This is a genomic window from Methyloceanibacter superfactus (assembly GCF_001723305.1).
GTDB classification, from domain to species: domain Bacteria; phylum Pseudomonadota; class Alphaproteobacteria; order Rhizobiales; family Methyloligellaceae; genus Methyloceanibacter; species Methyloceanibacter superfactus.
This window is the reverse complement of record NZ_LPWF01000024.1, coordinates 1-104984: the sequence shown is the minus strand read 5'-3', so window position 1 is coordinate 104984 and position 104984 is coordinate 1. Positions and strand designations below refer to the sequence as shown.

The 104984-nt window shown below is 65.5% G+C and carries 99 protein-coding genes and 14 pseudogenes; 52 read left to right on the top strand and 61 right to left on the bottom strand.

The genetic code is table 11. The features are described 5' to 3' along the window. The 10 genes and pseudogenes from AUC69_RS17915 to AUC69_RS07855 all read left to right on the top strand — a co-directional run. A partial coding sequence (locus AUC69_RS17915) for a hypothetical protein (protein WP_204377289.1) occupies positions 1-341 on the top strand: 341 nt, incomplete at its 5' end. After that, a complete protein-coding gene (locus AUC69_RS07900) occupies positions 338-727 on the top strand; it encodes a hypothetical protein (protein WP_204377288.1) in 390 nt (129 codons plus the stop codon). The genes AUC69_RS17915 and AUC69_RS07900, both read left to right, overlap by 4 nt. Positions 728-1386: 659 nt before the next feature. Continuing rightward, positions 1387-2041: pseudogene (locus tag AUC69_RS19685) on the top strand (AAA family ATPase); the annotation flags it as partial. An 81-nt stretch (positions 2042-2122) separates the two neighbouring features. Next, the gene (locus AUC69_RS07885) at positions 2123-2542 is read left to right on the top strand and encodes a hypothetical protein (protein WP_069441665.1); all 420 of its coding nucleotides are present in this window, start codon (positions 2123-2125) and stop codon (positions 2540-2542) included. Positions 2543-2682: 140 nt separating this feature from the next. Next, positions 2683-3069 carry an AtpZ/AtpI family protein gene (locus AUC69_RS07880; RefSeq protein WP_069441664.1) on the top strand — a complete coding sequence of 129 codons (387 nt, stop codon included), beginning with the start codon at positions 2683-2685 and terminating at the stop codon, positions 3067-3069. A gap of 90 nt (positions 3070-3159) precedes the next feature. Then, entirely contained in the window at positions 3160-3873 is a 714-nt protein-coding gene (locus AUC69_RS07875) for a F0F1 ATP synthase subunit A (RefSeq protein WP_069441682.1), read from the top strand. Positions 3874-3919: 46 nt separating this feature from the next. Beyond that, the gene (locus AUC69_RS07870) at positions 3920-4147 is read left to right on the top strand and encodes a F0F1 ATP synthase subunit C (RefSeq protein ID WP_069441663.1); all 228 of its coding nucleotides are present in this window, start codon (positions 3920-3922) and stop codon (positions 4145-4147) included. A gap of 35 nt (positions 4148-4182) precedes the next feature. Beyond that, positions 4183-4668 (top strand): F0F1 ATP synthase subunit B family protein, encoded by a 486-nt coding sequence (locus AUC69_RS07865; RefSeq protein WP_069441662.1) that lies wholly within the window; start codon positions 4183-4185, stop codon positions 4666-4668. Between the two features lie 5 nt (positions 4669-4673). Further along, the gene (locus AUC69_RS07860) at positions 4674-5165 is read left to right on the top strand and encodes a F0F1 ATP synthase subunit B family protein (protein WP_069441661.1); all 492 of its coding nucleotides are present in this window, start codon (positions 4674-4676) and stop codon (positions 5163-5165) included. Positions 5166-5264: 99 nt separating this feature from the next. Then, complete coding sequence (locus tag AUC69_RS07855; protein ID WP_069441660.1) at positions 5265-6749, top strand: glycosyltransferase; 1485 nt, start codon at positions 5265-5267, stop codon at positions 6747-6749. Positions 6750-6762: 13 nt separating this feature from the next. On the opposite strand, the gene AUC69_RS07850 is transcribed toward AUC69_RS07855, so the two are convergent. Genes AUC69_RS07850 through AUC69_RS07840 form a run of 3 tightly spaced genes read right to left on the bottom strand, consistent with a single transcriptional unit; the run spans position 6763 to position 8895 of the window. Then, on the bottom strand, positions 6763-7485 hold the full coding sequence (locus tag AUC69_RS07850) for a vWA domain-containing protein (RefSeq protein WP_204377287.1): 723 nt from the start codon (positions 7483-7485) through the stop codon (positions 6763-6765). A gap of 1 nt (position 7486) precedes the next feature. Next, a complete protein-coding gene (locus AUC69_RS07845) occupies positions 7487-8260 on the bottom strand; it encodes a MerR family transcriptional regulator (protein WP_069441659.1) in 774 nt (257 codons plus the stop codon). Between the two features lie 2 nt (positions 8261-8262). Continuing rightward, a complete protein-coding gene (locus AUC69_RS07840) occupies positions 8263-8895 on the bottom strand; it encodes a hypothetical protein (RefSeq protein WP_141700661.1) in 633 nt (210 codons plus the stop codon). A 342-nt stretch (positions 8896-9237) separates the two neighbouring features. On the opposite strand from AUC69_RS07840, the gene AUC69_RS07835 reads away from it, so the two are divergent. Further along, positions 9238-9672 (top strand): fasciclin domain-containing protein, encoded by a 435-nt coding sequence (locus AUC69_RS07835; RefSeq protein ID WP_069441680.1) that lies wholly within the window; start codon positions 9238-9240, stop codon positions 9670-9672. A 74-nt stretch (positions 9673-9746) separates the two neighbouring features. Next, the gene (locus AUC69_RS07830) at positions 9747-9971 is read left to right on the top strand and encodes a DUF378 domain-containing protein (RefSeq protein WP_069441657.1); all 225 of its coding nucleotides are present in this window, start codon (positions 9747-9749) and stop codon (positions 9969-9971) included. A 65-nt stretch (positions 9972-10036) separates the two neighbouring features. On the opposite strand, the gene AUC69_RS07825 is transcribed toward AUC69_RS07830, so the two are convergent. Continuing rightward, on the bottom strand, positions 10037-10801 hold the full coding sequence (locus AUC69_RS07825; RefSeq protein WP_069441656.1) for a phosphodiester glycosidase family protein: 765 nt from the start codon (positions 10799-10801) through the stop codon (positions 10037-10039). A 15-nt stretch (positions 10802-10816) separates the two neighbouring features. Continuing rightward, on the bottom strand, positions 10817-11443 hold the full coding sequence (locus AUC69_RS07820) for a hypothetical protein (protein WP_141700660.1): 627 nt from the start codon (positions 11441-11443) through the stop codon (positions 10817-10819). Between the two features lie 193 nt (positions 11444-11636). On the opposite strand from AUC69_RS07820, the pseudogene ispH reads away from it, so the two are divergent. The 3 genes and pseudogenes from ispH (at position 11637) to rnhA (ending at position 14048) form a co-directional block, all read left to right on the top strand. Further along, positions 11637-12618, top strand: a pseudogene (gene ispH / locus AUC69_RS07815) (4-hydroxy-3-methylbut-2-enyl diphosphate reductase). Further along, positions 12619-13587 carry a homoserine kinase gene (gene thrB / locus AUC69_RS07810; protein ID WP_069441654.1) on the top strand — a complete coding sequence of 323 codons (969 nt, stop codon included), beginning with the start codon at positions 12619-12621 and terminating at the stop codon, positions 13585-13587. Between the two features lie 2 nt (positions 13588-13589). Next, complete coding sequence (gene rnhA / locus AUC69_RS07805; RefSeq protein WP_069441653.1) at positions 13590-14048, top strand: ribonuclease HI; 459 nt, start codon at positions 13590-13592, stop codon at positions 14046-14048. Here the strand turns inward: rnhA and AUC69_RS07800 are convergent. Both AUC69_RS07800 and AUC69_RS07795 read right to left on the bottom strand, forming a co-directional pair. Beyond that, positions 14045-14530: a peroxiredoxin gene (locus AUC69_RS07800; protein WP_069441652.1), complete on the bottom strand. Its 486-nt coding sequence runs from the start codon at positions 14528-14530 to the stop codon at positions 14045-14047. The two genes, rnhA and AUC69_RS07800, sit on opposite strands and share 4 nt — an antisense overlap. Before the next feature lie 88 nt (positions 14531-14618). Next, positions 14619-15491: a protein-disulfide reductase DsbD domain-containing protein gene (locus tag AUC69_RS07795; protein WP_069441679.1), complete on the bottom strand. Its 873-nt coding sequence runs from the start codon at positions 15489-15491 to the stop codon at positions 14619-14621. Between the two features lie 185 nt (positions 15492-15676). Between AUC69_RS07795 and AUC69_RS07790 the strand changes: the two genes are divergently transcribed. Then, complete coding sequence (locus tag AUC69_RS07790; RefSeq protein WP_069441651.1) at positions 15677-16282, top strand: YqgE/AlgH family protein; 606 nt, start codon at positions 15677-15679, stop codon at positions 16280-16282. On the opposite strand, the gene AUC69_RS07785 is transcribed toward AUC69_RS07790, so the two are convergent. The 12 genes and pseudogenes from AUC69_RS07785 to coxB form a co-directional block, all read right to left on the bottom strand. Continuing rightward, complete coding sequence (locus AUC69_RS07785) at positions 16268-19330, bottom strand: EAL domain-containing protein (protein WP_083239215.1); 3063 nt, start codon at positions 19328-19330, stop codon at positions 16268-16270. The genes AUC69_RS07790 and AUC69_RS07785 overlap by 15 nt on opposite strands. Before the next feature lie 29 nt (positions 19331-19359). After that, positions 19360-19947 (bottom strand): GNAT family N-acetyltransferase, encoded by a 588-nt coding sequence (locus AUC69_RS07780; protein ID WP_069441649.1) that lies wholly within the window; start codon positions 19945-19947, stop codon positions 19360-19362. Between the two features lie 16 nt (positions 19948-19963). Continuing rightward, entirely contained in the window at positions 19964-21241 is a 1278-nt protein-coding gene (locus tag AUC69_RS07775; protein ID WP_069441648.1) for a M16 family metallopeptidase, read from the bottom strand. After that, positions 21238-22659 (bottom strand): threonine synthase, encoded by a 1422-nt coding sequence (thrC, locus tag AUC69_RS07770; protein ID WP_069441647.1) that lies wholly within the window; start codon positions 22657-22659, stop codon positions 21238-21240. Before thrC ends, AUC69_RS07775 begins: the two co-directional genes overlap by 4 nt. A gap of 86 nt (positions 22660-22745) precedes the next feature. Beyond that, positions 22746-23473, bottom strand: a pseudogene (locus AUC69_RS07765) (SURF1 family protein). 11 nt (positions 23474-23484) lie between these two features. Continuing rightward, positions 23485-23871: a DUF983 domain-containing protein gene (locus AUC69_RS07760; protein ID WP_069441678.1), complete on the bottom strand. Its 387-nt coding sequence runs from the start codon at positions 23869-23871 to the stop codon at positions 23485-23487. A gap of 72 nt (positions 23872-23943) precedes the next feature. Next, a complete protein-coding gene (locus tag AUC69_RS07755; protein WP_069441646.1) occupies positions 23944-24834 on the bottom strand; it encodes a cytochrome c oxidase subunit 3 in 891 nt (296 codons plus the stop codon). A 59-nt stretch (positions 24835-24893) separates the two neighbouring features. After that, positions 24894-25490 carry a cytochrome c oxidase assembly protein gene (locus AUC69_RS07750; protein ID WP_069441645.1) on the bottom strand — a complete coding sequence of 199 codons (597 nt, stop codon included), beginning with the start codon at positions 25488-25490 and terminating at the stop codon, positions 24894-24896. 12 nt (positions 25491-25502) lie between these two features. Further along, positions 25503-25646: a hypothetical protein gene (locus AUC69_RS17770; RefSeq protein ID WP_193427412.1), complete on the bottom strand. Its 144-nt coding sequence runs from the start codon at positions 25644-25646 to the stop codon at positions 25503-25505. After that, positions 25646-26602, bottom strand: a complete 957-nt coding sequence (gene cyoE / locus AUC69_RS07745; RefSeq protein ID WP_069441644.1) for a heme o synthase — start codon at positions 26600-26602, stop codon at positions 25646-25648. The genes AUC69_RS17770 and cyoE overlap by 1 nt, the downstream gene beginning before the upstream one ends. A 53-nt stretch (positions 26603-26655) precedes the next feature. Next, positions 26656-28260: a cytochrome c oxidase subunit I gene (gene ctaD / locus AUC69_RS07740; RefSeq protein ID WP_069441643.1), complete on the bottom strand. Its 1605-nt coding sequence runs from the start codon at positions 28258-28260 to the stop codon at positions 26656-26658. Positions 28261-28336: 76 nt separating this feature from the next. Then, positions 28337-29176, bottom strand: coding sequence for a cytochrome c oxidase subunit II (coxB, locus tag AUC69_RS07735; RefSeq protein ID WP_069441642.1), 840 nt, complete (start codon positions 29174-29176; stop codon positions 28337-28339). Positions 29177-29647: 471 nt separating this feature from the next. Between coxB and AUC69_RS07730 the strand changes: the two genes are divergently transcribed. Then, complete coding sequence (locus AUC69_RS07730; RefSeq protein WP_342018556.1) at positions 29648-30235, top strand: invasion associated locus B family protein; 588 nt, start codon at positions 29648-29650, stop codon at positions 30233-30235. Positions 30236-30429: 194 nt separating this feature from the next. On the opposite strand, the gene AUC69_RS07725 is transcribed toward AUC69_RS07730, so the two are convergent. After that, positions 30430-30723: a winged helix-turn-helix transcriptional regulator gene (locus AUC69_RS07725; RefSeq protein WP_204377286.1), complete on the bottom strand. Its 294-nt coding sequence runs from the start codon at positions 30721-30723 to the stop codon at positions 30430-30432. A gap of 191 nt (positions 30724-30914) precedes the next feature. Between AUC69_RS07725 and AUC69_RS07720 the strand changes: the two are divergent. Both AUC69_RS07720 and AUC69_RS07715 read left to right on the top strand, forming a co-directional pair. Further along, positions 30915-32007 (top strand): annotated as a pseudogene (locus tag AUC69_RS07720) (alkene reductase). 92 nt (positions 32008-32099) lie between these two features. Beyond that, a complete protein-coding gene (locus AUC69_RS07715; protein ID WP_069441640.1) occupies positions 32100-32927 on the top strand; it encodes a DUF3108 domain-containing protein in 828 nt (275 codons plus the stop codon). Positions 32928-32976: 49 nt separating this feature from the next. Here the strand turns inward: AUC69_RS07715 and AUC69_RS07710 are convergent, their stop codons facing one another. The 6 genes and pseudogenes from AUC69_RS07710 to AUC69_RS07685 form a co-directional block, all read right to left on the bottom strand. Continuing rightward, positions 32977-34359: a glutamate--cysteine ligase gene (locus tag AUC69_RS07710; protein ID WP_069441639.1), complete on the bottom strand. Its 1383-nt coding sequence runs from the start codon at positions 34357-34359 to the stop codon at positions 32977-32979. A gap of 176 nt (positions 34360-34535) precedes the next feature. Next, positions 34536-34853 carry a cytochrome o ubiquinol oxidase subunit IV gene (gene cyoD, locus AUC69_RS07705; protein ID WP_069441638.1) on the bottom strand — a complete coding sequence of 106 codons (318 nt, stop codon included), beginning with the start codon at positions 34851-34853 and terminating at the stop codon, positions 34536-34538. After that, positions 34854-35435: a cytochrome o ubiquinol oxidase subunit III gene (gene cyoC / locus AUC69_RS07700; RefSeq protein WP_069441637.1), complete on the bottom strand. Its 582-nt coding sequence runs from the start codon at positions 35433-35435 to the stop codon at positions 34854-34856. Between the two features lie 23 nt (positions 35436-35458). Beyond that, positions 35459-37495, bottom strand: a pseudogene (locus tag AUC69_RS07695) (cbb3-type cytochrome c oxidase subunit I). 6 nt (positions 37496-37501) lie between these two features. Further along, positions 37502-38404 (bottom strand): COX aromatic rich motif-containing protein, encoded by a 903-nt coding sequence (locus tag AUC69_RS07690; RefSeq protein WP_244500156.1) that lies wholly within the window; start codon positions 38402-38404, stop codon positions 37502-37504. Positions 38405-38545: 141 nt separating this feature from the next. Then, positions 38546-39277 carry a 16S rRNA (uracil(1498)-N(3))-methyltransferase gene (locus tag AUC69_RS07685; RefSeq protein ID WP_069441635.1) on the bottom strand — a complete coding sequence of 244 codons (732 nt, stop codon included), beginning with the start codon at positions 39275-39277 and terminating at the stop codon, positions 38546-38548. A gap of 59 nt (positions 39278-39336) precedes the next feature. Between AUC69_RS07685 and ubiA the strand changes: the two genes are divergently transcribed. The 9 genes from ubiA (at position 39337) to AUC69_RS07645 (ending at position 46904) form a co-directional block, all read left to right on the top strand. Next, positions 39337-40290, top strand: coding sequence for a 4-hydroxybenzoate octaprenyltransferase (ubiA, locus tag AUC69_RS07680; RefSeq protein WP_069441634.1), 954 nt, complete (start codon positions 39337-39339; stop codon positions 40288-40290). A 229-nt stretch (positions 40291-40519) separates the two neighbouring features. Then, positions 40520-41344: an inositol monophosphatase family protein gene (locus AUC69_RS07675; protein WP_083239212.1), complete on the top strand. Its 825-nt coding sequence runs from the start codon at positions 40520-40522 to the stop codon at positions 41342-41344. A gap of 56 nt (positions 41345-41400) precedes the next feature. Then, positions 41401-41664, top strand: coding sequence for a DUF4170 domain-containing protein (locus AUC69_RS07670; RefSeq protein ID WP_069441633.1), 264 nt, complete (start codon positions 41401-41403; stop codon positions 41662-41664). A gap of 118 nt (positions 41665-41782) precedes the next feature. After that, on the top strand, positions 41783-43642 hold the full coding sequence (locus AUC69_RS07665) for an ABC transporter ATP-binding protein (RefSeq protein ID WP_069441632.1): 1860 nt from the start codon (positions 41783-41785) through the stop codon (positions 43640-43642). Between the two features lie 15 nt (positions 43643-43657). After that, entirely contained in the window at positions 43658-44047 is a 390-nt protein-coding gene (locus AUC69_RS07660) for a DUF374 domain-containing protein (RefSeq protein WP_069441631.1), read from the top strand. Then, positions 43999-44307, top strand: coding sequence for a hypothetical protein (locus tag AUC69_RS17765; RefSeq protein ID WP_193427411.1), 309 nt, complete (start codon positions 43999-44001; stop codon positions 44305-44307). The genes AUC69_RS07660 and AUC69_RS17765 overlap by 49 nt, the downstream gene beginning before the upstream one ends. Next, positions 44232-45647, top strand: a complete 1416-nt coding sequence (locus AUC69_RS07655) for a 3-deoxy-D-manno-octulosonic acid transferase (protein ID WP_244500159.1) — start codon at positions 44232-44234, stop codon at positions 45645-45647. Before AUC69_RS17765 ends, AUC69_RS07655 begins: the two co-directional genes overlap by 76 nt. 4 nt (positions 45648-45651) lie before the next feature. Then, positions 45652-46683: a tetraacyldisaccharide 4'-kinase gene (gene lpxK / locus AUC69_RS07650; protein ID WP_069441630.1), complete on the top strand. Its 1032-nt coding sequence runs from the start codon at positions 45652-45654 to the stop codon at positions 46681-46683. A gap of 2 nt (positions 46684-46685) precedes the next feature. Beyond that, positions 46686-46904, top strand: a complete 219-nt coding sequence (locus tag AUC69_RS07645; protein ID WP_069441629.1) for a hypothetical protein — start codon at positions 46686-46688, stop codon at positions 46902-46904. 8 nt (positions 46905-46912) lie between these two features. Here the strand turns inward: AUC69_RS07645 and AUC69_RS07640 are convergent. After that, positions 46913-47130, bottom strand: a pseudogene (locus AUC69_RS07640) (DUF2093 domain-containing protein). 64 nt (positions 47131-47194) lie between these two features. Further along, positions 47195-48651 (bottom strand): annotated as a pseudogene (gene xseA / locus AUC69_RS07635) (exodeoxyribonuclease VII large subunit). A gap of 126 nt (positions 48652-48777) precedes the next feature. Between xseA and purD the strand changes: the two are divergent. The 3 genes from purD (at position 48778) to AUC69_RS07620 (ending at position 51066) form a co-directional block, all read left to right on the top strand. Continuing rightward, entirely contained in the window at positions 48778-50046 is a 1269-nt protein-coding gene (gene purD, locus AUC69_RS07630; RefSeq protein WP_069441628.1) for a phosphoribosylamine--glycine ligase, read from the top strand. Between the two features lie 168 nt (positions 50047-50214). Further along, entirely contained in the window at positions 50215-50568 is a 354-nt protein-coding gene (locus AUC69_RS07625) for a hypothetical protein (RefSeq protein WP_141700659.1), read from the top strand. Positions 50569-50844: 276 nt separating this feature from the next. Beyond that, entirely contained in the window at positions 50845-51066 is a 222-nt protein-coding gene (locus AUC69_RS07620; protein ID WP_141700658.1) for a hypothetical protein, read from the top strand. A 10-nt stretch (positions 51067-51076) separates the two neighbouring features. Here the strand turns inward: AUC69_RS07620 and AUC69_RS07615 are convergent, their stop codons facing one another. Beyond that, positions 51077-51508, bottom strand: coding sequence for a nucleoside deaminase (locus AUC69_RS07615; RefSeq protein ID WP_069441625.1), 432 nt, complete (start codon positions 51506-51508; stop codon positions 51077-51079). A gap of 58 nt (positions 51509-51566) precedes the next feature. Here AUC69_RS07615 and AUC69_RS07605 point away from each other — a divergent pair. The 3 genes and pseudogenes from AUC69_RS07605 to AUC69_RS07595 form a co-directional block, all read left to right on the top strand. Further along, a pseudogene (locus tag AUC69_RS07605) lies at positions 51567-52429 on the top strand (pseudouridine synthase); the annotation flags it as partial. Between the two features lie 38 nt (positions 52430-52467). Further along, a complete protein-coding gene (gene rsmD / locus AUC69_RS07600; protein WP_069441622.1) occupies positions 52468-53028 on the top strand; it encodes a 16S rRNA (guanine(966)-N(2))-methyltransferase RsmD in 561 nt (186 codons plus the stop codon). 71 nt (positions 53029-53099) lie between these two features. Next, positions 53100-53633 (top strand): hypothetical protein, encoded by a 534-nt coding sequence (locus AUC69_RS07595; protein WP_141700657.1) that lies wholly within the window; start codon positions 53100-53102, stop codon positions 53631-53633. Here AUC69_RS07595 and mutL read toward each other — a convergent pair. The 9 genes from mutL to AUC69_RS07550 form a co-directional block, all read right to left on the bottom strand. After that, entirely contained in the window at positions 53599-55401 is a 1803-nt protein-coding gene (gene mutL, locus AUC69_RS07590; protein ID WP_069441620.1) for a DNA mismatch repair endonuclease MutL, read from the bottom strand. The two genes, AUC69_RS07595 and mutL, sit on opposite strands and share 35 nt — an antisense overlap. A gap of 94 nt (positions 55402-55495) precedes the next feature. Continuing rightward, positions 55496-56764, bottom strand: a complete 1269-nt coding sequence (locus AUC69_RS07585) for a M16 family metallopeptidase (protein ID WP_244500155.1) — start codon at positions 56762-56764, stop codon at positions 55496-55498. A gap of 107 nt (positions 56765-56871) precedes the next feature. Continuing rightward, positions 56872-58293 (bottom strand): M16 family metallopeptidase, encoded by a 1422-nt coding sequence (locus AUC69_RS07580; RefSeq protein WP_069441675.1) that lies wholly within the window; start codon positions 58291-58293, stop codon positions 56872-56874. A 168-nt stretch (positions 58294-58461) separates the two neighbouring features. Then, on the bottom strand, positions 58462-59070 hold the full coding sequence (locus tag AUC69_RS07575; protein ID WP_141700656.1) for a hypothetical protein: 609 nt from the start codon (positions 59068-59070) through the stop codon (positions 58462-58464). Positions 59071-59108: 38 nt separating this feature from the next. Beyond that, positions 59109-59624 carry a signal peptidase II gene (gene lspA, locus AUC69_RS07570; RefSeq protein WP_069441617.1) on the bottom strand — a complete coding sequence of 172 codons (516 nt, stop codon included), beginning with the start codon at positions 59622-59624 and terminating at the stop codon, positions 59109-59111. A gap of 2 nt (positions 59625-59626) precedes the next feature. After that, entirely contained in the window at positions 59627-62788 is a 3162-nt protein-coding gene (ileS, locus tag AUC69_RS07565) for an isoleucine--tRNA ligase (protein ID WP_425283514.1), read from the bottom strand. After that, on the bottom strand, positions 62785-63216 hold the full coding sequence (locus AUC69_RS07560; protein WP_069441616.1) for a hypothetical protein: 432 nt from the start codon (positions 63214-63216) through the stop codon (positions 62785-62787). Before AUC69_RS07560 ends, ileS begins: the two co-directional genes overlap by 4 nt. Before the next feature lie 44 nt (positions 63217-63260). Next, on the bottom strand, positions 63261-64271 hold the full coding sequence (locus tag AUC69_RS07555) for a bifunctional riboflavin kinase/FAD synthetase (RefSeq protein WP_069441615.1): 1011 nt from the start codon (positions 64269-64271) through the stop codon (positions 63261-63263). Positions 64272-64298: 27 nt separating this feature from the next. Beyond that, the gene (locus tag AUC69_RS07550; protein WP_069441614.1) at positions 64299-64727 is read right to left on the bottom strand and encodes a MaoC family dehydratase; all 429 of its coding nucleotides are present in this window, start codon (positions 64725-64727) and stop codon (positions 64299-64301) included. A 282-nt stretch (positions 64728-65009) separates the two neighbouring features. On the opposite strand from AUC69_RS07550, the gene AUC69_RS07545 reads away from it, so the two are divergent. Beyond that, positions 65010-65399 (top strand): response regulator, encoded by a 390-nt coding sequence (locus tag AUC69_RS07545; protein WP_069441613.1) that lies wholly within the window; start codon positions 65010-65012, stop codon positions 65397-65399. Positions 65400-65443: 44 nt separating this feature from the next. Next, a complete protein-coding gene (locus tag AUC69_RS07540) occupies positions 65444-65890 on the top strand; it encodes a hypothetical protein (RefSeq protein ID WP_069441612.1) in 447 nt (148 codons plus the stop codon). A 3-nt stretch (positions 65891-65893) separates the two neighbouring features. Here AUC69_RS07540 and AUC69_RS18995 read toward each other — a convergent pair whose 3' ends face one another. Next, a complete protein-coding gene (locus AUC69_RS18995; protein WP_280136629.1) occupies positions 65894-66016 on the bottom strand; it encodes a hypothetical protein in 123 nt (40 codons plus the stop codon). Then, positions 65977-66771 (bottom strand): TIGR01459 family HAD-type hydrolase, encoded by a 795-nt coding sequence (locus tag AUC69_RS07535; RefSeq protein WP_069441611.1) that lies wholly within the window; start codon positions 66769-66771, stop codon positions 65977-65979. Before AUC69_RS07535 ends, AUC69_RS18995 begins: the two co-directional genes overlap by 40 nt. A 375-nt stretch (positions 66772-67146) precedes the next feature. On the opposite strand from AUC69_RS07535, the gene AUC69_RS07530 reads away from it, so the two are divergent. Further along, a complete protein-coding gene (locus AUC69_RS07530; RefSeq protein WP_069441610.1) occupies positions 67147-67332 on the top strand; it encodes a hypothetical protein in 186 nt (61 codons plus the stop codon). A gap of 51 nt (positions 67333-67383) precedes the next feature. Here the strand turns inward: AUC69_RS07530 and AUC69_RS07525 are convergent, their stop codons facing one another. Beyond that, positions 67384-69087: an EAL domain-containing protein gene (locus AUC69_RS07525; protein ID WP_069441609.1), complete on the bottom strand. Its 1704-nt coding sequence runs from the start codon at positions 69085-69087 to the stop codon at positions 67384-67386. A 229-nt stretch (positions 69088-69316) separates the two neighbouring features. Next, entirely contained in the window at positions 69317-70069 is a 753-nt protein-coding gene (locus AUC69_RS07520; RefSeq protein ID WP_069441608.1) for a Crp/Fnr family transcriptional regulator, read from the bottom strand. A 218-nt stretch (positions 70070-70287) separates the two neighbouring features. On the opposite strand from AUC69_RS07520, the gene AUC69_RS07515 reads away from it, so the two are divergent. The 6 genes from AUC69_RS07515 to AUC69_RS07490 all read left to right on the top strand — a co-directional run bounded on the left by AUC69_RS07515 (position 70288) and on the right by AUC69_RS07490 (position 77070). Then, on the top strand, positions 70288-71247 hold the full coding sequence (locus AUC69_RS07515; protein ID WP_069441607.1) for an HWE histidine kinase domain-containing protein: 960 nt from the start codon (positions 70288-70290) through the stop codon (positions 71245-71247). 128 nt (positions 71248-71375) lie between these two features. Continuing rightward, the gene (locus tag AUC69_RS07510; RefSeq protein WP_244500154.1) at positions 71376-72392 is read left to right on the top strand and encodes a catalase family peroxidase; all 1017 of its coding nucleotides are present in this window, start codon (positions 71376-71378) and stop codon (positions 72390-72392) included. An 85-nt stretch (positions 72393-72477) separates the two neighbouring features. Then, positions 72478-72879, top strand: coding sequence for a RipA family octameric membrane protein (locus AUC69_RS07505; RefSeq protein WP_483127765.1), 402 nt, complete (start codon positions 72478-72480; stop codon positions 72877-72879). Between the two features lie 188 nt (positions 72880-73067). Then, on the top strand, positions 73068-73355 hold the full coding sequence (locus AUC69_RS07500) for a co-chaperone GroES (protein WP_069441605.1): 288 nt from the start codon (positions 73068-73070) through the stop codon (positions 73353-73355). An 88-nt stretch (positions 73356-73443) separates the two neighbouring features. Beyond that, positions 73444-75096, top strand: a complete 1653-nt coding sequence (gene groL / locus AUC69_RS07495; protein ID WP_069441604.1) for a chaperonin GroEL — start codon at positions 73444-73446, stop codon at positions 75094-75096. A 180-nt stretch (positions 75097-75276) separates the two neighbouring features. Further along, positions 75277-77070 (top strand): ABC transporter ATP-binding protein/permease, encoded by a 1794-nt coding sequence (locus AUC69_RS07490; protein WP_069441603.1) that lies wholly within the window; start codon positions 75277-75279, stop codon positions 77068-77070. 1 nt (position 77071) lies between these two features. On the opposite strand, the gene AUC69_RS07485 is transcribed toward AUC69_RS07490, so the two are convergent. The 8 genes and pseudogenes from AUC69_RS07485 to AUC69_RS07455 all read right to left on the bottom strand — a co-directional run bounded on the left by AUC69_RS07485 (position 77072) and on the right by AUC69_RS07455 (position 85495). Next, positions 77072-77782: a hypothetical protein gene (locus AUC69_RS07485; RefSeq protein ID WP_069441602.1), complete on the bottom strand. Its 711-nt coding sequence runs from the start codon at positions 77780-77782 to the stop codon at positions 77072-77074. Between the two features lie 101 nt (positions 77783-77883). Beyond that, positions 77884-78588, bottom strand: a complete 705-nt coding sequence (gene hisG, locus AUC69_RS07480) for an ATP phosphoribosyltransferase (protein WP_069441601.1) — start codon at positions 78586-78588, stop codon at positions 77884-77886. Then, complete coding sequence (locus AUC69_RS17395) at positions 78588-78971, bottom strand: ATP phosphoribosyltransferase regulatory subunit (protein ID WP_158008047.1); 384 nt, start codon at positions 78969-78971, stop codon at positions 78588-78590. The genes hisG and AUC69_RS17395 overlap by 1 nt, the downstream gene beginning before the upstream one ends. Further along, the gene (locus AUC69_RS07475) at positions 78959-79762 is read right to left on the bottom strand and encodes an ATP phosphoribosyltransferase regulatory subunit (protein WP_083239219.1); all 804 of its coding nucleotides are present in this window, start codon (positions 79760-79762) and stop codon (positions 78959-78961) included. The genes AUC69_RS17395 and AUC69_RS07475 overlap by 13 nt, the downstream gene beginning before the upstream one ends. Before the next feature lie 5 nt (positions 79763-79767). Then, positions 79768-81254: pseudogene (hisS, locus tag AUC69_RS07470) on the bottom strand (histidine--tRNA ligase). A 174-nt stretch (positions 81255-81428) separates the two neighbouring features. Further along, entirely contained in the window at positions 81429-82727 is a 1299-nt protein-coding gene (glcF, locus tag AUC69_RS07465; protein WP_069441600.1) for a glycolate oxidase subunit GlcF, read from the bottom strand. 9 nt (positions 82728-82736) lie between these two features. Further along, on the bottom strand, positions 82737-83960 hold the full coding sequence (gene glcE / locus AUC69_RS07460) for a glycolate oxidase subunit GlcE (protein ID WP_069441672.1): 1224 nt from the start codon (positions 83958-83960) through the stop codon (positions 82737-82739). A gap of 8 nt (positions 83961-83968) precedes the next feature. Beyond that, entirely contained in the window at positions 83969-85495 is a 1527-nt protein-coding gene (locus AUC69_RS07455) for an FAD-binding oxidoreductase (RefSeq protein WP_193427410.1), read from the bottom strand. A 264-nt stretch (positions 85496-85759) separates the two neighbouring features. On the opposite strand from AUC69_RS07455, the gene AUC69_RS07450 reads away from it, so the two are divergent. Beyond that, the gene (locus AUC69_RS07450; protein WP_069441671.1) at positions 85760-86155 is read left to right on the top strand and encodes a c-type cytochrome; all 396 of its coding nucleotides are present in this window, start codon (positions 85760-85762) and stop codon (positions 86153-86155) included. Here AUC69_RS07450 and AUC69_RS07445 read toward each other — a convergent pair. Further along, positions 86134-87333 carry a TRAP transporter substrate-binding protein gene (locus AUC69_RS07445; protein ID WP_158008046.1) on the bottom strand — a complete coding sequence of 400 codons (1200 nt, stop codon included), beginning with the start codon at positions 87331-87333 and terminating at the stop codon, positions 86134-86136. The genes AUC69_RS07450 and AUC69_RS07445 overlap by 22 nt on opposite strands. Positions 87334-87610: 277 nt before the next feature. On the opposite strand from AUC69_RS07445, the gene AUC69_RS07440 reads away from it, so the two are divergent. From AUC69_RS07440 to AUC69_RS16975, 4 genes and pseudogenes are all read left to right on the top strand, one after another. Further along, entirely contained in the window at positions 87611-89575 is a 1965-nt protein-coding gene (locus tag AUC69_RS07440) for a polysaccharide biosynthesis protein (RefSeq protein WP_069441597.1), read from the top strand. A gap of 27 nt (positions 89576-89602) precedes the next feature. Then, a complete protein-coding gene (locus AUC69_RS07435; RefSeq protein ID WP_083239205.1) occupies positions 89603-90601 on the top strand; it encodes an MraY family glycosyltransferase in 999 nt (332 codons plus the stop codon). Further along, positions 90602-90781 (top strand): annotated as a pseudogene (locus AUC69_RS19680) (NAD(P)H-binding protein); the annotation flags it as partial. Positions 90782-90885: 104 nt separating this feature from the next. After that, positions 90886-91530: pseudogene (locus AUC69_RS16975) on the top strand (NAD-dependent epimerase/dehydratase family protein); the annotation flags it as partial. Positions 91531-91540: 10 nt separating this feature from the next. On the opposite strand, the gene AUC69_RS07425 reads toward AUC69_RS16975, so the two are convergent. Then, a complete protein-coding gene (locus AUC69_RS07425) occupies positions 91541-92770 on the bottom strand; it encodes a glycosyltransferase family 4 protein (RefSeq protein WP_083239203.1) in 1230 nt (409 codons plus the stop codon). Between the two features lie 127 nt (positions 92771-92897). Between AUC69_RS07425 and AUC69_RS07420 the strand changes: the two genes are divergently transcribed. Then, entirely contained in the window at positions 92898-93200 is a 303-nt protein-coding gene (locus tag AUC69_RS07420; protein ID WP_069441596.1) for a hypothetical protein, read from the top strand. A 96-nt stretch (positions 93201-93296) separates the two neighbouring features. After that, positions 93297-94019 carry a nickel/cobalt transporter gene (locus AUC69_RS07415; protein WP_069441595.1) on the top strand — a complete coding sequence of 241 codons (723 nt, stop codon included), beginning with the start codon at positions 93297-93299 and terminating at the stop codon, positions 94017-94019. A 4-nt stretch (positions 94020-94023) separates the two neighbouring features. Here the strand turns inward: AUC69_RS07415 and AUC69_RS07410 are convergent, their stop codons facing one another. Further along, a complete protein-coding gene (locus AUC69_RS07410; RefSeq protein ID WP_342018554.1) occupies positions 94024-96384 on the bottom strand; it encodes a tetratricopeptide repeat protein in 2361 nt (786 codons plus the stop codon). A gap of 190 nt (positions 96385-96574) precedes the next feature. Between AUC69_RS07410 and AUC69_RS07405 the strand changes: the two genes are divergently transcribed. After that, positions 96575-96886: a hypothetical protein gene (locus tag AUC69_RS07405; protein WP_069441593.1), complete on the top strand. Its 312-nt coding sequence runs from the start codon at positions 96575-96577 to the stop codon at positions 96884-96886. A gap of 104 nt (positions 96887-96990) precedes the next feature. On the opposite strand, the gene AUC69_RS07400 is transcribed toward AUC69_RS07405, so the two are convergent. The 5 genes and pseudogenes from AUC69_RS07400 to AUC69_RS07380 form a co-directional block, all read right to left on the bottom strand. Beyond that, positions 96991-97407: a hypothetical protein gene (locus AUC69_RS07400; RefSeq protein ID WP_069441592.1), complete on the bottom strand. Its 417-nt coding sequence runs from the start codon at positions 97405-97407 to the stop codon at positions 96991-96993. Between the two features lie 10 nt (positions 97408-97417). Continuing rightward, complete coding sequence (locus tag AUC69_RS07395; protein ID WP_141700651.1) at positions 97418-97840, bottom strand: hypothetical protein; 423 nt, start codon at positions 97838-97840, stop codon at positions 97418-97420. A gap of 68 nt (positions 97841-97908) precedes the next feature. Continuing rightward, a pseudogene (locus AUC69_RS07390) lies at positions 97909-99572 on the bottom strand (arylsulfatase). Positions 99573-99614: 42 nt separating this feature from the next. Further along, positions 99615-100607, bottom strand: coding sequence for an HAD family hydrolase (locus AUC69_RS07385; protein ID WP_069441670.1), 993 nt, complete (start codon positions 100605-100607; stop codon positions 99615-99617). 64 nt (positions 100608-100671) lie between these two features. Continuing rightward, positions 100672-102317 (bottom strand): annotated as a pseudogene (locus tag AUC69_RS07380) (arylsulfatase). A 176-nt stretch (positions 102318-102493) separates the two neighbouring features. Between AUC69_RS07380 and AUC69_RS07375 the strand changes: the two are divergent. Beyond that, positions 102494-103186, top strand: coding sequence for a Crp/Fnr family transcriptional regulator (locus AUC69_RS07375; protein WP_083239201.1), 693 nt, complete (start codon positions 102494-102496; stop codon positions 103184-103186). Positions 103187-103202: 16 nt separating this feature from the next. Here AUC69_RS07375 and AUC69_RS07370 read toward each other — a convergent pair whose 3' ends face one another. The 3 genes and pseudogenes from AUC69_RS07370 to AUC69_RS07360 form a co-directional block, all read right to left on the bottom strand. Continuing rightward, a complete protein-coding gene (locus AUC69_RS07370; RefSeq protein WP_069441589.1) occupies positions 103203-103523 on the bottom strand; it encodes a hypothetical protein in 321 nt (106 codons plus the stop codon). A 44-nt stretch (positions 103524-103567) separates the two neighbouring features. Further along, positions 103568-103813: pseudogene (locus tag AUC69_RS07365) on the bottom strand (transporter); the annotation flags it as partial. A 58-nt stretch (positions 103814-103871) separates the two neighbouring features. Then, positions 103872-104681 (bottom strand): transporter family protein, encoded by an 810-nt coding sequence (locus AUC69_RS07360; RefSeq protein ID WP_083239200.1) that lies wholly within the window; start codon positions 104679-104681, stop codon positions 103872-103874. Positions 104682-104984 lie beyond the last annotated feature (303 nt).

Below are 104984 nucleotides of genomic sequence, written 5' to 3'. Positions count from 1 at the left end.
AAGAGGCCCGCGCCGAGGAGCCCGGCTCAGGGGATTGCCGCGTCCGCCAAGCTGCGCGCCAGGAGATCGAGACCGAGCTTGCCACCTTGATCAAGCTGCTGGCGCCGACCCATGACTGGGCGCCCATCGTCGAACAGGTGCGGATCGAAGCCGGGTACGAGCAGGCGCTCGGCGCGGCGCTCGGAGACGATCTCGATGCGGCAGCCGAGGAGACCGCACCCGCCCATTGGCGCACGGTGGCCGGCGGCGCGACCCGGCGCTCCCCGATGGCGCCACGCCGCTCAGCCAATTTGTCAAAGCGCCGGAAGCGCTTGCCCGCCGTTTGGCGCAGATCGGCGTGATCGACTCAGCTCAGGGCGAGGCGATGCAGGCCGCGCTGAAGACGGGGCAGCGTCTCGTTTCCAAGGAGGGCGATCTGTGGCGCTGGGACGGCTATAGCGTTCAGGCCGGCACGGCGAGCGCCGCCGGCGCCCGCCTCGTGGAGCGGAGCCGGCTCGAAGCGCTCAAGGTCCACAAGACCGAGGCGCTAGAGACCGAGACCTCGGCCGAGACGGCCCTGACCGACGCCTCCACCCGCACCGAGACCAGCGGGCAGCGGACCAAGGCGCTGCGCCAGCAGGCCAAGGACAACCATGGCGAGCTCGACCGGGCGCGCGAGGCCATCGCCGCGGCCGAGCACGAGGCGCAAGCCAACAGCAAGCAACTCGGCGCGCTGGCCGAGGCCTGACCCGTACCAAGGCCGCGCTCAACGAAGCGAAAGAGCAGAGCGAGCGCACCGACGAGGCGCTGCTGGCGCTGGCATCGCTCGCCGGCCTCGAAGCCGCATTGGAAGCCGCGCAGACCGAGGCCGGCGCGAGCCGGTCGAGTGCCGCCCGCGCGGAAGCCACCTTGGAAGGCTTCGAGCGCGAGGTGCGCTTGCGGCAGGAGCGCATCCAGGCGATCACCGCCGAGGAAGATCTTTGGCAGAAGCGCATCGCCAATGCGCGCGAGCAGATCGAGACGCTGAGCGCGCGCAAGCAGGAGACCAGCGCCGATCTCGAAGCGCTCGCCAATCTGCCGGCCGAGATCGAGGATCGCCGCGGCAAGCTCATGGAGGCCATCGCCGAGGCCGAGCGCGAGCGGGCCAAGGCCGCCGACGACCTCGCCGTTGCCGAGACGGCTCTGAAGGCTCAGGAGAAGGCGCTGCGCGCGGTGCAAGAGACGCTGGCCGAGGCCCGCGAGGCCAAGGCGCGCGGGGAAGCCCGGCTCGAGGCGGCGCGCGAGCGGCGGAGCGAGCTCGCCCGCATGATCCGCGAGCAGCTGGACTGTGCGCCCGAGGAATGCCTCGCCCGTGCCGCCCTGAAGGCGGGCGCGGACGTGCCGGAACTCTCGGAGGTCGAGGGGCGTCTCGTGAAGCTCAAGGCCGACCGGGAACGCCTCGGCGGCGTCAATCTCAGGGCCGAGGAAGAGGAAGTGGAGCTCGCCGCCCGGCTTGAGGAGATGGAGCGCGAGAAGGCCGACGTGGAAGAGGCCATCGCGCGGCTGCGCCAGGGCATCTCCAATCTGAACCGGGAGGGCCGCAAGCGCCTGCTGGAGCCTCGAGACGGTCAACAGCCATTTCGGCCGGCTGTTCCAGACGCTGTTCGGCGGCGGCTCGGCCGAGCTCAAGCTGGTGGATTCCGATGATCCCCTGGAATCGGGGCTCGAGATCTTCGCTCAGCCGCCCGGCAAGCGGACGCAAGCCCTCACGCTGCTCTCGGGCGGCGAGAAGGCGCTGACCGCCATGGCGCTGATCTTCGCCGTGTTCCTCACCAATCCCTCGCCCATTTGCGTGCTCGACGAGGTGGATGCGCCGCTCGACGACGCCAATGTGGACCGCTTCTGCCGGCTGATGGAGGAGATGTCCAAGGAGACCGATACGCGCTTCCTGATCATCACCCATCACCCGTTGACCATGGCCCGCATGAGCCGGCTGTTCGGCGTGACCATGCAGGAGCGCGGGGTGAGCCAGCTGGTGTCGGTGGACCTGGAGACGGCGGAACGTCTGCGGGACGCAAGCTAGCCTCCGAGCGAGGGCAACGACCTGGAAACGCTCCTCGCAGTCCTAGCCTTCCTCGCAATCCTGGGCGCCATCGGCCTCGGCTTGCGATTTCTCCTGCCCATCCTGGGCGAGCATTTCAAAGGAAGCTTCGGCAGCGCGACGGGATGGAGCACGCTATCGCGCGTCTACGGCACATCCGCAGAGCCCGACGGCGAGGTTCTGACGAGGCAATCTCTCGTCGCCGGGGCGGTCCTCTACCGATACATCGTGACGGTGGGTATCGGGGATGCCGGCCTCTATCTCGCGGTCGGCGGGCCCTTGCCGCGCAGTCCGATTCTCATCCCCTGGGAAGACTTCAGGAATGCCGAGCCCGCCAAGCTTTTTTGGCAGAAGGCGGTGCTCGTGTCGGTTGGGGCGCCTCAAGTGGGCACGCTTACGCTCCCCATGACGCTCTATGATCGGATACGCTCCCATCTCCCGCCTCGAACCGCCTCAATAGGTACCCCCTCGAAGCCGGTTTGAGGCTCCGATTCCAAGGGTGTTCAGGGCGCCCCCTGCGGCGCCTTGACTTCCTTGACAGGCCCAATTCCCAAACTAAAGTGCGCGCCAAGCTTGAGGATCAGCCGACCCTTCAGGCTCTCCCCGGAAATTGAGCAACGCCAATGGCCGGAGCCGAAAATCAGTCCGGACGCCCGCAAAGCGGCCGCGACGCGGAGACAATTCGGCAGCGGCTCGACGCTCTCGAGGGGAAGCTCGCGGCCAAAAACCGGCGTACGCCGCCGCCCGAAGATCAACAAGGGCGCGGCAAGGCGATGGGCCAAGCCCTAAGGTTGTCGACCGAGTTGGTCGCGGGCGTCGTAATTGGTGGGGGCATCGGCTGGGTACTCGACAGGCTGTTCGGCACAGCGCCGTTCGGGATGGTGGTGTTTCTGGTTCTTGGAGCCGCCGCCGGCATCATGAACGTGATGCGGACAGCCAAATCCATGCAGGGCGAGCCGTTACCCGGCCAGCATCTGCGTAACGCGGCTGACGACGATGATGATGACTAGGGGCGATTCGCAGTGATTGGGGCAGCTTACGCAGAAGAAGCCGGACACGGCGGCGGTCACGGAGGTGGCGGCACCGGCCTGCCCGATCCGATGCATCAATTCGAGATCAAGCGCCTGATCGAACTCGACGTCTTCGGTTTCGACGCCTCCTTCACCAACTCGGCCCTGTTCATGGTGATCGCCGCGGCGCTCATCACCCTGTTCACGGTCTTTGCCATGCGTAAAGGCTCGCTCGTTCCGGGGCGCCTGCAATCCGTGGCCGAGATGTCATACGAGTTCGTGGCCGGCATGGTGCGCGACAACGTGGGCACCGAGGGGATGAAATATTTCCCCTTCATCTTCACGCTATTCATGTTCGTGCTCGCGCTCAACATGCTCGGCATGGTGCCCTACTCCTTCACCGTCACCAGCCACATCATCGTCACCTTCGCGCTCGCCGCCTTCATCTTTATTGCCGTGACGATCATCGGCTTCTGGAAGCACGGCATCAAGTTCCTGAAATTCTTCGTGCCGTCCGGCGTTCCCTTCGTGATGCTGCCGCTGCTCGTGGTGATCGAGGTAATCTCGTATCTCACGCGGCCGGTGAGCCTTTCGGTGCGTCTGTTCGCCAACATGATGGCGGGCCATACCATGCTGAAAGTGTTCGGCTCGTTCGTCGTGGCGCTCGGCCTGCTCGGCGGCTGGGCGGCGCTGGCCTTCATGGTGGCGTTCACCGGCTTGGAATTGCTGGTGGCGTTCCTGCAAGCCTATGTGTTCGCCATCCTCACCTGCATCTATCTCAACGATGCACTCCACATGCACTGATTTAACCGTCTCATCGTCTTAGATTTCGTCTCACGGGAGAAAACCAATGGAAGCAGAAGCAGCAAAATTGATCGGCGCAGGTCTTGCCTCGATCGCACTCGTCGGCGCCGGTGTCGGCATCGGCACGATCTTCGGCAACTATCTGCAAGGGGCGCTTCGCAACCCCTCGGCCGCACCGTCGCAGTTCGCCAACCTGCTGCTCGGCTTTGCGCTCGCCGAGGCCACCGGCCTGTTCGGTCTCGTGGTTGCGCTGATCATCCTGTTCGTGTTCTAGGCTGAGCCGATCCCGCTCTTCTAAAGGACGCGACCATGCCGCAACTCAATCCGCTCGATTGGGCGCCACAGCTCATTTGGCTGCTCGTCACCTTCGGCGTTCTCTATCTGCTGATGGTGTGGATCGCGCTGCCGCGCATCGGCAGCGTGATCGAGACCCGTGCCGCGCATATCGCTGCCGATCTCGCCGCCGCCGAAAGGCTGCGGCGCGAGACGGAGGAGGCGATCGCCGCCTATGAGCAGGCGCTGGCCGAGGCCAAGCAGAAGGCGCACGCCATCGTCGAGGAAGGCCGCGTCAAACTGAAAGCCGAGACCGATGCCGAGCGGGCGAAGCTCGACGCGCAGCTTGCCGCCAAGGGCGAGGAAGCCGAGGCGCGCATCGAGAAGGCCAAGGTCGCGGCCATGAAGGACGTGAACGCGGTCGCCAGCGACGTGGCCGCGGATATCGTGAAGAAGCTGATCGGCACTGCGCCCGCCAAGGCAGAGGTTGACAAGGCCGTGTCTGCGGCGCGGAAGGCTTGAGCGTCATGGATTTCCTTTACACACCCGAATTCTGGGTCGCCGTCTCCTTCTTCCTGTTCGTGGCCGGGGTGCTCTATCTCGGCGTGCACAAGAAGATCGCCACGGCGCTCGATGCCCGGGCCGCGGCCATCGCCAAGGAAATCGAAGAGGCCAAGCATTTGCGGGAGGAGGCGGACAAGGTGCTCGCCGATTACCGCGAGAAGCAAGGCAATGCCGCCAAAGAGGCGCAAGACATCGTCGATCTCGCCTCCAGGGAGGCTCAGGCGCTCGCCGCGGAGACCTCCCGCTCCATGAAGGAGCATTTCGACCGCCGCATGAAGCTCGCCGAGGACAAGATCGGCCGCGCCGAAGCGGAGGCTTTGCGCGAGGTCCGCGCCGCCGCCGCGGACGCCGCCGTAACCGCGGCGCAGATGATCATCGCCGACAAGCTCACGCCCGAGACGGCCGACAAGCTGCTCAAGCAGGGCATCGACACCGTCAAGACAAAGCTGAACTAGCCGCCGCGCCGCCGAACGCGGTAACGGTCCTGCCCCGGGCCGAGGTTTTCGCGCCTCGATTTTGGCAAATCCGTAAGATCGTTGGGGTAAGGTCGCGGCATGGTGCATGTCGTCGAACCACGGCACCCCGTATCGCTCGCCGATTATGAGAGCGTCGCGCCGCTGAGCGCCACGGTCCGGAATCTCCGCCAGGAGGCGGAGAGCCGGCTGCCCGTGCTCGACGGACGGCGGGTCGTCATGGTGAACAGCACGAGCCATGGCGGCGGAGTGGCGGAACTCCTGCCGCCGCTTCTTGCGTTGATGCGCGAGCTTGGCGTGGATGCCCAATGGATCGTGATGGAAACACACGATCCCGCCTTCTTCCGCCTGACCAAGCGCCTGCACAACCTCATTCACGGCATCGGCGATCCTGCTCTCGGCCGGGCGGAGCACGACCTTTACGAGCAGGTCAGCCTTGAGAACGCGGACAAGATCGAGAAATTCCTGTCGCCCGGAGACGTGCTCGTCGTGCATGACCCGCAGCCCATGGGCGCGGGCGCCAAGCTGCGGGAGAAACTGGATATCGCGGCGATCTGGCGGTGCCATATCGGGCTCGACCGCGCTACGCCGCAGACCCGCGCCGCCTGGGACTTTCTCGAAGGCTACGCCGAGCCCTACGACCACGCGGTGTTCACGGCGCCGGAATATATCCCGACCTGCTTCGCCGGGCGGGCGTCGATCATCCATCCGGCGATCGATCCGCTCAGCTACAAGAACCGCAACCTGTCCGTCCACGAGTTGGTCGGCACGCTCGCCAATGCTGCGCTGATCAAGCCGTGGGGACCGGTGATGACACCGCCATTCGCCGAACCGGCTGAGCGGCTGCAGCCCGGCGGCAGCTGGGCGCCGGCCACGGAGCCGGAGGATTTCGGTCTGCTGTTCCGGCCCATCGTGACGCAAATCTCCCGCTGGGATCGGCTCAAGGGCTTCGTTCCGCTGATGGAGGGCTTCATTGCCCTCAAGCAAGACCTCGAGGCGCGCACGGATCTGAGCGATGAGCACCGGCATATGCTGCAACTCGTTCGCCTCGTGCTGGCGGGCCCCGACCCCACATCCATCGACGACGACCCGGAAGGCAAGGAAGTGCTGGCGGAGCTCTGCGCGGCGTATGAGGCCATGCCGCCGCAAATCCAGAGCGACGTCGCCATCGTCTCGCTGCCCATGGCCTCGAAGAAGAACAACGCCCTGATCGTCAACGCCCTGCAACGCTGCTCCGACGTGGTGGTGCAGAACTCGCTGCAAGAAGGCTTCGGCCTCACGGTGACGGAGCCGATGTGGAAGGGCACCGCGCTGATGGGATCGTCGGCCGTCGGCATCAGACAGCAGATCCGCCCCGGGCTGGACGGCCTATTGGTGAAGGACGCGGAGGACGCCGGCGAGATCGCCAAGACGCTCGATACGCTCTTGCGCGACCGCTCGAAGCGCGTGGCGCTCGGCCGAAGCGCGCAACAGCGGGTCTACGACCAGTTTCTCGTGTTCACGCAGGTGCAGCGATGGCTTGAGCTGCTCACCAACACGATCTCGGCCCGCTGGCCGGCCGGATGACCGCCACGGCCGCTCAAGGCATCGAGCGTTGCGAGATCATGGGGCAGCTCAGGGTCTCCTGAAAGGCCGCGACCAGGTCCTCTTGCGTCTCCGCCGTGACATAGAGACCGTTATTCGCCTCAGCGAGGCATTTGATGCCGAGAATGCTCTGCTCGCCGGTCCAGCTGAAATTCGATGTGCGGAAGGCAATGACGTGGACGGTCAGATTCTCGGCCGAGTCATGCAGCTCCTCGCCGAGCGCGCAGGGCGAACCGCCGCAGGTCTCCTCCCCGTCCGTCAGCACGACAACGACGCCGGGCTTGCGGCGGAAGTCGAGCACGTCGGCGGCCTTCTCCACGGCCGAGGTGAGCGGCGTCTTTCCCGCCGGGGTGAGCGCTTCGACCGCCTCCAGAATTCGCTTGGCGGCGTCCAGCGCCGGCTCGAGATTGAGTTCGACGTTGCACTGGTTATAGGGGCCCGGGCCGTAAGTGATGAGACCCACGCGGCGATGACGCGCCGCCGCCGGCAGCACGCGGCCGAGCGCCGAACGGACCTCGTCGATCCGCGTGATGGTGGTGGCGATACCCAGCTTCTCGTTGCCCGACATGGAGCCCGACGCGTCGAATACGATCATGGCGTCATCGATACAGGACTCGCGTTCCGCCCCTGCCGCGGCGGCGAAGCCCAAGCCGAAAACGATGACAGAAAGGCTCAAGATCGTCGCCGCGACCGCACCGATCAGATCGTGCGGTCTCACCTCAGAGCCTCAGGCAAGTCCTTGAAGGTGACGACTCGCGTCGCCCCGGCTTCGTCCCGCCAGGAGGCGCTACCGGCAAGGACGAGCCGAATGCCCGCGTCGGCCGCGGCTTCATCAGACGCGCCTGATAGCACGCGACGGCGGTGGGCCGGCTTGCGGCTGAAGCGGAGACCAGGGCCAGGCGCGGCGCGAATTTGGCGAAAAGCGGAGCGAGCTCGTCCGCCGGCAGTCCCTCGCCGATCCAGATCGGGCGCCAGCCAGCTTCCGCCAGAACGAGTTCGGCCAGGGCCAGCCCCAGCGTGTGCCGTTCGTTCTCGATGGTGAAAAGCGCGGCGGTCGGCGCATCGCCGGCATAACGCATGTCGGCGGCACAAGCCGCGGCGGCGCGGCGCAGGGCTTCGGTGGCGGCGTGCTCCTCGAAGATCTGACAGGCGCCGGCCTCCCAGCGCCTGCCGATCTCGGCGATCGCCGCGGCGACCTCGTCGGCGGTGTCAGCCCAGCGTCCCGTCTCCAGACGCGAGGCGATCAAAGCGGTCTTGACCTTGATGGGATCGCCGGTCATCAGCACGTCGTACCAATCGGCGACCGGACCGCTCAGCGTCGCCGGGCGGTTGGCGGCGATCAGCCGGCGCAGTTCCGTGACATAGATGCGGCGATGGCCGCCAGGGGTGCGCTCGGCGTGGAGCACCCCACTATTGACCCATCGCTGGATCGTCGCGGGGGCCACGCCGAGCCGTCGCGCCGCCTCTCCTGCCGAGACCATCAACTCGCTCATTCTCACTCCTCCGCAGCGATGCGCTCGATATGGCCCGCCCGTTCGTTGCCGGTCGGATAGTAAGCGCCTGTCTGCTCGTCACCGAACCGCGACATTCGTATGCGGGCGCTCTCGATGGCATCGGGCTCGTCGGTGAGCCGCAGCATGCGCACGGCGCAACCATCCGCATCGAGCTCCATGTTCTTCAGGAGCGGCCGCAGGTAATAGAAGGGCTGCGGTCCGACGCTGCCCAGACGCTGCGTGGTGAGGCGCGTGTGGCCGAGCGTGTGGTGGCAGCACTCATGGGCCATGAGGAAGTGGGCGTACGCCCGCTCCGTTTTCAGGATCGAGGCGTCGATGACGATCACCGAGCGGTCGTCCGCCGTCTGAGTCGAGGACGCCTCCGCCGTGAAGTCCGGCACGACATAGGTAACGATGGCGCAATAGGGATTGTCGACGGACGACAATTTCCGACGGAACTCGAAGCCGCCACCGGTCTTGCGGGCCGGCCCCGCCGTCGCGTCTGCGCCGGGCACCTGGAGGCCCTCGGCCGAGGCGGTCCCGCCGGCCAGCAGCCCCAAAGCGACCGCGAGCGCGGTGAGGGCCTTCAGGCGCCTGCCGCCGAAGCCCACGAATTTTTCTCGGAAAACAGTCATCTCCGCTCCAGGATCAACTTCTGTTGAATGATATGAGCGATTTTCTTGCTTGTAAATCGCTTATTTCACTCTCATTGTTCCCGCTTCTACACCCCGCGCCACCAAGTACGGCGTTCAGTCGCGGCGCAAAAGACATGGAGCGGAGCCTTCCCCCAGGCTCCAGAGACCCCGGAGGCTCCCCCCAACTCCGGCTTCCATGGCGCCGCCGCGGCTGACGCCTCGCGCGGGGTGGTTAGTCAACATGAAAAAGGAGCAGTACCGATGTTTCGATTTGCAGGCCTCATCGTCGGGGCAAATCTGATCGTGGCGACGCTTGCCGTCGTCGCACTGTCGTTCGGCGGCATGAATGCGCGCGCGGCCGAGAAGGATATCGTCGACACGGCGGTGTCCGCGGGTCAGTTCAAGACCCTGGCCGCCGCGCTGGACGCGGCGGGTCTGGTCGGGACGCTGAAGGGCGATGGGCCGTTCACCGTCTTTGCCCCCACGGACGAGGCCTTCGCCAAGCTGCCGGCCGGCACGGTGGAGTCTCTGCTGAAGCCCGAGAATAAGGATCAGCTCGTCGCCATCCTCACCTATCACGTGGTGCCCGGGAAGGTTCAGGCCGCCGACGTCGTCAAGCTCGACGAGGCCAAGACCGTCAACGGCGAGATGGTCGACATCACAGTCGAAGGCGACACCGCCATGGTGAACGACGCCAAAGTCACCAAGACCGACATCGCGGCCTCGAATGGCGTCATCCATGTCATCGACACGGTGATCATGCCGCCGAAGAGCTAGGCCGAGAGCCATAAGGGCGGCGCGGGTTCCGATCGGAGCCTTGCGCCGCTCATCGCATCCCACGGAGAAACGAAATGAAACTCTTGAACCTGATCACTCTGATCCTCGTCATCGTCGGCGGGCTGAACTGGGGCCTTGTCGGCCTTCTCGACTTGGACCTGGTGGCGGCGCTGTTCGGCGCGGGCTCTCTGCTCTCGCGGGTCGTTTATATCCTGGTCGGCGCGTCGGCGCTTTGGCAGCTCGTTCCGCTGACCGAAACCTTCAGGAGCGACGAAGCGTCCGCATTGCGCGGGCGTTAGTCTCCTGGGCTCGACGCTCCGCTGCCAATGCCTTCCCAACCCCGGCGGCGGGGCTCGGCCCAGCGCTATTTCACCACGGCGATGATCGGCCCGTAGCCGCCGTGAGACGGCGGATCGTTGCGTCGGAGCTCGGGCGCATAGATGCCGGGTGCCGTGCCGCCATCCAAGAACAGCGCATTGTCGCAATGGAGTGCGTCGCGGAAGAAGCGGGCAAATTCGTAGAAGCTGACCCGGCCCCGCGCCATGACGAAATAAACCTCGCTCGGGCTTTTGACGCCGACACCGTCGCGCGGCTTCAGATCGGTCGACTTGACGATGAAGGCTGGATGGATCGCGCCGTCGATCACCAGCATCGGGCCTGATTGGGTGGCGTATTCGGCCTTGGGCTTGCGCGCCAGAAACTGCTCGGTCACCAAAATACCCGCCCGGTCTCCGCCGAGATAGAACACGCCGTTCGGCTTCTTGTAGAAATTGGGGATCTGGCTGGGGCGGCCTTTGATGGTCTTCGTATCGGCCTCGGACAGCGCTTTCCCGTTCTCGATGTGCAGCCCCACGGGGCTGAGATCCTCTTCATACATGCCGCCGTTCATGGCGAACTGGAGCGTCTCGCCCTCCGTCTGCAACTGCGCGGCCAGCGCGCCGAAGGTCCGGTAAGGGCGGCCGTCGGTGTCGCGCCAGACGATGCGGATATCCTCCTTGGCGGGGTTGAACGCGCACACGATGTAGGACGCGCCGCGAAACGACTCGTCGCGGCAGGGCTCGGCCGAAGCGGCGGCGGGCAGACCGGCGAGCAGCAGGATCGTCAGAATGAGGGGGAAATGCCGCGTCATGACTCGAGCCCTGCCCTATTTGGCGAAGGCGACGAAGATCTTGTAGTCCTCGGGCCGCGTGCCGACCTGGAGGGGGAAGCCGATCTCACGGACCATGGAGAAATAGCCGACTGGCGAGCCAGCGGGCACCGTGGTGGTGATCGACATCTTGTCGGTGGCAAGCGTCTGCTTGTCGGCGCCGGCCGCGCGAATCTTGACCGGCATGGTCACAGTGCCGGGGCCCCCCTTGGGGCCGAGCAGCACCCGGCCGGCAAAGCCGTATTTAACGACGACGCGGCCGCCGTAGAACTGGCATTCGCGGGAGAGCTTGGTGATCTCGCCGCGGTGAACCACAAAATTGGTGTCGCCGTCATGACCCGGCTGGTAGACGGTGCGCAGCCGCTCATTGGGCCAAGCCACCACTTGCGGGCAATTGAGGGCGCGGCCGTCGGCAGGGCCGGCCGGCGCGGCGGTCTCGGTCAGCGGCCTCTCCGGCAGCTTATCGTCGTTCAGCAGCGAGGCAGAAGACTCCTCGTTGCCCGACCCGAAGGGATTGGACATCTTGGGCACGCCGCAGCCGGCGACAAGCACCGGGCTCGCGAGCAGCGCGAGAAGCCCGAGGGCGCGCAAACGTGAAAGACTGGCGATACGCCTCAAACTCACCCCGTCCTCGGCTTGACATGCCAGGCGTCCCCGCCTGATATGCCCGGACTCGACCCAAAAAGGCTTGAAATGTCGCGAGCTTCCGGGCTTCTGGATGGGCGTCAAACTATCCGCCCCCGCTAGGCCCGACAAGGCAAGACTTGAGCCCCTCGCGGCCCCGAAAATGGCCGTTTCTGGAGCACCGATGACCGGCATGGACAACGCCAATGGGCGGCATCGCGGCCGTCCTCCTCTGACCGTCTTTCTCGCTAGCCCACGCGGATTCTGCGCGGGCGTCGACCGGGCGATCCAGATCGTCGAACTGGCGCTCGAGAAATATGGCGCGCCGGTCTATGTCCGCCACGCCATCGTCCACAACCGCTACGTGGTGGATTCCCTCAAGGCCAAGGGCGCCATCTTCGTCGAAGAATTGGACGAAATCCCGGAAACCGACGCGCCCATCGTGTTTTCCGCCCATGGGGTGGCGAAGGCGGTGCCGGCAGCGGCGCGGAACCGGCGCATGTTCGTGCTCGACGCCACCTGCCCGCTCGTCTCCAAGGTGCATATCGAGGCCGAGCGGCTGTTCGACGGCGGCCGCGAGATTTTGCTGATCGGCCATGCCGGCCACCCCGAGGTCGTCGGCACCACCGGCCAACTGCCGCCGGGCGCGGTGCAGCTGATCGAGACGGTGGATGATGCGCATCGTTTCACGCCCAAGGACCCGGACAGGCTCGCCGTGATCACCCAGACCACGCTGTCGGTGGACGACACCAAGGAAATCCTAAGCGTTTTGCAGGCGCGCTTTCCGACCCTCAGCGTCCCGCGCAAGGACGATATTTGCTACGCCACCACGAACCGCCAGGACGCGGTGAAGCGAATCGCGCCAAAATGCGACCGCATGATCGTCGTCGGCTCGCCCAACAGCTCGAACTCGCTCCGCCTCGTCGAGGTGGCCGAGCGTGCCGGCTGCCCGCGCGCCATGCTGGTGGAGCGCGCAGCGAGATCGACTGGACCGATTTCGACGGTATTGTCCGGCTTGGCGTCACCGCCGGGGCTCGGCGCCCGAGGTGCTGGTGGACGCTATCATCGACGCCTTCCGGATGCGCTTCGACGTTCGGGTCGAGACCGTCACCACGGCGGAAGAGAATATCGCCTTCAAGCTCCCCCGCGAGCTCAGAGACATGCCGGCGCTGTAGATGGCTGTCTACACCGACGTCTCCGACGAAGAGCTCGAAAGCTTCATTGCCAGTTACGATATCGGCGCGCTGACCTCGTTCAAGGGCATCGCCGAGGGCGTCGAGAACTCAAACTATCTCGTCCATACCGGGTCCGGGCGCTACATCCTGACGCTCTACGAGAAACGGGTCAGGCCCGACGACCTCCCCTATTTCCTGGCGCTGATGGAGCATCTCGCCGCGCGCGGACTCTCCTGCCCGCTGCCGGTGCATGATCGCGAGGGGCGGACGCTGCGGGAACTGGCGGGGCGGCCGGCGGCGCTGATCAGCTTCCTCGAAGGCTTGTCGCTGCGGCGGCCGGGGATAGAGCATTGCGCCGGTCTCGGCCAGGTGCTGGCACAATTCCATATCGCCGGCGCCGACTTCCCCATGGCCCGCGGTAACGATCTGTCGCTGCCCGGATGGCAGGCGCTTTACGACGACGTGAAGGAGAACGCCGACACCGTCATTCCCGGCCTCAAGGACGAGATCGCGCGCGAGCTTGCCCATCTGGAGACCCACTGGGCCACAGGCCTGCCCGTGGGCGTGATCCATGCGGACCTGTTCCCCGACAATGTGTTCTTTCTCGACGACAAGGTTTCCGGGCTGATCGACTTCTATTTCGCCTGCAACGACATGCTGGCTTACGACGTCGCGGTCTGCCTCAACGCCTGGTGCTTCGAGCCCGACGCGAGCTTCAACGTCACCAAGCGCCGCGCCATGTTGCAGGCCTATGAGCTAGAGCGCCCGCTGACCGAGGCTGAGCTCGCCGCCTTGCCGCTGCTCGCCCGGGGCGCCGCGTTGCGCTTCCTGCTGACCCGCACCTATGACTGGCTGAACACCGATGCGAATGCCCTGGTGAAGACCAAGGACCCGGCCGAGTATTTGCGCAAGCTTCGCTTCCATCAGCGCGTCACGTCCTATCGCGACTACGGGCTCGGAGAGCATTGAACATGGCCGAGCGCCCCATGGTGGTCATCCATACGGATGGCGCGTGCTCGGGGAATCCGGGTCCCGGCGGCTGGGGCGCGATCCTCGACTCAGGCCCTCACCGCAAGGAGATCAAAGGCGGCGAGGCCCAGACCACCAATAACCGCATGGAGCTGACCGCGGCGATCGAGGCGCTGGAGGCGCTGAAGAAGCCGTCCGAGGTCGATCTCTATACCGACTCCAGCTATTTGCGCGGCGGCATCACTAGCTGGATCAAAGGCTGGAAGCGTAACGGCTGGAAGACTTCCGACAAGAAGCCGGTGAAGAACATGGAGCTATGGCAGCGCCTCGAGGCGGCGGCGGAGCGACACATCGTGCGCTGGCACTGGGTTAAGGGCCATGTGGGCCATGACGACAACGAGCGCGCCGACGAGCTCGCCCGCGAAGGCATGGCCCCCTTCATAGGCGGTCGGCGCGGCTAGATCTCCTTGAGGATCGCATCCGCCGTGCTGACCTCGGCGACGCCGGGCGAGTCCTCCGTGTTCAGCACCTTCACCATGCCATCATCGACATACATGGCGTAACGCTTGGATCGGGTGCCGAGGCCGATGCCGCTGCCGTCGAAACCCATGCCGATCTTGTCGGTGAATTCGCCATTGCCGTCCGACAGAAACAGAACCTTGTCCTTGGCGCCGGAGACTTGCGACCAGGCGCCGAGCACGAAGGGATCGTTGACGGCGACGCAGGCGACCGTGTCGATACCGAGCGACTTGAACTTGTCGGCGTTCTCGATGAAGCCCGGCAAATGCTTCAGATGGCAGGTCGGGGTGAACGCGCCCGGCACCGCGAACAGCACGACCTTTTTGCCGGCGAAGACGTCGTCGGTCGACAGCGCATCGATCCCTTCGGGGCCCATGACCCGGAAGGTGGCCTCGGGCAGCTTGTCTCCTTTGGCGATGGTCATACGGGCACTCCCTTGATTTGCGTTTCTGCGCGGCACCATACCGGCTTCGCCGGACGGGGCCAAGGTCGCCTGCGAGGCAACCAAACGGCTATTCGGCCGTCCACACGGTTGCGGTCGAGCCTTCGTCGGAAACGAGCGTGAGGGTCAGGGCCTTGCCCTTGATGGCGGCGGCCTCCGTGGCCGACATGAAGGCCACGGCAAAGCGCTGCTTGCCGTCGGCCAGCGGTCCGAGCGCCTTCGGCACCGGCACGAAGACTTCCGGGCTCTCGACGAACAAGTCGGTTCCCGTTGCCCCCGGCGGAAAAGTCGCCTCGACTTCCAGTGCCGGCGCGGGACCGCCCAGCGTCGCGGCAATGTGCGTGATCTTGGGGAGCGCATCTCCTTGCGCGGACCTCGGCACGCGGGCGAGCGCGGTCTCGAGGAGCATTGCGTCCCCCTTGCCGAGATCGGGCGGCAAGGCCAAGTCGAGCGCCGCCTCGTTCGGAATGCACAAATCCTTGCAGAGGCCGTACTCGAAATCGAGCTTCAGCTCCACCGGCTCACCGTCATGCTCGGGCGTGATCTTGACGGGAAACACAACCTCGTCCCCGTAGCCGATGGCGGTACCGTTGGCGTCGGCAAAGCGATGAGGTGCGGGGTATAGCACCTCGGCACTTTTCAGATTCTTGGACCCCGACCAGTCGAAGCTGGGCGGCACGCCGGAATCGCCGGGGTTCCGCCAATAGGTCTTCCAGCCGGGCGCCATGCGGAGTTGCACCCCGGCGAAGATCGCGGGCTTCCCATCCGTCATGATGGTGCCGCTGACCAGCCTCACCTTGGAGTTGCTCTGGTCGACCCAAGGCGACTGGCCCGTCGATGCCGCAAAGCCGGCGTCGGCGAAGGCAATGCCCAGGGAAGCGGCAATTGCCAAGCCGGACAGCAGCGGCACGGCCTGGCGTGTGGAAAATCTCGTCCCGATCATGACATCCAATTCATTGTTCGGCGGGATAGCGGGCCGCAAATTTAGCCGCGCCCGCTTGACGGCGCGACCTCAAGTGGCCCTGACATGCGTCACTCTTTTGTGAGCCCGTGCGGCGAGAATGACGCGCTTTGCCTTAATTCAGCGTTGCCTCTTTTCTGCCGGTGGAACTGCTGTAGCATGGCTTCATGGCAAGTCGCTCCCACCCCGACGAGGAAGGCTATCTCGATGGCCAGTTGCTCATCGCCATGCCGGCCATGGGCGATCCGCGTTTCTCGCGCTCGGTGATTTATCTCTGCGCGCACTCCTCCGAGGGCGCCATGGGCATCATCATCAATCAGCGCGCTCCGAATATCAGCTTCACCGAGTTGCTCGAGCAGCTCAACATCGTCCCGTCCGAGGACCGCATCGCCCTGCCCATGGGCCTCAGCGCCATGGCCGTGCATCTCGGCGGTCCGGTGGAGACGGGACGCGGCTTCGTGCTACACAGCGCCGACTACTTCAAGGCGGAGAGCACGCTGCCGATAGACGAGAGCGTCTGCCTGACGGCGACCATCGACATCCTGCGCGACATCGCCAAGGGCAGCGGCCCCGACAAGGCGCTGCTGGCGCTGGGCTACGCGGGATGGGCGCCGGGACAGCTCGAGGATGAGATTCAGTCCAACGGCTGGCTCAACTGTCCCGCCGATCCGGCGCTGATCTTCGATCCCGAGGTCGACGGCAAATATAACCGGGCGCTTGGCAGCCTTGGCGTCGATCCGATCCGCCTCGTGAACGACTCAGGTCACGCCTGAGGTCGCGGCACTCGGTCCCGGCAATTCCGGCAACGCGGGTTGAGTCGGCGCCTGCACCTCGAGACCCGATGGCGTTGCCGGCTCGTCGCGCGCCCGCTCCCGCTGCTTGCGCTTGCGGTGGCTGGCGAGCGCGGCCAGCAGGGCGGCGACGTCCTTGGCCGCCATCGGCTCTCCGTAATAATAGCCTTGGCCGAATTCGCAGCCGATCGAGCGCAGGTAGCTCGCGTCGGCCTGGGTCTCCACGCCCTCGGCGACCACTTCCTTGCCGAGTTCATGCGCCAGCGCGATGACCGAGCGGAGGATCAGCGGCGTCTGACCGTTGAGGCTCGAGTCGCGGACGAGTGAGCGGTCCACCTTGATGGTGTCGAAGGGGAAGCGGTGCAGATAGCTCAGCGATGAGTAGCCGGTGCCGAAATCGTCGAGCGCCAGGCTGGCGCCGAATGTCTTGAGCCAGGTGAGGATCTCGACGGCACGTTCGGGATTCTCCATGACGAGCGACTCGGTGATCTCGAGCTTGAGCGTGCCCTTGGGCACCGACTCGCGTGCCAGCATCAACCTGATCTCCTGCACCATGTCCTGGCGGAAGAGCTGGCGGCTCGACACGTTCACACTGACGAACAAGGGGTCGCGGTCGCGCGGCAGCACTTTGTGCCAGCTTGCCGCCTCCTCCAGCGCCTGCCCGAGCACATAGCTGCCGAGATCGACGATCAGCCCGGACTCCTCGGCGAGCGGAATGAAATCCTCGGCCGCAAGACGCCCGCGCGTCGGATGGTCCCAGCGCAGCAACGCCTCGAAGCCGGCGAGCTGGTTCGACGCCAAGCGGGTGATCGGCTGATAGAAGACCTGAAGCTGCTGCCGGTCGAGCGCCATCCTGAGCTCGCTCTCGAGCGGCAGGCGGCTCTCGTCCTCGCCGCGCATGGCGGGATTGAAAATCTCGATCCGGTCGGCGCCGCCGCGCTTGGCGCGCAGCATAGCGATCTCGCCGTCACGCAGCATGTCCTGGGCGCTCACTTGCGAGCCGTCATGGACGACGATGCCGATGGAGGCTGTGAGGATGATTTCCTTGGCGCTGATCTTCATGGGCGTCCGCAGCGCACGGCGTACCCGTTCGGCCAGCGTGGCGACATGATGGGGGTCGCTGTCGGAGATCAGCAGAATGGCGAACTGATCGCCGCCGAGACGGGCGAGCGTATCTTGCGGATTGAGGTGACGGCCCAAGCGACGCCCCAACGTCAGCAACATGCTGTCGCCGATGACGAGCCCGAAGCTCTTGTTGACGTTCTTGAAGCGGTCGATGTCGATGAAGATCACGGTAGGACGGTGCGACTGGCCTTCGGCGGCGCGGGTGATGGCGCCTTGCAGGCGGTCCATGAACAGCTCGCGATTGGGAAGCCCGGTAAGGCTGTCATGCACCGCGTCATGCATGAGCCGCTCATGGGAGCGTTTGAGGCTGGTGACGTCGCGCATCAAGCCGACGCAGCGAGCAGACGCACATTCTCGTTGGGCGCGGCGTGGGCGAATCGTACCAGAGATAGGTGCCGTCGTGCGCCGCATGCGGAAGTCGGTCCTGAGCTCGCCGCCCTGCTTCTCCTGGAGTGACCAGAGCATGAGCCGGAAGCGCTCGCGGTCCGAAGCATGCATGTGCTGAAGGAATTCCTCGACCGTCACGTTGAGACTGCCCGGATCGAGTCCGAGCTCCATCTCGACGTCGTTGCTCACGGTTACGAGGTCGCGCCCCGCATGCCACTGGAAGACATGGGTGCCGGAGCCGTCGACGGCCAACGATTTCATCTGCACGAGGCTCGGTGGACCGAGACTGACGGCGCCGCCGCCGGTGCGGAAGGCGAACTGGGTGACGGTGAAGCCGAGCAGCACGATGATCAGCACCAAGCCGGCGACGAGACCGGAGACAACGACCTCGCCCGAGAGCTTACCCAGCACGATCATCGAGGCGCCGAACAGCCAGACGATCAGCAGCATCCAACTGGGTATCAGCGACATTGCGCGGTCTTGGCCGCGCAACGCGAAATAGGCGATGAGGCCGGTGCCGATGCCGGCGATGAGGATGGTCGAGGCGCGCGCGAGACCGGACGCGGTCTGCGGGTCGATGATGGCGACGACGATGAGGGCGAACTGGGCGGCGATCCAGCCCCAGAACATGGTCCTGATCCACACATGCCACAGGCCGATGCGCAGGAAGGTGTAGAGGAACAGCACGAGACTCGCGGCAAGCCCCGCCTCGGCCGCGGCGCGGTAGACCGCGGTGCGGTCGGGGCCCACGGGGAACAGCTTGTTCCAGAAGCCGAAATCGACGCAGAAATAGATCAGCGCGGCCCAGGCGATCAGCGCCGTGGCGGGGAAGATGGCGCGGTGATTGGCGGCGAAGATGGCGGTGAGGAAGATGGCGAGAAGGCCGGTGATGCCGAGCAGCACGCCGTTGAACAACATGCGGTCCTGCTGCTTCGCCTGGTAGAAATGCGGATCCCATAATGTCAGGCGCGGTACTTTCAGCGAGCTGAGCTCGGCGGCGAAGGTGACGGTCTGGCCCGGCTCGAGATTGAGCCGGAACATATCGCCGCGGTCGCTCTTCAGCGGCTCGGGGCGGAAGCCCAGCGAAGGCGTGACCGCGGCAATGCGCGGCGCGTCGAGCTCGGGGCGCAGCACGCCGGAATTCGCCAGCGTGTAGCGCGGCGCCACGAGCCAGCGCACGATGCGCTCGTCGGTCGGGTTAGACAGGGCGAAGACGAGCCAGCCCGGATTGGTGCCGGGCGTCGAGGCCTGCACCGCCATGCGGCCGATATAGCCGTCGGGGCCCGGCGCGGTCTCGATCTGCAGCCGGTCGCCGCGGCCCTCGTACAGCTCGCCCTTGGCGGTGATGTCGATCTTGGGCTGGTCGGGATCCACCGGGATCGCCTCGATGGCGCGCGCGAGTCCCGGGGCCAGCACGGTGAGCGCAAGCAGCAGAGCGCAGGCAAACGCAGGCAGGCGGCCACGGCATTGCTGCCAGGCTCCTGCTTCAGCGTTCGCCGAGACGTTCGTCTCCGCCATTCCGCCCCCGTTCCTGTCCCAGTGCAGCCTTAGCTGCGCATGTCGGAGTCAAGCAGCGCATAGAGCAGGTGATCCTGCCATGCTCCGTTGATCCGTAAATAACGGCGCGCGAGACCCTCGCGCTTGAATCCTGTCTTTTCCAAAAGCTTGATCGAGGCCGCGTTGGTCGGCAGACACGCCGCCTCCAGCCGATGCAGCTCCAGCGAATCGAACACGAATGGAACGACGGCGCGGACAGCGGCCGTCATGTAGCCCTGCTGCGCGTGGTTGGCGCCAATCCAATAGCCGAGCGTGCAGGACTGGGTGACGCCGCGACGCACATTGCAAAGCGTCAGGCCGCCAACCAGCGCATTGGTGGCGGTGGCGTAGATAAACAGGGCGTAACCGACGTCTTCGCGCAGATCGCGCAGATAGTGGCGCACGCGCCGCCGGAACGACGCGCGCGACAGCTCGTCCGGCGCCCAGAGCGGCTCCCACGGCATCAGGAACTCGCGGCTCGACGCTCTCAGCTCTGCCCAAGCGGGATAGTCCGACATCTGCGGGGTGCGCAGCATGACGCGGTCGGACTCGATGACCGGCCCAAAGTCACTTGGGGAGGTAGCTCGCAGCAGCGCCATCGATTAAGCACCCTCTTCAGGCGGCCTTGCTTGCCGAAACAGTGAATTTTGCCGCCACAGCATCGAATCTCGCAACATTAACAATGGGTCCGGCCGTGGCAAGGCTGAGCGGCGAGACCAGTACGCGCTCCAGCATGGCTTGCAGGGCGTCGACCTCGACCGCCTCGACTTTTTCGATCAGCTCCTTGGTCGGCAGGACCCGGTCGTGAATCAGGATTTGCCGGGCGAGCTGCTCCGCGGCGCAGGAGCTCTCGAGACCGGTCAGAAGCCCCATCTTGAGCTGGGCCTTCACCCGGTCGATCTCGGCGGCTTCGAAGCCGTGCTCCGCGGCGCGCTCCAGCTCATGGCGGATCACCGTGAACAGCTCATCCGCCCGGTCCGGGGCGCCGGCCGCATGGATCACGAACATGCCGCTGTCGGTAAGTCCGGTGGAGAAGGCGTAGATGGCGTAGCAGAGGCCGCGGCGCTCGCGCACCTCTTGGAAGAGCCGCGAAGACATGCCGCCGCCCAGCGCGCCGGCCAGGATCTGCGCCGGGAAATAGTCCGGATGCTGGTAAGCCGGTGCCTCGAAACCGAGCACCAGATGGGTCTGCTCGAAGGGCTTTTCGGACCGCAAGGTGCCACCCGCATAGACGGCTCTTTGGGGGCGCGGCGGCGTGTTCTCCGGCAGCGCCGAAAGGCGCCGCTCGGCCTCGGCGACCAGCGCCGCGTGATCGACGGCGCCGGCGGCGGCGAGCACCATGTTAGGCGCGTGATAGTGAGCGGCGAGATAGGCGGCGAGATCGTCACGGCCGAAGCGGCTGACACTCTCCACCGAGCCGAGGATGGTCCGGCCGCAAGGCTGATTGGGATAGGCCGCCTCGGAGACGAGGTCGTAGACGATGTCCTCCGGCGAATCCAAGGTCGCGGCGATCTCCTGGAGGATCACGCCGCGCTCGCGGGCCATTTCGGTCGGGTCGAAAAGCGGCGCCAGCAAGATGTCGCTCAGAATATCGAGGGCGAGCGGCATGTCCTTCCGCATCACCTGCGCGTAGTAGGCGGTCGCGTCGACCGACGTCTCGGCCGTGATGTCGCCACCAACCGCCTCGATCTCCTCGGCGATGTCGCGGGCGCTGCGCCGGGTCGTACCCTTGAAGGCCATGTGCTCGAGAAAATGCGCCACGCCGTGCTCGTGGAAGCGCTCGCTTGCGGCTGCCGGCGCGATCCAGATGCCGAGCGACACGGTCTCGACCTCGGACATGGCATGGCTGACGACCGTCAAGCCATTGGCCAGCTTTGACCGCTCGATGCTCACGCGCCCGCCTCCGCTCGGACCGGTTCGGCGCGGCTGTGGCCGACGATGAACTCGGCGACGGCGGCAACATCGCTGGGTAGCACGGTGCAGCGCTTCGTGCTGGCCAAGGCGAAGCCGCAAGCGCTCGGGCTGCTCGGGCACGCGCCCCGTCGCCCGCTCGACGCATCCGGGAACTTGGCCGGATGCGCGGTCGACAGCACGACCATCGGGGTGATGCCGCGATCGCTCTCCTGAGCCGAAGCGGCGACGCCGACGGCGGTGTGGGGATCGATCAGCATACCCGTCTCTTCGAAAACCCCCCGAATGGTCATCTCCGTCTCGTGCTCGCCAACCGAATGCGCCCCGAACAGGTCGCGCAACTGACCGAGTTCCCCTTGGCTCAAGCGGAACGCGCCGGTCGCGCGCAGCTCGTCCATCCAAACCCTGACGCGGACGGCGTCCCTGCCGGCAAGCTCGAACAAGAGGCGCTCGAAATTGCTCGCAAGCTGGATGTCCATGCTCGGGCTTGAAGTGGCAACCACGCCTTGCGGCTCGTAAATCCCCGACGCAAATGCGCGGGGTAAACTGTCGTTGAGGTTCGTGGCGATAACGAGGCGCGAGACCGGCAAGCCCATCGCGCGGGCCGCGTAACCTGCGAAAATATCACCAAAATTTCCGGTGGGCACGGTGAACGCCACCGGCCGGTGGGGGGCGCCCAGGCTCACGGCGGCGGTGAAGTAATAGGGCACTTGCGCAAGGATCCGCCCGAAATTGATCGAGTTGATGCCCGTCAGCCCGAGCCGGCCGCATAAGGGCCGGTCAGCGAACAGCGCCTTCACGATCGCCTGGCAATCGTCGAAGGTGCCCTCCACGGCGATGTTGTGGACGTTGGCCTCCGTGGCCGTGGTCATCTGCCGCCGCTGGACGTCGCTTATGCGGCCCTTGGGGTGGAGGATGAAGACATCGATGGCGTCCAGCCCGCGAAAGGCCTCGATGGCCGCGGCGCCGGTATCGCCGGACGTGGCGCCGACCACCGTGGCGTGCCCGCCGCGGCGCAGCAGGGCGCGGTTCATGAACCGCGATACGACCTGCATGGCCAAGTCCTTGAACGCGAGCGTGGGGCCGTGGAACAACTCTAGGATGAACGCATTGGGGCCGATCTGGCTTAGGGGCGCCACCGCCGGATGGTGGAAAGCGTCATAGGCCTCGGCGAGCACCGATTGCAGGTCGTCCTGGCACGGATCGCCCGCGAGAAAGGGGCTCATGATAAGATCGGCCGCGTCGGCGTAGTCGAGGCCGGCCAGCGCGGCGATCTCGTCCGGCTCCAGGCGCGGCCAGGCCTCGGGCATGAACAGCCCGCCATCGGGGGCGAGCGCGGCCAGGAGCGCATCCTCAAAGGAGAGCGCCGGCGCCTCACCGCGCGTGGAAATGAACTTCAAGATCTGCCTCTCGCCGGAAATGGGACTTTTCCGGGCTGACCCTAGCCGTCAGAGGGCCCTCGGGCAATAAGGCCCAGACGGGCTCGTTAAGACCGCCGGCCCCGATAGGCGCCCCACACATAGACCCCATAGATCACCACCAGGCACAGCGCCAGGCCGAACCAAGTGATGGCATATTGCAGGTGGTTGTTATCGAGCTTGAGCCGGGTCTGGCCGCTTCCGGCCAGCCGCCAGGCACGTCGCTCGCGCCTGCCTCCAGGAAGAAGGGCGCCACCTGGACCGTGCCGCCGGGGAACATGGACCGCGCCATGGCCGGCAGGTCCCGGCTGAACCATTGATTGGCCTTGTCGTCGTTGTCGGGGATGAAGACGCTCTGCTCTTCGGGCGTGCGCACGAGCCCGGTAACGGTCACCACCTCCTCGATCTGGCCGAGGCGGCGGCTGGACGGATCGCGCAAGGCGTCCGGCACGAAGCCCCGATCCACCAGCACGAAGATCCCGTCGACGGTCTCGAGCGGCGTGATGACGTGCCACCCCGGCTCGCCTTCGAGCGACAAGGTATAGAGATAGCGCTCGCGGCTGTGATGGAACCGCCCTTCGGCGCGGACGGGATAATAGGCGGTGTTGCCGCCCTCGCGGGTGAGAGCGATCGCCTGTTGCAGGCTCATGGGCTTGCGCTCGGTCCGCGCTTCGATGCGGGAGATGATCCCTTCTTTCCACTCCAGGCGTTGGAGTTGCCACACGCCTAGGCCGATCAGAAGCGCCAGGCCCAGGAGGGTGGCGATGGTGAGTTTCAAAAGTCCGCTGGTTTGCATGATTTGCGCCTCTATTCCGAGGCGAGTTTGCCTTCTTCGGCCTTGTGCCTGAACTGGAGCGCAATCAGCACCCCTTTGAAGGACCGAAGCAGGAGCAAAGGCAGGGCGAGCGCAAGACTGCCCCAGATCAGAGCATGCAGCCAATAAGGCGGCTGGTAGTAGACCTCCACCAGGAGCGCGGCGCCGACGATGACGAAGCCGGTGATCAAAATGACCGAGACCGCGGGCCCGTCGCCGGATTCGGCGAAATCGTAGTCGAGGCCGCAAACATTGCACCGGGGCGCAACAGTGAGATAGCCGGCGAACAGCTTGCCCTTGTGACAGGCGGGGCAACGACCGGTCAGCCCGGCCCACAGTGTGGAGCCCATCGGCGGCGGCGCGGTTCTCGTCTCGTCCATGAAAAGGTCCAAACCAAAATGAAAAGGGGGCGGCCGCTCGACCGCCCCCCTTAATATAGGTGCATCAGGCCGCTAGTGGGCTGGATAGTTCGTGCCCGCGCCCCACACATAGATGCAGGAGAACAGGAACAGCCACACCACGTCGACGAAATGCCAGTACCACGCGGCGGCCTCGAAGCCGAAATGCTGCTTGGGCGTGAAATGGCCCTGCAGCGCCCGGAACAGGCACACGATCAGGAAGATCGTGCCGACTATCACATGGAAGCCGTGGAAGCCGGTGGCCATGAAGAAGGTCGAGCCGTAGATGTGGTTGGAGAAGCCAAAGCCCGCATGCATGTACTCATAAGCCTGGAGGCTGGTGAACAGCACGCCGAGAAGGATGGTGCAGGCGAGCGCCCAGGTGAGCCCCTTGCGATCGTTATGCAGCATCGCATGATGCGCCCAGGTCGCCGTGGTGCCCGAGGTGAGCAGGATCAGCGTGTTGACGAAGGGCAGGCTCCACGGATTGAAGGTGTGCCCGAAATAGCCGAGGCCCGCCACGCCGGTCTCATCGCTCGGGATCGGCGGCCACTGACCGCCGAGCACCTCGGTGCGGGCGTAGGTGACCGCGTCGTCCGGGAACAGGGCGACATCGAAATAGGCCCAAAACCAGGCGACGAAGAACATCACCTCAGAGGCGATGAACAGGATCATGCCGTAGCGCAGATGGAGCTGCACGACAGGCGTCTCGTGACCCTCATGGGCCTCCAAGATGACGTCGCGCCACCAGCCGAACATGGTTAGGACGACCAGCGCCAGTCCGGGAAGGACGTACCAAAGTTGCGGATCGCCAGCCTTCTTCGACATGAAATACATGAGGAGGCCGATCGCCAGCGTGAAGCCCCCAAGCGCGCCGACAAGCGGCCACGGGCTCGGATTGACCAGATGATAGTCGTGTTGCGGTTTAGCGTGGGCTTGGGCCATCGTTGCGTTCCCCTTCCTCCCCAGTGTCTCTCGACGGCGCCTCTCCCGCGCCGCTTGGCTTACGATCCCGAGTTCTGCCCCGCCGGCGCCGCGGCGACGTCCGGCTGGTCGTCGTTACGATAGAACGTATAGGACAGAGTGATCTCGGAAATGTTCTTGGTCGTGTCGTCGTCGACGATCTTGGGATCGACGAAGAAAGTCACCGGCATCTCGACGCTTTGGCCGGCGGCGAGCGTCTGCTTGGTGAAGCAGAAGCACTCGATCTTGGTGAAGTAGCGCCCGGCGGATTCCGGCGCGACGTTGAAGCCGGCGGTTCCGGTCACGGGCTTGTCGGTATTGTTGTGCGCCCGGAAGAAGGCCAGCGAGCTCTCGCCGATCTTGACGTCCATGACACGCTGCACCGGCGCGAAGGTCCACGGCAGATCGCGGTCCACATTGGCGTCGAAGCGGATGGTGATGGTGCGGTCCAGCACCTCGCCCGGCGCCGCCTCGGCCTTTTGCGTCGCGCCGCCATAGCCGGTGGTCTGGCAAAACATTTGATAGAGCGGCACGGCGGCGAAGGACAGGCCGACCATGCCGGCCACGAGCCCGCTCAGCGCCAGGGCGATGATGCCCTTGCGGTCGCGCCTCTCCGTCTGTGTGGTCTTGTCGCTCATGCCGCGCGCCGCCTAGAGGGCTCTAACGGCAACATTGCCGCCAAGTCTGACAATGGTGACGATGAAGAACAGAACGACGAGTGCAAACAGGATCCCAGCGATGGCCAAAGACCTCCTGCGCTGACGGCGTTTGCGTTCGGCTTCCGCATCATCCATCACAAGCTCCAGCTAAGCGGCGACACGCCGCCGGTCGCGCCGAAGCCCTGCTCGACAAGGAGCACGGCGAAAAGCAGAAAGAGATACAGCACCGAGAAGGCGAACAGATTCTTGGCCGCCCGCTCGGCCGCCTCCCCTTCCCGCGTGCGGTAGCAATCCACGGCGAAGACGACGAACAGCGCGCCGAGGATCGCGGCGACGACGCTGTAGAGCATACCACCAAAGCCGAGAACCGTGGGCGCCATGCCGAGCGGCGCCAGGATGAGGCTATAGATGAGGATTTGCCGCCGGGTCTCGTCGCCGCCATGGGTGACCGGCAGCATGGGCACGCCGGCGCGCTCGTAGTCGCGCGCGCGGATGAGGGCCAGCGCCCAGAAATGCGGCGGGGTCCAAATGAAGATGATGAGGAACAGCACGAAAGGCTCAAGGCTCACCGAGCCGGTGGCCGCGGCCCAGCCGATCATCGGCGGCACGGCGCCGGCGGCGCCGCCAATAACGATATTCTGCGGCGTCGAGCGCTTCAGCCACATCGTGTAGACGAAGAGGTAGAAGCCGATGGTGAGAGCGAGCAGTCCGGCGGCGACCCAGTTCGCCATCAGGCCGAGACAAAGCACCGAACCCACGGCGAGCACAGAGCCGAAGGCAAGCGCTTCCTGCGGGGTCACCGCGCCTTGCGGCACCGGCCGGGAGGCGGTGCGGGCCATGCGCGCGTCGATGTCGGCGTCGTACCACATGTTCAGGGCGCCGGACGCGCCGGCGCCGACGGCAATGCAAGCGAGCGCGGCGATAGCCAGCACCGGATGCATGGAGCCCGGCGCCGCCACGAGGCCGACCAGCGCCGTGAACACGACCAGGAACATAACCCGGGGCTTGAGCAGCGCCGCATAGTCGGCGACATCGCCGCCATTGGGGGCGGCGACTTCACCGGGAACTGCTTGGACCGTGGTGTCGGACATCAGCCTACTCACTTAAGGCGCTTCACTAGGCCGCGAACAACCACCATCTCGCATCACTTGATGCGCGGAAGCGTCTCGAAGGTATGGAACGGCGGCGGCGAAGACACCGTCCATTCGAGCGTGGTGGCGCCGACGCCCCACGGGTTGGCAGCCGCCTTCTGCTTCTTGGCGAACATGTAGGCGATCGAGAACAGGAAGACCAAGAGTCCCGCGAAGCCGACATAGGCGCCGACTGAGGAGACCATGTTCCAGCCCGCATAGGCATCCGGATAGTCGGCGTAGCGGCGCGGCATGCCGGCAAGGCCGAGGAAATGCTGCGGGAAGAAGGTCAGGTTGGCGCCGATGAACATCAGCCAGAAGTGAAGCTTGCCGAGCGCCTCAGAGTACATGTAGCCCCACATCTTCGGCGCCCAGTAGTACCAGCCGGCGAAGATGGAGAACACGGCGCCGATCGACATCGTGTAGTGGAAATGGGCCACCACGTAATAGGTGTCGTGGAACGAGCGGTCGACACCGGCATTGGACAGCACCACGCCCGTCACACCGCCGATAGTGAACAGGAAGATGAAGCCGAGCGCCCAGAGCATCGGCGTCTTAAACGACAGCGAGCCGCCCCACATGGTGGCGATCCACGAGAAGATTTTGACGCCTGTTGGAACGGCGATGACCATGGTGGCGAACACGAAATAGGCCTGCGTGTTCACCGAGAGACCCGCCGCGTACATGTGGTGGGCCCACACGACGAAGCCGATCACGCCGATGGCGACCATGGCGTAGGCCATGCCGAGATAGCCGAATACGGGCTTCTTGGAGAACGTGGCCACGATCTGGCTGACGATGCCGAAGCCCGGGATGATGAGGATGTACACCTCGGGATGGCCGAAGAACCAGAACAGATGCTGCCACAGCAGCGGATCGCCGCCATGGGCCGAGTCGAAGAACGCGGTGCCGAAATTGCGGTCCGTCAGCAGCATGGTGATGGCGCCGGCCAGAACCGGCAGCGACAGCAGCAGCAGGAAGGCGGTCACCAGCACGGCCCACACGAAGAGGGGCATTTTGTGCAGGGTCATTCCCGGCGCGCGCATGTTGAAGATGGTGGTGATGAAGTTGATGGCGCCAAGGATTGACGACGCACCGGCGAGATGGAGCGCCAGGATGGCGAAGTCCATGGAGATGCCGGGAATACCCTTGGTGGAGAGCGGCGCGTAGATGGTCCAGCCGGCGCCGACGCCGGTGGCGCCGGGAGCGCCCGGCATGAACAGCGAGATGACCAGCAGCGAAAAGGCCATGACCAGCAGCCAGAACGAGATGTTGTTCATGCGCGGGAAGGCCATGTCAGGCGCGCCGATCATCAGCGGCACCATCCAGTTGCCGAAGCCGCCCATGGTCGAGGGCATCACCATGAAGAACACCATGATGAGGCCGTGGGCGGTGACGAAGGCGTTGAAGATTTCAGGGTTGCCGAAGATCTGCATGCCCGGCTGCATCAGCTCGGCGCGCATGGCCATGGACAACAGGCCACCGACCACACCGGCCACCAGGGCCAGGATGAGGTACATCGTGCCGATGTCCTTGTGGTTGGTGGAGAAGAACCAGCGACGAAAGAAAGTCGGATGATCGTCGTGATGGGCGGCTTCTGCCTGGGCGCTGTGTGCCATGACTGTCTTCCCTTATCGCCTTTTCGTTCTTTTCAGACCCGCGGCCGGGCCACCTGTTTCGTTGTTCGCTTCGGCCCTATTCCCGGGCAGAGGCCACTTTGCCCTCGGCATCGATGGCGGCCGATTTGTGCTCGGCGACCCACGCATCGTACTCGTCCTCAGAGACCACGCGAACGGCAATCGGCATAAAGGCGTGATTGCGGCCGCAAAGCTCGGAGCACTGGCCGTAATAGATGCCTTCACGCTCGGCGCGGAACCAGGTCTGCTGGAGACGGCCCGGCACGGCATCGAGCTTCACGCCGAAGGATGGCATCGCCCAGTCGTGGATCACGTCGTTGGACTTGAGGCCGACGATGACGTTCTTGTTCACCGGCACGACCACCTCGTTATCCACGCTGAGAAGACGCGGCTGACCCTCTTTCAGGCTGGCATCCGGCACCATGATCGAATCGAACTTGATGCCCTCGTCGGGATATTCGTAGCTCCAGTACCACTGGTTGCCCGTGGCCGTAATGGTGATGTCGGCCTTGGGGAAGTCGTACTGGGCGAATAGCAGCCGGAACGAAGGAATGGCGATGGCTACCAGGATGAAGATCGGGATCACCGTCCAGGCGACCTCGAGCGCGGTGTTGTGCGAGGTGCGCGAGGGCGTCGGGTTACGCTTCTCGTTGAAGCGGGCCATCACGTAGATCATCAGCAGCAGAACGAACAGCGCGATGAACGTGATGATGATGGTGACGTAGGTATGGAAGTCGTTGATCTGCGTCATGATCGGCGACGCGGCCTTTTGGAAGCCCATCTGCCAGGGCGATGGCTGGCCATCCCCGGCCAATGCAGAGCCGCTCAAGGCAAGACCGCCCGCAGCAAGACCCGCAAGCGCAGCAAGAACCGTCAGCGTCCGGTGGAAGATCGCCATACCTTCACTCCTAAAGCCTGCTCCCTGCCTTTCCCTTCGGCGGGAAGGGTCGGGCTATTGTATTGGGCATGAGCAAATCTGCCCAGGCCGCTCTGTAGCAGGGCCAGCGCGAAGAATATCCGTCGCGATATAAATGCGTCGCCCCCGCTACGTCATTCTTTGGACTTCCGGCCCCCCGTCATGGCGCGGAGACTGGAGGTTCTTTTGTGTTTTTAAAATCATAAAGGATATAGATTGGCAACACTCATGATTCAGCGCGCCGCTGCGGCAAATGCACGCTTGACACCGCGCTTTCAGCCAGTTGCCGCAATGTGTTGCCGGGGCGACCGACATTCGTCAGGCAAGTTGCCGTCGAAATTTGGCCCCAATACTCGGCGATGGCCGTTTTCCATGCTGCGGATCGGCGCTTCACACCGCCGCCCCTCACGATCTAAGACTTCAGAATTCTCTTCGCGCTTGATAAAGGCGGACGTGCCGGTCTTTCAGATGCTGATGGTCCCCCACATGCAAATCCTCGCGCGATCGCTCCCCCTTGCCAGAATCGCCCTGGCGATCGCTTTCCTCGCCGGTCTGACCGGCCAGGCGGTCGCGGAGAACGCCGCGACCGATGTCGCCGCCCCGGGCGCCACCGGGCCTGGCAGCGTGGTGCGCGAGACCCACGGCGCTTGGCAGGTTAGCTGCCGCACGCCGCCGGGCGCCAAGGAAGAGAAATGCGCCCTGGTGCAGAGCGTCACGGCCGAGGATCGGCCGAATGTCGGCCTGACGGTGGTGTTCTACAAGGCGATCGGCGAGAACAAAAAGCTGTTGCGCGTGGTGGTGCCGCTCGGCGTGCTGCTGCCCACCGGGCTTGGCCTCAAGATCGACAACGAGGACGTGGGCAACGCGCCGTTCCTCAAATGCGGCAAGCGCGGCTGCGTGGCCGAGGTGGTGCTCCAGGAAGAGGTCATCGGCAAGCTGAAGAAGGGTGAGAACGCCATGTTCATCATCTTCGACACGCCGGAGGCGGGATCGGCATCCCGGTCAGCTTGCAGGGCTTCTCGGACGCTTTCGCCGGCCTGAAATAGCGGCTACCTCCTTTCGCGCATAAAAAAATCGGCGACAGAAAAGGAGAAATCTGCCGCCGATTACATCCGTCTTGGGGGACGGACTAACGTCCCATTCCGTGCAGGGTCGCGGAAAGGACGATGACTTGATGAGTATATGGCGAACGCGGGGGACGTTTCAAGATTGTGGCGCTTTCGCCACGGAGTCCGTTACGCCCCCGCGGTTTTCGACCAATCCTCCAGGCTTTCCGCCCAGTCCTTGAGACTCGCCAGAATTCCCAGGGCCGAGCGGCCGAATTCGGTCACCTCGTAGGTGACGGCGATCGGCTTGGTGCTGAGCACCTCGCGGCGCACCAGATTGGCCTGTTCGAGCTCTTTCAGGCGCTCGGTGATCATCTTCTTACTGGCGCCATCGAGCTGGCGTGCCAACGCGTTGAAGCGCACCGGGCCGTCCCTGAGGTGCCACAGGATCGAGCCCGTCCATTTGCCGCCGAGGATCCGCATCCCGCGTTCCACGGGGCACGGGCCCGGGCATGTCGCGGCTGCCTCGCGGCCTGTGCTGTCGCTGCTCCCGGTGAGGGCCATGCCCCGCCTCCTAGTGGTTACGAAAAGTATACTGGTTGAATATGGAAACCTGACATGCCACGTCAAGCGGCGACATTCCGAATGAACACTACAAAATGGAGACGGCAGCGATGCAAGCGAAGCTCTTCACGCCTTTGACCCTCGGCGACCTGACATTGCCCAATCGCGTCGTGATGGCGCCGCTCACGCGCAACCGGGCAAATCCCGACGGCGACGTGCCCTACGCCATCCATGCCGAATATTACGCGCAGCGTGCCTCGGCCGGCTTGATCATCACCGAGGCCACGCAGATCACCCCGGAAGGCAAGGGCTATATCCAGACCCCCGGCATCCATAGCGGCGCGCAGGTCGCCGGCTGGCGCCAGGTGACGCAAGCGGTCCACGCCAAAGGCGGGCGCATCTTCCTCCAACTCTGGCATGTGGGCCGCATCAGCCATGTGTCGCTCCAGCCCGACGGCCAGGCGCCGGTCGCCCCCTCGCCCATCGCCGCCGAGGCCCAGACCTTCGTCGCCTCGGGCTTCGCCGACGTATCGCCGCCGCGGGCGCTCGAGACCGCGGAGATCCCGAGGCTGTTGGAGGACTACCGCAAGGCCACCGAGAACGCCCGCGCGGCGGGCTTCGACGGGGTCGAGCTCCATGCGGCGAACGGCTATCTGCTGGACCAGTTCCTGCGCGACGGCACCAACAAGCGCACCGATGCTTACGGCGGCAGCCTAGAGAACCGCACGCGGCTCCTGGCCGAAGTGCTCGCGGTCATCACCAAGATCTATCCGCCGAAGCGGGTGGGCGTCCGGTTCAGCCCGTTCTCTGGCTTCAACGACATCGCCGACAGCGATCCCATGGCCACATTCGCCGCGGCCATCGCCCGGGCCAACGAAGCGGGCCTCGGCTATCTGCATCTGGTGGAGGGGGAGATGGGGCAGTCCCGCGATCTGCCGCCGGAAGCCGACATCGCCAAGCTACGGGCGGCTTGACGGCGCCTACATGGCCAATAACGGCTACGACCGGGAGACGGCCATCGAGGCCGTGGAGTCCGGCGCCGCCGATCTCATCGCCTTCGGGCGCCCCTTCATCGCCAATCCCGATCTGGTGGAGCGCCTGGAGAAGAACGCCCCCCTCAACGAGCCGGACCAGAGCACGTTCTACGGCGGGGACGAGCACGGCTACACCGACTATCCGACGCTCGCCGAAGCGGCCGCCTGAGCGGCGTGCTCCCCCTCGCCCAGGACCGTCCACAATTTCGACCCCGTCGGGGGTACACTGCGAACGGGACTGGGCGACCGGAGGGACGGCTTATGGGATCGAGGCGGTACTTCGTCATCCTCGCGGCCCTGCTGCTGGCGGGACTCGCGCCCGGCCGAAGCGCCGGCGAGGAGGCGCGCCCCGCGGCGGACCGGGTCGTGGCGACCTATGACGCAGGCCTTGCGGGGATGAGCCTCGGCACGTTCAAGGTGATCGCCAAATTCGACGGCAGCGCCTACGAGATGGCGGCCGACGGCCGGTTCTCGCTGCTCGCCGGCCTCCTCTACAGCGCCACCGGCAAGACGACGAGCCGCGGCACACTCAACGGCGCGGCGCCGCAGCCGGCGGCCTTCACCCTCAACTATGACGGCGGCAAGAAGCGCGAGCAGCGCCGCATGCGCTTCGACCACGGCGCCGTCAGCGACGTCGACATCGTCCCGCGCAAGAAAAAGAAGAACTCGCGCGACATCCCGGTCAGCGCCGAACAGCTCAAGGACGTGCTCGACCCGCTCACCGCGGCATTTCTCTCCGTGCGCTCCGACGCGCCGGCCGGCGATCTCGAAGTCTGCGACCAGACCATTCCGGTGTTCGACGGCAAGCAGCGATTCGATCTGGTGCTCTCGCCGAAGCGGCAAGAGCGCCTCGGAGATTCGCCCAATGGGGTCCACGGGCTCGCCGCCGTGTGCCGGGTGCGCTACAAGCCGATCTCCGGCCACCGGCCCGATCACCCCGGCGTGCAGTTCATGACGAAGACCGACGAGATCGAGGCCTGGCTCGTGCCCGTGCCGCGCACGGACCTCTACGTTCCCTATAAAATTCTGGTGCCGACCGGCTGGGGCAGCGGCTCGGTCACACTCACCGGCCTCAAGGCGAAGCCCTAGCCTTAGCCTTAGCCTTAGCCCTGGCCGCGCTCACAAACGCTTGGTGGCGCTAAAGCGCTTGGGTTTCGAACAGGCGATCGATGTCGCCCTTCCACGGGCCGTGATAGGCCTCCAACAGCTCGTCGGCGGGGGACTTCCCGTCCTCGAGGATCTCCCACAGACGCTTGAGTGAGCGGGTCTCGTCCTCGCCGCTGTCGTTGACGCGGGCGCGGCGCGTCAGCCCGCCTTGCGCCAGGGTGACGACCTCGCGCGCCACATCGCGCAAGGTGCGGTCACGGAATGGGGTGGCGAGGCCGAGCTTGGGGACGGCGTTGCGCATCTCCTGCCGCTCCCCGGCCGTCCAATCGGCAATCAGCGTGGCGGCGCCGTCGAGCGCGGCGCTGTCGTAGAGAAGCCCGGTCCACAAGCCGGGCAGCGCCAGCAGCTCGCGGAACTGTCCGGCGTCGGCGCCGCGCATCTCGATGAACCGCTTGAGACGAACCTCAGGGAACAGTGTGGTCAGATGATCGATCCAATCGTCCATGCCGGCTCTCACGCCTGGCAGCGCGTCCAGCTTGCCGGCCATGAAATCCTCGAACGAGGCGCCGGCCACGTCGATATAGCGGCCGTCGCGGTAGACGAAATACATCGGCACCTTGAGCGCGTAGTCCACATAGCGCTCGAAGCCCATGCCGTCTTCGAAGGCAAAGGGCAGCATGCCGGTGCGGTCGGGGTCGGTGTCGCGCCACACCTCGGCACGATAGGACTGGAAGCCGTTGGGCTTGCCTTCGGTGAAGGGCGAGTTGGCGAACAGCGCGGTGGCCACGGGCTGGAGCGCCAGGCCGACGCGGAGCTTCCGCACCATGTCCGCCTCGCTGCCGAAATCCATGTTCACCTGGACGGTGGCGGTGCGGAACATCATGTCGAGGCCGCGTTTTCCGCGGGTCGGCATGTAACGCATCATTATGCGGTAGCGCTCCTTCGGCACCAACATCAGCTCATCCAGCGTCCATTTGGGCGAGAAGCCGAGGCCGAGGAACCCGATGCCGAGCTCGCCGGCAACCTCACCCACTTGCGTGAGATGCTGGCGCAACTCCTCCTCGGTCTCATGGATGGTCGCCAGCGGCGCCCCCGACAATTCGAGCTGGCCACCCGGCTCGAGGCTGATCGACCCGCCCTTGGGGCAGTCGAGACAGGACAGCGCGATGATGTTGCCGTTCTCGAGGATCGGCTCCCAGCCGAAACGCTCGTGATGGGCCTTGAGCAGCGCGCCGATGCCGTGGGGGCCGAGATAAGGGACCGGCGAATGGTCCTTGATATTGAAGCCGAATTTCTCGTGCTCGGTGCCGATCGACCAATCGGATTCCGGCTTCGAGCCCGCCTCGAGATAGGTGACGAGTTCGTCCCGCGACTCGATGATGGGGCTCTGAGGCCCACTCACCCGTGTCGACATCGAGATGGCTCCGCTGGATCGAGGGGACATGGCCCTAAGGAGGCGAGGCTAAGGTCCCAGAGGTAAAGGGGAACTCTATATCGCGCGCGGACGTGAGACCGGCAAGGGCTTGTGCGAGACAATCACACAATGCTGATCGCGGGAGGCGCCCGATCGTCCCTTTGCGCGCAAATGCCTCACGCCATCATCCGGTGGTAGAGGTCGAACATGATCCAGAAGCTGCCGCCGAGCATGATGCAGATGAGCAGCGCGGCGAAGGCGAGCGCGATCAGATTCTCCCGCGGCGTGGTGCTGAAGCTGATGTGCAAGAAAAAGCGCAAATGCACCAGGACCTGAATCACGGCGGCCACGGCGATGACAATCAGGGTGGTCGAACGGGGCAGCGCCCCGGTGGCGGCCAGGCCGAACGAGATCGCGGTCAGCACCACGGCGAGGCCGAGGCCGATCAGATAGGGCGTGATGCTGCGCTCGACGGGGAGTCCGGAGGCGTCCATTCAAAGTACCCCTGGCAGATAGACGACCGAGAAAATGGCGACCCAGATGATGTCGAGGAAGTGCCAGAACAGGCCAAGCCGCGCCAGCCGCGAGGCGACGGGGCGCGTCAGGCCCTTGATCAGAACCTGACCGATCATCACGAAGATCCATAGGACGCCGATGCTCACATGCAGGCCGTGGGTGCCGACCAGCGTGAAGAAGCCGGAAAGGAAACCGCTGCGGTCAGGCCCCGCGCCTTGCGCGATCATGCCGGAGAACTCGCCGAACTCCAGATAGAGGAAGCCCAGACCCAGCGCCACGGTCACCACGAGCCATAGGAGCACGCGGGACCGGTCGGCGGCGGCGAGCGCCACGGCGGCAAAGCCGAACGTGGTGCTGCTCAACAGCAGAAGAGCGGTCTCGCCGGCGGCACGCTCCAGGCTGAACAGCTCCTTGCCCGTGGGCCCGCCGGCGGTATTGCCGAGCATCACCACATAGGTGGCGAACAGGAGCGCGAAGATCACCCCGTCGCTCATCAGATAGATCCAGAAGCCGAGGCTTCTCTTCGTATTTCTCGGCGCCTTCGGACGGCGGCGCGATATCGGTCATGGTGGCTGCGGCGGCGTCATGCGGCGCCCTCCGGTAAGGGCTGGCCGGCGAAGCCCGGGTCGTCCGCCATCTCGTTCTTCGGCGTCATGGCCAGCTGCGCGAAGCGGGCACCTCGATGGCCTTCACTTCGGCCGCCGGGATCACGGTGGTGGTGTCGTCGTCGGAGGCACGAATGACGATGGCGACAAAGATGGCGGCGAGCACAGCGCGCCAGCCACCAGATGTACCAGATCATGGCGAAGCCGAAGACGAAGCCGGCGCCGCCGATGACGGCACCGATGAAGCTGTTCTTCGGCAGGACGATATCGACGTAGCGCTCGGGCCGCTCATAGGCGACGCCACGCTGCTTCATGTCCCAGAACGCATCGATGCTCTGCACTTGCGGCACCAGCGCGAAGTTGTAAGGCGCCGGCGGCGAGGAGGTCAGCCATTCGAGCGAGCGGCCGTTCCACGGGTCGCCGGTCAGGTCGAGCGCCTGCTGGCGGTCCCGGATGCTGACGACCAGCTGGACCGCGAGACAGACGATGCCGAGGAAAATGATGAATGCGCCGATGGCGGCGATGATCAGATGCGGCTGCCAGGCGGCAATGTCGTAATGCTCCATGCGGCGGGGCATGCCGAGCAGGCCGAGCACGTAGAGCGGCATGAAGGCGAGATAGAAGCCGATGATCCAGCACCAGAACGACCACGCGCCCCATTTCTCGTTGAGCTTGAAGCCAAACGCCTTGGGGAACCAGAACATGTAGCCGGCGAGATAGCCGAACAGCACGCCCGGAATGATCATGTTGTGGAAGTGGGCGATCAGGAAGGTCGTGTTGTGCATCAGATAGTCGACCGGCGGCATGGCGAGCAGCACGCCGGAGAGGCCGCCGATGCAGAAGGTGACGAGGAAGCCGATGGTGTAGAGCATCGGCGGTTTGAAGATGATGCGGCCGCGATACATGGTCAGCAGCCAGTCGAACACCTTCACGCCCGTCGGCACGGCGATGATGGTGGTCATGACGCCGAAGAAGGAATTGACGTTGGCGCTCGACCCCATGGTGAAGAAGTGATGCAGCCACACGGTGAAGGACAGAAGGCCGATGGCGCAGGTGGCCAGCACCAGCGAGATGTAGCCGAACAGCCGCTTCTGGCTGAACGTGGCCACCACCTCGGAGAACACGCCGAAGGCGGGCAGGATGAGGATGTAGACCTCGGGATGACCCCACAACCAGAATAGGTTGATGTAGTTCATCATGTTGCCGCCCATGGCATTGGTGAAGAAGTGGAAGCCGGCGGTGCGGTCGAGCGCCAGCATGCCGCAAGCCACGGTCAGGGCGGGGAAGGCGAAGATCATCAGGACACTGGTGACAAGCACCGTCCAAGTGAACAGCGGCAGGCGCAGCAGGGTCATGCCCGGCGCGCGGCATTTGATGATGGTGACGAGGAAATTGATGCCGCTCATGGTCGAGCCGACGCCGGAGATGAGCACCGCCCAGACCCAGTAGTCGACGCCGACGCCCGGCGTGTATTCGGGCCCCGAATAGGGCGGATAGCCGGTCCAGCCGGCGGTCGAGAATTTGCCGATCACCAGCGAGATGAGCACGAGCCCGGCGCCGGCGGTGGTGAGCCACAGGCTGATGGAGTTCATGAAGGGGAAGGCGACATCGCGCGAGCCGAGCTGCTGCGGCATGATCAGATTGATCAGCCCGGCGAGGAACGGCATGGCCATGAAGAAGATCATGATCGTGCCGTGGGACGAGAAGATCTGGTCGAAATGGCCGGGCGGCAGATAGCCGTCGCTGTTGAAGGCGATGGCTTGCTGGCTGCGCATCATGGCCGCGTCGATGAAGCCGCGCATCAGCATGACGAGCGCCACCATGATGTACATGATGCCGATCTTCTTGTGGTCGAGGCTCGATACCCAATCGAACAGCACCAGACGCCAAGCGCCGAAATAGGTGATCACGGCCATGACCGAGAGCGCGCCGAGCACGGTGATGCCGGCGCCCGACGCGGCGATGACGCTGTAGAACGGCAGTGAGTCGAAGGTCAGCCTACCGAGGAGTTCCACGATCCCTCATTCCACTGTTGCCGCCGCCGGAATGGCCGGGGCGGGATCGACGATGTCGCCATGGCGCCATTTGGCGATGATCCGGTCGAACAGGTCGGGCTCGACGCCGGAGTAATAGGTCACGGGCACCTTCTGGCTCGGTTGGGCCAGCGTCTCGTAGGTGCTGGCATCGAGCGTGGCCGACGCGCTCTTGGCCTTCGCCACCCAGGCGTCGAAGTCATCCTTGGTGGTGGCGACGGCCCGGAACTGCTGATCGGCGAAACCGCTGCCGCTATATTGGACGTTGCGGCCCCACATCTCCGCGGGCTCGTCGGCGAGGAGATGCAATCGCGTCTGCATGCCGGCCATGGCGTAGATTTGCCCGCCGAGCGCCGGGATGATCAACGAGTTCATCACCGTGTCGGAAGTGATTCTGATGGCGAGTGGCTGGCCGGCGGGGAATACCAGCTCGTTGACCACGGCGATGTTCTGCTCGGGATAGATGAAGAGCCACTTCCAGTCCTGCGCCACCGCCTCGACCTTCAGTGGCGTGACGCCGGTATCGATCGGGTCGTACGGATCGAGGCGATGCGTGCCGGGCACCAGATGAAACCCGAGCCAGATGATGATCGCCGCCGGCGCGCCCCAGACGAGAATCTCGATGGGCCAGTAATAGGCGAGGTTGGGCGTGTAGCGGGCGCTGCGGTTGGTGCCGCGATAGCGCCAGCAGAACAGCGCGGCCATGACGAAGACCGGCAGGATCACGATCATCATGATCGAGACGCCGTCGAACAGCAGTTGCCGTTCGGCCAGCGTGATCGGACCGTTGGGATCGAGATCGGGGCTCGTGAGCGCACCGCAGCCGCTGCAAAGCAGCGCCAAGCCAAAAGCCAGGATTATCTGCAATCGATAGGCAAGAGCTTGTCTCACGATCACGCCTTGCGGTTCGATGGGGCAGTCGGACATCCGATTCGCCGCAAAGGCTAGCCGTTTCCGCCCGATTCGGCGACCCTCAAAGCCAGGAACGCCGCTTCATCGTGAAAAATGCGTCAAGCTTGTTTCAGGCGATTGTCAGCGCCAATCGCCGAGCACGGCGTTGACAAGGGCGAGACAGGCGACGCTCGCGGTATCGGCGCGCATCACGCGCGGACCGAGCGAGATGGGCAGCACGAAAGGCTGTCGCATCAGCGCGTTGCGCTCTTCCGTGTCGAAGCCGCCCTCGGGGCCGATCAACACGGCGAGCGGGCGGGCGGTTTGCGCCGACAAGGCCTCGATGGGTGACGCGGCGGCCGCGGCCTCGTCGGCGAAGATCAGCAGGCGGCTCTCGTCCCAGTGATCGAGCAGCTTCGACAATTTCTCCGGCGGGCACACCTCGGGCACGCGCAAGATCCCGCATTGCTCCGCCGCCTCGATAGCGTTGGCCTTGAGCCGGTCGGTGTTGACCCGTTCGGCCACCGTGCGGCGGGTGATCGCCGGCTGGAGCCGGCTGACGCCCATCTCGGTCGCCTTCTGTGCCATATAGTCGAGGCGGGCGCGCTTGATGGGGGCGAAGAGATAATGCAGATCGGGACCTTGCCCTTGCGGCCGCGTCTGATGCTCGACCGCGATTTGCGCCTTCTTCTTGCCGATGGCCGTGAGGCGCGCGCACCATTCGCCGTCCGCGCCGTTGAACACGAGGACATGATCGCCCGGCTTTAATCGCAGCACGTTTCCGAGATAGTGCGCCTGCTCGGGCAGCAGGGCGATCTCAGCCCCGGTACCCATCGGAGACTTGACGAAGAGCCGCTGAAGTTTAGAGGCCATGGACTAGGGTCCGGCAAAAGCTGACAAAGCGAAACCGACACGGCGAAGCGAAACGAGACATGCCACGTCCCGCATCCGAAGACAAAGCGGCAAGCATCGCCGACGCAAGCGCAAAGAACTGGGTCGACCGGTTCGCGCCGGCGCCGCTCCTGCCCTATCTGCGGCTGGCCCGCGCCGACCGGCCGGTCGGCTTCTTTCTGCTGGGGCTGCCGTGCTTCTGGGGCGTGGCCTTCGGGGGCTTGAGCACCGGCGCCCCCTACCCCGATCCCTATCTGCTGCTGCTCTTCGCCATCGGCGCCATCGCCATGCGCGCGGCGGGCTGCATCTATAATGACATCGTCGACCGGGATATCGACGCCCAAGTGATGCGCACGCGATCGCGGCCGCTGCCGAGCGGACAAGTGACGACCGCGGCGGCCGTCGTCTTCATGCTGGCGCTGTGCGCGTCGGGCTCGGCCGTGCTGCTCAGCCTCAACAGCTTCTCCGTGCTGCTCGGGCTTGGCGTGATCCCCATCGTGGGGCTCTACCCCTTCGTCAAACGCATCAGCTATTGGCCTCAGGCGGTTCTGGGGCTCGCGTCAAATTGGGGGGCGCTGGTGGGCTGGGCGGCGGTGCTCGGCAGCCTCGGCGCCGCCCCTGCCCTGCTCTATGCCGGCGCCGTGGCCTGGACCATCGGCTACGACACCATCTACGCGCATCAGGACCGCGAGGACGACGAGCTCATCGGCATGAAGTCGACGGCACTCAGATTCGGCGCATCGACCAAAGCTTGGCTGACAATTTTCTACGGCGTGGCGTGGCTCGCCATGGTCGGCTCAGGCCTGCTCGCGGGGGCCGGCATCGTGTTCGTCATCGGCATGAGCTTCGCGGTCGCGCAGCTCGGCTGGCAAGTGGCGACGCTCGATATCGACGATGCGGACAATTGTCTGACGCGCTTCCGCTCGAACCGCGATTTCGGGGTGATCGTTTTTGTCGCAGCCGCGGCCGACATGACGCTTGCATCATTAGCCTAGAAGGTCGATTCACAGGAGTTGAAAAAGCGCGGGGCCTCGCAAAAGCAAGAGGGCCCCGGAGCGATGCTCCGAGGCCCTTGGTGACGCCTTGCTGTTAGCTTCCTTGTTGGCTGCCTTGAGGTAGCCTTTATTGCCACGATCTTGCCACGGAAGTTTTCCCGGACGCTTAATGGACGTCGTTAATGACCGGTAGCTTCCCACATAGTTTAGAGAGTCTTCCCTTCGCCCCATGACCGCAGTGACACCCAAGAAAATATCGCCCGCCCCGGTTCCGCTGGAAGAAGATTACGCGCTTCTTAAGGAGGCGGTGCGCGAGGCCGGCGCCCTGGCGCATAGCTATTTCAAGCAGGAGGTTCAGGTTCAGACGAAACCTGACGGCTCCGAGGTGAGCGAGGCCGACCTCGCCGTCGACGCCGCGCTCAAGCTCGACCTCATGACTCGCCGCAAGGACTATGGCTGGCTGTCGGAGGAGAGCCCCGACGACCGCGAGCGGCTTAAACACTCGCGCGTGTGGATGATCGACCCCATCGACGGTACCGGCGCTTTCCTGCGCCACATCCCGGAATGGACGGTCTCGGCAGCGCTGGTCGAGGACGGCGTGCCGGTACTCGGCGTGGTGTACAACCCCGCGTCGAACGAGTTCTTTCACGCCATGCGGGGCCATGGCGCCTTCCTCAACGACACGCCCATTCACGCCAGCAACAAGCCGACGCTCGACGGCGCCAAGATGATCGCAAGTGGCGGCCTGTTCAAAAAGAAGATCTGGCAGGAGCCCTGGCCCGAGGTGACGGCGCGCTGGGTGAATTCGGTCGCCTACCGGCTGGCGCTGGTCGCCTGCGGCGAAGGCGATGCCACCATCTCGCTGACGGCCAAGGCCGAGTGGGATCTCGCCGCCTCGGCGGTGATCATGGACGAGGCCGGCGGCATCACCACCGACCATCGCGGCAATCCCCACGCCTATAACCGCGAAAACCCCAAGTTTCCGAGCTTGGTGGCGAGCGGCAAGGCCCTGCATCCCCTGCTGATCGAGCGCACAGGCCGCATAGACCTTTAGGGCACATTTGGGCAAGGTGCCGGCGATCACCGGCATTAGGGAGGGGCTGCGGAAGCATGGCTGCTAAAGGCAAAACCACGACGGGCGGGCAGCAACTGCTCCATCTCGTCTTCGGAGGCGAGCTGACGAAGTTGGACAAGGTCGAGTTCCAAGACCTCAAGAAACTCGACATTATCGGCATCTATCCCAATTACGCGCTCGCTTACGATGCCTGGAAGGACGCGGCCCAGCGTACGGTCGATGACGCGCATATGCGCTATTTCATCGTCCATCTGCACCGCCTGCTCGATCCCGAGCACCCCACCGGGGCCGAAGGTTAGGGTCGGGCGCTTTACGCTTCCAAGGTTTTTCGCCTTAAAGGGGGCCGGAGCCCCGTGCTAGAAGGGGGCGGCGCGAGCGGCACCACCTGCCGGGGCGGCTCATGAATCGGGGAAACGCTTGAAAGATCAGCTGTTCAGAGACGCAAACGCGATCTCCAGAGGTGCCGACGAGCTGAACGCCAACTATTCCACGGCGGATATCGTCAAGCGCATCTGGAAGGAGCATCTGCGCCCCCGGTTGGGCCTGCTCAGCATCGCCGTCACGGCCATGCTGCTGACCGCGGCGACCACGGGCGCCATTCCTTTCCTCATCCAGCGCACGGCGGATGACGTCTTCGTCGCCAAGCAAGAAGAGATGGTGCTCTGGATCGCCGTAGCCATCGTCGTCGTCACGGTGCTCAAGGCGATCTCTGAATATGTGGCCGATACCACCGTCGCCTATCTCGGCCACCGCTTCATCGCCGATCTGCGCATCCAGATGTTCGCCAAGCTGGCGCGGGCCGATCTCAGCTGGATCCAGACCGTGCATTCGGGGCGGATCCTGTCGAGCTTCCTCAACGACGCCAATCTGATCCGCGCCACCGCGAGCCGCTCGATGGTCACGCTCGGCGAGAATTTTCTGAAAGTGATCATCCTTGTCGGCTCGATGTTCTACATGGACGCGCGCTTCTCGGTGCTCATCCTCATCTTCCTGCCGCTCGCGATCATCATGCTGTCGCGCCAGCGCCGCAAGATGCGGAAGTCGACGTCGAAGTCGCTGCAAGAGACCGGCGACCTGTCGGCGCTGATCACCCAGACCTTGCGCGGCATGCGCGTGGTGCGGGCCTATCGCCAGGAAGGCCAGGAGGAGGCGCGCGCGGCCTCGGCCATCAACCGGGCGCTGGAGTTCACCATGCGCGGCACGCGCGCCCGGGCGCTGTCGAGCCCGTCGATGGAGCTTCTGGTCGGCTTCGGCTTTGCGCTCGCCATCTATTTCGCCGGCACGCAAGGCGTGCGCGGCGATCTCACGCTCGGTCACTTCATGGGCTTCATGACGGCGGCGCTGCTCATCTACAGCCCGCTGAAGAGCGTCGCCACGCTGCAAACACAGCTGCAAGAGGGCGTCGCCGCCGCAAGCCGGGTGTTCGGCGTGGTCGACCGCCCGATCACGCTGGTCGAGCTCGAGGACGCCAAGCCGCTCAAACTCGACAAGGGCGAGATCGAATTCAAGGACGTCACCTTCGCCTACGATCCGGAGAATGTGGTGCTGAAGGGCGTGAGCCTCACCGTGCCGCCGGGCAACACCGTGGCCTTGGTGGGACCGTCAGGCTCGGGCAAGAGCACGCTGGTCAATCTCGCGCTGCGCTTCTTCGATCCGGAGCAAGGCCAGGTGCTGATCGACGGCCAGGACATCAAGCATGTCACGCTCAATAGCTTGCGCGAGTCCATCGCGCTCGTGACGCAAGACCCGGTGCTGTTCGACGACACCATCCGCGCCAATATCGCTTATGGGGCGAAGCCGGTGGTGGATGACGAGGTTATCGCCGCTGCGAAGGCGGCGGCGGCGCACGACTTCATCATGGGTTTGCCGAAGGGCTACGACACGCGCGTCGGCGAGGCGGGCGGGCTTCTGTCCGGCGGCGAGCGTCAGCGCATCGCCATCGCCCGCGCCATCTACAAGGACGCACCGATCCTGTTGCTCGACGAGCCGACCAGCTCGCTCGATTCAGAGGCCGAAGCCAAAGTGCAGGCCGCGCTGGAAGGCTTGATGCAGGGCCGCTCGGTGCTGATGATCGCGCACCGGCTGTCGACGGTGAAGAAGGCCGACTTCATCTGCGTGCTCGACCAAGGCCGCATCGTCGAGATCGGCCGTCACGATCAGCTCGTCGCCAAAGGCGGGCTCTATACGCGACTGCACAGCACGCAATTCGGCATCGCCGGCGGTTATGCGGACGCCATCCCGGATGCAGACGCGCCCGTCGCCGTGGCCGGCGAATAGCGGCGCCTGACGGGGATGTTGAAACGGCTGCTAGCGTCAAAGCCCGCCATCGACATGGTGAGCGCGATTGCCGCCAGCTATATCCGCCTCATCTACGCCACGAGTACGATCAAGCGGGACCCGGCCGATACCGACGCCAAGCTGTTCGACCAGCATCCGCAAGTGCTCGCCCTGTGGCATGGCCAGTTTCTGCTCTTGCCCAATTTGAAGCCCAAACGGCCGGCCAACGTGAAGGCCATGGTCTCGCGCCACGGCGACGCCATGATGCTCGCCGCGGTGCTGAAGCGGTTCGGCATGGAGCTGATCAGGGGCGCGGGCGCGGAGCGCGACGCAAGGACCGCGGCGGGGCCACGGCGATGCGCGAGTCGCTCCGGGCACTCGGACGCGGGCGCACCGTGGCCATGACGGCGGACGTGCCGCCGGGACCGCGCGCCGGGCCGGTGAAGGCATCGCCACGCTGGCGGCCAAGTCGGGCCGGCCCGTGGTGCCGTTCGCCATCGCCACAAGCCGCTTCCTCAAGCTGCCCACCTGGAGCGCCTTCACCATCAACCTGCCGTTCTCGACGCTTGCCATCGTCATCGGCGATCCCGTGCATGTGGCGGCGCTCGGCGAGGCGGAGATCGAAACGGGACGCGCCGCAATCGAGCGGGCGCTGGCCGAGGTGACGGCACGGGCCTACGCGCTCGCCGGCGCGACCGACCCGCTCAGCAAGGAGGCGCGGACGAAGCCCGGCCTGTCGCTCAAGACCTATCGTCTAGCAACGAAGCTTGCCGCACCGGTCGCTCCCGCGATCCTCGCTTGGCGCACGCGGCGCGGCAAGGAGGAGCCCGACCGGCACGCCGAACGTTACGGCCGGGCCAGCGCGCCGCGACCGTCAGGCTTCCTCGCCTGGTTCCACGCGGCGAGCGTCGGCGAGGTGAATGCCGCGCTGCCGGTGATCGACGCGATCGCGCGCGAGCGGCCGGACATCCGCCTTCTCCTCACCACGGCGACGGTCACTTCGGCGCGGCTCGCCCGCGAGCGGCTGCCCAAGGGGGCAATCCATCAATTCGTGCCGCTTGATCGGCAGAGCTATATCCGCCGCTTCCTCGCCCATTGGCGCCCGGAACTCGCCGTCTTGGTGGAGTCGGAGATCTGGCCCAATCTCGTGCTGGAGACGAAGGCGGAGAAGATTCCCCTTCTCCTCATCAACGGCCGCATGTCGATGTCGTCGTTCAAGGCGTGGCGGCGGCGTCCGGGCATCAGCCGACCGCTGTTCTCGGCGTTCGATCTCGTGCTGGCGCAGAATGACAGCCTGGCCGAACGCTTCGCGCAGCTCGGCGTCACGGACTCCCGCAACGCCGGCAATCTCAAGGCCGATGCGCCGCCGCCGCCGGTCAACGCGGAGGACAAGGCGCAGCTCACCGCGGCGCTGGCTGGCCGGCCGGTGTGGCTCGCGGCGAGCACGCATCCGGGCGAGGAAGAGGTCATCGCCGCCGCTCACACGCTGATGAAGCGGACATTGCCCGATCTCCTCACCATCATCGTGCCGCGTCATCCCGACCGTGGGCCGGATATTGTCGAGCTGCTTCGCGCCTCGGGCCTCAAGGCCATGTTGCGCTCGGGCGGCGGCATGCCCGAGACGGGCACGGACGTCTATGTGGCCGACACGATCGGCGAGCTCGGCCTGTTCTACGCGCTGGCCCCCGTCGCGGTGATCGGCGGCTCGATGGTGGCGCGCGGCGGCCAGAACCCGGTGGAGGCCATCAAGCTCGGCGCCGCCGTGCTCACCGGCCCCAACTGGCAGAACTTCCGCGATTCCTACGCGGAGCTGCTGAAAGCCGGCGGCTGCAAGGAAGTCGGCGATGCGGGCAGCCTCGCCACGGTGGCGCTCGAGCTGTTGCAAGACGATGCCGCGCGCGGTGCCATGATGGTGCGCGCTGAGGCGGCGATCGCCGCCATGAGCGGCGCACTGCCGCGCACGCTTGCCGCGTTCGAAACCTATCTCCCCCCGAAAGCGTCGTAGCGCCATGGGTGTCGGCACGCCTTCCTGGTGGTATCGCAAGCACGGGCTGCTGGCCTCGGTGCTCGCCCCTGTCGCGGCGCTCTATGGGCGCATCGCGCACTCGCGCATGAGCAAGGACCCGGCCTACCGCTCGACGCTGCCGGTGATCTGCGTCGGCAATTTCACCGCCGGCGGGGGCGGCAAGACGCCGACCCCATCGCCATCGGCCACGGCCCTGAAAGCGGCGGGCAGGACACCGGCTTTCCTCACCCGCGGCTATGGCGGCGCGGCCAGGGGCGTCGTGCGCGTCGAAGGTCAGGCGGCGGATGAGGTCGGCGACGAGCCGCTGCTGCTCGCCGAAGTGGCGCCCACTTTCGTCGCGGCCGACCGTGTCGCCGGCGCCAAGGCCATCGAGGCAAGCGGCGCCGATATCATCGTCATGGATGACGGCTTCCAGAATCCGTCGCTGGCCAAGGATCTCTCACTGATCGTGGTGGATGCGGCCTCCGGGCTCGGCAATAGGCGTGTCATCCCGGCCGGGCCGTTGCGGGCGCCGCTCGCGGGTCAGCTCGCCCGGGCCGATGCGCTGGCCGTGATCGGCGAAGGCAACAAGGCCGCGTCGCTGGTCGAGGCCTTCGAGCGCGCCGGCAAGCCCGTGCTCAAGGCCAAGATCGCACCCGATTGCGATGCCCGCTGGCTCGGAGTCTTGCCGGTAATCGGCTTCGCCGGCATCGCGCGGCCCACCAAGTTCTTCGCCACGCTGCGCGGCAACGGCGCGCGGCTCGTCGACAGCCAGGGATTCCCCGACCATCACCGCTTCAAGGAGCGCGAGGCGCAACGCCTGCTCAAAGCAGCGGATGAGAAAAGCGCGATGCTGGTGACGACGCAGAAGGACTGGGTGCGCTTGCCCGACGACGATCCGGAAAGCGCGGTCACCGAGCTCAAGAACCGCTCGCGCCCCTTCCCCATCGTCGTCACGTTCGAAGATGCAGACAGGCTCGCGGCGCTCCTGAGCGATGCGGCAACGCAACGCGCCAAACACTCTAAGAGGATCTAAGCATGTCGATTTGGCTGGTGAAGGCGACTTGGTACGAGGACGAAATGGAAGCAAGCGAGCAATGGGCGGTCAACACCGCGACGGCCCATGATGCGATCAAGGAGGTGGCGACGCATCTTCGCTTCCATCCCCATCACGTCGAAGCAAGGTTGACGAAGGAAGGCGAGGTTCCGGCATCAGACCTCGCGCCGGGAGAAGCCAGACGCCTCTCCGCGCAATGATCTAGCGATTAGACGCGGGTATCGCGGAAGCGCTTGAGAGAGGTTTCCGCGTCGGCATAGGCCTCTTGCAGATCCACGCTCCAATAGCGCAGCTCGTCGAGCGGGATGGCCTTGCCGGTGACGGCACAGCGCACGAAGTCGCCGGGCGTCAGACCTGGACTTCCCCGTCGAGATATTTGAGCTTGGCCTCGCCCTTGAAGCCGAGATTGCGTTCGAAGCGGTTCATCAAATCCGTGGCACTCTCTCGTGGTCCGTCACCATAGCCTCACGGCCCATCGGTTGCTAGCGCGCTAAAGAAGACTTCCCTGCTTTCCGTCAGCGGGCTTACGCGCCTGTTTCGCCGGAGCCGCATCTGTCTTCTGCGAAGAGCTCTCCGTCTTGCCCCCGCGCGGATCGGCATGGGCGTCAACATGGCCATCGGCGAACTCGATGTCCAGGGCGGCGCCCGGTTGCACCTCGCTCGCATAGCGGATCATGGTGCCGTCGGCGGCACGCACCAGGGTGAAGCCGCGCGCCAGGACATTGTGATAGCCGAGCGTGGAGAGCAGCTTCGCCTGCCCGTCGAGACGGCGGCGCGCGCGATCCATCAGGCTTGCGAGCGAGCGCGCCTTGGCGCGGTCGAGGCGGATGAGCTTGTCGCGGCCGGCGATGGCTGCCCGCGCCACGAGATGGGGACGCAGCCGCGAGCCGGCACGGTCGAGCCCTGTGCGATGAGCCACCGCGTTGGCGAGGAGCGCGCGGGGCAATTTGTGGCTCGCGGCATCGAGGCGCTGGCGCGGCAGACCGAGAATGTCGGCGCGGCGCGGCAGCCCCCGCGCGGAGCCGATGAAACGGGTGCGGAAATTCTCCAAGGCGCGCCTGAGCGTGCTCGCGCCCCGCAGGCCGAAGCTCCGCACCGCGATGAGCAGATCGGCGCGCACCGGCACCGCGCGCTCGGCGGCGGCGGTCGGCGTCGGCGCGCGGTGGTCGGCGACGAGGTCGATGATGGTCCAGTCGGTCTCATGGCCGACCGCCGAGATCAGCGGAATGGCGCTCGCGGCCACGGCGCGGGCGACGATCTCCTCGTTGAAGCCCCAGAGATCCTCGAGGCTGCCGCCGCCGCGGGCGACGATAATGAGATCCGGGCGCGGCATGCGCGAGACCGTGCCGGCGTTGAAACCGTGAATGGCCGCCGCCACTTCGGCCGCGCAAGTCTCGCCCTGGACGCGCACCGGCCAGACCAGAACATGGGTGGGAAAGCGATCCTCCAGGCGATGGAGGATATCGCGGATCACCGCGCCCGTGGGGGAAGTCACCACGCCGATGACGCGCGGCAGATACGGCAGCGCCAGCTTGCGCGCCTCGTCGAACAGGCCTTCGGCGGCGAGCTGCTTCTTCCGCTGCTCGAGCAAAGCCATGAGGGCGCCGACGCCCGCCGGCTCGATGTCGTCGATGACGATCTGGTACTTGGACCGGTCTGGATAGGTGGTGATCTTGCCCTTGGCGATGACCTCCAGCCCCTCTTCCGGCTTGAACTTCAGCCGGGCGAAGGTCGAGCGCCAGACGACCGCCTCGATGCAGGCCTTCTCGTCCTTGATGGTGAAATAGCAATGGCCTGAGGCGTGGGGTCCGCGATAGCCGGAGACCTCGCCACGCAGCCGCACGAGCCATAGGCGTCCTCCACCGTCCGTTTGAGCGCGAAGGCGAGCTCGGAAACGGTGTACTCGATGAGATTCGTCTGGGTCTCTTTAGGGATGCGGCTGGCCATTTCTCACGTCATCTCATTTTCGCGGACGCGCCGTCTCGTGCTAAGAGCGCCCGCATCTTCTTTCGTAGGGCATATAGGCCCTTCGGAAGGCGGACAAGGGCAGCGAACAGCGGAGCGTAGAGCGCGGTGAATGTGCTTCTGATCGGCGGCGGCGGACGCGAGCATGCGCTCGCCTGGAAGCTCAAGCAAAGTCCCCTGCTCGAGGCGCTCTATTGCGCGCCGGGGAATGCCGGCATTGCCGAGGTCGCCGACTGCGTTTCGCTCGACGTGGCCGACCATGACGCGGTGGCGCAATTCTGCCGCGACAAGGCTATCGGCCTGGTCGTGATCGGACCCGAGGCGCCGCTCGTCGCCGGTCTTGCCGACGATCTCGAAGCCCATGGCATTGCCGTGTTCGGACCGTCGCAGGCGGCGGCGCAGCTCGAAGGCTCCAAGGGATACACCAAGGATCTTTGCGCCGAATACGGCATCCCGACCGCGGCTTACGGCCGCTTCAAGGAAGCCGCGCCCGCCAAGTCCCATGTGGCCGCGCAACCGCTGCCCGTGGTGATCAAGGCGGACGGCTCGGCCGCCGGCAAGGGCGTGGTGATCGCCAATTCGCATTTCGAGGCCTATTCGGCCATCGATGCCTGTTTCACCGGCGCCTTTGGGGAAGCAGGCGCCGAGGTCGTGGTGGAGGAGCATCTCAGCGGCGAGGAGGCGAGCTTCTTCGTCCTGGTGGACGGCGAGAGCGCTCTGCCGCTCGCCACGGCACAAGACCACAAGCGCGTGCATGACGGCGACACGGGCCCCAATACCGGCGGCATGGGCGCCTATTCGCCGGCGCCGATCATGGACGAGACACTCTGCAAGCGCGTCATGGACGAGATCATCTCGCCCACCGTCGCGGCCATGAAAGCGCGGGGCACGCCCTTCAAAGGCGTGCTCTATGCCGGGCTGATGATCCAGGACGGGGCGCCCAAGCTCATCGAATATAATGTGCGCTTCGGCGATCCGGAGACGCAGGCGCTCGTCATGCGCCTCAAGTCGGACCTGCTGCCGGCGCTCCTCGCCACCGCGCAAGGCAAACTTCATGGCGTCACGCTCGACTGGCACGACGCGGCGGCGCTGTGCGTGGTCATGGCTGCGAAGGGTTATCCCGGCGACTACCAGAAGGGCACCGAGATCAAGGGGCTCACCGAGGCCGCCGCCGATCCGGACGTGGAGATCTTCCATGCCGGCACCAAGCGCGACGGAGACCGGGTCCTCGCCACCGGCGGGCGCGTGCTCGGGGTGACGGCGCGGGGGGCGGATATCGCCGCCGCGAAAGCCCGGGCTTATGCGGCGGTCGACAAGATCGGCTGGCCAGGCGGCTTCTGCCGCCGCGACATCGGCTGGCGGGCGATCAAGCGCTAAGGGCACGCCGCCGCCCTCAAGATGACATGCCTATTAGCAAGAGATTCACTTGCCTCCGGCAAAGTGAGCGACTTCGACGCGTTTTTGCCGTTTTCTGGTGGTGAAGCGTTGCGAATTCACGATGGCGTCACCATCTGCAAGTCATATGGCGCCTGTTTGGAGAATCAAATGACGCACGACCTCCCCGTATCCAAGAAAACCCTGTGTGGGTTGATGGGGGTCGCCGCGATTCTCTTCTACATTTGGCTCCTGACCTGGGCCGGCCCGGTTCGCGCCGCGCCGGGCGTCGTCGCCCCGCCGCAAGGCCATGCTTCGCAGGTGGAGCAGACTAAGATTTTCCAGCGCGGCCGCACTCCGCGCTATCCCTACGCCACCGGGGTCGGGCCTCGCGGCCGGGAGTATTATTTCGGCTTCGTGCCCTACGAGAAGGGCAATATCGAGATCCAGGCACTCCAGCGCATGTATCCGGAAGCCAACTATCCCCCGAGCATGCGCTACTGGACGCCTGAGTCGAACTACTAGACTCGCTTCGTCTTCCTCTTTCTCCACGACATTCGGTTGCCCGCGACCGCCGCTTTTGCTGTGGCGTGTGCTTGGCCATGACCAAGCGGACATGGCTAGCCGTTTGCCCTGGCGCTCTGAGCCCTAGTCCGGCGGCATTTCTCTCAAATTTTATTCTAACGGTTGCTCGGGTGTTGCAAGTATAGCAAGACGTTACTCACGGCTTGTTCACTGGTTTACTCAACTCAATATTAGGCCGACGCAGGGATGATTTGGTCTCACCCCATGGAGACTGATATGCGCCCCCTGATAATCGGCCTAAGCTTCCTCGTCCTGTCGATGACCGCCGCTCTTGCCGCCGAAAGCGTCGGTCAGCGCTGGGAGGAGTCCCTCCTCACCCATAAGCGGAACGGCACGCTCCCCGGCCCCCGCCCCGGCCAGAAATGCCTGTGGTCCGAGCAGCTCAACGGCTGCCTCTGGTACACGCCGGGCAAGTGGAACCTGAACCTGCAGAACTAAGCTCGCGCTTCTAGCGCCGGGCTGCGAAGAAGCCCTTGAGCAAGCTAGCGGCCTTGGCCTCGCCGATGCCGCCATAGACGTCCGGCGCGTGGTGGCAGGTGGCCTGCTGGAAGAAGCGCGGGCCATGCTCCACGGCGCCGCCCTTCTCGTCCGCCGCGCCGAAATAGAGCCGCCGGATGCGGGCGAAGGAGATCGCCGCGGCGCACATGGCGCAGGGCTCGAGCGTGACATAGAGATCGCAGTCGACGAGCCGCTCGCTGCCAAGCTCGGCGCAAGCCCCGCGGATCGCCAATAGCTCCGCATGGGCCGTGGGATCGCGCAATTCGAGCGTGCGGTTGCCGGCTCGGGCCAGCACCGCCCCGCTTGCGCTCACGACCGCGGCGCCGATGGGCACCTCGCCGCGGTCGCGCGCGGCCTCGGCCTCCGCGAGCGCCAGCTCCATGGGACTCTTATCCAGGGAGCTCTTGTCTGAACCCCCTGCATCTGCATATCTCGCCGTCATGGCGGACAAACTGGGCGAGAAGCGAAGCCGGGGTCAAGCGGCTCCGAAAAAGGGGGGTGCGCCCAAACGTGCGCCCGAGCCCAAACGCGGGCCCGGGCCGAAGCGCGCGCCGGAGCCAATCCGCGCGCCCGAGCCCATGCGCATCGCCAAGGCCATGGCCCATGCCGGGCTCTGCTCGCGCCGCGACGCGGAGAAATGGATCGAGGCGGGGCGGGTCGCCGTCAACGGCACGGTGCTCAAGCGCCCGCCCATGTGGTGGGCCCCGCCGATACTGTCACCGTGGACGGTCAGCCCCTGCCCCAAGCGGAACCGGCGCGGCTGTGGCGCTACAACAAGCCGAAAGGCCTCGTCACCAGCCATAAGGACCCGCTCGGTCGCAAGACCGTGTTCGAGGCGCTACCGGCCAAGCTGCCACGCGTGGTGTCGGTCGGCCGGCTCGACATCAATACCGAGGGGCTTCTGCTGCTCACCACCGACGGCGCCCTGGCGCGGCATCTGGAGCTGCCGAGCACCGGCTGGGTGCGGCGCTACCGAGTGCGCGTACATGGCCGGGTGACGCAAGAGGCGCTCGACGGCCTGAAACAGGGCGTCACCATCGACGGGGTGAATTACGGCCCGGTCGAAGCCACGCTCGAGCGGCAGCAAGGTACCAATCAGTGGCTGATGCTGGGGCTTCGCGAGGGCAAGAATCGCGAGGTGAAGCGCATCGCCGAGCATCTCGGGCTCACCGTGAACCGGCTGATCCGCATCTCCTTCGGGCCGTTCGCGCTCGGTGATCTGGCGGCGGGCATGGTGGAAGAGGTGAAGCCGAAAGTGATCGTCGACCAGCTCGGCGAAAAGCTCGCCGCGGAATTCGGCCTGCGCCGTGGGCATCTCGACCGGCAAGCGACGCGCCGGCGATGAGGATCATCACCGGCAAATTCAAAGGCGCCAAGATCGAGGCGCCGGAGGGGCTCGCCACCAGGCCCACCTCGGACCGGGTGCGCCAGGCTCTGTTCAACGTCCTGGAGCATGGCGCACCGGCCGTCGACTTCGAGGGCTCGCGCGTGCTTGACCTGTTCGCCGGCTCCGGCGCGCTCGGGCTCGAGGCACTGTCGCGCGGGGCACGGTTCTGCCTCTTCATCGAGGAGGGAGCCGCCGCCCGGGCCGCCATCCGCCGCAACGTGGAGGCCTTGGGCCTCACCGGCGTCACCAAGATCTGGCGGCGGGACGCGACGAGCCTCGGGCCCGCCGGCACGCTGGCGCCCTTCGATCTCGTCTTCTGCGACCCGCCATACGCGCAAAGTCTCGGAGAGCGGGCGCTGGCCTCGGCAATCGACGGGGGCTGGGTGAAAGACGAGGCCATCGCCGTCATCGAGGACCGCGCCGGCGTCGCCGTGCCGTGGCCGCAGCCCTTCGTGGAGATCGACCGGCGGCGCTACGGCACCACGGAGATCGGCATCGCCAAATCAGGGGACTAGAATCCGGCCCATCGCCCCACCGGCCCAAGAAATATGTTTAAATACAACAAGGCGCAGGAGTGGGGAGGCTGATGATTTTACGCGCGTTGCTTTTTGCGCCTTTGATTCTGGCGGCCGCCGCAGCGACGGACATCGTCGAGGATCGCTTTACCTCGGGCGTCTGGCAGGGCGACGCCAATTACGACTCGGACGGCCAGTTCTCCGACTGCACCATGACGGCGGAATCGAAGCGGGGCGTCCTGCTCGGCTTCGTCATCAGCAAGGATTTCGACTGGGGCATCGTCATCGCCGACGAGACCAAGACTCTCGAGGTCGGCAGCCGCAAGGCGGTGCTCCTCATCATCGACCAGGAAAACCCCATCGCCGCCGTGGCCAAGGTGGTCGACGAGCACGGCATCCTCATCCCGCTCGAAAACTCCGACCCGATGGTCGAGGCGCTGCGCCACGGCAAGCTGCTCAGGATCGTCGCCGACGGCACCGAATTCACCTTCGAGCTGACCGATACGCGCGACGCCATCGCCGCGCTGGCGGCCTGCGTCACCGATCACCAGGCACCGAGCGCGTCGAGCTCTAGCGGCGCGAGAACAGCTTCTCGATGTCCGTGAGCTTGAGCTCGATATAGGTGGGACGGCCATGATTGCACTGGCCCGAGAAGGGCGTCCTCTCCATGTCGCGGAGGAGCGCGTTCATCTCCTCGGGTGAAAGGCGCCGCCCCGCCCGGACGCTGCCGTGGCAGGCCATGGTGGAGAGCACATGATCGAGCCGGTCCGCCAGGAGACCGCTCCCTTCCCCGTCGTCCGCCTCGGCGAGCGCCGCCGCCAAGTCCGACAATAGACCTTTCACATCGCAATTGCCGAGCAGGCCCGGCACTTCGCGCACGACGATGGCCTCGGGGCCGAACGCCTCGACCACGAGCCCCAGGCGTTCCAAGGCATCTGACGCGGCCACCAATGCGGCTGCCGCCTCGCCGTCGAATTCCGACACTTCGGGGATGAGCAGCATCTGCCGGGCGATGCCGCCATTGCCGTAACTCCGCTTGAGGCGCTCATAAACCAGGCGCTCATGGGCGGCGTGTTGATCGACGATGACGAGCGCGTCATCCGTCTCGGCGATGATGAAGGTGTCCTGCACTTGCGCGCGGGCGGCGCCGAGCGGGTAGTCGGTCCCGGTCTCGTCGTCGGAGATGGTGCTGCCGCGCGTATCGCCGCTGGGCATCGAGACGGGCGTGAGCGGCGCCTGGCCGCGCTCCGCCAGCCCGAATGTGCGCGGGCTCGGGCGGCTCTGATAGGCTTGCGGGCCGGCATAGGCGTGCGGCGCGGACGGGCGCACCATGCGCTCGAGCGCCGATTGGGACAGGCTCGCCGTGGCGCGGTGGCCGGCGGCGCCCAGCGCCTCGCGCAACGCCCCGATCAGGAGCGAGCGCACGGCGTTGGGATCGCGGAATCGCAGTTCCGTCTTGGCGGGATGGACGTTCACGTCCACCTCCTCGGGCGGCACGGTCAGAAACAGCGCCAGCATGGGATAGCGTCCCCTGGGCACGAGGTCGCCATAGGCGGCGCGCACGGTGCCCGCGATCAGCTTGTCGCGCACCGGCCGGCCATTGACCACGAGATAGGCCTGCATCCCGTTCGGCCGATGGAGCGTGGGGAGGCCGGCAAAGCCCTCGACGCTCATCGTGCCGCGCACCGCCGAGACGGGCAGCGCGTCGTCGACGAAATCGGACCCGAGGATGCGCCCCATGCGCGCCAGCGCATGATCCATCAGCCCGGGCGGGCAGGCCTCGAGGCGCAGCGTGGTGCGCTCGCCATTAGACAGTGCGAAGGCGATGTCCGGATGGGCGAGGGCCAGCCGTTTCATAGTGTCGGCAATGGCCGCCGCCTCGGCGCGCTCGGACTTCATGAATTTCAGCCGGGCGGGCGTGGCGTAGAACAGGTCGCGCACTTCGACCTCGGTGCCGGAGGACCGCGCGGCCGGCTTCAACGGCGCCTTGCGCCCGCCGTCCACGGTGATGGTGGCGGCCTCCTTGGCGCCTTGGGCGCGGCTGGTGATGGACAATCTGGCGACCGCGCCGATCGACGGCAGCGCCTCGCCGCGAAAGCCGAGCGTCAGAATGTGGGAGAGATCGTCGCCGTTCAGCTTGGAGGTGGCGTGGCGCTCGACCGCGAGCGCCAGATCGTCGGGGCCCATGCCGGCGCCATCGTCGGCGACGCGGATGAGCTGGAGGCCCCCACCGGTGGCGGTGACGTCGATACGGCGCGCCCCGGCGTCGATGGCGTTCTCCACCAACTCCTTGACGACGCTTGCAGGCCGCTCGACGACCTCACCCGCGGCAATGCGATTTATGAGGTTCGGCGGCAGCTGACGAATGGCCATCGCATGCCTCGCGCGCGCGGCGGAATACCGGCGGGGTCCGCACTCTAGCCGATTCTAGGGGCGATGGGGGCGAATGGGCGTCTCAGATGCCGGCCTAGCCGGGGGCGCCGACCGAGGTCACGTCCGCCGGCTCGACCGGCTTGCCGACGATGGTGGTGATGAGGCTGTCGCCCGCCAGCATGCGCTTGGCCACCCGCTTGATGTCGTCGAGCGTCACCGCCTCGACCAGCTCGTTGCGTCTGGTGACATAGTCGATGCCGAGATCCTCGATCTGGATCCACAAGAGCTGGCTGGCGATGCTGGACGACGACTCGAAGCGCAAGGCATAGGCGCCGGTGAGATAGGCCTTGGCGCTCTCCAGCTCCTCGGCGCTCGGGCCCTGCTCGGCAAGCCGCTGCAGCTCTTCCTCGATCACCGCGAGCGACTGGCCCACCGCCTCGTTCTTGGTGGCCACATGGCCGATGAAAACCGCCGCGTGCTGATAGGGATAGAGGTTGGAATAGACCGAGTAGGCCAGACCGCGCTTCTCGCGCACCTCTTCCATCAAGCGCGAGGAGAAACCGCCGCCGCCGATGATGTAGTTGAGCACATAAGCCGGAATGAAATCGTCATCCTGGCGGCCGATGCCGGTATGGCCGAACTGGGCGACCGACTGGGGCACGTCCATGACGATGACCTCGCGGGTGGGGCCGGTCGGCAGCTTCGCCTCGGCCACGGTCACGAGGTCGGAGTGTTCCGGCAAATCGCCAAACATCGTATCGAGCGCCTTGCCGAGCGCCTCGGCGTCGATGTCGCCGACCACCGAGATCGAGAGCTTGTCGCGTGCGAACACGCGCTTCACGTAATCGCGGAGATCGTCGCGCGTGATGGCGGCCATCGAAGGCGGAGGTGCCTTCCGGCGCCCGTAGGGATGGTCGCGGAAGGCCAGCTTGTCCCAAGCCAGCGAGGCCACGGTCTCGGGATCGTTCTCATCGAATTTGAGCCCGGCGAGAATCTGCGCGCGCACGCGCTCCATGGCGTCTTCGTCAAAGCGCGGCTGCGACAGCACGAGCCGCACCAGCTCGAAGACCTCGTCCTTGTTCTCGGTCAACGTCTGGACCGTGCCGAGCATGACGTCACGGCCGGCATCGATGTCCATGCGCATGGCGAGCTCCTGCTCGCGCTCCTGGAAGGCGGTGGCGTCGAGATCGCCCGCCCCCTCGTCCATCATGGCCGTCACGAAATAGGCGACGCCTTCCTTGCGCGGGGCGTCCTGGGACGCGCCGCCACGGAAGGCGAAGCGGATGGCGATGAGGGGATTTGCGTGGCTCTCCACCAACCATGCCTTGATGCCGCCGGGGCTCGTCACTTCTTGAATAATCATGCCGCTCCCTTGAGCCGCTGCGGGTACAGCCAACAATGCAAGCGCCGCCAGCGAGGCGCCAAGCCTTAGCACGAGGGCGGAAAGAGGCGCGCGAACAGACATCCGCGCTACGACTTGCCGTTCCCTGCCGCCGCGGCAGGCTTCTCGCCGATGCTGCTCGTATATTCGGGCTCCGGCGTGAGGATCCCCGTGACCGCAGTCTCGTTGATCAGATATTTGCGGGCCACGGCTTGAATATCTTCGACGGTGACTTTCTTCAACCGGTCGGGCCACTGTTCCACGTCGGCGACGGTCATGCCGGCGGCAAGCCGCCAGCCATATTGCCGCGCCATGCGGGAAATCGAATCCGAGGTATAGACGAAGTCGGCGATCTGAGCGGCCCGCGCCCGGTCGAGCTCGGCTTGGGTGACGCCGCCTGAGCGGAGCTCCTCGACGACGCCGTCGATGGCAGCCTCGATGTCCTCGGCGGAATGGGCCTCGCCGGCGATGGCGTAAAAGCCGAACCGGCCGGAATCGAGACCGGAGTCGGTGTACCAGCCGCCGGCGCTCGCCGCCGCCTTCTGCTCCACCACGAGACGCTTATAGATGCGGCCGACCGTGCCGTGGGCGGCGATGCGCGCCAGCAGATCGAGCGCTTCGGCCTCGCCCGGCTCGGCGGAGGCATAGCTCGGAACGATGTAATAGCGCTGCACGGTGGTGCGGCCGGCGCGCGGATCCTCCAGGGTGACCTTGATCAGCCCGTCATGCTCGGGCTCCTTGGGTCGGACGCGCGGGTTCGCCTCGCCGGTCCTGGCGATCTTGCCGAACGTGTTCTCGGCCAGCGTCTTCACCTCGTCGGGCTCGACGTCGCCGGCGACGATCAGGATGGCGTTCTGGGGGGCGTAGAAGCGGCGGTAGAAGGTGAGCGCGTCCTTGCGGTCGAGGGCCTCGATCTCATGCTCCCAGCCGATGATGGGGATGCCGTATGGATGATTGCGGTAGAGCGCGGCCATCATCTGCTCTTGCAGGATGCTGCCGGGATCGTTGTCGACGCGGGAGCGCCGCTCCTCGAGGATGACGTTGCGCTCGGTGGTCACATCCTCCTCGGTCAGGCGCAGATTGACCATGCGGTCCGCTTCCATCTCCATCACCGTGGCTAGGCGATCCTTGGCCACGCGCTGGAAATAGGCGGTCACGTCGTGATTGGTGAAGGCGTTATCCTCGCCGCCATTCTTGGCGATGATCTTGGAGAAGGTGCCGGTGGGGATCTTGTCGGTGCCCTTGAACATCAGATGTTCGAGGAAATGGGCGATGCCGGAGGCGCCCGGCGGCTCGTCGCCCGCGCCAACCTTGTACCAAACCATCTGGGTCACGACCGGGGCGCGATGATCGGGGATGACCACGACCTGCAAGCCGTTGGCGAGGGTGAACTGGCGCACCGGCGGTGCCGCCTCAGCGGTGACGGCTGCGACGGCCATCGAGGCGAGGGTCAAACCGGCAACGATCAAACCCGTTCTCAGGTCTGGCGTGGCCGCAAGCTGATCTAGCATCCATTCCACCATTGAGCAGGGCCCGAGGTTAAGAAGCGGCAAAGGGTGATCGGCGGGAGCGCAAGGTTAAGATCCGCCGAGCCATGTCCCCCATGTCAGCCCTCGAAGCCGGGGTTTCAAGATAAATTTGATGCAAATACGCGGCCAGTGGCGCATTTGCGCGACCCGTTACCAGTTGGCGTTGTTGCCCTCTGGGTTCGACATGCCGCCATAACTGCCGGGTGTAGCGGGCTGCACGGGCCTCGTCGGCAGCGGTTCCTGGGTCTGGTGGGGCGTGATCGCCTTGGGAGCCTCGTATGGCTTCTGAGCGACCGCGGTGTTTCCATCCGGGACACGGTCCGACGCATCGGGCTCCGGCACGTCGGAGATCGGCTCTTCCACCGTCTTGTCGCGGCTCAGGAGCTTGTCGAAGAGGTTCGGCTTGCCCGCATAGGGATTGGTGGGATCGGCCGCGGCCTCGATCTTGGCCTGCTTGGCCTTCTGCTCGTTGGCGACCCGCGTGCGCACCTTCTCCGGATCGTCCGGCCAGTCGGCGCGCGCGGTGGCGGTGGAACCCGTGCCAGGCTGGGGCAATGCCTTGGTGTTCGGCGGAATGAGCAGCGGCGGGCGCTCGCTCATGCGTACATCGGGCTGCTGGCGGTCGCCGGAGACGCCCATATAATCGAAGACCTTGCCCTGAAGCTCGACGCCACCACAGCCGCCAAGAGCCGCAACGCAGGCGACGACGCCCGCGAGCCGCATGACCCGATCAGCCTGTCTGGCGATGAAGTGCCCCAAGACTCCCCCTCAAGAATCCGCCAAATGTCGGATTTGATTTACATTTTGGAGAGATTTCCGGCCTTTTTGTGACCCCCGATTAATGAGTCATATAGAAGACCGATCACACCGGCAACTATGGCCACGTCGGCGATATTGAAGACGTACCATTGGAAGCCGAAGGCGTGGAAGGAGTAGAAATCCGCCACCGCGCCATAAGCGATCCGGTCGATGGCATTGCCGATGGCGCCGCCGATAATGAGGCCGATAGCGACCGCGGTGAGCCGCGTGGTCACCCGCGCCAGCCACACCGTGAGCGCCAGGCTGGCGAAAAAGGCGAACAAGATCAGGCCCCAACGTCCATACGGGCTGTCTTGGGCCAGGAGTCCGTAGCTGACGCCCTTGTTCCACAATAGGACAAGGTCGAAAAACGGGGTGACGGTGACCGTGCCCTTGGCGCCGATGTCGTAGACATTCAGCATCCACAGCTTGTTGCCCTGATCCACCGCGGCCGTGAGGAGGGCGACGAGGAGCCCGAGCGGCGAATGGGGTCCCCAGAGCCAGTGCCGCAGCATGGCTAAGCCGCTCCGCCGGCGCGGCGGGCGTCGAATTGCCGGACCGCGGCCGCGTCACGCGGCGACAATTCAGGGAACTCGGGATCGGAGCCCACCTCGGGCAGGATCTTCCACGAGCGCGCGCATTTCGTGCCGGCGGCGCGGGCAAAGACCACGGCGACGTCCGGCACGTCTTCCAGACGGAAGGCATCGCGCGGCCCCTCCTCCGGGATCAACACAGCGCCGCTGGTGATGGCGATCTCGGCGAGATCGACGCCACGCAGGCTTTCGCGCAGATCGTGATCGGAGACATAGACCTTGGGCGCGGCTTCCAGGCTCGAGCCGATGCGGCCTTCTTTGCGCTCGATCTCGAGCGCGCCGGTGACCACGCGGCGCACGGTCCGCACTTTTCGCCATTTCTCGGCCAGCGCCGCGTCGCGCCATTCGCCCGGCATGTCGGGGAAGGACCGCAGATGCACCGAGCCCTTGTCGTCGGGGAAACGGTTGAGCCAGGCCTCCTCCATGGTGAAACACAGCATGGGCGCGAGCCACGCGGTCAGCGCCGCAAAATAGCGGTCGAGCACGGTTAGCGCCGCACGCCGGACTTTGCTGTCATAAGCATCGCAATAGAGTGCGTCTTTGCGGACATCCAAATAGAAGGCAGACAGATCGTTGACGCAGAAATTCAACAGCGCATGGAAGCCGCGCTTGAAGTCGTAGGAGGCGTAACTCTCGCGCACCAATGTATCGAGCTCGGCGAGGCGGACCAGCATGTAGCGCTCGAGCTCGGGCATTTCCTGATACGGCACGGTGAAATCGTCGCGGTAATGGGCGAGATTGCCGAGCAGGAAGCGCAGCGTGTTGCGCAGGCGGCGGTAGGAATCGACATTGGCCTTGACGATCTCCGGACCGAAGCGAATGTCCTCGGAGTAATCGGAACTCATGGCCCAAATGCGCAGGATCTCGGCGCCAGACTGGCGGATGACGTCTTGTGGCGCCACCACATTGCCGAGCGACTTCGACATCTTGTTGCGGCCTTGCTCGTCCATGACGAAGCCATGGGTCACGATCGCGTCGAAGGCGCGCGCGCGCGTCCCACACGCCTCGAGCAGAGAGGACTGGAACCAGCCGCGATGCTGATCGGAGCCTTCGAGATAGAGGTCCGCCGGCCACTTGAGGTCCGCGCGCTTCTCCAGCACGAAGGCGTGGGTACAGCCTGAATCGAACCAGACGTCGAGAATGTCGCCGACCTTCTCCCAATCGTCCGGGTTGTCCACGAGACCGCTGAGAAAACGTTCGCGCGCATCGTCCTTGAACCAGACGTCGGCGCCCTCGGACTCGAACGCCATCACGATTCGGTCGATCAGTTCCGCGGAGCCACTGAAGTCCTGTCGCGGAATGACCTCGTCGGTCTCCTTATGCACGAACACGGTGATGGGCACGCCCCAGGCGCGCTGACGGGACACCACCCAGTCGGGGCGCGTGTCGACCATGCCCGTGATGCGCTTCTTGCCGCGGGCCGGGACGAACTGCGTGCCGGCGATGGACTCCAACGCCCGGTCGCGCAAGCTGCCGGCGCCATCGAAGTCGCGGTCCATGGCAATGAACCATTGCGGCGTGGCGCGGAAGATGACCGGCTTCTTGGAGCGCCAGGAATGGGGATAGTCGTGTTTGTAGCGGGTGCGCGCGAGCAGCGCCTTCGCCTCGACAAGCGCCTTGATCACCGCCTCGTTGGCGTCGCCGGACTTGCCCTTGTCGTCGACCACGCGCTTGCCCTCGAACATCGGCGCGTCCTTGGTGAAGAAGCCGGCCTCGTCGACGGTGAAGGGAATTTCCGGATCGATCTGGCGCTCGCGCAGCAGGCGGTCGTTCGCGGTCCACACCTCGAAGTCGTCGGCGCCATGGCCCGGCGCGGTGTGTACGAATCCGGTGCCAGTCTCCTCGGTGACGTGATCGCCGGGCAGAAGTGGCACCATGAAGCGATAGTCGGTCTCGCCGCGCAACGGATGGGCGCACATGGATTGGCGCAGCATCTCGCTGGTAACATCGCCAAGGCGCGACCAGCCGTCGATGCGCGCGGCGGCCTTCACGGTCTCAGCCAGCGCATCGGCGAGGATTAGCCGCTCGCCCGTCTTGGCCCAATTGTCTTCCGGCGCTTGAGTAATCTCGTAAAGGCCGTAGTCGATTGATGGCGAATAGCTGATGGCCCGGTTGCCGGGAATGGTCCACGGCGTCGTCGTCCAAATGACAACGGAAGCATGCAGCAGGGCTTGCGGGTCCGGGTTCTCGGGACTTCCGAACATCACGGGGAATTTCACGTAGATCGCCGGGCTCTCAATCTCCCGATACTCGACCTCGGCCTCGGCGAGTGCGGTGCGCTCGACGACGGACCACATCACCGGCTTCGAGCCGCGATAGAGCAGGCCGTTCATGGCAAACTTCATGAGCTCGCGGGCGATGGTCGCCTCCGCCTCGAAACTCATCGTGGTGTAGGGATGGTCCCAGTCGCCCTCGACGCCGAGCCGCTTGAACTCCTCGCGCTGGATGTCGAGCCACTTGGCGGCCTCGTCGCGGCATTCGCGGCGGAAGGCGATGAGCGCGGCGGTGTCGCTCAGATCGGGTTTGGCGCGGCCCTTGGCGCGATAGTTCTCCTCTTCGACCTTCCACTCGATGGGCAGGCCATGGCAGTCCCAGCCGGGCACGTAGTTGGCGTCCTTGCCCATCATGGCGCGGGAGCGCGTGACCACGTCCTTGAGGATCTTGTTGAGCGCGGTGCCGTTATGGATATGACCGTTGGCGTAAGGCGGCCCGTCATGGAGGACGAATTTGGTCCGGCCCATGGCTTCCTCGCGCATGCGGTCGTAGAGGCGCATCTCGGCCCAGCGCTTCAGCAGCTCCGGCTCGCGCTGCGGCAGCCCCGCCTTCATGGGGAAGTCGGTCTTGGGCAAGAACAGCGTCTCGCTCCAGTCGCGGCCCGTCTCGTCCTTGGGCGATGGGGCGGGCGGCGTGGCGGCAACCGGCTGCGGCGCGGCCGCGACCTTCGGCGCTGCCTCAACCTTCGGCGTGGGAGTGGGCTTCAGCGTGGGCGCCGACGTCTTGCGCTTCGGTGCGGCGCGCTTTGGCGCTGCCGTCTTGCCGCCCCTCTTCGGCGCCGCCGTCTTAGGTGCTGCCCGCTTGGCCGTCACCGATTTTTTGGCGGTAACCTTCTTGGCGGCGACCTTCTTGGGTTTCGCCGTCTTACTCTGCGTGGTGCCCCGCTTCGGCGCTGTCCGCTTCGGAGCCGCCTTCTTCGGAGCCGCCTTCTTGGGGCTGACCCTTTTCGGCGCAGCTCCTTCTTGGCGAGGCCCTTCTTCGGCGCTGCCTTCTTGGGCGTGACCGTCTTCCGCGCGACCTTGGATTTGACGGCCGGCTTCCGTTTGGCGGCAGTCTTGGCTGTGACCTGACGCTTGGCGGTGGTCTTTTTCTTCGCCACCGGCTTGGCGGCAAGCTTGCGCTTGGCCGCGGTCTTGGCCTTGGCGGCAGTCTTCTTGGCCGGAGCCTTCCGCTTGGCCGACGTCTTGCGCTTAGCCGACGTCTTGGCGACCGGCCTGCCGCTCTTGGATTTTTTCACCATGGTCCTTGGTTCTCGCCCCGGGTCTCGAATCGACGTGAGGCGTTCTAGCAACCGGCCTTGCCACAATCCAGTGCCCGGTCGGCCAGCGCCGCGCCGAGGGTAAAGCGCCGCATCGGATCGTCGGCGTCGACGGCCCGTAACACGGCGCGCGCCCGCTCGCAGTCCGTTTCCATCTGCGCCGCCAGAGCCTCCGGAGTCTCAAAGGTGTGGTCCGGACGGATGAAATCGATGAACTCGACCTCGACCTGCTCGCCGTAGAGGTCGCCGGAGAAGTCGAGGAGATACGCCTCCAGCATAGGCTCGCCCGGGCCGAAGGTTGGTCGCGGGCCCACATAGCCGGCGGCGTGATGGCGCTCGCCCGCGTGGTGGACGCGCATGGCGTAGATGCCGTGGCTGACGTCCTGGCCCGGCGCGAGCTTGTAGTTGAGGGTCGGGAAGCCGAGCCCCTTGCCACGGCCGGCGCCCTTTTTCACCTCGCCACGAGCCCGCCACCAATAGCCGAGCTGCTCGGCGGCCTCCCGCACCTCGCCTCGGCGCAGATGATCGCGGATGGTGCTCGACGAGAAGGTGACGCCACCCTCCAGGGTGACCGGCGACACGATGTCTACGCCGAAGCCCAGGGTCTTGCCGAGCGCGGTCAATTGCTCGACCGAGCCGGTGCGTCCCTTGCCGTAGGTGAAATCATAGCCGACCACCACGTGGCTCGCGCCGAAGCTGCCGCCCACCACGTCGGTGGCGAAGGCCTCGGACGACAGGGACGACAGGTCCTTGTCGAAGGTGATGACGAAGGTCTGATCGAGGCCGAGCGCTTCGAGCAGTTCCAGCTTCACCGGTAGCGGCGTCAGCCGGAAAAACGGCTGATCGGGGGCGAAAAACTCCCGCGGGTGCGGCTCGAACACCACGGCGCCGGCGGGCCTTCCCTCGGCTTCGGCGATGCGCTTCGCCTCGTTGAGCACCGCCTGATGACCGCGATGGACACCGTCGAAGTTACCGATGGCGAGCACCGCGCCCTTGAGAGCGGGCGGCGTGTCCCGCCAGGAGCGGACGATGTCCATCGATTGTCCTTCGTGCCCTGCGCGCTACTACGGCTTACGATCGACCATCATCAGCGCCTCGCCCTCGAGCACGGTCTTGCCGTTGACCGAGCAGTCGCAAGCGAGCGTGACCCGGCCCTTCTCGGCGTCCACGGCGGTGATCTTACAGGTCGCCACCACCTCGTCGCCGATATAAACGGGGCCGCGGAATTTGAGGCCTTGCGCGAGATAGATGCAGCCCGGCCCGGGCAGTTTGGTGCCGAGCACGGTGGAGAACAGGGCGCCGGTCAGGAAGCCGTGGGCGATCCGCTTCTTGAAGATGGTGCCGGCGGCGAAGCCATCGTCGAGATGGACCGGATTGACGTCGCCCGAGAGCTCGGCAAAGGCCGTGATGTCCGCGTCGGTAATCGTCTTGGAGACACTGGCCTCCATGCCGGGGGAAAGATCTTCCAAATAATAGCCGTGACCCAAACTCATGATGTGCTGTCCCTGCTTCCTGATTATGTAAGTTCTGCGAGGGCGCAAAATAGCGAAGGCATTGCTGCACTGCAATAAGGGTTGGGCCTGCCGGCATGCGAGGCGCAAGCCGTAGAGGTGCAACCCTTAACCCTCCATTCACGGCCATTCCTTAATCTTCAAGGTCTGATTTTCGCCCCGCCAACCGGACAGGCCGGAGTGGGATGGTGTCCTTCGGCAACTTTAAAGACTTGGCGGCGTCCAAGCGCCAAAGTCGAAGGCTCATGTTGAGTGGAGGAAGTTATGGCTCTCGACCCCAGTTTGCCGGTGCTTGTCGTCGACGACTACAAGACGATGATCCGGATCATTCGCAATCTCTTGAAGCAGCTCGGCTTCGCCAATGTCGACGAGGCCAGCGACGGCACCGCGGCGCTCAACATGATGCGCGAGAAGGACTACGGACTCATCATCTCCGATTGGAACATGGAGCCGATGACGGGCTACGAGCTGCTGCGCGAGGTTCGCGCCGACGACCGTCTGTCGCGCACGCCCTTCATCATGGTCACCGCCGAGTCCAAGACCGACAACGTGATAGCTGCCAAGAAGGCCGGCGTGAACAACTACATCGTCAAGCCATTCAACGCCGCAACGCTTAAGTCGAAGATCGACGCCATTTTCGGCGACGCCTCTTAAGCCTGCGGAGATTTTTTCGAAGCGATTTCAGCAGGGGGATTTTCATGACCGAGGTCGGGGGGAAAAAGGCAAGGCGCAAGCCCGACGACGATAGCGCGTGCTGCTGCAACACCCACTCGGTGACGGCGGAAATCACGCTGCTCCTGAACACGCTGCGCGAGCTTGCCGCCATTCGCAGCACCGCCGAGGACGCCGCCGCGCGCATCCTCGACTCGGCGGAAGGCCTGCTGGCTCTCGCCGACAAGGAAGAAGCCAAGAAGGCCGAAGACGCCATCATGTCGATCATGACGGCCTGCGGCTTCCACGATCTGGTCGGCCAGCGCGTCACCAAGATCACCGAAAATCTGGACCGCGTCATCGCCACCCGCCTCACCGGCGAAGAGGCCGTGGCGCCCAAGACCCTCAGGCGCGGGTCGGACATCGTCCTGGAGGGGCCTAGCGCGAGCCCCGATCAAGCGCGGATCGACGCGCTGTTTTCCAAGAAAAACTAGGGCTTACCAGTTGAGCGCGTGGGTGGCGGCAAGCGGCCGCCGCTTGGTGTGCGCGAAGAGCTCGGCGACATGGGGCGCATCGAGCATCACGCCGCCTTCGCCCGGCGCGTGCAGGGCGCTCGCCACGAACACCGCATCGATGCCGAGATTGCCGGCGCCGGCGATGTCGGTGTTGCGCCGTCGCCGATGGCCAGAACCTGATCCTTGGAAACCGCCCCGCCGGCGATACCGGCGATGGTCTCGAGCGCGAGATTGTAGACGGGCGCGTAGGGCTTGCCCGCATAGATCACCGTGCCGCCTTGCACCTCATAAGCGGCGGCGAGCGCGCCGGCGCAATAGATCAGCTTGTTGCCGCGCTCGACCATGTGATCGGGGTTGGCGCAGATCATCGTCAGCTTGCGCGCGGCCATGTTCGCCAACAGCTCAGCGTAATCGTCCGGCGTCTCGACGTCGTCGTCGAACAGCCCTGTGCACACCACCAGATCGGCATCGGTCCAGTCCGACAGCGTAACGTCGAGTCCGGCGAAGACCGGCCGGTCGCGCTCGGGGCCGAGATGGAAGACGCGCGCGCCTTGATGCTTGCCCGCTGGCGGTGAGATCGCGGAGGTGATCGTGGTGTCATAGGCATCGTCGGGCACACCGAGCGAGCGTAGCTGCTCTTGCACCTTCGGGCTCGGCCGCGGCGAGTTCGACAGCAGCACGACCGATGCGCCGGACGCGCGAAAAGCGCTCGTAGCGAGTCCGGCTCCGGGGAACGCGGCGCCGCCATTGTGCATCACGCCCCAAATGTCGACGAGCCAGGCGCGATAGCGGGAGCCGATCTCCTTGATGGAATCGACGACGGGAACGGGCGGCGGGGTCTCGGTCGGTGTCAGGGTCATGCCGCCCGGTTAGAGACTTGCGGTGAGAGGGTCAAGCACGAGCGCCTGCGTTCCTTTGTCCCGCGGTCGCCAGGGGCACCGGCGAGAGCCGCATGGGTTCGTTTGTCGATGGAGCGGGGTTGCGCTCGGATGTTCCTCCCCCCACATGAGTCCTCGCCGGGGGAGGGTCAGCAAATAGGAGCCCTCAACGATGTCTGACCCCCTCAAATTGACTGCTCAAACGACCCACAAAGTGCCCCGCATCGTCCTCGCGGCCAGCGCGATTGCCCTTAGTTTTGGCCTTTTTGCCGTTTCGGCGCCCGCCGGAGCCGCCCCGCTTCCGACGTCCGGCCTCATGAGCCCGGGCGTTGAAACGAAAGGTCTCCGCGTCCAGACGTGGGGTACCGGTACAAGAAATCCCGCCGCGTCTATAACAGCCAGCAGCTCTCGCCGCCGCGTTATCCCACCTATCCGAACTACGCCAAGCAGCCGTCGATGCCGTTTGGCGGCAGTGCCGAGATCCTGGAGCTTCAACGGCGGTTTCCCCAGACCAATTGGCCGTCCAGCATGCGCTACTTCTAAGCGCGGGCGAGAGGTCCGACAGGAAGGCTAAAAGCGCTTCGGCGCTGCTCGTCACGCCGCGCCGGCATCCTCCGGCGCGCGTGATAGGGCTTCGCTCATCGGTGCCGGCGCGCCGAAGAGATAGCCTTGCGCCAGCTCGATACCGTGGTCGAGCAGCTCGGCCACGTCGCCTTCCTCCTCGACCTTCTCGATGATGAGCTGCATGCCGAGGCTGTCGAGATGGCGCTTCAGGTCGGCGGCGGTCCGTCCCGGTCCGTCCAGGAACTTGGCGGCGCTGATCTTGATGTGGCGGAAATAGCGGTCGCTCAAGCCGGCGAAATCGGCGTCGAGATCCGACACGTTGTCGAGACAGAAGCCGTAGCCGAGGGCGCCCAGGGTATCGAGGCAACTGAGCTCGCCCTCGGTCAGGCCGAGCATCTCGGCCTGGCTCACCTCGAAAACCAGGCTCTCGCTCAGGCTGCTATTCTCCTCCATGAACTCGACGAGCTCGGGGAAATAGTCGGGGTCGAGCAGCGAGTGCATGGAAACGTTGCCGAACACGCCCTGAACCTTCGACTTCGGCGCAAGCCGGCGCAAAGCCTGTACGCTCCGCACCAGCAGCACATTGTCGATGAGCGGCATGAGACCCGCCCGCTTGGCCACGGGCACATACTCTCCGGGCAGCACGAGTGCGTCGTCCGCGGTTCTGATGCGCGTGAGGGCCTCGAAATATTGGACCTTGCGGTCGGGCAGCGTGACCGTCGGCTGCAGATAAAGCTCGATGAGGCCGCCTTCGACCGCCCGGTGGATGGTCCGAAGCATCCGATTGTCGGCTTCCTCATCGTCATCGTCGACGGCGAAGCCGGTGGCGGCTGGCTCGCTCTCCGCGGTCCCGGTGTCGTCAGGCTCGCTCTCGGCGGCTTCGCTCGCCGCAAGCTCCTCGGCCTCGTCCGCCTCGAACAGCTCGGCATCGCCCAAAGAAAGCGGCGGCAACGCCCCGGTGTCATCATCCGTCTCACCGGCAAAGGCGTCGTCGGCCGTCTCCTCGGGTTCGGGTTCCGGCTCCGTTTCTGACTCCGGCTCAAGTTCGAGCGCCGCGATGGGCTCGTCAAAGACCGTCAGCGGTTCGTCGGAACTCTCGACCTCGATCTCCTCGATCTCGATCTCGTCCGCCTCGACCACAGGCGGCGCGGACCACGTCTCGCGCGCCAGAGTTTCGCGCGCCAAAGTCTCGCGTGCGGGTTTCTCGCGCGTCAGGTCCACGTCAGAGGCCAAATCCCCGGAGAGCTGCTTGATCAAGCCTTCGAGACCGGCGAGATCGCCCGCGATCCGCTCGCGCTGGCTGCGATTCTCGGCATCCACATCGGCGCGCAACGCCTCGATCCGCGCATAGACATTCTCGAACTCGGTGGCGAGTTCCTCGACGCGGGCCTGGCCGCCGGGAATCTGCGATGGCGCGGCGCCACCCAATGCCTGATCGAGACGCTCGACGCGGTCCGACAGCATATCGAGACGGGCGACATCGTCCTCGACCCGGTCGATGCGCTGCAAGTCGCTATCGATGATCTCGAGCGCTTCTTCCAGCTCGTCGAGCCGTTCGCCGCCGCCGGAGCGAGACGCGCCGCCGAGCTTGAGAAAGGACGCGGCCATGACGAGAAAGAGCGCCGCGGTGGCGATCAGCACCGGCAGCAGCGGAAGACCGGCCTGAAGCGTGAGACCCGCGGCGAACGCGACCGCGACGATGCCCATGGCAATCAGGACGATCACGTCAAGCATGGCTAGCCTCCTGAGGAGGGGCTTTGTCTCGGAGACATGGTGATGCCGTCTTGCATATGCGCGCCACCCCCTCGCACGGAATCATGGGCGACACGCTGCTGCAACGCAACATCATTCTGGCCGCCGCTCACCTGTGATAGCAGCCAAGCGCGACGAGGCCAAGCCGCGCCCGCCGGTCAGCGGAGACGGCCGAGAATCCGCGCGAGCTTGGCCGTTCCGGTCTTCCCGATCAGAGCAACGGGCGCGTGCGCGGCTGCTCCAGATCGAATTTAGCGATGTCCGCCAAAGCCGCAACGTCCGGAATGAAGCACCAGCCATGCTCCCACTGCACGAGGCCGCGCTCCGACAGCCGCTTCAGGGTCTTGTTGGTATGCACGAGCGACAAGCCCAGCGCATCGGCGAGGTGGTCTTGCGTGAACGGAAAGCGCACCTTGCCCTCGGTCACCAGGCCGACGTCGTCAGCCCGCAGATATAAATGCAGGAGGTAATAAGCGGCGCACTCCACGGCGTTCCTGCGGCCAAGGCTCAGCAAATGCTCGTTGAGCATGCTCTCGTGACGCGCCGAGAGCCAGGTGATGTCGAACGCCAGGCTCGGCGCCTTCTGGAACAGCTCCCAGACGCGTTTGCGCGGAAAGCTGCACAGCACGGCCGGGGTGAGGGTCTCGACCGAGTGATCCATCTCGCCTTGCATCGAGCCCTGGATGCCGAGGAAATCGCCCGGTAGGGCGAAGCTGGTGATCTGCCGCCGGCCATCGTCCAAGGATTTATACCGGAAGGCCCAACCTTCCAGCAGCGTGAACAGCTGGTCCGAGGGGATGCCTTCCTGGAGCACCGTCGAGGCCGGCCCGGTGCGGAGCTCCCCCGCCTTCAACGTGGAGATGGAGGCAAGCTCGTCATCGGTCGCGGGCTGAAACACCTCGCAAGTCCTGAGCGGGCATCGCGAACATTGCACCTCGTAGCTGAAGGGGGTGGCCGTGAGCATGCCATCAACTGCCTCGCGTTCGAGCCATGTGTCAAAGTTAAAAGACGGCTTTCCGGGGCGCGCGTAAGACTCCAGCATCACTCGCAGCTGCCGCGCCCTCCCGCGGCCAAGAGGCAAGAGCCACGGCCTACATATCTCTCAGCTCCCACATGATGAAGTCTAGCAATGGCCCCGGCCGAAGCGCTGGGGCCAATTTTTTCATGTCCGAGCCCGGGCAAATGGTTCGGGCCGTCGAGGCTGCGGGCGCCGGGCTGTGGGAATGGGACCTCGATAGCGGCGTCATCAAGGTCAGCGCCAGGCTGGCGGCGATGCTCGGGCTGTCCCCAGATATCTCGCAAATCGACGCGGCCCGCTTCTTCAACTGCATCCATAGCGACGATATCCCGCTGTTCAAGGTCGCCTTGGGCGAGGCGTTGCGCAACGAAGGGCCTTTCGTCCACGAGTTCCGGGCTGCCCAGGACGGCGACGGCACGCTGCGCTGGCTCAGCTATCAAGGCCAGGTTCTCGAGCTCGGCGAGGACGGCATCGCGACGGTTCTGGCGGGTCTCTGCCTCGACGTGACCGATCGGCGGCTCGCCCAGGGCGCCTACGATCTGCTTACGCGCGAACTTTCGCACCGCATGAAGAATCTGTTTTCGGTGGTCAGCAGCTTGGTCAACATGACGAGCGAGGGACGCCCCGAGGCGCTCGGGTTCGTGAGCGCGTTCCAGGCGCGGCTGAACACGCTCGCCGCCGCCCATGAGCTGCTCATTCGGGCCGAGTGGCAGGCGATCCCGCTCGAATCCCTCGTGGAGAAGGCGCTGTCGCCGCTCGGCGTATGGGGACGGGTCGACCTCAGCAACAACCGGATCATGCTCGGCACGCATGACGCGCAGACCGTGGTTCTCGTGCTCCACGAGCTCGCCACCAACGCCATCAAATACGGCGCCCTGTCCAACGGCACCGGACGCGTCGAGCTGTGTTTCAGCGCGCGCACGCCGTCCGACGAGGGCCCGGCGCTGGTCATGAAGTGGACGGAACATGGCGGGCCGCCGGTCGAGGCTCCGGGGGCACGGGGATTCGGCGTCCGGCTGATCGAGCGGCTGACCAAGCGGCAAGCGTCCGGCGAGGCGGTGCTGGACTGGAAGCCCGAGGGCTTGCGCTGCTGTATCGAGCTGCCCCTCACCTCGGCAGCGTAGGTACGCGCGCGGCGCTGGCCGGGATGCGGCGCCGTGACACGCGGTGCTCAAGAAAGCGTGTCCTCTGTGACAGTGCTTCCCGGACTAGACTCCCTGGCGCTCAAGGCTCCGCAACAGGGATCTCCGCCATGTCCTTCGTGATCGTCCGTACCGCGTTTCGCTCCGCTCGCACTCTCCTCGTTCTTCTCGGCGTTCTGGCCATGGGTGCCGCGCCGGGCGCCATGGCCGAGCCCGCCAAGGTTCCCGCTGGCCCGGCGGACCTCGTCAATGCCTTGAACGACGTGTTCGGCAAGAATGCCGGCCAGCGCGCCGCCCATACCAAGGGCATTTGCCTCTCGGGCACGTTCACGCCCGCGGCGGATGCGCCGAAGCTGTCGAAGGCCCCGCATTTCAGCAAGCCGGTGCCCATCACCGCCCGCTTCTCCCTCGGCGGCGGCAACGCCAAGGCGCCGGACAATGCCCAGGACAATGTCCGCGGGTTCGCCATCCGATTCGATCTGGGCGACGGCGCAAGCACCGACCTGGTGACGATCTCGGCGCCGGTCTTCTTCGTGCAGACCCCCGAGCAGTTCGTGGAATTGTTGGAGACCGTCGGTTCGGGCGATCAGGACAAGATCAAGGCGTTCTTCGAGAGCCACCCGGCCTCGACGCGGCAGAAGGCATGGCTCACCTCGCATCCCGTGCCGGCGAGCTTTGCCGGGGTGGATTATTGGGGCGTGCACGGCTTCACCTTCACCAACGCCGCCGGCGAAACCACGCTGGTGAAGTACAAGCTCATCCCGGAGGCGGGCGAACTCGGACTCACGCCCGAGGAGGCCGAAGCCAAGGGCCCGGATTTCTACGCCGAGGAACTCAAGGACCGCCTCGCCAAGGGGCCGGTGGTCTTCGATCTCACCGCGATCATCGGCAAGGACGGCGATCAGACCACCGATCCCACGCTCCGGTGGGACGACGAGGACGGCCGCCCGACCGCGCCGCTCGGCAAGATCAGCATCGACGCGATCGCGCCGGATGCGACCTGCAACGCCTTCAGCTTCCTCCCCGGCAATGTGGTGGACGGCATCGCCGGCCCGGCCAGCGATCCGATCTTCCAGATCCGCTCGCCGGCCTACCTCGTCTCCTTCACCCGCCGGCTTGCCCCTTAAGGGAGAAACTGGCGCGGGCTCGGGCGCCGTGGCAGATATGTCCCATGCCCACGCATGAACCCGCCGACCTCGCCGATAAGGCACGCTGTTCCAGGCCTATGTGGATTTGATCAACTCGGAGCGCGAGACGATCTGGGCGCGGCACAACGCGTTGCTGGTCGCCAATTCGCTGATCGTCGGGGCGCTGGCGCTGAGCCCGGCGGCCTTCGCGACGAGCCGCTGGGCGGCGCTCGCCGTCATCGCGGCCGGCCTTCTGATCAGCACGGCGTGGTTCCTGATCACCGTCCATGGGTGGCTGATGATGCGGCGGCATGCGGAAATCGCCAGCAGCTTCACCGCCGAGCATTTCGAGCACCTGCCCAACCCGTTCTCCGACCTCATCTATCGCCGGGCCGGTATTTGGATTCACGGACTGGCCCTCGCGGTGATCGGCACGTTCATTCTTATCTATCTTGGGCTTGGCGCTGCTCGGCTGTTCACGTCCTAAGGGCCGCGATGTCCGCCCCTTACCGGATTCTTAACGCTGTTCCGGCATCAAGCGAGCCTTCGGGCCCGCTCGGTCTCCCTGTGTGTCACCTTGACACCTCGCGGCGCCCGCTATTACAAGCGGCTTGATTGGCACTCGCTCTTTGGGAGTGCCAGAAGCGGCAGTTCCAGCGAATAGGAGCAGAATCCATGAAATTCCGTCCCTTGCACGACCGCGTCGTGGTCAAGCGGCTCGAGGAGGAGCAGAAGACGAAAGGCGGGATCATCATCCCGGACACGGCGGCAGAGAAGCCGCAAACCGGCAAAGTCGTCTCCGCCGGGCCCGGTGCCCGCGGCGAGGACGGCAAGCTTCAGCCCATGGGCGTGAAGGCCGGCGACACGGTGCTGTTCGGCAAGTGGTCGGGCACCGAGGTCAAGATCGATGGCGACGACCTTCTCATCATGAAGGAGTCGGACATCATGGGCATCCTCGGCTAGCCCACCTCCCCAATCAACCGCCCATCCTTGGAGACGCGGCTTTCGCTTCTCGGGATGAGGCTCGAAGCTCAAGAAGGAACAAACTCAGATGGTAGCGAAAGATGTGAGATTTGCCGCCGATGCCCGCGAGCGCATGTTGCGCGGCGTCGATATCTTGGCCAACGCGGTCAAGGTGACGCTCGGCCCCAAGGGCCGCAACGTGATCATCGAGAAGTCGTTCGGCGCGCCGCGCTCGACCAAGGACGGCGTCACCGTGGCCAAGGAGATCGAACTCGAGGATAAGTTCGAGAACATGGGCGCGCAGATGCTGAAAGAGGTCGCCCAGAAGACCAACGAGACCGCCGGCGACGGCACCACGACCGCGACCGTGCTGGCGCAGTCCATCGTACGCGAGGGCCTGAAGGCGGTCGCCGCCGGCATGAACCCGATGGATTTGAAGCGCGGCATCGACAAGGCCGTGATCGAGGTCGTCGAGGCCATCCGCAAGCAGTCGAAGCAGGTCAGCGGCTCCGCCGAGATCGCCCAGGTCGGCACGATCTCCGCCAACGGCGAGAAGTCCATCGGTGACATGATCGCCAAGGCCATGCAGAAGGTCGGCAACGAAGGCGTCATCACCGTCGAGGAAGCCAAGAGCCTCGACTCGGAGCTCGAAGTGGTCGAGGGCATGCAGTTCGATCGCGGCTACATCTCGCCCTACTTCATCACCAATGCCGAGAAGATGATCGCCGAGCTCGATAACCCGTACATCCTCATCTACGAAAAGAAGCTGTCGGGTCTCCAGGCCATGCTGCCGCTGCTTGAGTCGGTGGTGCAGTCGGGCCGTCCGCTTCTGGTCATCGCCGAGGACGTCGAGGGCGAGGCCCTGGCCACGCTCGTGGTCAACAAGCTGCGCGGCGGTCTGAAGGTCGCCGCCGTCAAGGCGCCAGGCTTCGGCGATCGCCGCAAGGCCATGCTCCAAGACATCGCCGTGCTGACCGGCGGCGAGATGATCTCCGAGGATCTCGGCATCAAGCTCGAGAACGTCACCATCCAGATGCTCGGCAAGGCCAAGCGCGTCACCATCACCAAGGACGACACCACGATCGTGCGCGGCGGCGGCAAGAAGGACGAGATCGAGGCGCGCGTCGGCCAGATCAAGCAGCAGATCGAGGACACCACCTCCGACTACGACCGCGAGAAGCTGCAAGAGCGCCTGGCGAAGCTCGCCGGCGGCGTGGCCGTGATCAAGGTCGCGGCGCCACCGAGATCGAGGTTAAGGAGAAGAAGGATCCGCGTCGACGATGCGTTGAACGCGACCCGCGCGGCCGTCGAGGAAGGCATCGTGCCGGGCGGCGGTGTCGCTCTGCTGCATGCCTCCAAGGGCATCAAGGTCAAGGGCGACAACGACGACCAGGAGGCGGGCATCAATATCGTGCGCCGCGCGCTCCAGGCGCCGATCCGCCAGATCGCGGAGAATGCCGGCGTCGAAGGCTCCATCGTGGTCGGCAAGGTGCTCGACCAGAAGTCGGCGTCCTACGGCTACGACGCGCAGAACGACACCTATGTGGACCTGATCCAGAAGGGCATCATCGACCCGGCCAAGGTCGTGCGCACGGCGCTCCAGGACGCGGCCTCCGTGGCGGGCCTCCTGGTCACCACCGAGGCGGGCGTGGCCGAGGCGCCGAAGAAGGACAGCGACGGCCATGGCCATGGCATGCCGGGCGGCGGCATGGGCGGCATGGGCGGCATGGACATGATGTAGGCGCCGCCAAGGCTCTACAGTCTAAAGCGACAGCGGAAGGGGCGGCCTTTAGCCGCCCCTTTTTGCATCCGGCCGGCGATGCCGCTTGCTTACGGAATGGTAATTTCCCACACACCACGCTCTGGCCCTATCGTCCGCCAGCCCCGCTCCTGACCGGAGCCTGTCGAGGTCGTCTCACGCATGGCGAAGTTTCGGACCACGGCCAAGCAATTTGCCCGTATCGCCCTCCCCTATTTCCGCGGCGACGACCGCTGGTGGGGGCGCGGCCTGCTGACCGTGGTCATCGCGCTGCAGCTGTTCCAGGTGTGGCTGAACGTCCGCTTCAACGCCTGGTACAACACCTTCTACACCGCGCTGCAGGAGAAGGACTGGAACACCTTCCTCTACCAGTTCCTGGTTTTCACCGTGCTCGCCGTGCTGTTCATCGTCACCGCGGTCTACCAGCTCTATCTGCAACAATGGTTGCAGATCCGCTGGCGGCGTTGGCTGACGGAGGCCTATCTCGGGCGCTGGCTGGCCGGCGGCACCCATTACCGCATGCGCCTCAAGGGCGACCAGGCCGACAACCCCGATCAGCGCATCGCCGAGGACATCAAGCAGTTCATCGACGGCACGCTCAGCATCGGCATCGCGCTCCTCGGCTCGATCGTCACGCTGATCTCCTTCGTGGTGATCCTGTGGACCTTGTCGGCGGCCACGCCGCTGATGATCGGCGATGCGTCCTACGAAATTCCCGGCTATCTGGTTTGGGCGGCGCTGATCTATTCGGCCCTCGGCACCTGGGTCACGCATCTGGTCGGCCGCCCGCTGATCAAGCTCAACTTCGATCAGCAACGCTACGAGGCCGATTTCCGCTTCAGCCTCGTGCGCCTGCGGGAGAACGCCGAGGAGGTGACGCTGCTCGCCGGCGAGCCGGCCGAGGAAGAGCACCTGCTCGACCGCTTCGGCCATGTGATGCGCAACTGGTACGGCATCATGAGCCGCACCAAGCGCCTCACCTTTCTCACCGCCGGCTATAGCCAGGTCGCGATCATCTTTCCGTTCCTGGTGGTGAGCCCGGTCTATTTCTTCGGGGCGCTGACGCTCGGCGGGCTGATGCAGATCGCGCAAGCCTTCAGCCAGGTGCAGAGCGCGCTGTCCTTCTTCGTCTCCGCCTATTCGAGCATCGCCGACTGGAAGGCCGTGCTCGACCGGCTGACGGGATTCGAGGAGTCGATCGACTGGGCGCAAGGGCTCGACGAGACGGCGCCGCAGGTGGAGTTCGTCAGCGACGGCGCCGGCACGCTGCATGTCGATCAGCTCGCCGTGGGCCTGCCCAACGGCCAGGAGATCGTCCACCTGACCGACCTCGTCATCAAGCCCGGCGAGCGGGTGCTGGTGACGGGACCGTCGGGCTCGGGCAAGACCAGCCTGTTCCGGGCGCTGGGCGGGGTTTGGCCGTTCGGCACCGGCACCGTCCGCGTGCCCAAGGGCGCGAGCGTGCTGGTGCTGCCCCAGCGGCCTTATCTGCCGCTCGGCACGTTGCGCGGGGCGCTGGCCTATCCGGGCGGGCAAAGCGCCTTCACGGAAGACGAGATCGAAGGCGTGCTGGACACCGTCGGGCTCGGAGACCTGCGCGGTGAGCTCGATACCACCGCCTATTGGGCCGATAAGTTGTCGGGCGGCGAGCAGCAGCGGCTGTCCATCGCCCGGGCGCTGCTGCAGAAGCCGCAATGGCTGTTCCTCGACGAGGCGACCAGCGCGCTCGACGAGGCCTCGGAGGCGAAGCTGTATCGCCTGTTGATGGAGACGCTGCCGGATACGGCGATCGTCTCCATCGGCCACCGGGCGAGCCTCACCCAGTTTCACGGGCGGCATTTCAGGCTCTCGCCCGATGAGAACGGCGCGCATCGCCTCGCCGAATCGAAGACGGCACACGAGGCCGGAGACGGTTCGGAGGACGAGCGCCGCGCGCCAGCGCTGCCGCCGGCCTAGCTCAGTCCTTCACCATGCAGCCTGTCTTGGCGTCGAGGCCGTCGGGCTTGCCCCAATCATTGGCCGGCACCTGGGGAAACGACTTGCCGAACTCCTGCTTCACCATGGTGAACTTGGACGGCACGTTCGAGTTGTCGGGGAAGTCGACGATCCAAAAATAATCGTAAGTCTCGTCCGGCCATTCGCGCGGCACGCCCGGCAGGATGTCGAGATGGAAGAGCTGGCGCAGCGTCACCGCCGCCTCGCGCTGATATTTGGCGTCGAGCTCCTTGTTGGCGATGTGCTTGTGCTCCCACACCATCACGATCGTTTTGCCCTTGAGCGCCGGATTGACCAGGATGTTGCGCGCCGCCTCTTGTGTCCGCTCGTTGAGGGTATCGGTCATCTTCTTGGCGTCGTCGATGGGAAACACCGAATAGAAGATGAGGGGCTTGCCCCAACTGTCGACCGCGGGCGTGGCGAGCTCGGCGGTATGGAGCGTGATGCCGAAGAAGTAGGCGGGCGGCGCGTCCTCGGTGAACAGCGACTTGGCGGCATCCTTGCCGAGATAGTTGAGCCTCAGCGCCTGGGCGCGCTGCTTGCCGATCTCGCACAGCTTCCAGTCGTCGGCCTTCTCGCCATGGCGCAGAATGACGATGCGCGACGGCGCGGCGAGCGCCGGCGCCACCAGGCCTGCGGCGATGGCCGCCGCCACAATCAAGCGAATGAGCATCGTGACCTCCTTGCCGGACGGGAAGAGCCTGTGATGGGTCTTAGCGCGCGGACGGCCCCGTCTGTAGCCACAACTCTTCACAACAAAGTGTGAAGCGCCCTCTAGGACGTCTGTATCCGTCCCAGAATCTCGTCGCGGCGCTTGGCGGCCTCCGGCGTCCAGACGGCGCCCTTCGCCGCCAGCAGATGCGCCTGCGACTTCAGGATCAGACCGTCTTCCAGCACTTTGAGGTGGTTCGCCGTCAGCGTCGTGCCGGTCGAGGTGATGTCGACGATGAGCTCGGCCGTGCCGGTGGCGGGCGTCGCCTCGGTGGCGCCGACGCTCTCGACGATGCGGTAGCCGGTGACACCCTTGGCGGCGAAGAAGCGGCGCGTCAGGTTCATATATTTGGTGGCGACGCGCAGCGGCCGGCCATGGGTCCGCGTGAACTGGGCGGCGACATCCTCCAGGTCCGCCATGCGCGACACGTCGAGCCAGCACTCCGGCACCGCGACCACCACATCGGCGTGACCGAAGCCGAGCGGCTTCAGGAACTCGACCGTGGCATCGACATCGGCCAGCGTCTCGCGCACCAGATCCTCGCCGGTAATGCCCAAGTGAACACGTCCGGCCTTGAGCTGGTGCACGATCTCGCCCGCGGAAGTGTATTCCACCTCCACGTCGCCGAGCCCTTCGAGCTGGCCGCGATAGCCGCGCTCGTGACCTTTGATGCGCAAGCTCAGGCCGGCGCGCGCGAACATCTCGGCCGCCTGCTCTTTGAGGCGTCCCTTGGAGGGGACGGCGATGACGAGGGAGGGCGCGGCCATCACGCGGCCCTTTCCACGGCGGCGAGCAGGCGCTCGGTGTGAATGGCGGAACCGACCGCCGGCACCGGGCGCGGGGCGCCGAGCGCCGCCAGCAATCCGTCATAGCGGCCGCCACCGGCCACCGGCTCGGTCTCGTCCATGCCGGCGCCGTCGATCTGGAACACCAGGCCGGAATAATATTCGAGCTTGCGGCCGAACTCGGTGGCGAAGGTCGCCCTGCCGAGATCGATGCCGTCGCGGGCCAGCCGGTCGAAGCGGCGCAAGGTCGCGTCGAGGGCGCCGTCGATATCCAACCCCGCCCCTTTGGCGATCATGGCGACCTTGTCGGCGGCCTCGCGCGGCGGCGCGGCGACGGCCAGGAAATAGTCGATCACCGTCGCCACCTCTTTCGGCAGCGGGTCGGCGCGAAGATCGGCGGCGTGGTCAAGCAGCCGCTCGGCGATCTCGCCCAAGGAGCGGTTGCCGGCGAGCGGAATGCCTTGTGTCTCGAGATAGGCCGCGACCAGCTCCCCGGCACGCTCGGGCGCTCGCCGGCGAGCGTCGCGGCCAAGGCCGAAGCCGGGCCGTCGCCGTCGGGGCGCTCGCCCTTCGCCAGCCGGTCGAGCAGATTGTGGAACACGGGCGGCCGCCAAAAATAGTGCCGCAGCTTGAGCCGCCAGCGCTCGGGCAGGCCGAGCGCATCGACCAGCGCATAGAACAGGGCGATATCGCCGAAGCGCAGCCAGAACTCGCGAAGCCCCGCGCTGCGGACAGCTTCTACGGCGAGCAGCACCACCTCGACATCGGCGCTTTCCTTGTCCGGCGCGCCGAAGCACTCGATGCCGGCCTGGCGGAACTCGCGCGGGTGGGTGCGGCTCTGGCCGAGCGGCTGAAAGCGGAAGGCCGGCCCGTTATAGCAATAGCGCGCGGCCCGATCGGCCTCGGGGTGACGCTCGAGATAGAGCCGCGACACCGGCACGGTCAGGTCGGGGCGCAGGCACAGCTCCTCGCCGGCCAGGTCGGTAAAGACGTAAGTGCGTCCCCTTACCTGCTCGCCGATCTGGTCGAGGAACACGCCGGCCGGCTGTAGCACCGACGGCGCAACCGGCTCGTAACCGGCGCGCGCGAACAGGTCGAGCAAAGCACGGGCCTGGGCTTCGAGAGCCTCGAAATTCTGTGCCGATTCTGCGGCCATGGCGCTTACGCCTTGTGCCGGGCGATGACGCCCTTGACCGCCTTGACGAGGTCGGCCTCGGGCACGGCGAACTGCGCGAGCGCCTGCTGCTTCAGATATTCCTCGCGGTCTCGATCGAGGTGAGCGTGGCGCCGAGCACGAGATCCTTGATCTGCACCTCGCCGCGCGCCTTCTCGTCGCTGCCTTGGATGATGGCGCACGGGGCGCCGCGGCGGTCGGCATATTTCATCTGCGCCTTCATGCCCGAGGAGCCGAGATAAAGTTCGGCGCGGATGCCGGCGGCACGCAGGCTTTGCGCCATTTTCTGATAGTCAGCCATGCGGTCCTTGTCAAAGACCAGCACGATGACCGGGCCTTGCACCTCGTCGCCCTGGTACTTGCCGAGAAGCTGGAGACCGAAGAGAAGCCGCGACACGCCGACCGAGACGCCGGTTGCCGGCACTTGCTCGCCGGTGAAGCGCTCGACCAGGCCGTCGTAGCGGCCGCCGCTCACCACCGAGCCGAGCCGCACCTGTTGCCCGCGCTTGTCCTTGATGGGCGCGGTCAGCTCCGCCTCGAAAACGGGGCCGGTGTAATATTCGAGCCCGCGCACCACGGACGGGTCGATGACGATGCGGTCAGAGCCGAAGCCGGCCGCCGTCAGGAGATCGTGCATGGCGGAGACCTCGCCGACACCTTCCTCGCCGACCGCGGAACCTTCGACCAGGCTCTTGAGGCCACCAAGCGTCTGATCGCGGTCGCCGCCGGACGCCTCGACGAAGGAGACGATCGCGTCGATCTGCTTCCCGGCGAGGCCCGCGCCCTTGGTGAAGTCGCCGGACTCGTCCTTGCGGCCCTCGCCTAGAAGCAGACGCACCCCTTCGACGCCGAGGCGGTCGAGCTTGTCGATGGCGCGCAGGACCGTGAGGTGCTTGCCTTTATCCGCGGCGCTCACGCCGGCGCGCTCCAGCACGCCGTCGAGAATCTTGCGGCTGCCGATCTTCACCACATACTGCCCGCGTGGGATGCCGAGCGCCTCGAGCACATCGGCGGCGAGCATGCAGAGCTCGGCGTCGGCGGCAATGGAGGCCGCGCCGACCGTGTCGGCATCGAACTGCATGAACTGGCGGAAGCGCCCGGGCCCCGGCTTCTCGTTGCGCCACACGGGGCCCACCTGGTAGCGGCGGAAGGGCTTCGGGATCGCCTGGTAGTTCTCGGCCACGAATCGGGCGAGCGGCGCCGTCAGGTCGTAGCGCAGCGACAGCCATTGCTCGTCGTCGTCCTGGAAAGAGAACACGCCTTCGTTAGGCCGGTCCTGGTCGGGCAGGAACTTGCCGAGCGCGTCGGTATATTCGATGGCCGGCGTGTCCAACGGCTCGAAGCCATAGGCCTCGAAAACACCCTTGATGGTGCCGAGCATCGCTTCCGTGGCGCGGATTTCTTGCGCCGAAATGTCCTGCAAACCCTTCGGCAGGCGGGCCTCTGGGCGAGGGATCGCGTCTTTTTTGGTCATGGGAGGATGCGGCTGATTCTAAAGGGGCTCCAGCCGCCGCGTTCTAGCCCATCGATCCCCCGCCAGCAAGCAAGGGTGTCCCCAGCGCGTCCAGGCCCTAATCGGCCAGGGCGCGCTCCTTGGCCGCGGCCTTGGCCATCTCCACCAGGGCTTCGATGGGATGGGCCGCGTCCTTCATCTTGATGAGGGCCGGCGGACAGGGCCGCCGGTGGCCCAATCGAGCAGCTCGACGGTATGCACGAAGGGGATGTCGGTGCCGGCCTTGAGCTGCGCCATGCAGCCGATATTGCCGGTGACGATGACGTCGGGCGCGATGGCCTCGATATTCTTCAGCTTGCGGTCGCGCAGCTCGCCGGACAGCTCCGGCTCCAGAATGTTGTAGGTGCCGGCCGAGCCGCAGCACAGATGACCCTCGGGGATGTCGGTCAGCGTATAGCCGGCTTGCTCCAGCAGGCGGCGTGGCAGCTCGTCCAGGCGCTGGCCGTGCTGCAGCGAGCAGGCGCCGTGATAGGCCACCTTCAGGCCGGTCCACATCACCGGCGGATTGAGGCCGATATCGTCGAGGAACTCGGTGACGTCCTTGGCGAGGCCGGAGACATATTCGGCGCGCTCGGCATAGCCGCGGTCGCGGGCGAGCAGATTGCCGTAATCCTTGATCATGGTGCCGCAACCGCCGGCGGTCAGCACGATGGCGTCGAGCAGGCGCTCGCGCATGACGGCGGTCCAGGCATCGATATTGTGGCGAGCGAAGGTGCGCGCCTCCTCTTCGCGGCCCATGTGATGCACCAGCGCGCCACAGCAGGCCTCGTCCTTGACCACCATGACGTCCACGCCGTGCCGCCTGAGCAGGCGGATGGCGGCGAGATTGATGGCGGGCGCCAGCACCTCCTGCACGCAGCCGAGCATGATGGCGACGCGCTTGGCCTGGGGCGCCTTGGGATTGAATGCGGATTTCGGCTTCAGGATTTTCAGCTTCAGGGCGCCAGGCGGCACGAGCGCCAGCGCCGCGGCGATCCGGCGGAAGCCCATCTTGGCGATCACGTCGCGGAAGGGCTTGGCGAACCAGCCGAGCGTCAGCATGAGGCGGAAGCGGTTGGGGTTCGGCAGCACGCGGCTGAGGAACCAGCGGGTCATGCGCTGCTTGGTGGAGCGGTGACCGCGCTGCTCGATGCGCACGCGGGCGAGATCGACGAGATGCATATAGTCGACTTCGCTCGGACAGGCGGTCATGCAGCCAAGGCAGGAGAGGCAGCGGTCGATGTGATGCACCGTCGTCGGAGTGACGTCGCGGCCCTCGAACATCTGCTTCATGAGATAGATGCGACCGCGCGGGCTGTCGCGCTCGTCGCCGGTCAGCACATAGGTCGGACAGGTGGCCGTGCACAGCCCGCAATGCACGCAGCGGCGCAAGATCTCGTCGGCGCGCGCGATATTCGGATCGCCAAGCTGGAGAGCGTTGAAATTGGTCTGCATGACTTTGCGCTACATATCCCGGTACATGCGGCCCGGGTTCAGAATGCCGAGCGGATCGAAGGCGTGCTTGAGCTTCGCCGTGAGCGAGGCGATCGGCGGGTCGAGCGGCTGGAACACGTCGATGCCGGACCGCGTCGCATTCTCGGCACGGATCAAGGTGGCATGCCCGCCAAATTCGGCAAGCGTGCGGCGAATATCCACCGCGCCGCCGTCCGTGAGGGCGGGCGTCTCCATCCAGATCATGCCGCCCGACCAATCATAGGCGGCGTTGACGCGCATCTTGCGGGACAGATTGCCGACGAGCTTCGCCGCCGCGGAGGGCGTGGTGGACACGCGCCAGAGCGGGTTTGGCGTGCTCTGGAACATTTTGAGGCTGCGGACCTCGCCCCAAAAGGCCCGGCTGCGCTCCGTGTCGAGCTCCAGCGCCGGGCCGTAGGCGAGCAGGGCCTGCTTCAAGCTGTTGGCGCGGTAGCGGGCCGAAGCGGGCGCGTTTTCCACCCGGATGGCAGTGACGGCGGCTCCAGCGCCGGCGATGTCCTCGTTCGAGAAGCGCTCGGCGATGGCCGCGTGCAAATGCAGCCCGCCGGACACCTCGTAGGGCGTGCCCATGGCGATGCACAGGGCCTCGATGGCGGTCTGATCGGTGAGGCCGAAACAGATGACGGTGCGGACCTCGCGATGGGCCGGCAGCACTTTCAGCGCCACCTCGGTCATGATGGCGAGCGTGCCCCAAGAGCCGGCGAGTGTGCGGCCGAGATCGTAGCCGGTGACGTTCTTCATCACCCGGCCGCCGGACTTGATTACCTCGCCGCGCCCGTTGACGGCCCGCATGCCCAGGACATGATCGCGGGCCGCGCCTTTGAGAATGCGCCGGCTGCCTGAAATATTGGTGGCGACCACGCCGCCGATGGTGGCCTCTCCCGGCGCGTAGCCGAGCAGCTGTCCGAGATCGACCGGCTCGAAGGGGAGCTCCTGGTCGTTCTCGGCGAGCTGCGCCTCGATCTGGGCGAGCGGGGTTCCGGTCTTGGCCACCATGACCAGCTCGGTCGGCTCGTAAACCGGCACGCCGACCATGGCCTCGGTCGAGACCACGGCGCCGGAGCCAACGGGATGGCCGATCTCGCGCTTGGTGCCGCGTCCCATGACCTCAAGCGGCGTGCGCGTATCCACGGCCTCGGCGACGAGGTGGGCAAGCTCCTCCTCCGTCTCGGGCGCATGAAAACCAAGGCGCATGTGACCGGTCATGGGACGTCGTGCCCTTCCGCCAGCTCGGGCTGCGGCTCGAACTCCTGGAGCTCCTCGAGCTGATGCAGCTCGAGGCCGCGCATCTTGCGCGCGTCGCGGCCCTCGATGGGAAACACTTTGCCGGGATTGAGCAGCCAGGCGGGGTCGAGCGCTTCCTTGACGCGGACCTGCTGATCAATGTCCTCGTCGGTATATTGCTCGTACATCAATTCACGCTTCTCGATGCCGACGCCATGCTCGCCCGTCAGGCAGCCGCCGAGCGCGATGCACAGCTTCAGGATCTCCTCGCCGCAAAGCTCGACGCGCTCGAGCTGCACCGAGTCGTTGGCGTTGTAGAGAATGAGCGGATGAAGGTTGCCGTCGCCGGCGTGGAAGATATTGGCGACGTCAAAACGATATTTCCGGCAGATCCAGCCGATCTCGTCGAGCGCCTTGGGCAGCTTCGACAGCGGGATGACGCCATCCATGCAGTAGTAATCCGACAATTGGCCGATGGCGCCGAAGGCGGCCTTGCGGCCCTTCCAGATCAGCGCGCTCTCCTCGGCGCTCATGCTCCGCCGCGAGTAGCTGGGGAGGAAGTCGCGGGCGATGTCCTCGATCTTCTCCAGCAGATACTCGATCTCGTCTTGCGACCCCTCCACCTCGACAATGAGCAGCGCCTCGACGTCGAGCGGGTAGCCGGCGCTGACGAAGTGCTCGCAGACATGGATCGCGGGGCGGTCCATGAACTCAATGGCCACGGGAATGATGCCGCCGGCGATGATGGCGGCAACGCAAGACGCGGCCGCCTCCGTGGAGTCGAAACCGAGCAGGATCGGCCGCGATCCTTCCGGCGCTTTCAGCAAGCGCACCGTGGCTTCGGTGACGATGGCGAGCTGGCCCTCGGAGCCGGTGATGAGCGGCAGGAAATCGTAGCCCGGCGCGTCGAGATAGGTGCCGCCGAGGTCAACGATCTCGCCGTCCATCATGACCATGCGCAGCCCGAGCACATTGTTCACGGTCACGCCGTATTTGAGACAATGGGCGCCGCCGGAATTGGTGGCGATATTGCCGCCGACGGTGCAGGCGATCTGGCTCGACGGGTCGGGCGCGTAGAAGAAGCCGTCCTTCGACGCCGCCTCGGTGATGGCGATGTTGGTGACGCCAGCTTCGACGCGGGCGACACGGTTGGCCGTGTCGATGGCAAGGACCTTCCGCATGCGCGACAGGCAGACGACGAGCGCATCCTCGAGCGGCAACGCGCCGCCGCAGAGCGAGGTGCCCGCGCCGCGCGGCACGACCTTGATGTGGTTCTCGTTGCAGAAGCGCAGGATCGCCGACACCTCCTCGGTGGTGCCGGGCAGCACGACGGCGAGCGGCAGGCAGTGATAGGCGGTGAGCGCGTCGGACTCGAAGGTGCGGCGGCCCTCCTCGTCGGCGATCATGACCGCCTCGGGGACCAGCCGCTTCAACTGCTTCACGATGTCGTTCCGACGCGCAATGACCGCGCGGTCCGGATCGGGAAAAGTCACTGTCGACATCAAAGAGGCTCCGAAACCGTCCGAGTGGCGTTGGCGGGAAAGGGCTCCCGCTAGTCTTTCGCATGGGCGCGGGACACGGGCAATACGCGCCCGCCACGGCGTGCCAAAATGGTCCCAGGGGCAACTCCCCAGCGACCTAGGCGTTAGCATGTCGCATATGGGCGCTTCCGGCCTCTGGTAGATTACACGGGGTCATCTGGGAGGTGTTGGGCAATCCCCGATTGGCGCCCAAATGGCGCTTTTCGGGCACTCTCAAGGAGCATGGAGATGAGGAAGTCTAGTCTCGTTGGGCTGAGTGTGGCGGTGTTTTTCGGCATGACGGCGCCGACCCTGGCGGCGGGTGACGCCGAGGCGGGCAAGGCGGCGTTCACCGCCAAATGCGGCATCTGTCATCAGGTAGGCCCCAACGCACAGACGCTGGTGGGCCCCGAGCTCAACGGCATCGTCGGGCGCAAGGCCGCGGCCGTCGAGGGTTTCGCCTACTCGCCGGGCATGAAGAAACTCGGTGACGAGGGCTATGTCTGGACCGAGGAGCATATCGACAGCTGGATCGCCGATCCGAAGGCGCTGCTCCCAACCTCGGTCATGGCGCTCGCGTTTCAGGGTATTCCAGATGCCGACGAGCGCGCCAACATCATCGCCTATCTGAAGACGCAGCAATAGCTGTCAGGGCGCAGGCGCGGGCGCGGGCTTTTCGCCCGTCCCGGCCGCGTCCGGCGCCTTCGCCGGCGTCTTGTCCGGCTCCCCCGCAGGTTTCGAGACGCCGCCGCGCTCGCCCCCTTGTTGGCGTCCTTGACCTGGAAGGCCTCGATATCCTCGAGGACCTGCTTGAACAGGTAGTCGCGAACTCCCTCTTCCCTGGCGATCTCCGCCCAGGAGGCGCGCAACGCCGCAAGCACGTCGGCCGGCCAGGGCAGCACGCGGACGCTGTCCTTGGCCGAGAAACTGGCCAGCGCCTCGGCTTGAAGCCCCGCGCTGGTGCCAAGGCTCGATTGCAGCAGATCGCGGCACGCCGCCTCGATCATGCCCTGCTGGTCCTGGCTCAGCGCCTTCCAGCGATCCTTGTTGATCAAAAGCTCGAGCACGGTCTCCGGCTGGTGCCAGCCGGGCATGTAGATGATCTTGGCCGCGTCTTGCAGGCCTTGCGTCCGGTCGACGGCGGGCGTGTAGAGCTCGGCGGCGTCGATCTCGCCCTTGTCGAAGGCCGTGGGAATGCCGCTGCCGGGTACGAGCACGGGGACCGCGCCAATCCGCGACATGACGCGGGCGCCGAGCCCGAAGATCCGCATCCGCAGGCCCTCGAGATCCTTCTTCGCGCCGATCTCCTTGGCGAACCAGCCGCCCGCCTCGGCGCCGCCGAACGCGCATGGAATGACATGCACCTTGAGGCCGGCCTGGTCGTACACCTCCTGATAGAGCGCCCTGCCATGGCCGCGGTCGAACCAGGCGAGATAGGCTTTCGCGTCGGGGCCGAAGGGGTAGCCGGCGAACAGGGTCGCGGCCGGAACCTTGGCCGCCCAGAAACCCGCGGTAGCGAAGCCGGCATCGACCCGGCCGTCGGACACCTTGTCGAGAATCTCGTGAGGCTTGGTGCCGTCGCCGGGCTCCTTGAGGTCGAGCACCAGCGCCCCGCCCGAGCGCTTCTTGATGTCCCGGGCCAGCGTCCGGGCGGGACGGCCGAGGCCGGGCAGGTGGGTGCCGTAGACCACAGGCGTCACCAGGGTGACGGTGTCGCCGCCGGCCGCTTGCCCTGCCGGCGCCGCCGCCAGCAGCGCCGTGGCGATCGCCGAGACCCGCAAGCCCGTCGTCAGCCTCGGCCCAATTGCCGCCGGATTGCCCATTTCCCTCGCCGTGCTGGCAGTGCTACATCCCGGCTTCATTCGCCGGAAGCCTCCATGAGCTTTACCGGAAGGCCATGAGACCTCAAAGCCCATGCGCGGGCGCCCTCACGGCCCCGTCCCCTTGCTTCCGTTTGCCAAAGGCTTCGGTTATGGTTCAGCGCACTCTTCCTATGTGCATGATCTTCTTGCCCTATGTGCATGACCGTCATGATGCGCATGAGCGTCTTGGGCGTGAACGTCTTGGGGTGGATTTAGGTCCGGAGCGGGGTCGGCCGTCATGACGCTAGCCGTTTGGCTGATCGAGCGTCCTCGCTGGTTCAAGCGGACGCTTCTGATCGTGAACGACTTCGCGATGCTCAGCATCGCGTTGTGGGCCGCCTATTCCTTGCGTCTCAGCCGAATCTACGTGCCGGAGGATCTGGAGATCTTCCTGCTCATGCTGGCGGCGCCCGTCGTCGGCATCTTCGTGTTCTACGTGCGCGGGCTCTACAAGCTCGTCACCCGCTTCATCGGGCCCGAGGGCACCACGCGCATCTATACCGCGGTGATCATGGCCGCGGTGATGTGGGCGCTGGTGGTGTTGATGAGCGGCGTCCAAGGTCAGCCGCGCTCGGTGGTGGTGATCTATGCGCTCATCGCGTCGGGCCTCATCCGTCTCAGCCGGCAATGGGCGGGCGCCATGCTGCTCAAATCCGCCCCGCAATTCACGCCGGTGAGCTTCGACGAGCGGAAGAACGTCATCATCTACGGCGCCGGCACCATCGGCATCCAGCTTCTGCGCGCGCTGAACGAGACCGGCTCCTACCGGACCGTCGCCTTCATCGACTCGAACCCGTCGCTCGCCGGCCAGGTGGTGCATGGGGTCAAGGTGGTGCGGCCGGAGAAGATCGGCAAAGTCATCGCCGAGGAGAACGTGAAGGAGGTGCTGCTCGCCACGCCTTCGGCGCTGCGCGGCGAACGCCGCCTGGCGCTCAAGGTGCTCGAGTCCCATCCGGTGCTGGTGAAGACGCTGCCGGCGCTAGAGGAGATTGCCTCCGGGCGCGTCGAGATCAGCGACCTGCGTCCCATCGACGTGGAGGATTTGCTGGGCCGCGATCCGGTTACGCCCGACATCGAGCTGCTCACCGCCCAAGTGCGGGACAAGGTGGTGATGATCACCGGCGCCGGCGGCTCCATCGGCTCGGAGCTGACGCGCCAATTGCTGCAACTCGGGCCGAAGACCCTCGTCCTGTTCGAGCTCTCCGAGGTGGCGCTGTACGAGATCTCGATGGAGATCGAGGAGATGCAGCGGCAGCGGGCGAAGCAGGCGCAGGGCGACCCGCCGCCCGAGACCACCATCGTTCAGGTGCTCGGCTCCGTGCTCGACCGCAAGCTCATCGCCCGTACCATCGAGGAGCAAGGCGTCGAGGTGATCTATCACGCCGCCGCCTACAAGCATGTGCCCATCGTCGAGGTGAACCCGTTCGCCGGCTTGCAGAACAACACGTTCGGCACGCTCGTGGTGGCCGAGGCCGCCAAGGAGCTCGGGGTGGAGCGCTTCGTGCTGGTGTCGAGCGACAAGGCGGTGCGCCCGACCAACATCATGGGCGCCAGCAAGCGCCTCGCCGAGTTGATTCTGCAGGCGCTGGCCATGGAAGGCGCGCGCACGATCTTCACCATGGTCCGCTTCGGCAACGTGCTCGATTCGTCGGGCTCGGTGGTCAAGCTGTTCCGCAACCAGATCCGCGACGGCGGTCCGGTGACTGTCACCCATCCCGAGGTGATCCGATACTTTATGTCGATTCCGGAAGCCGCCCAGCTCGTCATCCAGGCGGGCGCCATGGCCACCGGCGGTGAGGTGTTCGTGCTGGAGATGGGCACGCCGGTGAAGATCGACGATCTCGCCCGCACCATGGTCCGCCTGTCGGGGCTCGAAGTCCGCGACGAGGCCCATCCCGACGGCGACATCGCCATCGAATATGTGGGCCTGCGGCGCGGCGAGAAACTCTACGAGGAGCTGCTGATCGGCGAGAACACCACCGGCACCAACCACCCGCGCATCTTCAAGAACTCCGAGCCGGTGCTGCCCTATGACGACCTGATCTCCGCGCTGGAGCGGTTGGAGGACGCGATTCAGAGCGTCGATGTGAGCGAGCTCCACGACATGCTCCGCGCCACGGTCGAGGGCTATGTGCCCGCGACCGCCGTCCATGCCGCCCCCGCCAAGGGCGAGTGGCAGCCCGCCTCGCGCACGCTTCACTGAGCACATGCCGCAAGCCGATTTCGTCTCTTGGGCTATCTCTTGGGCCGCCGTGCTGGCCGTCAGCGCCGGGCTCAGCGCCGCGCTGATCCTCGTGCTGAAGCCCTGCTCATCCGTCACCTGCTGGCCCAGCCGAACGCGCGCTCGTCGCACGCGACGCCGACGCCCCAAGGCGCGGGCCTCGCCGTTATGGCCTCGGTGCTCGCCGTCATGGCCGGGGTGCTGCTGCTCGGGCTCGCCGTGCCGCCGCCCAATCTCCTGCCCGTGCTGATCGGCGCTGCGGCCTTCACCGTCATCGGCGCGCTCGACGATGCCCATGCGCTCGCCGTGTCGTGGCGCCTGGTGGCGCAGCTTCTGGTCGCCGCCGCGGTGATCTTTCTGCTGCCGCAGGATTTCCGCCTGCTGCCCGACATGCTGCCCGCGAGCGTGGAGCGCGTGTTGCTGGTGATCGGCGTGGTGGGGCTCGTCAACGCCGTCAACTTCCTCGACGGGCTCGACTGGATGACGGTGGCGCAAGTGGTGCCGATGACGCTCGGCGTGGTGATCCTCACCGGGCTTGGCGCGGTGCCGGCGAGCATCGGGCTGCTCGCGCTGGCGCTGCTCGGCGCCACGCTCGGCTTCGCCGCGTTCAACAAGCATCCGGCGCAGATCTTTCTCGGCGACGCGGGCAGCCTGCCGATCGGCCTCCTGCTCGCCTTCCTGCTGATCGTGGTGGCGGAGGCCCATCTGGTGTCGGGGCTGCTGCTGGCGCTCTATACGCTGAGCGAGGCGGCGATCACCTTCTTCCGCCGCTTGTTCGCCGGCGAGCCCGTGCTATCCGCCCACAAGTCTCATTTCTATCAGCGGGCCGTGGCGCAAGGCTTGCGCGTGCCGCAAGTGACGCTGCGCGTATTTACGCTCGGGCTTTGGCTCATGGTCCTGGCGGTCGTGGCCGCGCTGTCCCGGTCGCTCACAGCCGATCTCATCCTGCTAGCCCTCGGCCTCGTCGCCACCGGGCTGGTGCTGTTCAATCTGGGGCGGGGACGCTAGATGGCCCGGCGCGTGCTCATCACCGGCGCGTCCGGTTTCATCGGCCGCAAGGCGGTCACCGCGCTGGCGGCGCAAGGCTTTCAGGTGCGCGCCGCGGCGCGCGATCCGTCGGCGATCATCGCCGCCGCCGAGGTGGAGCGTGTCGCGCTACCGGATCTCGCCACGGCCGCCGACTGGTCGGGGATGCTCGACGGCGTGACCCATGTGGTGCATCTGGCGGGCATCGCGCACGCGCCCGGTGTCCTGACCGACGACGTCTATAACCGCATCACGCCGACGCCGTTGGCGAGCTCGCCGCGCAAGCCAAGGGCAAGGTCGAACGGTTGGTATTCATGTCCTCGGTGCGGGCACAAGTGGGCCTCGCCGCGGACAGCATCATCACCGAGACGGACGCGCCCGAGCCCACCGACACTTATGGCCGGTCCAAGCTCGACGCGGAGCGGCTGCTTGCCGCGAGCGGGGTCGGCTACACGGTGTTGCGGCCGGCGGTCGTCTACGGCAAAGGCGTCAAAGGCAATATCGCCTCGCTCGCCACGCTGGCCAAGACGCCCATGCCGCTCCCCTTCGGCGGCCTCGACAATCGCCGCTCGCTGCTTGCGCTCGACAATCTCGTCGCGGCCATCGGCCATGTGCTGGAGAGCGACGCCGCCCAGAACGAGACCTTTCTCGTGGCCGACGCCGAGCCCATCAGCGTCGCCGACCTGGTCGGCGCCATGCGCGAGGGCCTCGGGAAGCCCCCTCACCTGGTGAAGGTTCCCACCGGCGCGGTGAAGAAGATCATGAAGTCCTTCGGCCGCGAGGCGGACTGGGAGCGCGTCTCGGGCGCGTTCGTCATCGATCCGGCGAAGCTCATGGCGACCGGCTGGCAGCCGTCCGTCGCCACCCATGACGGTATCGTCGCCATGATGCGCGCCGAAGCCGGAACCTAGTGGCCGGCGCCTAGCCGCTGGCGCCCACGACCCGATCGTACAAGGCGACCGTCTGGCGGCCGATGGCATCGGCGGAGAATTCCGTCTCCACCAGCGCGCGCGCCGCGTTGCCGAATTTCTCGCGCATGGCCGGATCCTCCGCCATGCGCGCCATGGCGTCGGCGAGCGCCGCCGGATCGTCGACCGGCACGGTGAGCGCCGTGACGCGTCGATGGCGATCCTCGCGGCAGCCCGGCGCGTCGGTCGCCACCATGGCGCGGCCGCAAGCCGCCGCCTCGAGCAGGCTCTTGGGCAGGCCTTCCCGGCGCGAGGCGAGCACGGCGAAATTCGCCTGGCGCCAGACCTCGCGGACATCCGCCACGTGACCGAGCCACTCGATGCCGAAGGCGCTGGCGAATTCGCGCAATTGCTCCGGCGCCAGCGAGCCCGGGTTCTCCTTGTCGCAATCGCCGGCCAGCAGCAGCCGCATGGTCAGCCCCTTCTTCGCCAGACGCGAGAAGGCATCGATCACCACCGGCACGCCCTTGTCGGTGAGCATGCGCCCGACATAGGCGCAAGTGACCGGGGGCGGCGGCTCCGGCATCGGCACCAGGCGCTCCGTGTCGACGCCCGATCCCCGGATGAGGACCACATGGTCCGGCGCCACGCCGAGCTCGCGTACGAAGGCCCCGTCCTCGGGGTTCTGTACCACGGTCCAGCTCTTCTCCCGGCGCAGCAGATGCCCCAGGGCGAAGCGCACGGCGCGGCGCGCGAGCCCGCTCACCTTGGCTTCGCCGATGAACAGCGAGCCGACGCCGGTCAGGCTGTTGACGATGACGGGCGGCAGGCCAAGGCTCGCCGCCGAGCCGAGCACGGCCGGCTTCACCGACACATTATGGACGATGGCGGGCTGCACGGCGTGGAAGAGGCGCCTGAGCTGACGGATGGCGGCGAGGCTATCCCTGAGCGAGAGGCTGCCGCGGCTCCAATCGAGCGCATGGACGGTGAAGCCTTCCGCCTCGATGCCGGCACGGCCGTCCTTGAGCCGGGCGGCGACATGGACCTCATAGCCCGCCGCTTGGCCGCCCGGGCCATCGGCAGCCGGTGCGACAGGAAATACCAGTCTTCGGTCACGACGTAGAGGATGCGGGGCGCCATGCCGCGGAGATGTATCAGCGTCCGGGCTCAAGCGGAACAGATGGCCGGCGATGGGCGCGCAAAATCCGCCGAAAGCCGCGGCCCCGCCGCAATTTTCCGCCACGCTCCGGACTGTTGCGGGGCGGCCACGGTTGGCGGCTCCCGAGGGACAAAGCCGGATCGCGCCCTGGCTTTCGGCGCGATTCAGCGTTAGATTGCTTCGGCTGAGACAATCGGCTTAGAGGGAACACATGAAATATCTCGGTCTCGTCCTCGCGCTTTGCGGCGCCGCCGGATTGGCTTTGGCGCCGATCGGCGCGGCTGCCTTCGAGATTCAAGGCAAGGATCAGGATATCCCCGACAGCGCCGCGGAGTTCCACGGCCTGGGCCCGGTCTATGCTCTGCCCGAGTTCCAGGGCAGCTCGCTCGCCATGCCGTACAGCAGCAGCGGCGGCGACGGCGGCCATGTCTCCGACTACGGCAACGCCATTCCGATCCCCGGACCGGGCGTCGACCAGCCAGTTCCGGCTTGGGCCTCCGGCCCCTTCCGTTAGGCCGTAGCCTCTCCTCCGCCGACGTGAGCTGAGACGCGTCGCGAAGGCGCATTCGCACGCTTGCCCGCTTGATGGGGCCGTGCCACATCAGCTCGCATGCAGGAAATCGTTGCCCTTCAGCGCTGGCTCTATGGCGGCATGGCCAGCGGACTCGGCGAGGTGGCCCATGGCAGCCCCTGGGCGATCGCCGTGGCGATGGGGGCCGCCATTCTGTTCGGCGCCGTCCACGCGCTGATGCCGGGGCACGGCAAGACGGTGCTGTTTTCCTACCATCTCGGTCAGCCCGGCAGCCTGCTGGCGAGCATCGCCAACGGCGCGATCCTGGCCCTGACCCATGTCGGCCTCGCCATCTTGCTCGTGCTGGCCGGCTTCGCCGTCATCAGCAAGGCCTTCGCGGTGGGCGGCCGGACGCCGCAATTCGAGATCGCGAGCGGCGTGCTGATCGTGCTCATCGGCGCCTTCCTGCTCTGGCGCTCGGCGGCGCGCACCGAGCATGTCCATGCCGGCGACGGCCGGACCCTCGCCTTCGTCACCGGGCTGATCCCCTGCCCGCTCACCACCTTCGTTCTGAGCTACGCGCTGGCGCGCGGTCTCCTGGCGGCGGGACTTGCCGTGACCGCCGCCATGGCGGCCGGGATGATCGTCACCATCGCCTCGGTGGCGGTCATCGCCACGCTGTTCCGCGCGCGGTTGCTATCCGTGCTGGCGCGGACGGAGGGTATTCGCGCCGGTCTCGGGCGGATGCTGGAGATCGGCGGGGCGATGCTCGTGGTGCTGCTTGGGTTGTGGACGCTGCTGCGAACGCAGGCCATTCCGTGAGGCGCTAGTTGCCGGGCGATCCGGCGATCTCGCCGCGCAATTGCTGGATCAATCCGGCCAGGGGCTCGTTATCCGGCTCGATTTCGGCGAGCGTTTCCGCATAGCGCAGCGCGGTTTTGGAATCGCCGCCAGCACGGGCGAAGTTGATGAGGGCCATGAGGCTCTCGCGGTCCCCCGGATGGCGCTTGAGAGTGTCCTCAAGCACGGCGATGGCCTCGTCGCGCTTGCCGATCGACTCGAGGCCGACCGCATAGACATAGGCGTAGCGGGCGCGACCGGGCTCCAGCTCGGCCGCACGGCGTAAATGCTCGATGGCTTCGGCCGGGCGCTTGAGGCGCACCAGCGTCAGCCCCAGCGCGTGATGCAGGCCGCCGTCCTGCGGTGACAATTCCAGCGCCTCGACCAACACCGCCTCGCCGTCGGCGTCGCGCCCAGTCTGGCGGTAGAGATCGGCGAGATTGACTGCGGCCGGCGCGAAATGCGGGCTCAAGGCAAGCGCCGCCCGATACTCGACTTCCGCCTTCGGCATGTCGCCGGTGCGTGAATAGTAGCGGCCGAGCAAGGAGCGCGCCTCGGGCCTGTCGCCATTGAGGAGTTGCGCGGCGACGAACTCTCCTTCCGCGCGGGCCAGACGGTTGCGATCGGCGGCCGGCAGGTCCTTGAGCGGGATACCGCCGAGCAGGAACGCTGCCTTGATGCGCACGCCGCGCACCGGATCGTCGAGCAACGGCGAGACCAGCGGCCAAAGTTGCGCCGGCGGCGCCGCCTCGAGATGGTCGAGCGCGGCGATGCGTACCATCGGGTCGGGATCCGCCAGCCCCTCGCGCACGAGCGCCGCCGTTTCCCGCGACGGATAGGCCGTGAGCTCCTCGAGCGCGCTGGCGCGGACGAAGGCGGGGGCGTCCGCATCGCCTGCCACGGCAGACAGCAGCGTTGGCGCATCGCCGGCGCCGGTCCATGCCGCATGGAAAGCGGGCCCGAAGGTCTGGAAGCCTTTGCGCTCCGGGCCGTACCAGTCCTCGATCGCCGCGGCCGCCCATTGGGCCGACTTGTCCGTGTGGCAATCGGTGCAGGCATTGTCGGTGCCGAGCGTCGCGGAGAGATCGGGGCGCGGCACGCGGAAGCTGTGATCGTGGCGCTCGTCGATGACCATGAATGTCCGCGCCGGCATGTGGCAGGCGACGCAGGACGGCGCCGCGTCGCCCTCGTGATGGGTGTGCGCCACCGTCTCGTAGCTGCCGGCGTGGCACTGCAAGCAGACCTGATCGCCCTTGGCTTTCAGCTTGGCGCTGTGCGGATCGTGGCAGTCGCTGCACGTCACCCCGGCGGCGAACATCTTGCTCTGCTTGAACGAGCCGTAATTATAGACCTCGTCCAGCATCTGGCCGTCCGGCTGATAGAGGCCGCGGCCGATCAGCGAGACGACGTGGCTGTCCGAAAGGGAGCGCCCGGGCACGAAGTCTTCCGAGACGATCCCGCGGCGGGCGTGGCAGCGGCCGCACATCTCGACCTCTTTGCGCAAACGCGCCGGCGTGGCGCTGCGCTTGGGTTGGCCGGTCTCGGTGGCGCGCGTCCAGGTGACTCCGGATCGCTCGTCGAAGCGCGCCAGCAGGCCGAGCGCAGTGTCCTTCTTGGCGAAGGGCGACCAGTCCTTCGCCCAGGCGACGTGGGCCGAGCCCTGGCCGTGGCACGCCTCGCAGCCGACGCTGATCTCCTTCCAGGTGGTATCGAAACGGCCGGTCTTGAGATCGTAATTCTTGGCAACGCCGGTCGAGTGACACTCGGCGCACATGAAGTTCCAGTTCTGGTTCAGCTTGGTCCAGTGGAGCGGATCGTCGTGACCGATATGCTCGTCCGGATAGAGGTGGAACCAGCGCTGACCGCCCTCCTCCTTGGTGCGGCTGTCCCAGGCGATGGTGAGCGCCTGCACGCGGCCGTCCGGAAATTCGATGAGATATTGCTGCAAGGGCTCGAGGCCGAAGGTGTATTTCACCTCGAAGCTTTGCAGCGTGCCGTCGGGTCCGTCGGTCTCGACGTAGAACTTGCCGTCCTTTTTGAAGAAGCGCGAAATGGTGCCGAAATAGTCGAACCGCGCGTCGTCGAAATCGCCGAGCACCGTGTCTTCGCTCGCATGCGCCATGGCGTGGGCGTGCTGCGAGGGATGCCAGAGCTTGCCCGCCTCTTGGTGGCAGCCGATACAGGTCTCACTGCCGACGAAGGCGAGCATCCCGGGCTCGAGCGCCGCAGGCGCGGTCGGGCTCCGCGCAATATATTGCAGGCCCAACCCCGCGCCGATGACGAGCACGGCGGCGAGGCCGGCGGCGATCCAGAGCCAGCGCTTCGGCCTCGCGGGCGGGGCGCTCACGCCTTGGGCTCGGCCCTTTTTCGGCTCCGCCGCGGCGGCAGCCGGCGTCCCGGCCTTTTCTCGTGACGATGATTTGCGCCGGCGACGGGTCACTTCGTCCTACTCAGGCCTTTTGGAGGCGGAATGACTGGAACCCGTTGCTTGCCTTGATTGTTTAAGCACCCGCATTCCAGTCAAAGGGGGACAGTCGATGCGTGACATCCGAAACGACCTGCAAGACCGTGTCAATTTTCTTCGGGAGCAGATGACCGCCGTTGAGGCGCAATTCGCCAAGGACATCGACCGGATCAAGCATGAGCATGACAGCAAACTCAAGGTTCTGAAGTCCGACTTCGATGCCGTGACCACGATTATCGAGGCGGAGCAGCGGCGGCTCGCCAGCACGTCATCCGTGCCCAAGGCGCAGGCGCAACCGCACGAGGCCGGCCCCCGGCCGCAGCCGCCCGAAGCCCGTCCCCGCATGGCGCTGGCTGACATGATCGGACTGCAACGCGCTGGCTAGAGTCGCGGCCTGAGACCGGCGGGCAAGCGCCATCCGCGTGCCCGCCGTTTCCCTGTCGCATTCGCCGAATTGTCAGCCAACCGCCGGCCCTTCAGCGTCGCCGGTTAGAGACCGTCCACACAGTCCCCGACCAGGGCGAGTGTCGCGTCGCCGGTGGTGATGCCGGCGTGAAATTTGCCGGTCTTCATGGAGATGGCCGCGCTGAACGACCGCGGCGAAATCTCGTTCCGGCCGATCCCGTGCAACAGAACGAGATCGCCCGTCTCCACCATGTCCTTGATATCGATATTGGTGGGATCTTGCTCCAGATCGTCCGAGGTCATGACCTTCTTGTCGAAGTCGAGTTTGAGCACGGGCGGGAGATTGACGTAGTCGTTGGGGACGCGCTTGCAGCCCGCCACATCCACGCACTCGAAGATGTCGGTGAAGGCGCACATGAAGGTGCCTTCAGCCGCCGAAGCGGCGGCCGGCATGGTGAACAGACAGAGGAGCCCAAGGCCCGCTTTGAAAATCGATCGCATCGTGTGGCTCCTATCGTGCAACTGTGTAGCCGCGACCCTCGAGGCAAAGCGCCCCGGCCCGCAGATAATTGGCGTAAAGTTCGTTCATGCGGCGTCTGTCGGCGGAGGTGCTCGCACCCCCGAAAGCGCCGGAGCCCAACCGCGGATCCGTGCCGCCGGAGGCGGCATCGAGCTTCTCCGTAACGCGGAGAATGGTCCGGGTGTCGATGCCGGCTTGCTGCGCCGTAAAGATCGCCCTGGGATCGAAGCCGGTCTGCGCCACGGCCCAATCGTGACAGGCCGCGCGGTCCGCAACCTCTTCTTCCGGCGTCACGCCTTGCTTGTAGATCATCAAGGCGCGACCGGGCGCCGACTGCGCATAAACGTAAGACGCAGTTGCGCCGACCGCCAAGACGGCGGCTGCGCAACACAATAAATGACTCCAGCGTTTCATGGGTTTCCTCTCCACTCCTTCAGTTCAAAAATGGGAGGCGGCCCATCGCCGGGCCGCCTGTCGTCTGTCTAGTTGCCGGTGGGCAAGCCGATGCTGAAGCCATCCTTGGCAAGCTGCTCTTGGAGCGACTTGAAGAGCTGGTACTTCGAGATGGTGATCGGGCCCGTATAGGTCTCGCTCTGAAGCTTCCGCGGCGGATATTCCACGTAGGTCTTCATCAGCTTCGCGACCGACTCGTTGGCCGGAACCACCGCCCAGGTGCTTTCCGTGAACGTGGTCATGAAGATGTCGTAGCGCTCTTGCGGGTCGGCCAATAGGTCGAACACCTGGGGCACGGTGGCGACATACTCGCTCGCCCCCTTCCAACCGAGATTGGTGTCGACCGCTAGACCGCCGGTATGCGCGCCGTCGGCGCCGCGGAGATTGAAGACATATTTGAAGTTGTCCACGCGGACCGCGCCCGGCGAAAGCTCGTCCTCGGTGAAGTAGAACCACCAATGGCGCTTCGACTTGCCGGCGCCGGTCCAGACCGGCGTCATGTCGTAGCTGTCGAAGATGATCGGCTTGCCGTCGCGGTCCTCCTTCGGCAGGTCGATGCCGGCCACGGAGGCGAAGGTCGCCATCAGATCGAGATTGCCCAGGACGTCGTCGCTCCTGGAGCCGCCCGCGACCTTGCCCGGCCAACGCACCATCGTGGGAACGCGGTTGCCGCCTTCGCGGACCGTACCCTTGGTGCCACGGAACGGCGTATAGCCGGCGTCCGGATAGACGTCCTGCCAGGCGCCGTTATCCACCGTGTAGAAAACGATGGTGTTGTCGGCCAGACCGAGGTCGTCGAGCTTCTTCAGAAGATTGCCCACCCGCGTGTCGAGCTCCACGACCGCGTCGGCATATTTCGACTTCGAGATAGACTTATGCTCGACTCCGGCGCCGGCATGTTCGGCTGATGGTTCTTCATGAAGTTGACGTTGATGAAGAACGGCTTGTCGGACTTGGCCGCGTCGTCGAGGAATTCGAGCGCGGCCTTCTCGACATACTCGTCGAGATAGGGAATGCCGACGACGCCTTTCTCCGGCGTATTGACGTATTCGCCGTTGACCTTCCAGTCCTGCACTGGCGTCTCGCCCGCCCTGCCGGACAGCGCGCCCTTGGTGATCTTGTCGTACAGCGCGCGCAGCTCCGGGCTCATGTTCGGGAACCATTTCGGGTCGCCGTAGGTGTAGGCGTTGAGGTGATAGAGGAAGGTGTACTTCATCACGTCATAGCCTTGGGCGTTCGGCAGCGCGTAGTCCGATTCCCCCAGATGCCACTTCCCGGTGAAGTAGGTGTTGTAATCGGCCTTCTTCAAAACCGATGCGAGGGTCCACTCCGCCGCCGGGAGACCGCCGCCTTGGCCCTGGAAGGCCACCGTGGTCATGCCGCTGCGGTTCGGAATGCGTCCGGTCTGGATCGCGGCGCGGCCCGGCGTGCAGCTCGGCTGGCCGTAATAGTTGGTGAAGACCATGCCCTCCTTGCCGAGCCGATCGAAATTCGGGGTCTGCATGCCCCGCGCCTCGCCGCCGAGATAGGGACCGAGATCGCCCCAGCCGGTGTCGTCGGAGACGATCAACAGGATGTTCGGCTTCTTCGCCGAGCTGTCGGTCTGCGCCTCCGTATCCTGCGCGAGGGCCGTGCCACCGCAGGCCAACAGCACAGCGACCGTCAGGGCGCTTCCATGCTTGAGCAAACGCATTGTGGCTACTTCTCCTTTCGATGAGTGATGCAGGGTCTTTTGCTATTCCTTCGGGGGGAATATCTCTTTCCAGTCATTCTTCATGTCGACCACGATCCAGCCCTTGCCGGGCGCGTCGTCAAGCGCTTTGTCGAGACGGCCGACCGACGAGTCGCGGTCATAGGCATATTCTCGTTCCGCATCAGTGTGATGAACGATCAGGCCGAGGCGCGGCCCGTCGCCCGCGGTCGTCCAGTCCAGCATCTGATAATCGCCGTCGGAGTTGCCGAACGCCGCGATGGGCCGCTGGCCGATATGCTCGGTGATGCCGATGGGCTTGCCGTCCTTGTCGTCGATGAAGTTCATCTCGGCCAAGCGCATGACCGTCGGCACGCCATCGACGACCTCGTATTTGGTCTTGATGCTGGAGCCGACGACCTGCGCCGGCGGAATGCCGTAGACGGCTTGCGAGAAGTTGCGCACGAACTCGATGCCGCCGCCGGACACGATGTAAGTGGTGAAGCCTCTCTGGCGCAGATAGGCGAGAAGCTCCAGCATCGGCTGATAGACGAGTCCGGTATAGCCGCGCTCGAAGCGCTTGTCCTTGGCGGTGGCGAGCCAGTCGCCGACGATCGTCTGGAATTCGGCGGGCGTCATGCCGGCATGGGTGGCCATCACCAGCTCGGCCACGCCTTTCTCGCCGGACGCGGCCAGCGCCTTCATGTCGCCTTCGAGCGCGGCCTTGAACGGTTGCGTCTTCTTCCACTCTGGGTGCTCCGGCGCCAGCTCCTTGACGCGGTCGAGCGCAAAAGCGAGTTGCACATACATCGGCTGCTCGAGCCAAAGCGTGCCGTCATTGTCGAAGGTGGCGATGCGATCCTTGGGCGGCAAGTAGTCGCCACTTTCCGGCTCGCTCACCTTCGTCACGAAGTCGATAATCGCTTGCTTGGTGGCGCCGTCGTTCCAGGACGGCAGCGGGTCGTCATCTTGCGCGAACGCAGGGACGACAAAGAGGAACGCGACCAGCGCGATCAAGGGACGAATTCTACAAAGCATCTGACGCTCCCACACCCAACGCGAGAAAGTGCCGGGCGGCATCCCGCCCGGCACCCGATCTTTTCTACTGGAGGTCGCTTTGGAGCTTACCCAAGGCCTTCTCCAGCTCTTCCATCTGACCGCCGACGGTGAAGCTCGCCGGCTTCTGACGGGGCGGATAGTCCTCGAAGGTCTTGAGGAACTTGCCGACATAGGTTTGCGCGGGCACCAGGATGTAGGCCCGCGAGATCATCCAATCGTAATAGGTATTGGAGGTGATGTCGGCGCGCTCATACGGATCCCGGCGCAGATTGAAGATCTTGGGCACGCGCAACTCGGTGAACGGGTTGGCCCAGATCTTCAAAGTGCCGGGCGTGCGCTGCTCCATGAACACGACCTTCCAATCATGGTAGCGCAAGGCCATCAGGTCACCGTCGTCGGAGAAATAGAAGATCTCGTCGCGCGGCGAGTCTTTCTCCTTGCCCGTGAGGTAGGGCAGGAAATTGTAGCTATCCAGATGCACCTTGTAGGTCATGTCGCCCACGGTGTAGCCGTCCAGAAGCTTCTCCTTGACGTCGGCTTGGCCGGCGGCGGCAAGGAAGGTCGGCAACCAGTCCATGTGATGCATGATGCCGTTGGACACGGAGCCGGCCTCGATCTTGCCGGGCCACCGCACCATGGCCGGCACGCGCCAGCCGCCTTCCCAGTTCGTGTTTTTCTCGCTGCGGAAGGGCGTGGTTCCGGCATCCGGCCAGGTGTTCTGATGCGGCCCGTTGTCGGTCGAGTAGAGCACCAAGGTATTGTCGGCAATGCCGAGCTCGTCGAGCTTGGCAAGGAGCTTCCCGACATGGCGGTCATGCAGCACCATGCCATCGGAATATTCATCCTGGCCGGAGATGCCGCGGTCCTTTTCCGCGACATGGGTGCGGAAATGCATATGGGTACCGTTCCACCAGGTGAAGAACGGCTTGCCCGCCTTCACCTGCCGCTCGATGAAGTCCATGGCGGCGTCGACGGTCTCGTCGTCGACGGTCTCCATGCGTTTCTTGGTGAGCGGGCCGGTATCCTCGATCTTTTGCTTGCCGACCTTACCGAAGCGCGGATCGACGGTGTCGTCCTCCTCCTCGGTCGCCCAGGTGTGCAACACGCCGCGCGGGCCGAACTTCTCGCGGAATTCCGGTTTCTTGGGATAGTCCTCGTTCTCCGGCTCTTCTTCCGCGTTCAAGTGATAGAGGTTGCCGAAGAACTCATCGAAGCCGTGGAGGGTCGGCAGGAACTCGTTCTTGTCGCCGAGATGGTTCTTGCCGAACTGGCCTGTGGCATAGCCTGGGCCTTCAGCATCGTGGCGATGGTCGGATCCTCGGCGCGCAAGCCGAGATCGGCGCCCGGTAGGCCGACCTTCGACAGGCCGGTGCGGAACACGCTCTGGCCGGTGATAAAGGACGACCGGCCCGCGGTGCAGCTCTGCTCCCCGTAATAATCGGTGAAGATCATGCCTTCATTGGCGATGCGGTCGATATTCGGCGTCTTGTAGCCCATCAGGCCCTTGGTATAGGCGCTGATATTGCCCTGGCCGATGTCGTCACCCCAGATGACCAGGATGTTGGGCTTGTCGGTGGTTGCGTTGGTGTCGGTGTCTTGTGCCCGGCTCGGGCCGGCCGTTGCGAGCAATAGCAATGCCGCGGCCGCGATCAGACCAGCGCGAGCCGGCCCTCTGGTTCGCAGTTTCATCAGACGCTCCTCCTCTTGACGCGCACTTCGGCTAGTCGCCGGCCTGGTGGAACAGGCCCACGCTCCTCTCTTATTGTCCCGGGCCGTGCGCACGGCCGCTTTCCCTTTCGGGACAACTCTGCATGGTATATTTCAACCAGAGTTTGGAATCGCTCAGATGACCGGATTGAGGTCCCATGGACGCTCCGACGATGGATTTGGCCTGCGCCCTCAAGATGCTGGCGGCCCAGGGGTGGTTCTCGCAGCGTTCGGCGAAGACGCGCGCGACGCTCGGCGCCATCGCCAAGCTCCGCAGCTTCGCCAAGGGTGATCGCATCTATCTGGCCGGCGACCTGCCAAACGGCATCTTCGGGCTGATTTCGGGGTCGCTGAATATTTCCATCCCCCGCGCGGACGGCGAGGACTACACGGTGCACCGGGCCGGGGCGGGCTTCTGGTTCGGCGATCTTGCCCTCTTCTCGCAAGGGCCGCGCCTGGTCTCGGTTCATGCCGCCGAGTCGACGCAGATGGTACAGTTTCCGGTGAACGAGCTCCGCCGGCTCACCGAGGAAGATCCCAGGCTTTATGCCGACTTCTACGCCCTCACGTATCAGAACTTCCGCACGGCCTTCGACATCATCTCCAACCTCGCCATCCCCTCCACCGAAAAGCGGGTGGCCGACCGGCTCGTCCTCGAGGCGGCCACGCGCGGCGACCCGGCGGGATGGATTCCCCTGTCGCAAGCCGAGCTGGCGAACATGACGGCCGTGTCGCTGCCGACGCTGAAGCGCATCATGCGCCGCTTCGTCGAAGCGGGGTTCATCGACCATCGCTACGCGCGCATCCAGATCCTCGACAAAGAGGCGCTGACGCGGCTCTGCCGGGGCTAAGCGGCTCCGGGCCGGCCTACCGGATGCACGCGTTGTATTGGTGCTTCCATTTTGGATCGCGCGTCTCCTTGTACCGGTTGTAGTAGTAGGTGCAGTTGTTGGTCACCTTCGCGTGGCCCCAGCCGACCCCCGTCCCGACCCACAGAGCGGTTCCGCCCCAGCGCGCGGCGCGCGAGACGCTCTTGCCCGCATTGCGCGCCGCCTTGCCGGCCTGCTTCCCGAAATTCTTCGCCACGTGGGGCGGCTTGAACTTCTTGGCCTCGGCCGGCGCATCGAAGCTTGCGCTCGCAAAGAACGCGGCAACGGCGCAAACCGTAATGGCTGCAATCCCTCTCATGTTTCTTCCCTCCCTTTCGTTTTTCTAGGCCGCTCCCTGACGGATCACTCGAGATCGGCCGGCGCCGGCGAATGCCCCGACAGAGGCAGCGACACCGTCAGCAAGCCGAGATTGCCCTCGAGCCGGTTCTCGACATCGAAGTCGTGCGTCCACATCAGTTGCGTGCTGACCGGGATGTCCCCCCGGTAGTCGGTGTCCGGGTTCTCCCCGTTGAAGGTGAAGCCGGGCGCGGCGGAGATCTCAAAACCGATCTTGGGATCGAGCCAGGTCACCGCGGCCGTGGTGTCGAGGCCCCAGTGATCGTCGACAGAAACTTGCCCATTCTCATCGAAGCCTCCTCCTACTCGTTCATCCCCCCGTTGGAAACAGAAGCTGCACCTGGAAGCGCAGCTGCCAGTCCGGGCCGCCTTCCGGTGCGATGACGTTGTCGTAGGCGCTGAGGGACATGTTCACGGGCTGCGCGCCGACCTTGAAGACGCGGCCCACGCCGCCGCCGAACGGCAGCGTCCACTGATCGTCGTCGGGCGCCTCCCAATTCGCGGTGATGATCGGCGATGAGGTGAGGTACCAACCGTGCTTCAAATTGTAGTTGACGAAGTACTGGAGCAGGAAAGCGTTCACGTCGGGCTCGTTCGAGTCGCCCGCGACGGACCAGATATTATTGACGAGCGCGCCGACCACCCATTTACCCGGCGTCCACACGATGGCCGCCGTCGGGCCGACGCCCCATTTGTCGGGGCCGAGACTTCTGTCGGTGTTGGTCGGCAGGAGGAAGGTCGGCCCGGCGCCGATCATGAGCTTCGGGCCGACCTGATTGACGAAGAAGAAGCTCGGGTTGAAATTGCCGAGGCCGAAATCGCTCTCGTCGCCCTGATACACCGGCGGCTGATAGACCACCGGCAGGATCCAGCGCGTGACCAGGTTCCACTCCTCGTTCAGCTTGAACGGGATGACCGGCTGGATGTTGAGGATGTTCTGCTCGTCGTCGAACGGCCCGACATTGAAGTTGGTGTTGTTCTGAAATGGCACCGAGATCAGGTTGGCGATCGGGTTTTGCGCCTGCTGCGCGAGGTTGCCCGAATCCTGCGCCTTCCCCGAAGAGACGCCGAGTAGGCCGAGCGCAAAAGCTCCCGCCAAGACACCGCGCAACATGGACATGCCGCATCTCCCCTCAATGCCGCGGACTCTGGTGGTCCGCCAGAATTGGACCCTCCCAATGAAGCTGCCGAAGGTCATCGCCTCCTGACTACACTAGCAAAGGTGACTGCCCGAGTCTCCGGACGTGACGTAGAGTACGAGCCCTATCCCCGCGTTATCCCCGCCTCTCAAACTTGCAGTATGATGCACGCATCCCTCGTCCATGAGGACGCGAGCTGCAGACCGTCTGCTTCTCGGGACGAAGGACACGGCGCCCGAGGTGGCGCGGTACGCATGGGTCATCGTGGACAGGAAGAGCCACCA

Excerpts from the sequence above, each read along its gene's own strand:
- AUC69_RS07880 (WP_069441664.1), top strand. The coding sequence starts at position 2,683 with ATGGCCGGAGCCGAAAATCAGTCCGGACGCCCGCAAAGCGGCCGCGAC.
- AUC69_RS07875 (WP_069441682.1), top strand. The coding sequence starts at position 3,160 with ATGCATCAATTCGAGATCAAGCGCCTGATCGAACTCGACGTCTTCGGT.
- AUC69_RS07870 (WP_069441663.1), top strand. The coding sequence starts at position 3,920 with ATGGAAGCAGAAGCAGCAAAATTGATCGGCGCAGGTCTTGCCTCGATC.
- AUC69_RS07865 (WP_069441662.1), top strand. The coding sequence starts at position 4,183 with ATGCCGCAACTCAATCCGCTCGATTGGGCGCCACAGCTCATTTGGCTG.
- AUC69_RS07860 (WP_069441661.1), top strand. The coding sequence starts at position 4,674 with ATGGATTTCCTTTACACACCCGAATTCTGGGTCGCCGTCTCCTTCTTC.
- AUC69_RS07855 (WP_069441660.1), top strand. The coding sequence starts at position 5,265 with ATGGTGCATGTCGTCGAACCACGGCACCCCGTATCGCTCGCCGATTAT.
- AUC69_RS07845 (WP_069441659.1), bottom strand. The coding sequence starts at position 8,260 with ATGAGCGAGTTGATGGTCTCGGCAGGAGAGGCGGCGCGACGGCTCGGC.
- AUC69_RS07840 (WP_141700661.1), bottom strand. The coding sequence starts at position 8,895 with ATGACTGTTTTCCGAGAAAAATTCGTGGGCTTCGGCGGCAGGCGCCTG.
- AUC69_RS07835 (WP_069441680.1), top strand. The coding sequence starts at position 9,238 with ATGAATGCGCGCGCGGCCGAGAAGGATATCGTCGACACGGCGGTGTCC.
- AUC69_RS07830 (WP_069441657.1), top strand. The coding sequence starts at position 9,747 with ATGAAACTCTTGAACCTGATCACTCTGATCCTCGTCATCGTCGGCGGG.
- AUC69_RS07825 (WP_069441656.1), bottom strand. The coding sequence starts at position 10,801 with ATGACGCGGCATTTCCCCCTCATTCTGACGATCCTGCTGCTCGCCGGT.
- thrB (WP_069441654.1), top strand. The coding sequence starts at position 12,619 with ATGGCTGTCTACACCGACGTCTCCGACGAAGAGCTCGAAAGCTTCATT.
- rnhA (WP_069441653.1), top strand. The coding sequence starts at position 13,590 with ATGGCCGAGCGCCCCATGGTGGTCATCCATACGGATGGCGCGTGCTCG.
- AUC69_RS07800 (WP_069441652.1), bottom strand. The coding sequence starts at position 14,530 with ATGACCATCGCCAAAGGAGACAAGCTGCCCGAGGCCACCTTCCGGGTC.
- AUC69_RS07795 (WP_069441679.1), bottom strand. The coding sequence starts at position 15,491 with ATGATCGGGACGAGATTTTCCACACGCCAGGCCGTGCCGCTGCTGTCC.
- AUC69_RS07790 (WP_069441651.1), top strand. The coding sequence starts at position 15,677 with ATGGCAAGTCGCTCCCACCCCGACGAGGAAGGCTATCTCGATGGCCAG.
- AUC69_RS07785 (WP_083239215.1), bottom strand. The coding sequence starts at position 19,330 with ATGGCGGAGACGAACGTCTCGGCGAACGCTGAAGCAGGAGCCTGGCAG.
- AUC69_RS07780 (WP_069441649.1), bottom strand. The coding sequence starts at position 19,947 with ATGGCGCTGCTGCGAGCTACCTCCCCAAGTGACTTTGGGCCGGTCATC.
- AUC69_RS07760 (WP_069441678.1), bottom strand. The coding sequence starts at position 23,871 with ATGGACGAGACGAGAACCGCGCCGCCGCCGATGGGCTCCACACTGTGG.
- AUC69_RS07755 (WP_069441646.1), bottom strand. The coding sequence starts at position 24,834 with ATGGCCCAAGCCCACGCTAAACCGCAACACGACTATCATCTGGTCAAT.
- AUC69_RS07750 (WP_069441645.1), bottom strand. The coding sequence starts at position 25,490 with ATGAGCGACAAGACCACACAGACGGAGAGGCGCGACCGCAAGGGCATC.
- AUC69_RS17770 (WP_193427412.1), bottom strand. The coding sequence starts at position 25,646 with ATGGATGATGCGGAAGCCGAACGCAAACGCCGTCAGCGCAGGAGGTCT.
- cyoE (WP_069441644.1), bottom strand. The coding sequence starts at position 26,602 with ATGTCCGACACCACGGTCCAAGCAGTTCCCGGTGAAGTCGCCGCCCCC.
- ctaD (WP_069441643.1), bottom strand. The coding sequence starts at position 28,260 with ATGGCACACAGCGCCCAGGCAGAAGCCGCCCATCACGACGATCATCCG.
- coxB (WP_069441642.1), bottom strand. The coding sequence starts at position 29,176 with ATGGCGATCTTCCACCGGACGCTGACGGTTCTTGCTGCGCTTGCGGGT.
- AUC69_RS07725 (WP_204377286.1), bottom strand. The coding sequence starts at position 30,723 with ATGCGGATCCTCGGCGGCAAATGGACGGGCTCGATCCTGTGGCACCTC.
- AUC69_RS07715 (WP_069441640.1), top strand. The coding sequence starts at position 32,100 with ATGGGATCGAGGCGGTACTTCGTCATCCTCGCGGCCCTGCTGCTGGCG.
- AUC69_RS07710 (WP_069441639.1), bottom strand. The coding sequence starts at position 34,359 with ATGTCGACACGGGTGAGTGGGCCTCAGAGCCCCATCATCGAGTCGCGG.
- cyoD (WP_069441638.1), bottom strand. The coding sequence starts at position 34,853 with ATGGACGCCTCCGGACTCCCCGTCGAGCGCAGCATCACGCCCTATCTG.
- AUC69_RS07685 (WP_069441635.1), bottom strand. The coding sequence starts at position 39,277 with ATGGCCTCTAAACTTCAGCGGCTCTTCGTCAAGTCTCCGATGGGTACC.
- ubiA (WP_069441634.1), top strand. The coding sequence starts at position 39,337 with ATGCCACGTCCCGCATCCGAAGACAAAGCGGCAAGCATCGCCGACGCA.
- AUC69_RS07675 (WP_083239212.1), top strand. The coding sequence starts at position 40,520 with ATGACCGCAGTGACACCCAAGAAAATATCGCCCGCCCCGGTTCCGCTG.
- AUC69_RS07670 (WP_069441633.1), top strand. The coding sequence starts at position 41,401 with ATGGCTGCTAAAGGCAAAACCACGACGGGCGGGCAGCAACTGCTCCAT.
- AUC69_RS07660 (WP_069441631.1), top strand. The coding sequence starts at position 43,658 with ATGTTGAAACGGCTGCTAGCGTCAAAGCCCGCCATCGACATGGTGAGC.
- AUC69_RS17765 (WP_193427411.1), top strand. The coding sequence starts at position 43,999 with ATGCGCGAGTCGCTCCGGGCACTCGGACGCGGGCGCACCGTGGCCATG.
- lpxK (WP_069441630.1), top strand. The coding sequence starts at position 45,652 with ATGGGTGTCGGCACGCCTTCCTGGTGGTATCGCAAGCACGGGCTGCTG.
- AUC69_RS07645 (WP_069441629.1), top strand. The coding sequence starts at position 46,686 with ATGTCGATTTGGCTGGTGAAGGCGACTTGGTACGAGGACGAAATGGAA.
- AUC69_RS07625 (WP_141700659.1), top strand. The coding sequence starts at position 50,215 with ATGACGCACGACCTCCCCGTATCCAAGAAAACCCTGTGTGGGTTGATG.
- AUC69_RS07620 (WP_141700658.1), top strand. The coding sequence starts at position 50,845 with ATGCGCCCCCTGATAATCGGCCTAAGCTTCCTCGTCCTGTCGATGACC.
- AUC69_RS07615 (WP_069441625.1), bottom strand. The coding sequence starts at position 51,508 with ATGGAGCTGGCGCTCGCGGAGGCCGAGGCCGCGCGCGACCGCGGCGAG.
- rsmD (WP_069441622.1), top strand. The coding sequence starts at position 52,468 with ATGAGGATCATCACCGGCAAATTCAAAGGCGCCAAGATCGAGGCGCCG.
- AUC69_RS07595 (WP_141700657.1), top strand. The coding sequence starts at position 53,100 with ATGATTTTACGCGCGTTGCTTTTTGCGCCTTTGATTCTGGCGGCCGCC.
- mutL (WP_069441620.1), bottom strand. The coding sequence starts at position 55,401 with ATGGCCATTCGTCAGCTGCCGCCGAACCTCATAAATCGCATTGCCGCG.
- AUC69_RS07585 (WP_244500155.1), bottom strand. The coding sequence starts at position 56,764 with ATGATTATTCAAGAAGTGACGAGCCCCGGCGGCATCAAGGCATGGTTG.
- AUC69_RS07580 (WP_069441675.1), bottom strand. The coding sequence starts at position 58,293 with ATGCTAGATCAGCTTGCGGCCACGCCAGACCTGAGAACGGGTTTGATC.
- lspA (WP_069441617.1), bottom strand. The coding sequence starts at position 59,624 with ATGCTGCGGCACTGGCTCTGGGGACCCCATTCGCCGCTCGGGCTCCTC.
- AUC69_RS07560 (WP_069441616.1), bottom strand. The coding sequence starts at position 63,216 with ATGGTGAAAAAATCCAAGAGCGGCAGGCCGGTCGCCAAGACGTCGGCT.
- AUC69_RS07555 (WP_069441615.1), bottom strand. The coding sequence starts at position 64,271 with ATGGACATCGTCCGCTCCTGGCGGGACACGCCGCCCGCTCTCAAGGGC.
- AUC69_RS07550 (WP_069441614.1), bottom strand. The coding sequence starts at position 64,727 with ATGAGTTTGGGTCACGGCTATTATTTGGAAGATCTTTCCCCCGGCATG.
- AUC69_RS07545 (WP_069441613.1), top strand. The coding sequence starts at position 65,010 with ATGGCTCTCGACCCCAGTTTGCCGGTGCTTGTCGTCGACGACTACAAG.
- AUC69_RS07540 (WP_069441612.1), top strand. The coding sequence starts at position 65,444 with ATGACCGAGGTCGGGGGGAAAAAGGCAAGGCGCAAGCCCGACGACGAT.
- AUC69_RS07535 (WP_069441611.1), bottom strand. The coding sequence starts at position 66,771 with ATGACCCTGACACCGACCGAGACCCCGCCGCCCGTTCCCGTCGTCGAT.
- AUC69_RS07525 (WP_069441609.1), bottom strand. The coding sequence starts at position 69,087 with ATGCTTGACGTGATCGTCCTGATTGCCATGGGCATCGTCGCGGTCGCG.
- AUC69_RS07520 (WP_069441608.1), bottom strand. The coding sequence starts at position 70,069 with ATGCTCACGGCCACCCCCTTCAGCTACGAGGTGCAATGTTCGCGATGC.
- AUC69_RS07515 (WP_069441607.1), top strand. The coding sequence starts at position 70,288 with ATGGTTCGGGCCGTCGAGGCTGCGGGCGCCGGGCTGTGGGAATGGGAC.
- AUC69_RS07510 (WP_244500154.1), top strand. The coding sequence starts at position 71,376 with ATGTCCTTCGTGATCGTCCGTACCGCGTTTCGCTCCGCTCGCACTCTC.
- AUC69_RS07500 (WP_069441605.1), top strand. The coding sequence starts at position 73,068 with ATGAAATTCCGTCCCTTGCACGACCGCGTCGTGGTCAAGCGGCTCGAG.
- groL (WP_069441604.1), top strand. The coding sequence starts at position 73,444 with ATGGTAGCGAAAGATGTGAGATTTGCCGCCGATGCCCGCGAGCGCATG.
- AUC69_RS07490 (WP_069441603.1), top strand. The coding sequence starts at position 75,277 with ATGGCGAAGTTTCGGACCACGGCCAAGCAATTTGCCCGTATCGCCCTC.
- AUC69_RS07485 (WP_069441602.1), bottom strand. The coding sequence starts at position 77,782 with ATGCTCATTCGCTTGATTGTGGCGGCGGCCATCGCCGCAGGCCTGGTG.
- hisG (WP_069441601.1), bottom strand. The coding sequence starts at position 78,588 with ATGGCCGCGCCCTCCCTCGTCATCGCCGTCCCCTCCAAGGGACGCCTC.
- AUC69_RS07475 (WP_083239219.1), bottom strand. The coding sequence starts at position 79,762 with ATGGCCGCAGAATCGGCACAGAATTTCGAGGCTCTCGAAGCCCAGGCC.
- glcF (WP_069441600.1), bottom strand. The coding sequence starts at position 82,727 with ATGCAGACCAATTTCAACGCTCTCCAGCTTGGCGATCCGAATATCGCG.
- glcE (WP_069441672.1), bottom strand. The coding sequence starts at position 83,960 with ATGCGCCTTGGTTTTCATGCGCCCGAGACGGAGGAGGAGCTTGCCCAC.
- AUC69_RS07450 (WP_069441671.1), top strand. The coding sequence starts at position 85,760 with ATGAGGAAGTCTAGTCTCGTTGGGCTGAGTGTGGCGGTGTTTTTCGGC.
- AUC69_RS07445 (WP_158008046.1), bottom strand. The coding sequence starts at position 87,333 with ATGGGCAATCCGGCGGCAATTGGGCCGAGGCTGACGACGGGCTTGCGG.
- AUC69_RS07440 (WP_069441597.1), top strand. The coding sequence starts at position 87,611 with ATGACGCTAGCCGTTTGGCTGATCGAGCGTCCTCGCTGGTTCAAGCGG.
- AUC69_RS07420 (WP_069441596.1), top strand. The coding sequence starts at position 92,898 with ATGAAATATCTCGGTCTCGTCCTCGCGCTTTGCGGCGCCGCCGGATTG.
- AUC69_RS07415 (WP_069441595.1), top strand. The coding sequence starts at position 93,297 with ATGCAGGAAATCGTTGCCCTTCAGCGCTGGCTCTATGGCGGCATGGCC.
- AUC69_RS07405 (WP_069441593.1), top strand. The coding sequence starts at position 96,575 with ATGCGTGACATCCGAAACGACCTGCAAGACCGTGTCAATTTTCTTCGG.
- AUC69_RS07400 (WP_069441592.1), bottom strand. The coding sequence starts at position 97,407 with ATGCGATCGATTTTCAAAGCGGGCCTTGGGCTCCTCTGTCTGTTCACC.
- AUC69_RS07395 (WP_141700651.1), bottom strand. The coding sequence starts at position 97,840 with ATGAAACGCTGGAGTCATTTATTGTGTTGCGCAGCCGCCGTCTTGGCG.
- AUC69_RS07385 (WP_069441670.1), bottom strand. The coding sequence starts at position 100,607 with ATGCTTTGTAGAATTCGTCCCTTGATCGCGCTGGTCGCGTTCCTCTTT.
- AUC69_RS07375 (WP_083239201.1), top strand. The coding sequence starts at position 102,494 with ATGGACGCTCCGACGATGGATTTGGCCTGCGCCCTCAAGATGCTGGCG.
- AUC69_RS07370 (WP_069441589.1), bottom strand. The coding sequence starts at position 103,523 with ATGAGAGGGATTGCAGCCATTACGGTTTGCGCCGTTGCCGCGTTCTTT.
- AUC69_RS07360 (WP_083239200.1), bottom strand. The coding sequence starts at position 104,681 with ATGTCCATGTTGCGCGGTGTCTTGGCGGGAGCTTTTGCGCTCGGCCTA.